At 43.7% G+C, this 115,343-nt stretch carries 95 protein-coding genes, 2 tRNA genes and 1 pseudogene; 46 read left to right on the top strand and 52 right to left on the bottom strand.

Annotated features, from left to right (window positions below):
* Window positions 1-278: 278 nt before the first annotated feature.
* The 5 genes from AABW11_RS12075 to amaB all read right to left on the bottom strand — a co-directional run bounded on the left by AABW11_RS12075 (window position 279) and on the right by amaB (window position 4,904).
* Entirely contained in the window at window positions 279-776 is a 498-nt protein-coding gene (locus AABW11_RS12075) for a cupin domain-containing protein (protein ID WP_340105362.1), read from the bottom strand.
* Window positions 777-877: 101 nt separating this feature from the next.
* On the bottom strand, window positions 878-1,015 hold the full coding sequence (locus AABW11_RS12080) for a helix-turn-helix transcriptional regulator (protein WP_340105492.1): 138 nt from the start codon (window positions 1,013-1,015) through the stop codon (window positions 878-880).
* 91 nt (window positions 1,016-1,106) lie between these two features.
* Complete coding sequence (locus tag AABW11_RS12085; protein WP_340105363.1) at window positions 1,107-1,553, bottom strand: PH domain-containing protein; 447 nt, start codon at window positions 1,551-1,553, stop codon at window positions 1,107-1,109.
* Between the two features lie 248 nt (window positions 1,554-1,801).
* Window positions 1,802-3,382 (bottom strand): glycoside hydrolase, encoded by a 1,581-nt coding sequence (locus tag AABW11_RS12090; protein WP_340105364.1) that lies wholly within the window; start codon window positions 3,380-3,382, stop codon window positions 1,802-1,804.
* Window positions 3,375-4,904, bottom strand: a complete 1,530-nt coding sequence (gene amaB, locus AABW11_RS12095) for an L-piperidine-6-carboxylate dehydrogenase (RefSeq protein WP_340105365.1) — start codon at window positions 4,902-4,904, stop codon at window positions 3,375-3,377. Before amaB ends, AABW11_RS12090 begins: the two co-directional genes overlap by 8 nt.
* 71 nt (window positions 4,905-4,975) lie before the next feature.
* Between amaB and AABW11_RS12100 the strand changes: the two genes are divergently transcribed.
* A complete protein-coding gene (locus AABW11_RS12100) occupies window positions 4,976-5,746 on the top strand; it encodes a TrmH family RNA methyltransferase (RefSeq protein ID WP_340105366.1) in 771 nt (256 codons plus the stop codon).
* 31 nt (window positions 5,747-5,777) lie between these two features.
* Here AABW11_RS12100 and AABW11_RS12105 read toward each other — a convergent pair whose 3' ends face one another.
* On the bottom strand, window positions 5,778-6,236 hold the full coding sequence (locus tag AABW11_RS12105; protein WP_340105367.1) for a methyltransferase family protein: 459 nt from the start codon (window positions 6,234-6,236) through the stop codon (window positions 5,778-5,780).
* A gap of 271 nt (window positions 6,237-6,507) precedes the next feature.
* On the opposite strand from AABW11_RS12105, the gene AABW11_RS12110 reads away from it, so the two are divergent.
* Entirely contained in the window at window positions 6,508-7,842 is a 1,335-nt protein-coding gene (locus AABW11_RS12110) for a PhoH family protein (protein ID WP_340105368.1), read from the top strand.
* Window positions 7,843-7,949: 107 nt separating this feature from the next.
* Here AABW11_RS12110 and AABW11_RS12115 read toward each other — a convergent pair whose 3' ends face one another.
* From AABW11_RS12115 to AABW11_RS12130, 4 genes are all read right to left on the bottom strand, one after another.
* Entirely contained in the window at window positions 7,950-8,393 is a 444-nt protein-coding gene (locus tag AABW11_RS12115) for a DoxX family protein (protein WP_340105369.1), read from the bottom strand.
* 110 nt (window positions 8,394-8,503) lie between these two features.
* Entirely contained in the window at window positions 8,504-9,748 is a 1,245-nt protein-coding gene (locus tag AABW11_RS12120; RefSeq protein ID WP_340105370.1) for an NAD(P)/FAD-dependent oxidoreductase, read from the bottom strand.
* Window positions 9,749-10,018: 270 nt separating this feature from the next.
* Window positions 10,019-11,005 carry an NAD(P)H-quinone oxidoreductase gene (locus AABW11_RS12125; protein WP_340105371.1) on the bottom strand — a complete coding sequence of 329 codons (987 nt, stop codon included), beginning with the start codon at window positions 11,003-11,005 and terminating at the stop codon, window positions 10,019-10,021.
* 9 nt (window positions 11,006-11,014) lie between these two features.
* Window positions 11,015-12,508: a lipopolysaccharide biosynthesis protein gene (locus AABW11_RS12130; protein WP_340105372.1), complete on the bottom strand. Its 1,494-nt coding sequence runs from the start codon at window positions 12,506-12,508 to the stop codon at window positions 11,015-11,017.
* A gap of 84 nt (window positions 12,509-12,592) precedes the next feature.
* Here AABW11_RS12130 and AABW11_RS12135 point away from each other — a divergent pair, with 84 nt between their 5' ends.
* The gene (locus AABW11_RS12135) at window positions 12,593-13,747 is read left to right on the top strand and encodes a glycosyltransferase (RefSeq protein WP_340105373.1); all 1,155 of its coding nucleotides are present in this window, start codon (window positions 12,593-12,595) and stop codon (window positions 13,745-13,747) included.
* Between the two features lie 4 nt (window positions 13,748-13,751).
* Here the strand turns inward: AABW11_RS12135 and AABW11_RS12140 are convergent, their stop codons facing one another.
* The 4 genes from AABW11_RS12140 to AABW11_RS12155 form a co-directional block, all read right to left on the bottom strand.
* Window positions 13,752-14,699, bottom strand: a complete 948-nt coding sequence (locus AABW11_RS12140; RefSeq protein WP_340105374.1) for a sulfotransferase family protein — start codon at window positions 14,697-14,699, stop codon at window positions 13,752-13,754.
* A 55-nt stretch (window positions 14,700-14,754) separates the two neighbouring features.
* Window positions 14,755-15,687, bottom strand: a complete 933-nt coding sequence (locus tag AABW11_RS12145; protein ID WP_340105375.1) for a glycosyltransferase — start codon at window positions 15,685-15,687, stop codon at window positions 14,755-14,757.
* Window positions 15,688-15,804: 117 nt separating this feature from the next.
* On the bottom strand, window positions 15,805-16,491 hold the full coding sequence (locus AABW11_RS12150; protein WP_340105376.1) for a class I SAM-dependent methyltransferase: 687 nt from the start codon (window positions 16,489-16,491) through the stop codon (window positions 15,805-15,807).
* Between the two features lie 628 nt (window positions 16,492-17,119).
* A complete protein-coding gene (locus AABW11_RS12155; protein ID WP_340105377.1) occupies window positions 17,120-18,892 on the bottom strand; it encodes a S8 family serine peptidase in 1,773 nt (590 codons plus the stop codon).
* An 801-nt stretch (window positions 18,893-19,693) separates the two neighbouring features.
* Here AABW11_RS12155 and AABW11_RS12160 point away from each other — a divergent pair.
* A complete protein-coding gene (locus AABW11_RS12160; RefSeq protein WP_340105378.1) occupies window positions 19,694-20,515 on the top strand; it encodes a glycosyltransferase in 822 nt (273 codons plus the stop codon).
* Window positions 20,516-20,602: 87 nt separating this feature from the next.
* Window positions 20,603-21,265 (top strand): hypothetical protein, encoded by a 663-nt coding sequence (locus AABW11_RS12165; protein WP_340105379.1) that lies wholly within the window; start codon window positions 20,603-20,605, stop codon window positions 21,263-21,265.
* A 32-nt stretch (window positions 21,266-21,297) separates the two neighbouring features.
* Here AABW11_RS12165 and AABW11_RS12170 read toward each other — a convergent pair whose 3' ends face one another.
* From AABW11_RS12170 to AABW11_RS12180, 3 genes are all read right to left on the bottom strand, one after another.
* Window positions 21,298-23,784 carry a hypothetical protein gene (locus AABW11_RS12170; protein WP_340105380.1) on the bottom strand — a complete coding sequence of 829 codons (2,487 nt, stop codon included), beginning with the start codon at window positions 23,782-23,784 and terminating at the stop codon, window positions 21,298-21,300.
* Between the two features lie 108 nt (window positions 23,785-23,892).
* The gene (gene gatC, locus AABW11_RS12175; RefSeq protein ID WP_340105381.1) at window positions 23,893-24,183 is read right to left on the bottom strand and encodes an Asp-tRNA(Asn)/Glu-tRNA(Gln) amidotransferase subunit GatC; all 291 of its coding nucleotides are present in this window, start codon (window positions 24,181-24,183) and stop codon (window positions 23,893-23,895) included.
* A gap of 252 nt (window positions 24,184-24,435) precedes the next feature.
* Window positions 24,436-24,828, bottom strand: coding sequence for an endonuclease domain-containing protein (locus AABW11_RS12180; protein WP_340105382.1), 393 nt, complete (start codon window positions 24,826-24,828; stop codon window positions 24,436-24,438).
* 403 nt (window positions 24,829-25,231) lie between these two features.
* Here AABW11_RS12180 and AABW11_RS12185 point away from each other — a divergent pair, with 403 nt between their 5' ends.
* Window positions 25,232-25,843, top strand: coding sequence for a hypothetical protein (locus AABW11_RS12185; protein ID WP_340105383.1), 612 nt, complete (start codon window positions 25,232-25,234; stop codon window positions 25,841-25,843).
* Between the two features lie 113 nt (window positions 25,844-25,956).
* Here the strand turns inward: AABW11_RS12185 and AABW11_RS12190 are convergent, their stop codons facing one another.
* The 5 genes from AABW11_RS12190 to AABW11_RS12205 form a co-directional block, all read right to left on the bottom strand.
* The gene (locus AABW11_RS12190) at window positions 25,957-27,294 is read right to left on the bottom strand and encodes an amidohydrolase family protein (RefSeq protein ID WP_340105384.1); all 1,338 of its coding nucleotides are present in this window, start codon (window positions 27,292-27,294) and stop codon (window positions 25,957-25,959) included.
* Between the two features lie 56 nt (window positions 27,295-27,350).
* The gene (locus AABW11_RS12195) at window positions 27,351-30,305 is read right to left on the bottom strand and encodes an amidohydrolase family protein (protein WP_340105385.1); all 2,955 of its coding nucleotides are present in this window, start codon (window positions 30,303-30,305) and stop codon (window positions 27,351-27,353) included.
* Between the two features lie 434 nt (window positions 30,306-30,739).
* Window positions 30,740-30,895, bottom strand: a complete 156-nt coding sequence (locus tag AABW11_RS20135) for a zinc ribbon domain-containing protein (protein WP_445263769.1) — start codon at window positions 30,893-30,895, stop codon at window positions 30,740-30,742.
* A 432-nt stretch (window positions 30,896-31,327) separates the two neighbouring features.
* Entirely contained in the window at window positions 31,328-32,020 is a 693-nt protein-coding gene (locus AABW11_RS12200) for a TorF family putative porin (RefSeq protein WP_340105386.1), read from the bottom strand.
* A 118-nt stretch (window positions 32,021-32,138) separates the two neighbouring features.
* Window positions 32,139-33,581, bottom strand: coding sequence for an ammonium transporter (locus AABW11_RS12205; RefSeq protein WP_340105387.1), 1,443 nt, complete (start codon window positions 33,579-33,581; stop codon window positions 32,139-32,141).
* Window positions 33,582-34,088: 507 nt separating this feature from the next.
* On the opposite strand from AABW11_RS12205, the gene AABW11_RS12210 reads away from it, so the two are divergent.
* The 4 genes from AABW11_RS12210 (at window position 34,089) to AABW11_RS12225 (ending at window position 39,552) form a co-directional block, all read left to right on the top strand.
* The gene (locus tag AABW11_RS12210) at window positions 34,089-35,183 is read left to right on the top strand and encodes a site-2 protease family protein (RefSeq protein WP_340105388.1); all 1,095 of its coding nucleotides are present in this window, start codon (window positions 34,089-34,091) and stop codon (window positions 35,181-35,183) included.
* A gap of 57 nt (window positions 35,184-35,240) precedes the next feature.
* Window positions 35,241-35,975, top strand: coding sequence for an ATP-binding cassette domain-containing protein (locus tag AABW11_RS12215; RefSeq protein ID WP_340105389.1), 735 nt, complete (start codon window positions 35,241-35,243; stop codon window positions 35,973-35,975).
* Between the two features lie 4 nt (window positions 35,976-35,979).
* Window positions 35,980-37,452: an ABC transporter permease/substrate-binding protein gene (locus AABW11_RS12220; RefSeq protein ID WP_445263773.1), complete on the top strand. Its 1,473-nt coding sequence runs from the start codon at window positions 35,980-35,982 to the stop codon at window positions 37,450-37,452.
* 1,164 nt (window positions 37,453-38,616) lie between these two features.
* Complete coding sequence (locus tag AABW11_RS12225) at window positions 38,617-39,552, top strand: D-2-hydroxyacid dehydrogenase (protein WP_340105391.1); 936 nt, start codon at window positions 38,617-38,619, stop codon at window positions 39,550-39,552.
* A gap of 161 nt (window positions 39,553-39,713) precedes the next feature.
* Here AABW11_RS12225 and mscL read toward each other — a convergent pair whose 3' ends face one another.
* The 3 genes from mscL to AABW11_RS12240 all read right to left on the bottom strand — a co-directional run bounded on the left by mscL (window position 39,714) and on the right by AABW11_RS12240 (window position 42,118).
* Entirely contained in the window at window positions 39,714-40,118 is a 405-nt protein-coding gene (mscL, locus tag AABW11_RS12230; protein ID WP_340105392.1) for a large-conductance mechanosensitive channel protein MscL, read from the bottom strand.
* Between the two features lie 121 nt (window positions 40,119-40,239).
* On the bottom strand, window positions 40,240-40,665 hold the full coding sequence (gene arsN2 / locus AABW11_RS12235; protein WP_340105393.1) for an arsenic resistance N-acetyltransferase ArsN2: 426 nt from the start codon (window positions 40,663-40,665) through the stop codon (window positions 40,240-40,242).
* Window positions 40,666-40,936: 271 nt separating this feature from the next.
* Entirely contained in the window at window positions 40,937-42,118 is a 1,182-nt protein-coding gene (locus tag AABW11_RS12240; protein WP_340105394.1) for a Gfo/Idh/MocA family protein, read from the bottom strand.
* 407 nt (window positions 42,119-42,525) lie between these two features.
* Between AABW11_RS12240 and AABW11_RS12245 the strand changes: the two genes are divergently transcribed.
* The gene (locus AABW11_RS12245; protein WP_340105395.1) at window positions 42,526-42,996 is read left to right on the top strand and encodes a rolling circle replication-associated protein; all 471 of its coding nucleotides are present in this window, start codon (window positions 42,526-42,528) and stop codon (window positions 42,994-42,996) included.
* A 280-nt stretch (window positions 42,997-43,276) separates the two neighbouring features.
* On the opposite strand, the gene AABW11_RS12250 is transcribed toward AABW11_RS12245, so the two are convergent.
* The 4 genes from AABW11_RS12250 to AABW11_RS12265 form a co-directional block, all read right to left on the bottom strand.
* Window positions 43,277-44,380: an MBL fold metallo-hydrolase gene (locus AABW11_RS12250; protein ID WP_340105396.1), complete on the bottom strand. Its 1,104-nt coding sequence runs from the start codon at window positions 44,378-44,380 to the stop codon at window positions 43,277-43,279.
* Window positions 44,380-44,937 (bottom strand): hypothetical protein, encoded by a 558-nt coding sequence (locus tag AABW11_RS12255; protein ID WP_340105397.1) that lies wholly within the window; start codon window positions 44,935-44,937, stop codon window positions 44,380-44,382. Before AABW11_RS12255 ends, AABW11_RS12250 begins: the two co-directional genes overlap by 1 nt.
* A gap of 3 nt (window positions 44,938-44,940) precedes the next feature.
* The gene (locus tag AABW11_RS12260) at window positions 44,941-45,600 is read right to left on the bottom strand and encodes a hypothetical protein (protein ID WP_340105398.1); all 660 of its coding nucleotides are present in this window, start codon (window positions 45,598-45,600) and stop codon (window positions 44,941-44,943) included.
* 256 nt (window positions 45,601-45,856) lie between these two features.
* A tRNA-Leu gene (locus AABW11_RS12265) sits at window positions 45,857-45,941 on the bottom strand.
* A gap of 372 nt (window positions 45,942-46,313) precedes the next feature.
* Between AABW11_RS12265 and polX the strand changes: the two genes are divergently transcribed.
* Entirely contained in the window at window positions 46,314-48,059 is a 1,746-nt protein-coding gene (polX, locus tag AABW11_RS12270) for a DNA polymerase/3'-5' exonuclease PolX (RefSeq protein WP_340105399.1), read from the top strand.
* Window positions 48,060-48,120: 61 nt separating this feature from the next.
* Here the strand turns inward: polX and AABW11_RS12275 are convergent, their stop codons facing one another.
* Window positions 48,121-49,074, bottom strand: coding sequence for a methylenetetrahydrofolate reductase (locus tag AABW11_RS12275; protein ID WP_340105400.1), 954 nt, complete (start codon window positions 49,072-49,074; stop codon window positions 48,121-48,123).
* A gap of 78 nt (window positions 49,075-49,152) precedes the next feature.
* On the opposite strand from AABW11_RS12275, the gene metH reads away from it, so the two are divergent.
* The 4 genes from metH to AABW11_RS12295 all read left to right on the top strand — a co-directional run bounded on the left by metH (window position 49,153) and on the right by AABW11_RS12295 (window position 55,658).
* Window positions 49,153-52,863 carry a methionine synthase gene (gene metH, locus AABW11_RS12280; RefSeq protein WP_340105401.1) on the top strand — a complete coding sequence of 1,237 codons (3,711 nt, stop codon included), beginning with the start codon at window positions 49,153-49,155 and terminating at the stop codon, window positions 52,861-52,863.
* Window positions 52,864-53,629: 766 nt separating this feature from the next.
* Entirely contained in the window at window positions 53,630-54,673 is a 1,044-nt protein-coding gene (locus AABW11_RS12285; RefSeq protein WP_340105402.1) for an IS110 family transposase, read from the top strand.
* A gap of 341 nt (window positions 54,674-55,014) precedes the next feature.
* A complete protein-coding gene (locus AABW11_RS12290) occupies window positions 55,015-55,242 on the top strand; it encodes a hypothetical protein (protein ID WP_340105403.1) in 228 nt (75 codons plus the stop codon).
* Window positions 55,242-55,658, top strand: coding sequence for a type II toxin-antitoxin system VapC family toxin (locus AABW11_RS12295; protein ID WP_340105404.1), 417 nt, complete (start codon window positions 55,242-55,244; stop codon window positions 55,656-55,658). The genes AABW11_RS12290 and AABW11_RS12295 overlap by 1 nt, the downstream gene beginning before the upstream one ends.
* Before the next feature lie 441 nt (window positions 55,659-56,099).
* Here AABW11_RS12295 and AABW11_RS12300 read toward each other — a convergent pair whose 3' ends face one another.
* Window positions 56,100-56,657, bottom strand: a complete 558-nt coding sequence (locus AABW11_RS12300; RefSeq protein WP_340105405.1) for a DNA-3-methyladenine glycosylase I — start codon at window positions 56,655-56,657, stop codon at window positions 56,100-56,102.
* Between the two features lie 108 nt (window positions 56,658-56,765).
* Here AABW11_RS12300 and AABW11_RS12305 point away from each other — a divergent pair, with 108 nt between their 5' ends.
* On the top strand, window positions 56,766-57,776 hold the full coding sequence (locus tag AABW11_RS12305) for an isocitrate/isopropylmalate dehydrogenase family protein (protein ID WP_340105406.1): 1,011 nt from the start codon (window positions 56,766-56,768) through the stop codon (window positions 57,774-57,776).
* A 217-nt stretch (window positions 57,777-57,993) separates the two neighbouring features.
* On the opposite strand, the gene AABW11_RS12310 is transcribed toward AABW11_RS12305, so the two are convergent.
* From AABW11_RS12310 to AABW11_RS12320, 3 genes are all read right to left on the bottom strand, one after another.
* The gene (locus AABW11_RS12310) at window positions 57,994-58,488 is read right to left on the bottom strand and encodes a metallophosphoesterase (RefSeq protein WP_340105407.1); all 495 of its coding nucleotides are present in this window, start codon (window positions 58,486-58,488) and stop codon (window positions 57,994-57,996) included.
* A gap of 864 nt (window positions 58,489-59,352) precedes the next feature.
* Entirely contained in the window at window positions 59,353-60,309 is a 957-nt protein-coding gene (locus AABW11_RS12315) for an alpha/beta hydrolase (RefSeq protein WP_340105408.1), read from the bottom strand.
* Window positions 60,306-62,909: a family 20 glycosylhydrolase gene (locus AABW11_RS12320; protein WP_340105409.1), complete on the bottom strand. Its 2,604-nt coding sequence runs from the start codon at window positions 62,907-62,909 to the stop codon at window positions 60,306-60,308. The genes AABW11_RS12315 and AABW11_RS12320 overlap by 4 nt, the downstream gene beginning before the upstream one ends.
* Before the next feature lie 215 nt (window positions 62,910-63,124).
* Between AABW11_RS12320 and AABW11_RS12325 the strand changes: the two genes are divergently transcribed.
* From AABW11_RS12325 to AABW11_RS12360, 8 genes are all read left to right on the top strand, one after another.
* Window positions 63,125-63,198 (top strand) — tRNA-Arg (locus tag AABW11_RS12325).
* Window positions 63,199-63,464: 266 nt separating this feature from the next.
* Window positions 63,465-64,055 (top strand): restriction endonuclease subunit S, encoded by a 591-nt coding sequence (locus AABW11_RS12330; RefSeq protein WP_340105410.1) that lies wholly within the window; start codon window positions 63,465-63,467, stop codon window positions 64,053-64,055.
* Between the two features lie 41 nt (window positions 64,056-64,096).
* Window positions 64,097-65,596, top strand: a complete 1,500-nt coding sequence (locus tag AABW11_RS12335; protein WP_340105411.1) for a type I restriction-modification system subunit M — start codon at window positions 64,097-64,099, stop codon at window positions 65,594-65,596.
* On the top strand, window positions 65,593-66,867 hold the full coding sequence (locus tag AABW11_RS12340) for a restriction endonuclease subunit S (protein ID WP_340105412.1): 1,275 nt from the start codon (window positions 65,593-65,595) through the stop codon (window positions 66,865-66,867). Before AABW11_RS12335 ends, AABW11_RS12340 begins: the two co-directional genes overlap by 4 nt.
* Before the next feature lie 10 nt (window positions 66,868-66,877).
* On the top strand, window positions 66,878-67,963 hold the full coding sequence (locus AABW11_RS12345; RefSeq protein WP_340105413.1) for a DUF4917 family protein: 1,086 nt from the start codon (window positions 66,878-66,880) through the stop codon (window positions 67,961-67,963).
* Between the two features lie 5 nt (window positions 67,964-67,968).
* Window positions 67,969-68,385, top strand: coding sequence for a hypothetical protein (locus tag AABW11_RS12350; RefSeq protein ID WP_340105414.1), 417 nt, complete (start codon window positions 67,969-67,971; stop codon window positions 68,383-68,385).
* Between the two features lie 126 nt (window positions 68,386-68,511).
* A complete protein-coding gene (locus AABW11_RS12355) occupies window positions 68,512-71,703 on the top strand; it encodes a type I restriction endonuclease subunit R (protein ID WP_340105415.1) in 3,192 nt (1,063 codons plus the stop codon).
* Window position 71,704: 1 nt separating this feature from the next.
* Complete coding sequence (locus AABW11_RS12360) at window positions 71,705-72,412, top strand: M48 family metallopeptidase (RefSeq protein WP_340105416.1); 708 nt, start codon at window positions 71,705-71,707, stop codon at window positions 72,410-72,412.
* A 556-nt stretch (window positions 72,413-72,968) separates the two neighbouring features.
* Here AABW11_RS12360 and AABW11_RS12365 read toward each other — a convergent pair.
* From AABW11_RS12365 to AABW11_RS12380, 5 genes are all read right to left on the bottom strand, one after another.
* A complete protein-coding gene (locus AABW11_RS12365) occupies window positions 72,969-75,128 on the bottom strand; it encodes a phage/plasmid primase, P4 family (protein ID WP_340105417.1) in 2,160 nt (719 codons plus the stop codon).
* Between the two features lie 9 nt (window positions 75,129-75,137).
* A complete protein-coding gene (locus AABW11_RS20140; protein WP_445263770.1) occupies window positions 75,138-75,425 on the bottom strand; it encodes a helix-turn-helix domain-containing protein in 288 nt (95 codons plus the stop codon).
* A gap of 89 nt (window positions 75,426-75,514) precedes the next feature.
* Entirely contained in the window at window positions 75,515-76,387 is an 873-nt protein-coding gene (locus AABW11_RS12370) for a hypothetical protein (RefSeq protein WP_340105418.1), read from the bottom strand.
* Window positions 76,388-76,404: 17 nt separating this feature from the next.
* A complete protein-coding gene (locus AABW11_RS12375; protein ID WP_340105419.1) occupies window positions 76,405-77,637 on the bottom strand; it encodes a site-specific integrase in 1,233 nt (410 codons plus the stop codon).
* Between the two features lie 436 nt (window positions 77,638-78,073).
* The gene (locus AABW11_RS12380) at window positions 78,074-78,655 is read right to left on the bottom strand and encodes a hypothetical protein (protein WP_340105420.1); all 582 of its coding nucleotides are present in this window, start codon (window positions 78,653-78,655) and stop codon (window positions 78,074-78,076) included.
* Window positions 78,656-79,049: 394 nt separating this feature from the next.
* Here AABW11_RS12380 and AABW11_RS12385 point away from each other — a divergent pair, with 394 nt between their 5' ends.
* From AABW11_RS12385 to AABW11_RS12420, 8 genes are all read left to right on the top strand, one after another.
* On the top strand, window positions 79,050-79,949 hold the full coding sequence (locus AABW11_RS12385; protein WP_340105421.1) for a hypothetical protein: 900 nt from the start codon (window positions 79,050-79,052) through the stop codon (window positions 79,947-79,949).
* A 437-nt stretch (window positions 79,950-80,386) separates the two neighbouring features.
* The gene (locus tag AABW11_RS12390) at window positions 80,387-80,995 is read left to right on the top strand and encodes a TetR/AcrR family transcriptional regulator (protein WP_340105422.1); all 609 of its coding nucleotides are present in this window, start codon (window positions 80,387-80,389) and stop codon (window positions 80,993-80,995) included.
* Complete coding sequence (locus AABW11_RS12395) at window positions 80,992-82,245, top strand: TolC family protein (protein WP_340105423.1); 1,254 nt, start codon at window positions 80,992-80,994, stop codon at window positions 82,243-82,245. The genes AABW11_RS12390 and AABW11_RS12395 overlap by 4 nt, the downstream gene beginning before the upstream one ends.
* The gene (locus AABW11_RS12400; protein WP_340105424.1) at window positions 82,221-83,120 is read left to right on the top strand and encodes an HlyD family secretion protein; all 900 of its coding nucleotides are present in this window, start codon (window positions 82,221-82,223) and stop codon (window positions 83,118-83,120) included. The genes AABW11_RS12395 and AABW11_RS12400 overlap by 25 nt, the downstream gene beginning before the upstream one ends.
* A gap of 12 nt (window positions 83,121-83,132) precedes the next feature.
* Window positions 83,133-84,047 carry an ABC transporter ATP-binding protein gene (locus AABW11_RS12405; protein WP_340105425.1) on the top strand — a complete coding sequence of 305 codons (915 nt, stop codon included), beginning with the start codon at window positions 83,133-83,135 and terminating at the stop codon, window positions 84,045-84,047.
* Window positions 84,044-84,766: an ABC transporter ATP-binding protein gene (locus AABW11_RS12410; protein WP_340105426.1), complete on the top strand. Its 723-nt coding sequence runs from the start codon at window positions 84,044-84,046 to the stop codon at window positions 84,764-84,766. Before AABW11_RS12405 ends, AABW11_RS12410 begins: the two co-directional genes overlap by 4 nt.
* The gene (locus AABW11_RS12415; RefSeq protein WP_340105427.1) at window positions 84,763-85,872 is read left to right on the top strand and encodes an ABC transporter permease; all 1,110 of its coding nucleotides are present in this window, start codon (window positions 84,763-84,765) and stop codon (window positions 85,870-85,872) included. The genes AABW11_RS12410 and AABW11_RS12415 overlap by 4 nt, the downstream gene beginning before the upstream one ends.
* A complete protein-coding gene (locus AABW11_RS12420) occupies window positions 85,869-86,969 on the top strand; it encodes an ABC transporter permease (RefSeq protein ID WP_340105428.1) in 1,101 nt (366 codons plus the stop codon). The genes AABW11_RS12415 and AABW11_RS12420 overlap by 4 nt, the downstream gene beginning before the upstream one ends.
* A gap of 28 nt (window positions 86,970-86,997) precedes the next feature.
* Here AABW11_RS12420 and AABW11_RS20145 read toward each other — a convergent pair whose 3' ends face one another.
* The 3 genes from AABW11_RS20145 to AABW11_RS12435 form a co-directional block, all read right to left on the bottom strand.
* Window positions 86,998-87,117, bottom strand: coding sequence for a hypothetical protein (locus AABW11_RS20145; RefSeq protein WP_445263771.1), 120 nt, complete (start codon window positions 87,115-87,117; stop codon window positions 86,998-87,000).
* Between the two features lie 180 nt (window positions 87,118-87,297).
* Window positions 87,298-87,678, bottom strand: coding sequence for a hypothetical protein (locus tag AABW11_RS12430; RefSeq protein WP_340105430.1), 381 nt, complete (start codon window positions 87,676-87,678; stop codon window positions 87,298-87,300).
* A 459-nt stretch (window positions 87,679-88,137) separates the two neighbouring features.
* The gene (locus tag AABW11_RS12435) at window positions 88,138-88,560 is read right to left on the bottom strand and encodes a cupin domain-containing protein (protein ID WP_340105431.1); all 423 of its coding nucleotides are present in this window, start codon (window positions 88,558-88,560) and stop codon (window positions 88,138-88,140) included.
* 686 nt (window positions 88,561-89,246) lie between these two features.
* On the opposite strand from AABW11_RS12435, the gene AABW11_RS12440 reads away from it, so the two are divergent.
* Window positions 89,247-90,995 carry a thiamine pyrophosphate-binding protein gene (locus AABW11_RS12440; RefSeq protein ID WP_340105432.1) on the top strand — a complete coding sequence of 583 codons (1,749 nt, stop codon included), beginning with the start codon at window positions 89,247-89,249 and terminating at the stop codon, window positions 90,993-90,995.
* A gap of 319 nt (window positions 90,996-91,314) precedes the next feature.
* On the opposite strand, the gene AABW11_RS12445 is transcribed toward AABW11_RS12440, so the two are convergent.
* From AABW11_RS12445 to AABW11_RS12480, 9 genes and pseudogenes are all read right to left on the bottom strand, one after another.
* On the bottom strand, window positions 91,315-92,100 hold the full coding sequence (locus tag AABW11_RS12445) for a nucleoside phosphorylase (RefSeq protein ID WP_340105433.1): 786 nt from the start codon (window positions 92,098-92,100) through the stop codon (window positions 91,315-91,317).
* A 196-nt stretch (window positions 92,101-92,296) separates the two neighbouring features.
* Window positions 92,297-92,914 carry a class I SAM-dependent methyltransferase gene (locus tag AABW11_RS12450; protein ID WP_340105434.1) on the bottom strand — a complete coding sequence of 206 codons (618 nt, stop codon included), beginning with the start codon at window positions 92,912-92,914 and terminating at the stop codon, window positions 92,297-92,299.
* Window positions 92,915-92,946: 32 nt separating this feature from the next.
* Window positions 92,947-93,777, bottom strand: coding sequence for a sterol desaturase family protein (locus tag AABW11_RS12455; RefSeq protein WP_340105435.1), 831 nt, complete (start codon window positions 93,775-93,777; stop codon window positions 92,947-92,949).
* Window positions 93,778-93,794: 17 nt separating this feature from the next.
* Window positions 93,795-94,151, bottom strand: coding sequence for a DsrE/DsrF/TusD sulfur relay family protein (locus tag AABW11_RS12460; protein ID WP_340105436.1), 357 nt, complete (start codon window positions 94,149-94,151; stop codon window positions 93,795-93,797).
* Window positions 94,152-94,162: 11 nt separating this feature from the next.
* Window positions 94,163-95,407 (bottom strand): MFS transporter, encoded by a 1,245-nt coding sequence (locus AABW11_RS12465; protein WP_340105437.1) that lies wholly within the window; start codon window positions 95,405-95,407, stop codon window positions 94,163-94,165.
* Between the two features lie 39 nt (window positions 95,408-95,446).
* Entirely contained in the window at window positions 95,447-96,094 is a 648-nt protein-coding gene (locus tag AABW11_RS12470; protein WP_340105438.1) for an ArsR/SmtB family transcription factor, read from the bottom strand.
* A 130-nt stretch (window positions 96,095-96,224) separates the two neighbouring features.
* A pseudogene (locus AABW11_RS20150) lies at window positions 96,225-96,601 on the bottom strand (multicopper oxidase domain-containing protein).
* 214 nt (window positions 96,602-96,815) lie between these two features.
* Window positions 96,816-97,538, bottom strand: coding sequence for a nucleotidyl transferase AbiEii/AbiGii toxin family protein (locus AABW11_RS12475; protein ID WP_340105439.1), 723 nt, complete (start codon window positions 97,536-97,538; stop codon window positions 96,816-96,818).
* 70 nt (window positions 97,539-97,608) lie between these two features.
* Window positions 97,609-98,424, bottom strand: a complete 816-nt coding sequence (locus tag AABW11_RS12480; RefSeq protein WP_340105440.1) for a type IV toxin-antitoxin system AbiEi family antitoxin domain-containing protein — start codon at window positions 98,422-98,424, stop codon at window positions 97,609-97,611.
* Window positions 98,425-98,643: 219 nt separating this feature from the next.
* Between AABW11_RS12480 and AABW11_RS12485 the strand changes: the two genes are divergently transcribed.
* From AABW11_RS12485 to AABW11_RS12525, 9 genes are all read left to right on the top strand, one after another.
* A complete protein-coding gene (locus tag AABW11_RS12485) occupies window positions 98,644-99,201 on the top strand; it encodes a hypothetical protein (RefSeq protein ID WP_340105441.1) in 558 nt (185 codons plus the stop codon).
* A 52-nt stretch (window positions 99,202-99,253) separates the two neighbouring features.
* Complete coding sequence (locus AABW11_RS12490) at window positions 99,254-100,684, top strand: amidohydrolase family protein (protein ID WP_340105442.1); 1,431 nt, start codon at window positions 99,254-99,256, stop codon at window positions 100,682-100,684.
* Between the two features lie 24 nt (window positions 100,685-100,708).
* Window positions 100,709-101,692: an NAD-dependent epimerase/dehydratase family protein gene (locus tag AABW11_RS12495; RefSeq protein ID WP_340105443.1), complete on the top strand. Its 984-nt coding sequence runs from the start codon at window positions 100,709-100,711 to the stop codon at window positions 101,690-101,692.
* 402 nt (window positions 101,693-102,094) lie between these two features.
* The gene (locus tag AABW11_RS12500) at window positions 102,095-102,388 is read left to right on the top strand and encodes a hypothetical protein (protein ID WP_340105444.1); all 294 of its coding nucleotides are present in this window, start codon (window positions 102,095-102,097) and stop codon (window positions 102,386-102,388) included.
* Window positions 102,389-103,147: 759 nt separating this feature from the next.
* Window positions 103,148-104,188 (top strand): FISUMP domain-containing protein, encoded by a 1,041-nt coding sequence (locus tag AABW11_RS12505; protein ID WP_340105445.1) that lies wholly within the window; start codon window positions 103,148-103,150, stop codon window positions 104,186-104,188.
* Window positions 104,189-104,249: 61 nt separating this feature from the next.
* Window positions 104,250-105,686 carry an InlB B-repeat-containing protein gene (locus AABW11_RS12510; protein WP_340105446.1) on the top strand — a complete coding sequence of 479 codons (1,437 nt, stop codon included), beginning with the start codon at window positions 104,250-104,252 and terminating at the stop codon, window positions 105,684-105,686.
* 63 nt (window positions 105,687-105,749) lie between these two features.
* Entirely contained in the window at window positions 105,750-106,223 is a 474-nt protein-coding gene (locus AABW11_RS12515) for an InlB B-repeat-containing protein (protein WP_340105447.1), read from the top strand.
* Window positions 106,142-106,636, top strand: coding sequence for a hypothetical protein (locus AABW11_RS12520; protein WP_340105448.1), 495 nt, complete (start codon window positions 106,142-106,144; stop codon window positions 106,634-106,636). The genes AABW11_RS12515 and AABW11_RS12520 overlap by 82 nt, the downstream gene beginning before the upstream one ends.
* Before the next feature lie 135 nt (window positions 106,637-106,771).
* Window positions 106,772-107,218: a peroxiredoxin family protein gene (locus AABW11_RS12525; protein WP_340105449.1), complete on the top strand. Its 447-nt coding sequence runs from the start codon at window positions 106,772-106,774 to the stop codon at window positions 107,216-107,218.
* A gap of 807 nt (window positions 107,219-108,025) precedes the next feature.
* On the opposite strand, the gene AABW11_RS12530 is transcribed toward AABW11_RS12525, so the two are convergent.
* Entirely contained in the window at window positions 108,026-110,245 is a 2,220-nt protein-coding gene (locus tag AABW11_RS12530; protein WP_340105450.1) for a hypothetical protein, read from the bottom strand.
* A 398-nt stretch (window positions 110,246-110,643) separates the two neighbouring features.
* On the opposite strand from AABW11_RS12530, the gene AABW11_RS12535 reads away from it, so the two are divergent.
* The 3 genes from AABW11_RS12535 (at window position 110,644) to AABW11_RS12545 (ending at window position 113,625) form a co-directional block, all read left to right on the top strand.
* On the top strand, window positions 110,644-110,850 hold the full coding sequence (locus AABW11_RS12535; protein ID WP_340105451.1) for a hypothetical protein: 207 nt from the start codon (window positions 110,644-110,646) through the stop codon (window positions 110,848-110,850).
* Between the two features lie 535 nt (window positions 110,851-111,385).
* Window positions 111,386-112,036, top strand: a complete 651-nt coding sequence (locus AABW11_RS12540; RefSeq protein ID WP_340105452.1) for a lasso peptide biosynthesis protein — start codon at window positions 111,386-111,388, stop codon at window positions 112,034-112,036.
* Between the two features lie 515 nt (window positions 112,037-112,551).
* On the top strand, window positions 112,552-113,625 hold the full coding sequence (locus tag AABW11_RS12545) for an asparagine synthase-related protein (protein ID WP_340105453.1): 1,074 nt from the start codon (window positions 112,552-112,554) through the stop codon (window positions 113,623-113,625).
* The last annotated feature ends 1,718 nt before the right edge of the window (window positions 113,626-115,343 follow it).

Here is a 115,343-nt window from a genome sequence, read left to right on the forward strand (position 1 = left end):
GAGCAACGAATGTTGGCTGATTTATTCAACTTTTAGCAGGGTGTCCCAATGCGGAAGTCAGGAATGATACTAAAAGCCGGAACCCATGTATCCATGGAATTCTTCGTCTGCACGCTGTATTCGCGGGCTGACGAATGAATGAGAATAGTAACCCTGTTCAGTGAATCCCTCAATCAACCTGCAAACCTTAATAGATGTGGCTTAAACATTTAATCTAATCGGCAGACGAAAAAGACCACAAAGTGATCCCTCGGGACAATCGTCAGCCGGAGAATCATCTATCCCCAAATTTCCGAAACTCCACCATCTTTACCCAAAAGCGGATCACGGGAGGGGAGAGGAACTGAGTTTATATTTTCAATTGCTTCCGGGCGGTCATCTGGTTCACCCCTGAGTAAATCATGATGTCTGCCATTTGGATAAGCGCCAACAACACCCAGGTTTTCACTCCCGAGATTTTTATGTCCCACGCCGGCCGGAATCACAATAACATCACCCGCCTTTACATCCAGCTTTTCGCCTTGCTCGCCGCCAAGATGCAGTTTGGCTTCTCCTGAATAAATCCCCAGAACCTCGTGCGACGTGCTGTGGTAGTGGTGAAACGGGTAGACGCCATTTCTCCAGGAATTCATCCAGTTGTTATTCTTAAACATGCGTTCCAGCCATTTGGCGCCGGCGTTACCTCGTTCCGAAAATGCATTCCGGTATAACAGCAGCGGTAAGTCGTTATTGGGAATGGAGCCGTCATCTTCAAAGTAGAATGTTTCAGGTTTCATGAATAGAGCCTCTTGGTTTGACTTATTAAACTTAATCCATCTTAGAAACGATCTTTAGGAAAGGTCAATTCACTGTCGTTCAAGTTGATTAGTATAAATGATTAGATCTTATACTGAAAAAACACCTCCAGTTCCCCTCCGAATTCATTCGCGATTTTAAACGCGAGTTCAAGAGATGGAGAATACATAGCTGCCTCAATGGCGTTGATGGTCTGGTGGTAAATAGCTTCGGAGTGGATGTGGCTCGCGCTTTATTATTAAGATCTTCCATATCAAACTGTGGTCCTTAACCTAACCGATAGACGGCCAAATGCAGCCGTCAGCCGGGAGTTACTTCTCAAAATAATGTTCAGGCTCCGTCGAAAGCTGGCTGTAAATGGCGTGTTTGAAATCCATTGCGTTGGCAATACGGCAGAATTTTATCTGGCGAATGCCGGTGCCGAAAAGAGTGATCAGGCCCGTGCCGAACAGCTTATCTTTTGGATTTTGCCAGCAGATGATGTTATCAATCTTATCGATGGGAATCTCTCGGTAGCGGATGTAAAAGAAGCCGTATTTAGAAATGATCCGCTTGTCGGTGAGCAGATACTCAAAATAGAGCGATTTTAATGCCCCGGCCAGGGCAAGAACCACGCAGAACCAAAACGCCACGCCGTAAATACCTGCTGTAAACATGATCACCAAAAGTGCAAATGGAACCAGTACAGAGGCTTTATGAGGCTGTGATCGGATAATCAGCTGCTCGTTATCTTCCAGTATGTTATCTCTCCATGTCATGCACAATATACCTGAGATCGATTAGTAGGTTTTAAAAGCTCAGAGCAAAAAGTCTTCCGCCGGCTGGCGGAGAGATTTCTCCGAAGGAGTGCCTTCGGCAAGAGGGGTGTCCATCGGTTATTACCAAAACCTGATAAACATCCCCCTAATTCCCCCTTTTCTAAGGGGGACTCATATTAATTATTTCAGAATCGAATGCAGATGATAGATAAAGAAACTTTATCTAATGTGCCATAAGTTGGGAATTTCTAAAGTTCAATGTCTGCCGTCAGCGTAATAACTGATCGTGCCGGTACCGATAGTGCATCGCCATACGAAACGGACGGCAGCTTGCTTAAATCCGAGTTGCCTGATGTGAGGTATGGAGTGATGGCTGATAGGTTCTGTTCGTCAACATCTTCAAAATTGAGGAACAGATCGCTCGGCTGATTGCCGTTGTTGATGATGACCGATACAAACTGTCCGGATTCGGGGTGCACATAGGCGGAAGCCATAACTTGATCGGCTGACTCTTCAGGCGACAGCTGATCGGACCGGCTCATTCCCACGCGAACGGCACCCGGCCTGATAAACCGGCTGAAGTTACCCATCGCCCAAAGAATTTTTGAGTCGTACACCTGGCCGTCATTCATATTGTGGTCTATGTAGACCAGCCCGTCTTTATAATCGTATGGACTCACGCCCAGCCACCACTGCCAGGCGGAGGCGTTAGCGATGGTCAGGTCATAATGCATGACACGGGCTACGTAAAGTGCCGGATCAATCCCGAGATCACGTCCGCTGCCCTGAAGTCCGTCACCCACATCACCCAGCACACAAAACTCCGTCATCCAGTATTCCAGGTCGGAATCTGTTTGCTGAATATCATCCCAAACACTGCGCCGTTTTTCAATCATCTCATTCACCGGGTAGGTGGTGAAATAACTGTGAGCCGCCATTTTTGGTTTGATGGATGTCAGGGCCTTGACTCTACTCTCATCACCAAAAAAGAATTCGGTCTGATCGCTTCGTCCTTCAAGGTTCCCATCATACAGATAATCGATTTGGGCGGTTTCGGGGATCTCAATCTGCGTGTTCAGGCCGTATTCCCGGATCTTTTCATCGAGGGCGGACACCACACTGGCGATCTCTTCATTTTGATAGGGTGATCCTTCCTGTCCGTTCCCTTCCGACCAGTCCCACTGAGGTTCGTTTACCGGACTGATGTAGGAGAGAGGCGTCCCGTTTTCATCAAAATACTGACCAATCCTGGCAAGATAGTCAGCGAAATCATCGTAATGCTCCGGGGAGATATTTGCGTTCCCGCTCCCATCACCAAACGCTTTTCCGTTTTTAGTGAGCAGCACGGGCGAACTGTTGACGAACCCGATGAGTGTTTCGACTCCCCGCTGATCTGCTGCTTCCAGGAACCACTGCTGGCCTTGCTGCCGGTTCCAGTCATAGGTACTGTCGGCCGTGAGAAAACTTTCCGACCGCCGCCATGGATCGCTGATACCGCTCTCGTCACCCTGCCGTGCACTTCCCGCCCCGATGTTAAATCGCCAGGCCGAAAGCCCTATTCCCATAGGGTTGCCGTCAGAATCCAGTTCACTGCTGAACAGCAGATCGGCGATCTGCTCACGTTTCTCCAGCGGCCAGTTTTTGCCCACAAACTGTGTGCTCCATGCATCCGAAGCGCCAAAATTGTGCACGGTTTGATGCCGGTTCTCAAGATCAACGGTTAGAACCAGTGTATCTTCATTTACAGATTCCTGAACATCACTGCTTCCGCAGCCAATCATGATCAACAACAGCAGGGCGGCGACCAGGCACTGATTTATTTTAAACATCAAACTCGATTCCCTGTGCCAATGGAAGTTCATCACCCCAGTTGATTGTGTTGGTCTGTCGGCGCATATACGCTTTCCAGGCATCGGAGCCGGATTCGCGTCCCCCGCCGGTCTCTTTCTCGCCGCCAAACGCACCGCCGATTTCCGCGCCGCTGGTTCCGATATTCACGTTGGCAATACCGCAATCGGATCCGCGATGACTCAGGAAGGTTTCGGCTTCACGCATGTTCAGTGTAAAGATAGAGGAGCTGAGGCCCTGCCGCACGCCATTGTGATAGGAGATTGCCTCCTCAAATTCACTGTATTTGATGAGGTAGAGGATTGGTGCGAACGTCTCGTTTTGCACAATGTCATAGTGATTTTCAACTTCGGCAATAGCCGGTTTCACGTAGTGGCCTTCAAGATTCTCCAGAACATCTCCGCCGCATACAATGGAGCCGCCTTCATCTTTTATTTTCTGAAGCGCGTTTTGCATTGCATTCACTGCATCCTTATCAATCAGTGGTCCGACAAGCGTATCAGGATCAAGCGGGTCACCGATCTGAATGCTTTTATAGATGGATGTCAGGCGCTCTTTAATTTCATCATAGACAGACTCATGAATAATGAGCCGGCGTGTACTTGTACAGCGCTGACCGGCTGTTCCAGCGGCGCCAAATACCACGGCGCGTATCGTCATCTCCAGGTCAGCATCTTTACTAATTATAATGGCGTTGTTGCCACCAAGCTCGAGGATTGTTTTTCCAAGACGCGCCCCCACGGTTTGTGCTACCTGTTTTCCCATAGGAATGGAACCGGTCGCGGAGATCAGCGGAATTCGGTCATCTTTGGTCATCCATTCACCAACCTCGCGTCCTCCGGTTATGAGTGAAAAAATCCCTTCCGGCAGGTCATTTTCCTTCAGAACTTCCGCAACGATATTTTGAACAGCAATGGAGCAGAGCGGCGTCTTCTCTGATGCTTTCCAGATCACGGTATCACCACAGACGGCGGCGATCATGGCGTTCCAGCTGTAAACGGCAACGGGAAAATTAAAGGCTGAAATCACCCCAACTGGTCCGAGTGGATGCCACTGTTCGTACATACGGTGCTGAGGCCGTTCGGAGTGCATCGTGTTTCCGTATAGCATGCGCGACTGACCGAGCGCAAAGTCACAAATGTCTATCATCTCCTGAACTTCACCCAAGCCTTCCTGGTAGATTTTGCCCATCTCATAGGAAACCAGTTTACCGAGCGGCTCTTTATATTTTCTGAGTTTTTCACCAATCTGGCGAACAATTTCGCCGCGCTGGGGTGCCGGTGTCATGCGCCAGTTCTTAAACGCTTCTTGTGATGTTTGAACCACCCGTTCGAAATCTTTTTGAGTGGTTTCGGTGACGGTTGCAATTTCAGATCCGTCAGAAGGTGTGTGGCTGGTTATTTCTGATGGTGATTTGCCGGAGAAAAACTCCTGCCCCGTTGATGTCCCATGATTATTCTCTTTGATGCCGAGCGTACTCAAAAAATCTTTCATACTTTCCATGTGTGTGTTGCGGTTTCCTGAAATATAGAAGCTGCTGTGATCAAACCCAATCCCAGTAAAGGTAAATAATTATGCAGATCAGACCGGCGTCGAACAATCAGCTTAAACTCTGGAGAAAGCTTCAGCAGACGAAATACCGAAAAAAAGAGGGACTGTTCCTTGCGGAAGGGGAGCGGTGTGTTGAGCAAATTGTTGAGAATGGTTTTTTGAAGGTTGAATCCATCATCCTCGAGAAAGGGTATAGAGCCGGTTTTGATTTTGAGGCAGCTGCTTATGAGGTGGAACGTACAGAATTTGAGTCCTTATCTGATACCGATACACCGCAGGGAATCCTGGCGATTTGTAAAGTGCCGGAAGAGGCAAGGGGGCTACATCAAAAAGAGTCAGGTTTGATGGTTGCATTTGATGCGGTACAGGATCCGGGTAATGTTGGCACGATTATTCGAACAGCAGCCTGGTTTGGCGCAGCGGGGCTTTTGATTGGGAACGGGACAGCCGATCCGTTTCACCCCAAGGTTGTCAGAAGTACAGCCGGAGCAACAGGCGCTTTGGATTATGCAAAAGGTGACCTTGCAGAGCTGTTAGGTGAATTTGAAAACGTAGATTGGCAGGTGTATCTGATGGATGGAGGGGATGATTCGATCAACCTTCAATCTATAAAACCTGAAAAAAAATCTATTCTTGTGATTGGGAATGAAGGTAATGGGATATCTGACCATCTGTTTCTATCTCAAAGAACCAAAGTTGGCATTCCGGGACATAGTTCCGCTGTTGAAAGTTTGAACGCGGCTATTGCAACGGGAATCGGGCTGTATCATATGACGGGGGGAGCTGGTGGCTGATTTCGTGATAAGGGCGTTTCGAAATTAACTTTCAAATCCATCGCCTGACCTGCCGCTTGTAGCTTCGATGTGCGTCACCAAATTTCTTTTCCATCACTTTTTCCTCCGGTATGATCTGGAAGCGATTCATATACCAGACATAAAAAGGAAGTATGATGAATCCAAGAGGATGACCAATTTTCAGTACGGCGGCCAGGAGTATGATCAGCATACTGAGATACATGGGGTTTCGGCTCAGTCTGTAAACGCCTGTTTTGACAATTGAGCTGGCATGGTATGGTTTGTGAGGATTGACCGACGTAGACTGAATCGCAAATTGTATCACACCGGAAACCCCCATAAGTACTCCTAAACCCAATAGTGTTCGTACGATCCAGTTGCTGACAGAGATATAAAACGGAGAAGGAAGCAGGTAGTTGATAGCCCAGATGAGACCAACACAGACAATAAATACAACAGCCGGCGGGATTTTGAGTTCGAGGTTTTTCAATTTAATTCGGAATAAAGTTAGACTAACAAGCAGCTGACTTCTATTGATGATTAAGGTAAAATAGTAACCATCAGCCGGAAGGCAGGCAAGAGCAAAAAGGGAATTTGCAATCACTCATCATTAATCACTCAGAACTCAACCATTCCATATTAAGCTATAATGAAGAAATGGCCAATCAATTGATTCTATCAACAGGTTTGAGTATAGTGAGGAAGATTGAAATCAATCACACATTTTTCCGTGATTGTGAGCTTTAACTTTGGATGGTTTTATGCCCAAACCTAAGAAAGTGAACAAGATTTTTGTTCTCGACACATCTGTTCTCCTCTACGACTCCGACGCTGTTAAAAATTTCGAAAAGCATGATGTAGCGATCCCAATCACCGTTCTTGAAGAACTGGATTCGTTCAAGAAAGGGAATTCGGTGACCAATCTGCATGCGCGCGAATTCATCCGGTATCTTGACAGCATTTCTGATGCCAATATGATGCAGAAGTGGATTCCGCTAAACGGAAAAACCCACGGTAATATTCGTGTTATCAATGATGAAAATAGCACAACGGATGCGAACGAGGTGTTTGGGTCAAAAAAGAACGATCACCGGATTCTGAATTCGGCCATGAAGCTGAAGGAGTCAGAGAAAAAGAAGAAAGTTGTGCTGGTTTCGAAAGATATCAACCTGCGGCTGAAAGCCCGCGCACTCAGTCTTGATGCCGAAGATTATGAAACAATTCGTATAAAGGATATTGATCACCTGTATCGCGGTAAAACTGATCTTGAATTTGATGAGAACACTCACATAAGCAAGTTGTACAAAGATGGGCACGTTAATCCTAAAGATCTTGAGCCTTCACCGCCGGTAAGCAATCACTTTTATATTCTGAAAAATCACTCCAGCTCCGCACTGGGGTACTACAATCCTGAGTCGGAGCAGGTTGAGCTGGTAAAACGGATGAATGCCTACGGCATCACTCCGCGAAATGCAGAGCAGACGTTTGCACTGCACGCAATAATGAATCCTGCGATTCAGCTGGTTTCCATCACGGGGGCAGCCGGAACCGGTAAGACTCTCCTTGCCCTGGCAGGTGCACTTGAACAGCGTCGTGAGTATCGCCAGATTTTCATGGCGCGTCCCATTGTGCCGCTTAGTAACCGCGACATTGGTTTTCTCCCGGGTGATGCCCAGTCTAAAATCGATCCCTACATGCAGCCGCTCTGGGATAATCTGAATATCATCAAGAACCAATACAAAGAGTCGAGTAAAGCGTATCAGAAGCTGGATGAGATGGTTCAGGCAGAGAAGCTGTCTATCGTGCCGCTGGCCTACATTCGAGGTCGAAGTTTAAGCAACGTAATTTTCATTGTTGATGAAGCCCAGAACCTGACGCCTCATGAGATTAAAACGATCATAACACGTGCAGGGGAAAACACGAAGATTATCTTCACAGGCGATATTTTCCAGATCGACACGCCATACCTGGATGCCCAAAGCAATGGGCTATCCTATCTCGTAGACCGGCTGAACAATAACAATATTTACGCCCACATTAATATGGAGAAGGGAGAGCGGTCTGAGCTGGCTAATTTAGCGAGTAAGTTTTTGTGATATTATACTCCTGACAAACCTTAAATTCATTAAAGCAAGTGTAAGTAGTTCTTTAAAATGCTCTTTGCAATTAGCCAGCCATGCTCTTTTTTGAAGCATCAATCCGGCTATTTCTTTTTTTTCTTCCGGATAATCCGGTGATCGGCTGACCATTTACCGCCACCGTACACAGTAAAGACGAGAAGCAGTACCATTACCAGAATAGAGTATTCAAACTGTGATCCGGTTGCCAGCATTGTATCCTGAGTATCAATAAAAAATACAGCCCCGATCAGCACCGGAAGCTGAATGATTGAGGCAAGCCGTGTATATAAACCAAAAAGTAACATGAGTCCACCTACAAGATGAGCAATGGCTACATAATGGGCAATCACGAACGACGAGTACTCCATGTTCTCTTCTATGAGGCCATAAATTTCATTGATATTCTCGATGAAGATATAACCCTTTGTAAACAGAAGTCCGCCAAGAAAGATGCGGAGAAATTCAATTGCGAAGTGCCGGTTAGAAACGAACCATGATTGTTGTGAGCTACTCTCTGCTGCATTCATATAAAATCTCCATTATGTTTATGATGATTTAAAGAAACGCTCAACCATATGTAGCATAACAATTTAAAAGAAAAAATCAGTCGCGCAAGTGAAATCTGTGACGCTGTAACTTATTCACTGCTGACTGCCTGAGCAGCCAGCCAGCCATTTGTCCAGGCAGCCTGGAAATTGAATCCGCCCGTGATGCCGTCGATATCGAGAACTTCACCTACAAAATGAATGCCCGGAACCTGTTTGCTTTCCAGTGTGTCGGGATCCACCTCGCTGAGCGGAATACCCCCGCAAGTTACAAACTCCTCTTTGTAAGTTGTTTTACCCTGAATGGCATACGTCGGATGAACAAGCTGTTTCGTCAACTCGTGAATCTCCTTATTCGACACGTCTGACCACCGCTTTTCGGGAGTGATATCTGCAAGCTGTAAAAATCGCTGCCAAAGTCTCGAGGAGAAGGGGAACTCAGTCTGATTCTTGATCTGCTTACGTGGCTGATCTTCCCGTAACTGTTTGAGCGTATTCCTTACATCCTCGTTGGTCTGTGGATGAAGCCAATTAATCTGAACATCATATCGATACTCTTTTTCATACAGCTCGCGTGCTGCCCAGGCTGAAAGTTTCAAAACTGCCGGTCCGCTTAATCCCCAGTGAGTTATTAAAACAGGACCAACCTCACTATAGCGAGTTTCTTTTATGGAAACCTTTGCATGTTCGACTGAAATTCCGGCGAGGTCGGTAAACATCTTCTCCCGAAAGTTGAAGGTAAAAAGGGATGGTACCGGAGTATTGATCGAGTGCCCCAATTCCCTCAGCCAGCTGTAGGCGCTCTCGCGATTGTATCCCCCGGTTGCCACTACGAGGTGGTCACAGTTCAAGGAATTGGATTTATGAATAGTCAGTTTGAAACCGCCATTGTCCAGTAGCTCTATCGAGTTGACTTTGGTTTTGGTTCTTATCTGAACATTGTACTTTTTGGCTTCGGCCATCAGGCAGTTGATGATCGTTTCAGAATTGTCGGTAACCGGAAACATGCGCCCGTCATCCTCCGTCTTGAGTTCTATGCCACGCAGTTTGAACCACTCAACAGTATCACTGGCCTGGAACTGTTCAAAACTCCAGCGCAAAACCTTCTCTCCGCGCGGATATGCTTTTGAGAGCAGATCCGGATCAAAACAGTGATGGGTTACATTGCAGCGCCCGCCGCCGGAAACCCGAACTTTAGAGAGGACTTCACGTGACTTTTCAAGGATGTTTACGTTTAGTGAAGGGTTCATTCGAGCTGCATTCACAGCGGTAAAAAATCCGGCGGCACCCCCGCCGATGACGATTAGTGACTTTGAATTGGATGTTTGGTTGTTCATTGATTGGTTTTGAAATTGCATTTTCGGGCATGAACGGACCCACCTCTGAATGTTCGCTGGGCGCTCAATATTCTGTCTCCTTCTCAGAGGAGAGGTTTATTCTATCAGCGAGACCTTGAGGCTGTCTAAAAAGGGCGTTCTAGTGCTATTATGTTATCCATTCCGTCATACCGGACCCCGATCCGGTATCTCCTGCCAATATCAACGGATGGAGATCCCGCATCGAGTGCGGGATGACGCCCTTTTTGGACAGCCTCAGGTCTAAAAGTGTCACATCCCGTTAAGTACGATCTTACCTGCATTCTCATTGTGTTTCATTCGTTGATGGGCTTCCTCAGCTTCTTCCCATTCATAGATTGAATCAATGACCGGCCGCAGGGTTCCGTCATCGAATAAACCGGCAAACCGGTCGGTAAACTCTTCAGTGAGGAGGGCTTTATACTCGTCACTTCGGTTGCGCAGCGTGGAGCCTCGAACAGTGAGCCGTTTACGTAAAATTGTGCCCAGGTTGACGCTATCAACTGATGCGCCTCCGAGAAGTCCGAGATGCACAAGGCGTCCGTCCATGGCAAGGACCTCCATGTTTTGATGCCAGTATGAAGCCCCTACAAAATCGAGGATAACATCAACGGCCGAGTCTCCAAATTGACGTTCAATGGCTTCGTCAAAATTTTCTTCTTTATAGTTTAAAGCTAATCCGGCGCCAAGATGTCTGCATAAATCCAGCTTGGCTTCGGTGCCTGCCGTTGTGATAATAGTGGTTCCAGAAACCTGTTTCGCAAGCTGAATGGCAGCTGTTCCCACGCCACTTGCACCGGCGTGAATCAGCACTGTTTCATCATCATAGAGCTCACCGATCCAGAAAAGTCCCTGGAAGGCGGTCAGGAATACTTCCGGGATAGCTGCTGCTTCCTCAAAAGAGAGCGCCTCAGGTTTTGCCATGGCATGATCGTCCCTGATGACACAGTATTCGGCATATCCGCCGCCGGGCAGAAGCCCCATTATGTAATCTCCGGGTTTGAAGCGGCGAGTCTCTGTGCCTGCCTTTTCAACCGTTCCCGACATCTCGAGTCCAAGAATGGGGGACGCATTTTCGGGAATGGGGTAGTTACCGGCTTTTTGGAGCAGATCGGCCCGGTTGAGCGCGGTTGCTTCAATTTTTACTAGCAGTTCGTTCGGTCCGGGTTCGGGTTTGTCGTGCGTGCCGGGTACCATCACAGGAGTACCGGATGCGTTGTCGACGATCAGTGCTTTCATAGAATAAGTTTATTTTCGGGTTAACAAAATTTTGAGTCGTCTTAGGGATTCGGCTGCCAGATTTTCAAAATCTTCAGAAAGTCTGAACATAATTACTGCTGAAGTAAATAGGGTTAGAATTACGAGCGACCTTATGATTACGTCAACAAAAAAATTGAGCATATAGGGAATCTGCTCAGCGATAATAAGGCAGGCTCCAGCAATAAGTATGACCCAAACCGCATTAAGCTGAAACGGCTGCATGTCGAACTTTATCCAGACAAAAATAAACTTGACGAAATTATAGATAAAGATGGATAGAGCCGTGGCAACAGCGGCGCCTTCAAGCCCGTAAAGTGGAATCAACATGTAATTGGTAATGACGGTTAGTACAGCCAGCAAAATGTTCGTGTACAGATCGAAGCGGAAGTGTTTTGAATTAATGATAATATGGCCGTTTATCCCGGTGGCCATATCGAATAGCTTTGCAAGCCCCAGGATCACCACTACATAATAGATTTCAACATATTCAGCCGGCAGCAGGTCAATGACATTGTGAAGGTTTGCCCAAATTCCAACATATAACAAACTTCCGGCAATCAGTTGGTTAAGAGCTGTACGCCTGTAGAGAACTTCTATGTTACCGTATTTTTTGCTTTTGAAGAAATCGGCGATCAAGGGTGCTGCTATTTTATTTATGGAACGCTGTGGAACTGCAATCACAGTACCTATGTAAAATGCTATAGCGTAAATGGCTGCACTGCTGTAGTCTACCATTGAGCCCAGCATTATAATATCAATATTTCCAACCATCAGAGTTGCAAGGCCCCCCAGGACAGAATAGAACCCGTATACGGTCATCCCCTTGTAAAGCCTTTTCGTTTCACTTTGAAACGGTAGAGCAAAACCCAGTTGTTTTTTCCGGGCGAGATAGATTAGCATATAAACCGGTTGTATAGAGTAAATTCCGACAAAAATGATCATGAATTCCCGAAACGTCAGCAAATCAAAAAAATATACTCCAAGCAGTGATATGATTAAGACTCGTACTGCGATTTCATTTACAACTGAACCTGTGACAGAATCTTTCATGGCACGCACATAGCTGTTCAGAACCTCAAAAAACAGAATTGCGAAGACCAACGGAATGAGGTAGAGTACATATTCAGCAAACAGATCCGACTCATTAGAGTAATAGGAAGTAAGGGTATCCTGAAAAAGAAACAGCAACAAGGTAAATAAGACGAAACCTATAAACGGGACTCCAAGCGTTAGTGTAAGCAGCCGGTGCCTGGAGTCATCCGAGCGCTGATAGTATGGAAAGTAGCGTATGATAACGTTCTTCATTCCCAACTGAGAAATCTGAACACAAATCAAGCCAACTGACAATAGCAGACGGGTTAAGCCGAATTGATTGGTAGTGAGTATATTTGGGAAAAGAAGAATCGTCGAGACAAAACCGAGACCAATACCAACATAGGATATAAGCGTATTTTGAATACTTTGTCGAATGATAATGCCCAAGGTGCCGGCTGCCTGACTTTGAATTGGTTAAAACGCGAAGTTAACGATAATTTTAGTTAATCTGGCTCAACAAAAAAATGGTATATGCATACAGTTCACTTTAGTCATTCTTTTTCCAAACTATCAGAGACCTTTATATACGACTATTTGACGAGCCTCCAAAAACAGGATGTTCGGGTTGAGGTTATTACGTTTAATCACCTGAATAAACAGGAACGGCCTTTTAACGGGGTGAGGGAGCTGAGCCTTCCGCTTTGGAATGTACCGCGCATATGGAATCTTTCCAGAGATAAAATGTTGGGGAGAAAAACCGAAGTATCTGCCTGGCCCGTATACAGAAAACGCCTTAAAAAAATGCTTCAAAAGAAGAAGCCGGATGTTCTTCATGCTCACTTCGGACCCATGGGGGCATTTCTTGCACCTGTGGCAGAAGAGTTGAACATCCCTCTGGTAGTCACTTTTTACGGGTATGATATATCTGAACTTTTGAAGGACGAGTATTGGAGACAATCGTACCGGAATCTGTCAAGAGTTGCAGCACGGATCACGGTATTGTCGGAAGAGATGAAGACAAGGGCTATAGGCGCGGGGTTTTCTGAGGAGCAAACTAAGGTTGTGCATCTTGGAACCAAAATTGATGACATAGTCTACAGGAAACCCTCCTATCCCGTACGGCGCTTTTTAAGTGTGGGAAGACTATCGGAGAAAAAGGGACACCTCGATTCCATTACAGCATTTAAATCGGTACTGAATAAATCAAAGGCTTCCCTCCGTTTCAGTATCATTGGAGAGGGTGGTGACAGGCAGGAAATCAAGTCGTTTATTGATTCACAGAATTTGACAGATTGTGTAGAATTGCTTGGAAGTTTGCCGCACTCACAGGTGATCAGCCATCTATATATAGCAGATGCCTTTGTTCTGAACAGCAAAACCTCAAGAAGCGGGGACAAAGAAGGAACTCCCACAGTTTTGGCAGAAGCCCAGGCGGCAGGGTTGCCGTGTTTAAGTACATTTCATTCAGGAATTCCCGAAATGATTCCGGATAAAAACCATCGGTTCCTGACCGAGGAAGGAGATGTGGCAGGTATTGCAACAAATATGGAGCGGTTGCTGGATGCATCTGAGGAAGAGATTCAGGCGATTAGCAGAGCGGGGCGAAAGCATGTGGAAAAAGAGTTTGACGTTAATCGGGAAGCAGCAAAATTTAAGTCAATCTATCAGCAATTGGTAATCCGTTAAACACTCAGAGCTTTTTAGCAATATTTCTGCCCAATTTCTGGCCGGCTGATACCATTGTGTCGTAGATTCCTCTGTACAGTTTTCGTTGCAACGGAATTTTTGTTCCCGTCAGCTGATAATTAAACTCTTTTATAAGGTCGCGGTTCACGTCTTCTATTTCGGCAATGTCTGCCCTGCTCATTGATTTCTTCCATGCATAAGCTCTGGATGGGTCGATAGGTTCCCCGATCAAATCAAACAAATGGTCGTGCTTCACTATTGATGACCGGTTATCATCATCCCTATAACTATGCAAAATATCATCCTGAAAGCCAATCCCCAACCATTTACAAATACGCTCAGTCTCTTCCTCCGGATGTTGCAGCAGAGTTTCATATTTAAATTCATAATACAGGCCGTCCTTCAGGTTGCGGCCCTCTAAACCGGCCGACACGTGCTCATTCCAATAAATTGCCGCTTCTTTAATAGTAGACGTCCAGCCGGCCTTCACTATACTTGCTGACACATCGCGCGGATCCCTGACAATGTGAATTATTTTGGCCGTCGGAAATAACTGATGTAGCAGCGGTATATGAAGAACATATTTGGGGGTTTTATTCCCCCAGCAGTTTTTGTCTTGTATTTCGGCGGTTCTGTTAAACAAAGCGTCAATGGCACCTGCATAGTCGGTGGGGGCGGCTTTTTTGAGGGCATCCTCTGCCTGCTCGTCATTCAATCCAAAAATATCAAAAGCGATTGTTTTGGATGTTGCCCAGGTTGTTTGAAGGTCTCTTATAAAATACCACCGGTTTTTCGCAGTGCTAAAATCGCCATAGTCACTTCTCTTTTTGTATAAATCCGGGATGAAGCCTGATTCAAGCGTGACGTGTAAATCTGGTGATTGGCTTAAAATTAAGCTCAGCAGCGTTGTGCCTGAACGGTCACATCCTACAATGAAAACGGGTGTATCCATTTCTTAGATTTCTATCAGAATCAATGGTTTTGGTTGATTTCTTTAAGGTACATGTTCATGTCCTGTTTAGAGAAGATATTCCCTGCAGAATCCAATATCTAAATTTAAGAAGCATAACACCTTTAGAACCCTGAAGTTTAAAACTGTAGAAGATAAACAAAGCAATTGTAGCCGCCCATTTTCCGACTTCTTTGAAAATGGTAGTAATTTTACGGCTGCCGGGCTTTCGCTTCATCTGAAGGGCAATACTCTGGCCCAGTCCTACAGCCTGCCGGCGGATGTAATCTTTTGTCAGCCTTGATTTATTGACCCTGTGATAAAGTAAGGCTTTAGGTACAAAATATATTTTTACGCCATCCTGTTGAAGCCTTCGGAAAAACTCTTTCTCTTCACTTGCTTTCAGATCACTGCCGATGCGCCCCAGTTCTGTGTTAAATGTGCCGTACTCATCAAAAATACCGGCTTTAAACGCCATGTTTCCTCCAAAAGGGTAATTTCTGTTGGAGTATGGTTTGATGGAGTCTCCGTGGTCATGATGTCCTAACAGCGGCAACAGGAAATCTGACATCCATTTAGGACGCGGATCATCAAACTGAACGTGAATTTTCCCACCTGCTGCCCGGGCCTCCGGATGATCAGCAAAAAATGAAAGCCAGGAATCTGTAAAAGAGCTTGGAACGGTGATATCATCATCCAGAAAAATAATGACAGGAGCATTTGCCTCCTCAATGCCTCGGTTTCGGGCAAATGAAAGTCCCTGGTTTGTTTCCAACACATAATGAAGTGCAAGATCATCACCGGTTTTCTCAGTTTTGGCGGAATATTCCTGACAAACCTTGCGCGTATTATCTGATGAGTTGTTATCAATAACCAGGATTTCAACAGACCGGCCCCTCGCCGACTGAATCAGGGTGTTGAGGGAGTCACTCAGGTATTCTGCCCGATTGTAGGTGCAAATAATAAGTGAAATGCTGGGTTCTTGTGACATGAAAAAATTAAAGTGAATCTCAGATGGATGATATTACACGCAGGAATTTTTTACCTTTTGGCTACGCGAGAATTGACATCCCGGAGTGATTTGAAGGCACTAATACAGGTTCCGGTTTTATCGTTTTGTGAATTTGGCAGATAACCAGCCCGGCCCTTCATGCTGAAATGGGTCTGCAACAGGTTCTGAGGCCTGAATTGAATTATAAAGCCCGCCTTCAACACTGGGATACACTCTTAACAGATCACATTCAAAATCCGGCTTGAAATTTTCAATAATACCGGGTGTCAATTCGTGTGGTTCGCAATTGGTAGGTTCATGATTAATTTCAACCAGCAGTAAAAAATATCCGCCCGGTTTGGTAATCCGCTTAATTTCAGCGATTGATTTTTCAACATTTTCGACATGATCCAGAGAATTGAAAGAACAGGTGATATCGAAATGTGAGTCTTGAAACGGGATGTTTTCTGAGGCTGAAGAAACATATTGCATCTGGTGTTTGTCAGCTCCCAAAGAAAGATATTTGTCGGCTAGCGGGTCGAGTCCTATTCGTTCCGATGCATTTTGAGCCCACTCGAGGCTGCCGCGCGGCCCACACCCGATGTCAATTATTCGTTTGCCGGCATAATCATTCAATGAAAAATCAAAATGAGTCGTGTAGAAAAAAGAGTAGTGATCATTTGAAAACTCTCCCTCTTCTTTTTTTCTTTTTTTCCAGTACGCAAGCTCAGAGTACGATTTCCAGAGAGTTGGAATGACAGCAGATACAGCCTTATTAGTAAAGTTTTTAATATGTCTGATCATATAAGTATTAAATCGTTTAAATGAACAATAAGGTGAATCCGGTCATCTCAATAACAGGTTAATGAAGGACTCCTGATTGTTCGGATCAAAAAATCAGGCTTCTTACGTATTGTAAAACTCTATTTAAGTTGATACATCCCACTTTTCGACGTTCAGTTCTCTGTTGAAAATTTAGTCATGCTGCCTGTAAAAGTATCTCTTATCCGGTGAAACTCCAATCCCCTGCCTGAAGGAGCAAAAAAGGTTTTCTTGATAGTTTATATTCGTCTGCTGTATAGAGTTATCGGTGCTATCTTTTCTTTCCCAACTTTTGGTATAACCACAGTAGCACCCGGGAACCTCTGTTGCCAATTTATATCTTTCCAAAACTGCCGCTGGCTGGATTTATAAAAAGATGCTAATTATAGGCGTGAATCAAAACAACCGACCTGTCATTCAAGCGTTGATCACGGCCGCAGTTTAAAATTGCTCCATAAATAGCTCTTTTGCATAAGGCATGAGCGTCGTTTCTCTCCAGGCGATCAAAAAAGTGCACGGTCATAATGTTCTAACGACAGTATTCAGCGGCATAAAAAAAGGCCGCCATTCATGAATGGCAGCCCCGTTTTTGATCTGGAATCTATTTTAATCAAATAGCCCGTGTTTCGGAGACTGAATTACCGTTTACATCAGTCACCGTAACTTTTACTGAATCGGCACTTCCGCGTGTGCGTACTTCCGTTTCGCCAGACGCGCTGCTGCCACTTATCGAAGTTGTTACTGAATCAACCGTGGAGGTTCCATTCAGAAGTTCTACGACTACTGAATCAAGATCGCTATCCGGGTCTGATACGGACCAGTTTACGGCGGTTCTGGACCACGGACCTGAGGTACGGGTGCTGGTCGTTATTGAATCAATTACCGGTGAATTATTTCCGGTATCTCCGGAAGACGTGCTGACCGTGACATCCTGACTGTCACTGCCGCTTGATCCCTCATTGTCAGTTACCATGAGAGTAACAGTATACGTTCCATCGGCTCCATAACTGTGGCTTACCGTTGAACCTGATGCTGTATTTCCATCTCCAAAGTCCCAGCTGTAACTGGAGATGGATCCGTCACTATCGGTAGAACCACTGCCATCAAAATTACAGCTCAAATCGGTACAATCGAATGTGAAAGTAGCTGTCGGGGCGGCATTTGTGGTTCCGTCATCCGTGCCGGATAGCAGGCTGTAAACCATATGATTATTCGTGGTCCTGGAATTTGTGACGATATTTTTTGTACTGAATTCCGTTATGGCATCATAAACCTGCTGGGCAGTAGCTGTTGTGTTGCCTTGAAGATAAAGTGCGGCTACACCTGCTACGTGAGGAGATGCCATGCTGGTTCCACTAATCGTATTGATAGCCGTATTACTCGTATACCATGCTGAAGTAATGCTGGCACCGGGTGCAAACATATTAACGCAATCGCCATAATTGGACCAGCTGGTTTTGCTGTCATTGTCACTCGTTGCTCCGATTGTATAAGCACTGGGTGCACCTGCAGGAGAACTACCGCATGCATCTAGCTCACGCCCGAGCCTGTCGCCATTACCGGCGGCTACTATTATAGGCACACCTGCTTCATACATTCTTTGAACCGCATCATCTACAGACTGGCTGCTACCTCCGCCAAGTGACATATTTGCTACGGATGGTCCGGATGCGTTTTGGGCTACCCAGTCCATGCCTGCAATAACGCCGCTAAATGTACCTGATCCATTACAATCGAGTACCCGAACGGCAACAAGATTTGTGTTTTTAGCTACGCCGTATTGTGCTCCTCCAACTGTTCCGGCAACGTGGGTTCCGTGTCCGTTACAGTCATCTCCATTCTGTCCGTCGTCAAAAGCATCAAAATAGTAATCAGTAGCTACGCGGCCCTGGAAATCCTCGTGGGTATAGCGGATACCCGTATCAATAATGTAGGATTCCACACCTGATCCGTCACTGTTAAATGTGTAGCTCGCATCAAGCGGCAGTTCTCTTTGATCCACCCTGTCAAGGCCCCATGTTGCATTATCCTGAACAGCGGATGTGGTTGCAATACCATCTTTTTCGATCCGCACAACACGGTTGTCTCTCATTAACCCGTTTCGTGCAGCATCAGAAATCTCGCCGGCAAAACCGTTTAGAACAGTCCTGTAAACGTAATCTGGGGAGATATCAAATTCCCTTGCTACGTCAGAAGGGTTGCTCTTTGGTTCAAGGGTGACAATAAAACGTCCAGGTATTTTTCCATGGCTTTCATTGCCGGTGACGTCCGTTATTTCAGGAGTATTATCTTGATCCTGGATAGGATCTGTTACCTGCGAACTATTGTCACAGGAAGCCAGGATTAACATTAGTGCGGGTAGGTATAGTAAATACTTTTTCATGCAGAATGTATTTTGGTTAATAGACATTGTGTAAGAGTGATGGTTTGATATAAATCATCACATAATCGTACTCTTCATAAAAGATATTATTTGGGATTAAAAATCAAATATTATTAATGATTCGGATATAAGATGAACTAATATAAGGCCTCAAATATTTGCAAATCATTGAGGCGTAATGTGTAAGAGGTGATAAAAATATTTTAAAAATTTTGTTTTTATCTTAGTTTTAATGCAGATTTATTAGAAAATCGTGGGTTAATTATATGTGGAAGAAAATCAATTTGAGAGAGTGAGATGCTTTAGGGCGTTCGCATAATTAGTGAAAGATTTTCTCAAATCTGCTATAGGGAATACAAATTGATTGGCTGAAATCCATAGGTGAAAGACATGAGGTGATCAATAGAAATCATTAGATTTGAATAGAGATATTGCAGAATTTCGAGTCTCAAAAAGTGATATTTCCAAAAGCTTACTCTGTTCATTGTACCCGCGATGAAATAATATATATAATGAGACAAAGTCTGCGGATGTCCAATAAAATATAATTAGCTATATCAAGCTTACCTTCGGTGGGAAATGAATTATATTCAAAGACGAACTACAGGCTTGTTCCTGAGTGAAGCATCAAGCTAGTACCGTTACCAGTAAATAGGGTACGTATGCAATGTAATAGTTTTGGGTAAATAGATTGGATTTCGAAGCAAATCAAACCCAATAAATTAAGTGGTAACGGCACTATATGATATCTAAACTCCGGAAGTAACTCCAATGAGTGCCTAAGAAAAATGAAAATCTCCTATGACTGAGACACCTCTTATCAGCGTCATTATTCCCACTCATAACAGGGCTTCGCTGCTTTCAAGAGCCATAGATTCGGTCCTGGAACAAACATGGGACAACATTGAGATAGTTGTGGTAGATGATGCTTCCGATGATAAAACGCCGGATCTGCTGGGGGAGCTTATGGAGAAATATTCTCATATCAGGATTATCAAAAACGACGCTTCAAAAGGAGCCGCGGTTTGCCGGAATATTGCGATTAAACATTCGAAAGGTGAATATATTACCGGGCTGGATGACGATGATTATTGGCGGCCGACGCGTATGGAACGGCTGATGAAAGAGTTTGAGGAGGGATTTTCAGCGATATGTTCCTACGACCGTATGGTGATGGACGATCGGGAGGCAGTGTGGAAAAAACCAACGATGATCACACTTGATGATCTGCTTTACTATAACCGTGTTGGCAACCAGGTACTCACTAAAAAAGAATATCTCGAAAAAGTTGGCGGGTATGATGAAGAGCTCCCATCAGCCCAGGATTATGATCTTTGGATCCGGCTTGTCCTGGAGTTTGGGCCGATACGGACGGTAACGCAAGCTCTACAGGTCGTTAACATGGAGGAGGACAGAGAGCGGATTACTACCTCAGATAAAAAGATGGAGGGGTACTTGCAATGTTTTCAGAAACATGAAAAGTGGATGAGCCGCAAACATAAAAAATATCAAAAATACCGGCTGAAGATGGCGGCCGGTGAACATGTTAGCTGGATCGATCTGCTTCGATCCGTACCGCCCGGTTTATATGTAAAAGAAATTACACGTAAACTGTTTTTGTAAACGGGGGGCAAGGAACAGGGTACAGGGTGTCAGTTTCCAGATAACAAATTTCCAATCACTATAAACCAATTGAACCAATCACCAAAAATGAGTAGCTGGTTTGAAAAATCTTACGTTTATCGAAAGAAAATTCACCCGATCCTGACCAGGCTGCCATTTTACGACTATTGGATGCTACGGCGTCATAGCATGCTGGCTGAAAAAGGATGGTTTAAAAGCTTCAGGTCTGGTAAGAGCATGGACAATAGCGGGAAGCCAATACCCTGGTTTGTTTACAGCGCCGTTGAGCTTTTAGATGAGCGGCTGCCGGAAGATGCGATCGTATTTGAATATGGCTCGGGAAGCGGAACCCTTTGGTGGGCCGGGAGAGCAGCGAACGTTCACTCTGTTGAACATAACCCGTCTTGGAAAGAGAAAATGAAATCGAATATTCCAGAAAATGTACAGCTTCTTTATCGCAAGCTGGGAGAGGGATATGAATCATCTGTTTTAATATCGGGCCTGGTGTATGATGTAGTTATCCTGGATGGCCGAAACCGGGATAAATGCCTTGGGCACTCGTTACGGGCATTATCAGAGCGCGGCGTCATTATATTTGATGATTCAAACTGGAAGAAATATCATAAGACAATTGGCTATCTGCACTCACTCGGGTTCCGGCAGATGCCATTCCGCGGTATGTGCCCGATTGAATTTCGTGAAAGCGAAACATCTGTTTTTTACCGTGATGGTAATTTACTTGGCTTGTAATGGTTAGGGATTGGAAGAAAATCGAATACAAGCTATTTTTTCTCTTTTCTAAAATAGATAAACAGACCGAATATTCCGGTACCAAACAGTGCAATCGTGCCAACACGACCCAGCCAGTATCCAATCGCGTACCATTCCGGTTCAAGAGTAAGAATAAGCTCGTGATCCCCGGCAGGAATCTCAAAGCCGCGAAGCACGTAGTTTGTCCGGATGATGTCTGTTTCTTCGCCGTTAAGCATTGCGGTCCACCCGGGCGGATACCAAATCTCACCAAGAACCAGAAAGCCTGGCTGCTCACGAGTGATATCCATTGAAATTCGATTGGGACCGTAATCAGTTACGGTTACGGTAGCTGATGTGTCTGCGGTCGGGGCAGTATCAAGCGATGTTGTAATATATGCGTCGGACCCAGCATCAAAATCGCCGGAAATACGCTGCAGAACTTCAGGCTCCGAATTTAGTGTTTCTACAGAATCAACAAACCAGGCTTTTGGAAGTACATCGAGATTTTCGATGACATTACCTTGCTGATCACTAAACACCGTATCAAACCCCCTGAGCTGAATGGGAGCGGTTGAAGAGATGTACTTAACGTTGAGCATTTGCAGCACGCCGGTGTTTATACCATTGGGGCCGCTGAAAATGGCACCATCAATAAGATCCTGATAGTACCCGAGTTTTGCACCAGAATACCCTCCTATAGACGGGTAGAAATAAGCAGGAATGGCGTTGTTGAATGGATTGTCGAGCAGTGGTAAAGTGCGGTAATTCCAGCCTTCTTCATGTAAACTGTTGGCTTCAATAAACCTGTCGAGCTCGCGCTCCTGGCGTTCAATAATTCCTTCACTTGAAAGGTTTCCGTCAACGAGTGAATTTTCGTTCATGTACCGTTTGTCAACGAGGATCATATCGGCGGCCAGCAAAACGCAGAGTAACCCGATGGCTGTAGCAGGCGCAATAACGTGTCCGCCGGCAAACCAGATTAATGCAATACCGACAGCAAAAATCAGTGCGAACCGCAGCGAGTCTGCGCGGGCCATTTGTTTACGCTGGGGAATCAGTTCATTATTGATATAGCGTTCTGTGGTTTCTGAAACCCTGGGATCGTCGACAGGAACCTGGAATTGTTGGGCAATTTGTTGGGCAATTTGTTGTCGTTCGCCTGTTTTCTCGTAAGAAAGTCCTGCAAAACCGATACCTGCGAAAACAAGTCCGGCAACGCCGGCAATCATCAGCGCCTGCTTCCAGTTGCCGGGTTGTTTTCCACGTTTTCTTTGGGCAGGTTTGATTTGCTTTGCAGCCCATTCAAGTCCCATGGCAGCCACAATTCCGAAACAAAAGACAGTTGTCATCAACCACATTTCAGGAGCCCGAAATTTATCAAAGAGAGGAAAGTAATTAAACATAGGGCTGTTCAACAAAAGGAAGTTTTCACCCAGCGAAAAAAGCAATGTGGCGATGCCGGGTCCTAAAAACACCCATTTTAGATTATGTTTCGAACGAATCACACCTATAATAAAAAACAGGACGATCAGCGCTCCCATATAGTGAGGCCCGCTGGTAAACGATTTAGGCCCCCAGTAGGCGTCGCCAGAAGCTCCGCCATATGAACCAGGGATTGCCAGTGTGAGCAACTCGCCAACTCCCTGAGACCAGGCAAAGGCATAGTTTTGTGACAGCCCCTCTGTATTTTCAATTTCTGATCCGCCACGCATGCTGTATTCTGAATATTCGGCCGTACTCCAGTACATTTGCAGGGTAATGATCGTCGCAAGGCCTGCGGCCATCAGCAGCACACCGGTATGTTTCGAAAAGGTTGCGAATGCGTCTTCTTTATAGGCACGAACGGCATCAACAATAAAAAGTGTGCCAAGCGGGAACAGGAAGAAATAAGTGACCTGGGGATGGTAGGCACGGAGATGAAGCGTGAGAGCCAGGGCAAAAGCAAAAAATGCAAGCCATCGATTTATCCTGGATCGTGTAATAAGAAAATAGCCCACGTAGATCCACGGGATGTAAATATAGGCTATGAATTTTGCATTATGGCCTGCCCCGATGATGATCGGAATGTAAGTGCTTAATCCGATGACAACAGATCCGAAAACGGCGATAAGGGGTCGCATTCCGAGCAGCAGAAGCATCACATATGCACCGCCAAACAGAACCCAATACTCGAGAGCCGGATAAATAAAGCGGAATCCCTTTTTAAGTATTGTATCCAAATTCCAGGCCTGGGGCGGATGTGAAATAGTGGTAGCCGGCATGCCGGAAAACATGTTTGTAGCCCAGTGAGCTATATCATCGTGGGTGTTATTGTACTCAATAATTGACTCGGCACCTGCCCGCCATTGAATGGCATCATGCCCCATGTACTGCTGTCCGCCAAGGGTAGATGAATAGAAGAGAATGAATGGCAGAATAAAAAGAAACCCCAGGCAAATCAGATGTTGATTTCTTGCCGAAAGTGACGTCCAAAAATGAGAATTATCTGAAGATGCCGATTTCTTTTTTGAAGACATGAACGGGTGATTAGTGGTTGATATCCCTGGGATTACATTTTGGATAGATAACGTAGCTATAGAAATAGCCGAATAGTGAGAAGCTACTCAGGTTTGATGGGGATCGAACTATTCGATGACGCGCGGTACCCGGAAGTAATCTGAATCGGCATCAGGTGCATTTTTCAGAGCGTCTTCATGGCTGATGGGCTCTTTGGCCTTGTCTTCTCTGAATGTTGATGAGGTCACATCAGAGACATGCTTAAGTGGTTCTACATCTGAGGTGTCCAGCTCACTTAGTTTTTCCATATAGCCGAGGATTTTATTCATATCCTCTTTTAAATTTTCTGCTTCTTCATCTTTCAGCTGTAGCCGGGCTAAATTCGCTACGTAATTTACTTCGTCTTTTGTTACAGACATAACATTTTCAAATTTGGTGAATTTCAAACTTTTAGCAGCCTGAAAGGTACTAAAATGTTTTGAAAAGGATAAGGTGGTTTGGGCGATTATTGTTTTAAAATGCGTGGCTTCACATAACCCTGTCCCACTCATGAGAGGAGAGGGAACCCTTCGGAATTTATTAGTATGCGGTAACTGATAAATTAATCAGAAACTTTTCATAGAGTTCCCCTCTCACGTGGGAGATGGAACAGGGGGGAGGGCGACATGAGTTCATGAAATAACCATGATGTATTTTCGCAATCTTTTCCTGACAGATCTTAAATCGAATAAAACATCTTTATTGAGGAATCGAATTACATTGTATGAGTACTCTTTAAAATACTGATCTCTTTCCTGATCGTACGCGATTTGTTCAGGTAGGTCATGGTAACCGCCATCGATTTCTACTATTAGTTTTAAACTGTGGCAGTAGAAGTCAGCGACGAAGTTAAATATTGGATGCTGTCGTCTGAATTTTAGATTTTGGAATCTGCGATCTCTCAGTATTTCCCAGACTATTTTTTCTGCGTCTGTCTGTCTCTTTCGTAAATCTCTTGCAAATTTAAATAGTTGCGGGTTTGCGCCTGCATGTAATGGGAAATAAGTTGGCTTGTTTTTCGGCATTGAAACTCTCTTTATTCTTGATCTTATTTTGAGTAATTAAGTGAGAATTGATGAGTAATTCCAGTGCAGTTGACCAGATTTTACCTCACCCTGTCCCCCTCCTTGGAGGAGAGTGGACTTTGGGAATAGTTTATATACACAATATAAATTTCTGTGTAGGAATTACTGGAGAAATACACTTTCAGACCGTCGGGGTGGAGAAGGAACTTTGTAATGGGTTAGTGTTCAAGACCTGATAATTTGTTCAGAAACTATCTATAGAGTTCCCCTCTCACGCGGGAGAGGGGACAGGGGTGAGGGCAAAATATAGATATTGCCGATTTAAGACGAATAAAGTAGATTGATCAGACGTCGGTGTTTTAAATTAAGAGTTTGATCCAAACAAAAGAGGAGGGATCACAATATGGAAGCGAGAGATAAGAAGATCTTGGTACAATCGGTCTGCGCCGTATTAATCATCGTTGTGCTGTTTAATGTGTACAGTGGTATTACGGTTTCAAAGATCGGGATTCCAGGCCTGATCGATATTGAGTTTAATTCCGGAGATAAACCGGGAAGCGAAGAGAAACCTGGCCAGCAGGACAGCCCTACATCAGATGAGCAGGAAAGTGTTGTTGATGATCCTCCAATCATAAAACCGGGTAATACCAGGGATATATCAAATGATGACTATGAATCTTTAGATGAAGATGATGTATACGGAGCCATTCCTCCTGAAATAACAGGTGACACAGTCATCGATTTAAACGGCATGTGGTACGGGGATGACGGGTCAGAATATGAGATATCTCATGATGGGGGCAGCGTCTATTTCACCGAGTACGGCTTGTACGGCGCAACGGCACAGGGATCGGGAGAGTTTCAGGGCAAACGGCTTAACCTTGAGTATGAAACGGTGTTTGGGACATTCGGCACGGCAATTCTTGATGTTTCCGAAAATGGACGGGTGCTCAGCGGCCGTGCAAATGATATAACCTCCGGCTCCGTCACTCAGCTTTACCTGACACGATATTGATTTTTGCTTTTAGATTGTCTGGTTTGCGATCAGATAAATCCTCTCAATAAAAAAAAGCCCGATTCCGTCATTCGGAACCGGGCTTTTATCAATTCAAACAGGAATAATTCAGCTTACTGGCCAATCTGTCGCTCTACTTTTTGACGATATTTTTCATAAAGAGCGCGATGAGCATCGGTCATATCAATTGCCCGCCCCTGGATATAGGCCTGCTCAATTTGAGTGCTGTACTCTACGGGGTTGCCGGTTGTGATCAGCAGTGTGGCGTCCTTGCCTGTTTCAAGTGACCCGACTCGATTATCAATACCGAGGATTTGGGCCGGTGTAAGTGACACAGCTCGGAAGGCTTCATCAAATGTTAGGCCGAATGCTACAGATGCACCCGCATCATTTGCCAACCGGAAAGTGTAAGGAGCACTCGATCCGCCGGCAATGGCATATGTAACGCCTGCAGCCTCAAGCTTGGCCGGGAGCCTGTATTGATCATCATATGCCTCCCAGTCACGGTCTGGTGCATCGAGCACTTCAGTAATAATCACGGGTACATTTTTTTCGACCAGGAACTCCGAAATATAATGGGCATCACGTCCGCCCATAATGATAATCCGGAAGTTTTGATCCTCCGCCCAGGTTATCGCATCCTGGATTTCGCGCATTTCATCTGCTTCAACTACCACAGGTTGTTCACCACTGATCAATGCACCCATCGCTTCCAGGCGGGAGTCATTTTCGAGGCGCGGAGCATTCCCGTTGATGAATGCCTGTTTCGCTTTATGGTACGCTTTGGCTTCGGCTACGAAATCGTGCAGGGCAAGCAGCTCATCGCCGTAATCGTCATCATCGGCAGAGGGCCAGTTGATCATCATACCGGTTCTGGAATCCAGTACCATATCGGCCCACGACCATCCGTCGAGCATCATAGTTGATGACTGTCCGGAGATGATGCCGCCGCCGGGCGTGGTAATCGCAGTGAGAACTCCGTTGGTTCTTGCCGTACCGATATGCCGGCTCTCGGGGTTGAATGCAATTTCAGGCGTAACATTAGGGTTGAAATCACCCGTTTCGTTGATGTCGACCGTCATACCCACGGCGCCAATTTCAAAAATACCCATTCGCGTGTAGGCATCAATCATGCCGGGATAAATCTCTTTGCCGGAAACATCTACCCGTTCAGCTCCCATAGGAATCTGGACGTTTTGGCCAATTGCTGTGATTACGCCGTCTTCAAATACAATGGTGCCATTTTCGATAACGCCGTTGGAAACAGTATAAATGGTTCCGCCGGTAAGTGCGATTGGCTGACTTTGCGGCGGTGCAGGTGTCTGAGCGTTGGCAGATACAGTCATTATAAGGACGGTGATAAACGTCAACAGGGTGCCGGCAATTAGCATTGGCACCAGCCTGACGGACTGATCCGTATGAACGGCTGAGATTGAGTTTGCGTGGTTCATAGGGTTTGGGTTTTTGGTTATAAATTCGTTTGAACCTGCTTGATTTAGATGAGTCATTAGTCTGCCTCCAGCATAAATTGAATGAGCTTTGCGCGCTCTTCGTGAATTCGTTGCCGGAGCTGCGCGTCTGTTTCCAGATCGAAGTATTTGCGGCCATCAATCCAGGTCTGCTCAGCTTTTGTTTGGGTTGAAAGCGGGTCGTCGCTCCAGATTACAAAATCTGCGTGTTTGCCTGGTTCCAACGATCCTACGTATTCATCAAGCCCCAGAACTTTAGCTGTGTTGATGGTAACCAGCGCAAGCGCGTCTTCGGGTTCCATACCGGCATGTACCATCTTGGCAGCTTCCCAGTTCATGCGGGAAGCAATCTGACTGTTGTCTGAGTGGAGTGAGGTCAGGACGCCCGCCTCAGTTAGCAGCCTTGCATTAAAAATAGTGCCGTCGTAGGCTTCAATTTTAAACGATGACCAGTCTGACCAAACGGCAGCTCCCGCTCCGTGCTCAGCCAGTTCGGGCGCAACTTTATACGCTTCAACTGCATGATGGAAAGCCTTAATTTTAAAATCAAATGATTCTGCAAGCCGCATCAGTGCAAGGATTTCATCTTGCCTGTAGCTGTGAGACTGTACCAGGATATCGCCATTTAGAATATCAACGATAGCTTCCATTCGTAGGTCTCGTCTTGGGGGGATTCCTTTACCTGATTCATTCCATTCATTCCATCGGGCTTCATAATCGCGGGCCTGTGAGAATCGGTCTGCTATAATGTGCTGTGTTCCCATCCGGGTTTCAGGGTAGCGATCGCTTCCTACTCGCTTGGGATTTTCACCCAGTGCAAACTTGACAGTACGCGGTGCATTTTCAAAATTCAGATCATGAGAGAGCGCTCCCCATCGTAATTTGATAGGTGCATTCTGCCCACCAATCGGGTTGGCCGAACCATGCATCACGTGGGTAGTAGTGAGCCCGCCGGCGAGCTGCCGATACATCCAGATGTTGTTAATATTCAGTACATCGGTGATCCTCACTTCAGGGACAATGGCGTTACCAACTTCGTTGACGGCATCTGTTCCGGAGTGAATGTGCGGATCAATAAGGCCGGGCGTAACGTGTTTGCCCTCGGCATCAATGATGGTGGCTCGTCGCGGGGCGTTTAAATTCTGCCCAACTTCTGCAACTTCACCGTCGCGCATCAGGATATCTGCGTTTTCAAGAATTCCCTGTTCTCCCATTGTCCAGATCGTTGCATTTCTAACTAATAATGAAGACGGCTGCTCAGGAATAGATTCCAGTCCGTACTCCATCGCTGGCCGGATGTCGGCAAGTTCCAATGTTCGGTCGGGAAATGAGACTGCTTCGGGAGCTTCTGTGTCAGCTGTTGATGATCTGGTTGCGGTCCATACAACGCGCTGGCCTTCAGGCAGCACGGCCCAGCCGCTAAGCTCATCACCGGATAGCGATGCTGTGACCCTCGTGGCCCCATCCATATCGTCGCCGGAAAGCGAAAATCCGAACCGGCCTGACAGGTCGTGAAAAGAGAGGGACGAAAATTCAACCTCTTCGTTATTAATCATCATGGAGCCTTCTGGGCTGCCAGGCGTACCGGAAATGGTGAAATCACCGTTCAGCATTGAATTTGGTGAAGTCGCTGTCCATTCGCCCCGAACATCGGTGGCGGCTGCCGGGTTTACACGGTAAAGCTGACCATCAACCCAAACATCAGTGATTGAGCTTTCATGCTCAAACAGATCGCCGTTGCTAATAATAAAGCTGGCGGCTTTTCCTTCCTCAAGTGTTCCATGAGTACTGCCGATTCCCAGCAGATTGGCAGGATTTACTGTCAGGGCGGCAAGAGCGGTTTCAGAATCAAGGCCCGCATGAACGGCTTTACGGATATTTGGGAGTACGTTTTTGAAATCCTCCATGCCGCTGGTGGTCAGGGAGAATTCAATTCCGGCTTCAGCAACCCGGGCTGGGTTTTCTGGTGCGAGATACCAGTGGCGAAGGTCTGCGAGATCCTCGTCCATTGCGTCTTCGGGCGTATCGACATCCGGTTTTTCGGGAAATTCGAGCGGTAAAATCATTGGTATATCGTATTCGGAGATATAGTCAAGAATACGGTATTCATGACCGCTGCCCCGAATCCATGGTGTAATACTAAATTCTTCTGAAAACCGTATACTTCTGATGACTTCTTCGTCACTTTCTGCGGCAAAAAGAAGCGGTTGGTTTCCGCGTGCTGCATCCACGAGGGCTTCCAGGGCGGCGTTAGATTCAGGCCGCTGCAGCCCCCGGGGGCTGGATTCGTAGGCGCTGTGTGCGCGACCATACCAATCAGCATCAAGGAGTGTCTGCCGGATAAAAGAAATTGCGCCCATGTCGGATGTGGGATAGCCATAGCCAAGGGCCCAGCTACGGGTCAGGTCAACTGCCTGGGCAACGTTGGGGCGAACGACACGCTCTGAAACCTGACCCTCACCAAGACTCATTATAGCTGTTTCCCCCTTGAAGATGCCCAGGGGCGGCACTGACAATGCTGCCGTGAATCCCTGGTTCCGGAGGGCTTCGCTGCCATCATTTTCGAGTTCGTACTCGCCGGTAGCAGATAAATGAGCTCTGAGCTGTACGTTCCAGGAAAGATTTCCCCGGTCGAGCTCTTCGCGTGGATCTTGCTGACCGATTTCAGTATAGGGATCGATGAAACCCGGTGTAAAGGTATGGCCGGTCATGTCCCAGATGCGGGCGTCAGCAGGCGGATTAACACGGCGGCCAACAGATTCGATAACTCCGTCTCGAATAACAAGTGTTGCATTTTCCAGGACTTCTCCTGGAGCAACAATAATTGTAGCGTTCGTAAAAGCGTGAACGGTTGGGGGATTCTCATCCATGCCCAGTGTGGGTGCCGTTGTTTGTGCTATTGCGCCAAGTGGCAGAAGCATGATGGCGCTGAGCAAAATGAGCAGTTTTTGAAAGAGCAGATCTAAAGAGAATCGGCTGTGTCTGTTTTTCATGTTCAATTGATTTAAATCAGGGATTTACAAGTGGAGTTGAGATGAAAATATAACTTCTGAAGAGATTTAAACATTCGGTATGATGATTATTTTTGCCTTGTGGCGCGTCTATTTTTATAAATAAACTGAGTTCAATTTAAAAAAATGGCAAAAAAAACAGTCCAAAATGGGCGTCATCTCGCACGTGATGCGTGATCTACTGTCCTTAACAAAGGCAGGAGATACCACGCCGAGGCGTGGCATGACATAAATGACGACGAATTAACTTAACTAACGCCTATTTTGGACTGTTTTTGTTGATATCCAATAAATTATTGAATCGAACTCAGGTAATTTGATCTATTTAATGAAAATAGGATAAGATAATCACGGGTAAAGCTAAAATTTGTAAATAGGTGAGGTCTTTTGTGATGGCACGATTTTCAAGTATAGAGTCAGAGTAAGACCCAGGAGAGTGTCAGCAGTATTAAAATCCAAACGCTGACTTTAAACCAGACAGACTGTTTTGGGAATTCATATCCGCAAATGGGGCACTGTTCAGAATCTGCATCAACGTCCACGGCACATCCGGGGCACTTAATTTTTTTCATGTTATATTAAAATGTATAATTTGCTTTTAAAAACGCTGATAACAAAATAATAGGTTATACGTAGGAAAGTGAAACTAAAAAAAATTAGGTATTATGGCAGGACAATGATCAGGTGGTAATGTAATCGCGGCGCTGTGCAGTTTTTTTATTCCCGGCCTGGGGTAGCTGCTCCAGGGAAGGCTTCTTATGGCAATCATAATGTTTGTTGCCGCTGGCGCTCTTTGGATCGTTTTACTGGGATGGGTTATTCACCTATGGTCGATACTTGATGCTGCAAAATTTAAGGCTTAGGCTGCATCTAAAAGAATAAAAGCTGTAGTCATTAAAGAGGGCAGGGCACCGGTTTACCAAAATAGTCAACCTGCTGATTTGGGGTCACCGGTGCCTGCCCAGTTTTTTCTAAGTGGATAGATTATAAACGCGCAGGTCCGTTTATAATGTGATTCCCGCAACTATGTAAAATTGCTCAGAGTCTGGGTTGTATATTACGGCACCGTTTAAGGGCAAACTGAACGAGTCAGTAATGACAATATCTTTGCTGGTTCCGATACCCAGGTTAACCAGCGCAAAGTCGCCGTCAGTTGAATGCCATCCGTCACCGGCACCTATAAACAAGTCGGCTGCGCCAGCAGAGTAACCCGCTTCAAAATACATATCCTCACCGAGTGAACCGGCAGACGTTGCTTCGTTAAAGATGTAATTACCGGCAAGTGACAGGTCGCCGATTGAATATCCGAGATTAAGCTCTAAAGCGTGACTGTCTTCTTCACCATATGGTGAGCCAGGGTAGTAATAATCTGTCAACCCAAGACTCAGGCCAAAATCGAAGCTATAGGAGGTGTAGAGGTCCATTTCCTGGAATCCGGGTGAGCCGGCATTGCCGTCAATTCCCTGTGAGCCCCAGGCGCCGATGGCAAATCCGCCCGCTGTAAATTCAACGGATGGCTGGATGGACGGGCCCGAATAAGCAATGCCTCTGAAAACATACGTGCTATAGAGGTCTACGCCGGTCGAGAGTTCCTGGGCTTTGGCATCATCCGGTTTTAAAAAGGCCATTAGTATGATGGCGAAAGCAGCGATTCCGGTAATCTTAACTATTTGTGGTATTGATATATTTGTTTTCATAGTGGTATTTAAAAATGGTTAATGATAGTTGGGTGAGTGATTCGAGTAACCAAAGGAGCACCATATCTTCAGTCTTAGGTGCTCTTTTTTGGGTTGATAGTTTGTTGTTCAATCTGGATTAAGCGGTAAACTGACCCAGTTCTGATGTTTTAACTGGTGAAAAGTCAGGATACGCCTGGTTACCGTGCTCGGAAATATCTAGACCATCGGACTCTACTTCAGGTGTTACCCGTACGCCGGCAATCGCCTTAATGGCGCCAAATACAGCAAGTGAGAAAACAAATGTGACACTCAGAATGGCGGTTGTACCAAGCAGCTGAACGAGAAAGCTGGCTGGCGTAAAGATACCAACCGCGAGTGTTCCCCAGACTCCGCAAACGCCATGTACTGATATAGCGCCTACCGGGTCATCAATTTTAAGTTTGTCGAACATCAGGATAGCAAAAACGACGATCACACCGGCAGTAGCACCGACCATAACAGCTCCGGTAAGAGAAATGACGTCGGCTCCGGCAGTAATACCCACAAGCCCGGCCAGGATTCCGTTAAGTGCCATAGGTGCGTCGAGGCTTTTCATCACAACTTGCGTGGTGACCATGGATGCAAGGGCACCGGCACATGCAGCAAGCGCTGTTGTTACAAACACATAGGATACACCTGTAGGATCAGCGCTCAAAACAGAACCGCCGTTAAAACCAAACCATCCAATAAAAAGCAGAAAAACACCTACGGTGGCCAGCGGAATGTTATGTGCGGGGATGGCATATGTTTTCCCATCTTTGTATTTACCGGTCCGTGCACCAAGCAAGAGCACACACGCAAGGCCCGCTGCCCCGCCAACGCCATGAACAAGCGTTGAGCCTGCAAAATCATAGAAACCAAGCGAATCTAACCATCCTCCGCCCCACACCCAGCTTCCTGTCATGGGATAGCAGAGCCCGACAAGCAGAACGCCAAAAATCATAAATGAGGAGAGTTTAATTCGTCCTGTAACGCAACCTGAAACAATCGTAGCAGCAGTTGCGGCAAACATCGCCTGGAAAATAAAATCAGACCAAATTGTCATATCCATTCCGTAGGCAGTTGTGAGCATTCCCACTGGATTAGATTCATCAAAACCAACGCCAAACCCTCCAAAGCCAAGGATTCCGTTAAAATCTCCCGGATACATAATTTGAAAGCCTACCAATGCATAGAGCAGAATACCCGAGCAGAGGATGAAGACATTTTTATAGATCACATTCACCGAGTTCTTCGACTGTGTGAGCCCGCTCTCGAGCGATGCAAAGCCAAGATGCATCAACAATACAAGGAAAGCTGCTACCAGTATCCAAAGGTTGTCTATCATAAATTTAACGTAGCCGGGTGAAGCCTGGAACTCTTCCATGGTCGTGAATTCCTGAATATCAGCAGCAGCAGTTGTTGTTGCAGCTTCTGTGTCTGCAACGGTTACTGTTTCAACAGCTTCAGAGACAGGTTCAGGGTGATCGCCGATCGCAACATATCCCACGCCCACGAAGAGAGTTAAAAGTAATAAGGTTGATTTAATGTATTTATTCATTGTAGAAAAGATTAATTGTGGTTGACTCGCTTAAAGTTCAATGGTGGATGGCGTATTGTCAAAATATTTTAAGTCAAAATTTGAAATATGGGTAATATATTAATCTAAATTAGAAAAGCGCTTTTATCTTGTATTGTGTTTCACGTCAAGCGCTTAAATAGAATTTCAGGAATAAAAATTTTTTTTCTTGTATCGAATTTTGAGAGTGAAACCGCTGAATAGCTATACACTTGTTCATAAATTGAGGGTAATGTGTGACAGGTCTTGTATTGTTTAGGTTAGTTATTAAAACGAATGAATTTAATTAGAAAGAATCCTGTGTAATGTAGCTCATTGTTTTCGGGTTATGCTCGATGACGACGAGTATGGCACATAACATTTAAAACCGGGTTGATCAGGCAAGTATTGGTTCCCGGATTTTTCAGAAGGGGTTTAATTCCGTAAATTATAAAAGGCTGTTAAGGCAACTGAACCAAATATCATTTTTAAATCAAAAGATAGAGATAGATGAGTGCATCACTGGGGATAGGACGATTTGCGGGTATTAAAGTTCAAATACACTGGACCTTTTGGCTTCTCTTTGTATTTGTAGGAGTTATGGTTATTTCCAACAACGGAAGCCTCAATGATGTGCTATGGCATTTTCTGTTTGTATTTGCGCTTTTCTTTTGCGTGATACTCCATGAGTTCGGGCACGCACTTACGGCTAAACGATTTGGTGTTGGAACCCGAAGTATCACACTTTTACCAATAGGCGGGCTGGCCAGCCTCAAAGAGATGCCGGACAATCCCAAACAGGAGTTTTTGATAGCAATTGCAGGGCCGCTTGTAAATATTATAATAGCACTGCTTCTTTATCCGTTTGCCTCGCTTGAAACGTATATGGGGCAAGACCCCGAAGTCTTACAGGAGCAGCTGTCAACTATAAATGCTAATAACTTCCTGTTTTACCTGTTTTTTGTGAATATAGCTCTTGTTCTGTTTAATATGCTGCCGGCTTTCCCGATGGATGGCGGACGGGTATTCAGGGCCATATTGTCGATGAAACTGGGACGTATCCGGGCAACGGGTGTTGCTGCTTCGGTTGGTAAATTTTTGGCATTTCTGTTTTTTATTTTCGGTCTGTTCTACAGTGTTATTTTGGCTGTAATTGCCGTGTTTATCTATTTTGGTGCACATTCAGAAAACATAACGGTTCAGCAACTGGGCCTGCTGGAAGGGAATAAGGTCAGAGATGCAATGATTACAAAGTTTTCAATTCTTGAACCGGACTCTACATTATCAGATGCGGTTGATAAAATACTTGATACAACAGAGCAAAATTTCATAGTCGCCTCAAATGGTGATATTAAAGGTATTTTGTATATGGATAATCTTGCCCGCGCATTAAAACAGGGGGGTAAAGATATTCCCGTTAAAGAAGTAATGGACACCTCTTTTGAAACACTTGAGGCCGATAAGCCTCTAAAAGACGGATATCGAAATATTCAGCGGGGCGGTAAAAATTTCTTCCCGGTCTTAGAAAATGGAGATATCGTTGGCGTGGTGGATATGAATAATATCAACGAATTTCTGACACTCCGGGCCGAATATGATTATTGACCGCACATCTGAACCACATCTACAGCAATCCTGGCCCCATTCACTCCGGAATGACAGATGATCTCTGTTCAGAACATTTCGAAAACGTACGACGAGCAGGTATTAAAGAGTGTTAGTCTTGATATCCCGCAGGGAAAAACGGTATCGCTAATTGGTCCGAGTGGCTGCGGTAAATCCACACTGCTTCGCATTATCATGGGGTTGATCAATGCCGATTCGGGCGATATTCAGATTAATGGCCAAAAACTCACGCCGCAAAACATGCTCAATCTTCGCCGGCAGATGGGGTATGTCATTCAATCAGGCGGACTCTTTCCGCACCTGACCGCACGCGAAAACCTTACGCTTGTAACCGGGTACCTTGGCTGGGATAAAAACAAAGAGGTTCAACGCATTGAAGAACTTTGTGAATTAACAAGTATGTCGGTTTCAGATCTGAACCGGAAGCCTGATGGCTTATCAGGAGGCCAGGCTCAGCGAATCAGCCTGATGAGGGCGCTGATGCTCGATCCAGAGATTATTCTGCTTGACGAACCGCTGGGTTCCATCGATCCGCTGGTACGATACGAGCTGCAGCGCGATCTGAAATCCATCTTCAAAAAGCTGAAGAAAACCGTGTTGCTGGTCACCCATGATTTAGGAGAGGCAGCTTACCTGGGTGACCAAATCGCGTTGATGAAATCCGGTGACATTATTCAGACGGGATCCATTAATGGCATCATTAATAATCCTGCAGATGCTTTTGTCAAAAAATTCGTGAATGCTCAGCGAAGCCCGCTGGAGGATGTTTAAAATGATGAGATTCACGGAATGGCTGACAGTCCTGATTTTTGCAGTTACTTTTTCAATCGGATCTGCTATGGCGCAAGAGAAGGAGTCGGTTCATATCGGCACAAAAGCATTTACGGAATCGGTTTTGCTGGGAGAGTTGGTTACACAGTCTATCCATGCGGACGGCCGGGATACGGAACTCATCAAACAGCTGGGTGGTACACAAATTTTGTGGAATGCGCTGGTTGATGGCGAAATTGATGTCTACCCGGAGTACACGGGGACTATTACCGAAGAAATACTGGCCGGCCGGGGGATTGAATCAATCGCTGAACTCGACAGCGCGCTGGCCGGCTACAACATACAAATGACGCGACCGCTCGGGTTTAACAACACGTACGCCATTGGTATGAAGGAGCAGGTAGCCGATGAGCTGGACATTGAAACAATTTCTGATCTGCGCGATCATCCGGATCTCAGGTACGGATTTAGCAATGAATTTATGGATAGGTCTGACGGCTGGCCCGGTCTACGGCAGGCGGCCCGGTTATCGCCGGAAAGCGTACGTGGTCTTGATCACGATCTGGCATATCGAGGTCTTGATTCAGGAAACATCCAGGTGATTGACCTCTACTCAACCGATCCTGAAATTGAGTATTACGATTTGAGAGTGCTCGAGGATGACATCAACTACTTTCCGGAATACGAAGCATTGTTTATATACCGCAGCGATCTGAATGAATCGGTCATTCGATCGATAAAGCGGTTTGAAGGGGCTATTTCACGAGACAAGATGGTGCGCATGAATGCGGCCGTCAAAATTGACCGGGAATCGGACGCGGCTGTCGCCTCCCGGTTTCTCTCGGAAACATTTGGTATTGAGTCTGATGTCTACGAGGAAGGACTTTGGGACAGGCTGTTGCGTCACACGATCGATCATCTTTATCTGGTAGGCATCTCTCTTGGCCTTGCCATTCTCTTTGCAATTCCACTGGGCGTACTTGCTGTTAAGATAAAAGTAATCGAAACGTCGCTGCTTGGAGCTGTCGGAATCCTTCAAACCATTCCTTCGCTAGCACTTCTTGTATTTATGATTCCTCTGTTTGGGATTGGGGCTTTTCCGGCCATCGCCGCGCTGTTTCTATACAGCCTACTGCCAATAGTTCGAAATACCCATTCCGGGATCAAATCTATATCAGGACCGCTGACGGAATCCGCCCGTGCGCTCGGACTTCCTAATAGATTTATTTTACGCCGGATTGAGCTTCCTCTTGCTGTGCCGTCAATTTTGGCTGGCGTCAAAACGTCGGCGGTCATCAACGTGGGAACCGCAACGCTTGGAGCACTCATTGGGGCCGGAGGTTATGGTCAGCCGATCCTGACCGGCATCCGACTCGACAGTGTCCCGCTGATTCTCGAAGGAGCCGTTCCTGCCGCGGTTCTTGCGCTTCTTGTTCAGGGATTTTTTGATTTGATTGAGAAGTGGATAAGCAAGTGAGGAGTTGAAAATGATTAATTCATCCCGAGCCACTAATCTTGCCCAAAAAAGGGGCAACACTATTTTAGAGGTGACAGACAGTTTCTTTGCTGATCATAACTGATAAAAAATGTCTAAGCATCTAGTCCATTCGGCCTTGATTGGTGGATGAGTGGCATGATTTGCATCAAAGCGCGGGAGAAATCGCAACATCGGCTCCCACCGGGAGTCATTGATGTTGTGTAATCACGCGGGCAAAGCATGCCCGGAAGCAATCATAGCCTAGAGTTTTTTGATACTTTTGACGGTTCAAAAGTATGGGGAGTAAACGTCATGTTTAAAATCTGTCACTGGTAACAACTAATTTTCCCCAAAAAAAAGCAACACCATTTAGAAAATGTCAGGATTAGGTTTCCATTGGCCGTATATCGTGTATTTCGTGTATGGAAAAGTGTTCGGCGTACCGGGTAATTACTAATTTCAAAAGTACGTTCCCAGACCCTGAGTAATACATGGATTAGATCTTTCATAACCCCGTCGACTGAATTCATTTCTTCTGTAGAATCAACCGCCTCGGGGTGCTTGGGACGTATGCCTTCTCTTATCCCGCACTGCGCGCCGAAGACCCACGGCGTTTGTACGAGGCTACGAAGCTGTCGCCCCTATCGGGACTTATTTGTTACGCTCAAGCGCGTAACCGTTTATAAATTTTCAAATGTTTAGATTTGTGCTCAAAGAAATAACATCGTTGTCTAAAGCCTAAAGCAACACTTTTTAAAATCTTTCACTGGTAGACATTGAGAAATAGCTGATTAAGGTAGAAGTCAAAAAAAATATGTTGCCCTATCGAATGACACAAATGATTGGTTATTCGTACTTATTGATCCAACTGTCTTGAGGAGACTGTATGAGAAGCTGTACATCGGATATTTTTATGTGCCCACAAACTTTCCGGTAGAACCAATTTTTAGGAATGTGATGGTTTACTTTTGCAGATAGTTCTATTTACCGAAAGACGGCGTTTTATTCAGAAAAACTGTTTTTTTATTAAAACAGTGTAGTGTGGAAAAAAAAATTCAATAAATTCATATTCTATTACAGGCCTTATTTTTAGCCGAGAATCATTTATCATAATGAAATCGTCCATCTAATTCTCAAATCAACAAATTCCCAAATAATCCAGCTATGAATATTGTATTTCTTGATGCCAGCACTGTTGGAGACGTTCCAAATCTTAATTCATTAAAAGAGCTTGGTGATGTCACGTTTTATGATGTTACCTCTGCTGAAGAAACTGCAGAGCGCATATCTAAAGCTGAAGTCGTTATTACAAATAAAGTGGTAATGACACGGGAACTGATGCAAAACGCTGAAAATCTAAAGCTCATCTGTATCGCAGCCACCGGAATGAACAATGTGGACCGTGAAGCGGCGGCTGACCTGGGTATCGAAGTTAAAAATGTAGCGGGATATGCATCGGTCAGCGTGGCTCAAACCACGTTTGCCATGATTTTACATCTGCTGCAGGACATTCAATCTTACGACGCGTATGTGAAAAGCAAAGAGTACTCCAAGAGCCCGATTTTCACAAATATGGATCAGAACTATCACGAAATAAGCGGGATGAGACTCGGTATCATCGGGTTGGGAAATATTGGTAAGAAAGTGGCTGACATTGCAGAAGCGTTTGGGGCCGAGGTTGTCTATTACTCCACATCAGGCAAAAATACCGATCAGCCCTACACCTTGCTTGAGCTGGATGATCTGCTGACTACGTCAGATATTGTATCGATTCACGCGCCGCTGAATGAAAATACCGAGAACCTGATCGGCGCCGAACAGCTTCGCCTGATGAAATCGTCGGCGTTGCTCATAAATACGGGACGCGGCGGAATCGTGAACGAGGCAGATCTTGCCCGTGAACTGGATAAAGAAAGCATTGCCGGCGCCGCGCTCGACGTCTTTGAAAATGAACCTATCAAGGCGGATAACCCACTTCTGGGCATAGACAAAAAAGATAGGCTCGTGCTGACGCCCCACATCGCATGGGCCAGCGTGGAAGCCCGAACAGAGCTAATTGAAGGGGTGAAGAAAAATATCGAGGAATTTGTTAATAATTGAGTCTTCCTGATAACCGATAGACTGATGACTGAAGACCGGGGACCGGAGACAGAGGACCAAACCTTGATAAATGATTATCAGTTTGATCTCAATCTCCCCTATTCTTTAAGATTAATTTTGAGGTGTTATTTCTGTAAATAAACACTAAAAACTCAAAATTTTCAACTCTTCTCCTTCAGCAGATCACGGATTTCTGTGAGTAGCTTCTCCTGGGGAGGAATGGCTGCAACAGGCGCAGGTTTTACCTCTTCTTTCACTTTTGTTTTTTCGTAAGCTCTGATGACCAGGAAAATGGAGAATGCTATAATCAGGAAGTTAATAACGGTTTGGATAAACATTCCGTAGTTGATTGTTACGGCGGCTGTTTCTCCAACAGCTTCCTGCAGGACAATTCTTAACTCAGAAAAATCGACACCACCAATTAAAATCCCGATGGGCGGCATGATGATGTCGTTTACGAAGGATGTGACTATCCGCCCGAATGCGGCTCCAATCACTACCGCAACGGCAAGATCAACCACGTTGCCCTTCATGGCAAACTTTTTAAAATCTTCTTTTATGCTCATAGAGAACTCAATTGTTTTAAAATGATTCGTGAGGAATATATACCAAAAGGGAAGTATTGCAAAGCATTCCGGGAAGAAGTAAGAGAAAAAATGTTATTCAAAATGTAGAGCAGGCGGGATTCTAAGGCAAGATATCCTTTGTCATGAGCACGGCAGAATCAGGGCAGAGATCTCTGAACTGGGTTGATTGCCAGATTGCTTCCGGTGCGATTGAACGGTTGGCTGTTTCGTATTCCAGTGTTTCGAAAAAATCTGCAGCGGTGTCAGTCAGCAGCCAGAGTGAGTGAATTTCCATTTCAGCAGCCATCTTTTCCGTATGTCGCACAAGTTTCCGGCCCAATCCTTTGCCCCGGTGTGTGGGCGTCACTGCAAGCGACCTGAGCAGGCCGATGGTGCTATATTTTTCAATCCCTACAACACCGGTGAGTTGATCGTTAGATCGCTCTGTAAAAAACAGAACAGATTCATTATTGGTGAGATCCTTAACTGGGAGATCACATGACGTTAAAAGAGAATCGATTTCAGGAGTGAATGTGGTTTGTTTCATAAGATTTAGGGCAAATACAGCGGGCGATTAATACCAGCCCGGCGATGGACGTGAGGGGTGTGTAGGTAAGCTAAAATTCAAAGGTCACCGCAGGAAAGTTGATCGTTTGAATCCACCTAATGGGTAAAGATTATAATCACGATAACTTTAATAGATTAGATGGCTTACAGGCTATAAATTATATAACGGATAAAAGATTTAAAAAAGCAGGCCATCAGTTTGAAGACCGAAATTACTTTGGAAATCTTGAGTTTATTAAGATGATTTTAAATCACGACCAGTCAAACTCAATTTTTTGGCCTTTCTCGGCAGACTCATAAATAGCCATCAATATTTTAGTATCCCGCAGGCCCATTTCTCCGGGTACTTGGCTTTCCTTACCATTTATGACACAATCAGCGAAGGCGTCCATCTGTAACTTTTGTTGACCTACATTGGGGACATTTATTACACCATTATGGGTCTTCGCCTCGATTCCCCCATACCCATAAGAGGGTTCTATATGGCAAAATCCTTGGGTGGTATTAGCATGGTGATAATTATATGATTGGGCATAGCTGCTCTCACCTGTTGCTTTTTGGCCTCCCGGAAATTCAAGGGTCCATCTGATCGTCTCCTCAACCTCATCAAATAACTCGGGTTTGGTTTTCTCAGGGGTTTCTGCAATTACCGAAAGAGGAAGTTTGCCCATGGTATACATTGCAGCCTGAACTGCATAAACACCGACATCCATTAAAGGGCCACCTCCGGCTAATTCTTTATCTATGCGCCAGCGGTTGGGATCTGTAAGCCTAAAGGCGAACCCACTATTCATATCTGTTACGGGACCATAAATCTCATCCTGCCCAATATGCATGATTTCTTGATGATGCGGTTCAAAATGGAGCCTGTACCCAATGGATAGCTTTACCCCGGCTTTATTGCAGGCGTCCACCATAGCCCGGGCATCTGCCACCGAAGTGGCCATAGGTTTTTCACAAATAACATGCTTTCCCGCTTCTGCTGCACGAATGGTATATTCTGCGTGCATGGAATTGGGAAGAACGACATAAATAATGTCGATATCGTCATTATCTGCGATCTGGTCGTAAGAGTTGTAATTATAGATATTAGCGTCTGGAATATTATATTCACGACCGTATTGTTCTTCTTTAGAAGGTGTGCCGGTAACCAATCCTGACAGTTTGCAGAATTTAGTATTCTGTAACGCCGGAGCCAGCTGTCCCATCGCGTAACTACCAAGCCCTACCAGGGCAATGCCCAGTTTTTCACTATCGGGGAGATCTTCTCTTTTCTCCCACTGCTGATAGTAATACGGATGATTGTTGCTGTCTACCCTATATGCTCCTGCAAGACCTGGTAAGACAAACGCCCCTCCAATTCCGATTGAGAGATGTTTTAAGAATTCTTTTCTGGAATACCCCTTGCTGTTCATCTCATCATCTTTACTCATCCGATAACTCCTTTATTTAATTAAGATAATTCGTAAATGTAGTAAATACTTATGATTAGAATCCGCAAAATCAATTTACATGATTTTTCGAATCCTTAATTTGCCGTTTGTCTGTAAAACTGCAAAGGAAATGACGCTCCACTTTCGTAAGCTTCGTATTCAAAAATTACAACATATTTCGTTAGACCTTGCAACCTGAGTTCAATTTAAAAAATGGCAAAAACAGTCCAAAATGGGCGACATCTAACAATTTCCCGCGGGGGATGCGTGATCTACTGTTCTTAACAAAGGCAGGAGATGCCTCACCGAGGCGTGGCATGACATAAGTGATGACGAATTAACTTAACTAACGCCCATTTTGGACTGTTTTTGTTGATATCCAATAAATTTAAGAATCGAACTCAGGTTTGGAGTTTCAAAAAAGGGGTGCTCCACATTATCATATGATTCTTTACTTACCAAAGCTATATAAAATTGACTATCTAAGAAAATGGTTTTCTAAAAATTGGTATGAAGTAGCACAACGATTTTGGGATCTTAAAATCGAGAATCACCTAAAAGCAGGTGTTAGTTGTGATCAAGTAAATAATCTTCGCTTAGCAGGTGCATATCTTTCGAAGTACCTGGCAAAGGATGAAGGTGATACACCCGAAAACCAGGGTAGATATTGGGGATGTTCTCGAAATTGGGGAGAAGTGGTATTAAATTGTGCCGAATTAACCGGCAATCAGCTTATTCATTTCAGAAGGTTAGTAAAACGGTTTTTAAAAGGTAATCGTAGAATGCAAAAAATGTCTATACGGCCTTCTAATTTGGTCGTTTTTGGTCATTGGAGCTTTTTTACGCAAGCTATTGATTGGGTTAAACAAGTGCATTAAATAACATTGCGTAAAATAGGACTGTATATATAAAAAGGGAGTGCAGTTAGCTGCACTCCCTTTTTGCATTTAAAGACAAAAAATAAAAGTCGTTATTAACATCTTATATAGTTAGATGAAAGGAGTTAATTAAAGCCTGGGTAAGTGGTTGTGGCAAGGCGTGGGCTTGTTTGTAGTCCCATATCTCACTGTTCGCAGAAAGTAATTTGTTTTGTAAGTTAACAGTCAATTTTTATTCAAATTAGTACCTTCTAAAAGTTGTAATAACAATTTTAAAAAACTAACTAGCTAGAGATATCTCGAAAGCTTCTCCAATATGTTGAGATTTCCATTCAGCATTTTTTGCGGTAATGTCAATTGTATGTGATACTATTCCAAGGCTCTTTCTTAATTCTTTCACAGTAGGGTTGAATCTCAAAATCGCTTTAGTAATCTGTGAATCCCGCTTCTTAGGTCTATTGAATTTCTTTGGTGAGGATGTAAGGTGTAGGCTCTTTGTAAGATTATGATACTTATGAAGCATGTCCTGCTTAGGCAGAGAAGACTTAGAATATGGGGTAATACTAGCTATAGGATCTTTCTCTAATAGTTTATCCCAAATTTCTTGATGAAATCCATTTTCAGAGCCATGGTGTGGAATTTTGAAGTAGGTAGATTTATTTGCTCCATTAACTATATTTGAGTACCTCGTTATGTTTAACCATCCATATAGATCATTATCTTTTACTTCTAAGTCAGCTCCGAGCAAAACATTGTGGTACCCAATTTCTATGAGCAATACTACAGATTTATCATTGGGAGAAAGTAATGGAGTTCTTATATCAGATTTAGATGCTTGATCTATTAATCCTGAAAGTTCGATTTCGTAATCCTCATTAACTTTTTCAGATGGGGATAAAGCACTGATAGCTATTCTTTGAGATTTGTAGACATCCGAATATAAAATTTGATCATAAGATGCTCTCCATCTTCTTGCTTTATTACTTAAAGAATCAAGGCATTTTACGAAGTCACTTGTAGTGGAATTCTCAAACCTCTCCTTGTTTTCGCTATCGAGAGTAACAAAATCGTAGAACTTCTTTTTATTATTTGCTCTAGCAAATACAAAATCTGCATCCTGGCATTTCTCAACGATTTGTGGCATCCCATTTATATGGTCTTTATGCCAATGCGTGCAAATTATTCTCTTAACTCTAGAGAAATCGATATTGTTTTCTTCCAAAAATAAAAGGGGAAGTGCTTTTCCTGTTTTCTTATCTACGCAACTATCAATAACAATAAAGTCTCTATTGCCTAGGTGAATAACGATACTTTCTCCATATCCACCACCTTGAGATATAATATTTACTGAGCAAATGTCTAAATCAAATGAGTTGATTTTCATCAGTTTGCTTCGGGCGCTTTTAAATATTCAGCGACTTTAGAATTTACTTTATTTACTAAACTTAAATCCCACTTGATAACCTTTTGAAATCGAATCCTGGAAGATTTTTCTATCTGTCCTAAATATTCTTTTCTTCCAATACTCCAATAAAAGATTTTGCCAATTTCGAGTGATTCACGTTCATTTTCAGATATATCAAAGATTGAAAATTCTGCAAATTCGTCAGCGCCACCATTTGTTAAATCTATTAGTCTAGCTTCAAAACTTTCATCTTTTACTTTTGTTACATGTCCTTTCCATTTTTGGATAGATTCGAATACTGATAAATTTTTGTAGGATTGTCCACTTTTAGTGAATAAGTCTTTCTCAGAAGTAGACTCATTTTCAGAATGAGTTTGAGTGTCATCGATCGTAGTGTCTTTTTCTTCGTAGTCAGTAATTTTTTCACTATAAATATTGTGAGTGGCTTCTTCTGAAGTATAATCCTCTCCTGTTTGTATTGATTCATTTAGAGTATCTTCTTCTACACTTAAAATCTCGAGAGTCTTTGAATCCATAGTTTAAGTAATATCTAAGTTGGTTAGAAAAAAATTAAATTTTTTATTCGCTTCATCTTGTGCTTCAAACCAAAAATTATTGAGCAAATTAATAAATTCTTTGGATGATTGGTCAGCTACACCAACTCTTTCGAAATGGTTATTTATTCTGAACTCCACACCGAGTTTCTCAATTAGTCTCGAAGGTTGAACTCTGATCCTGACTTTACCTTTATGACCATCACTTCTTTCTTCTTGAACCATTTCTATCCGTTCCATTTTAGGATTACTAATTATATTAGCCCAATTTTCAAAAGGCGCAAGTTTTCTTCCAATGTCTAGATAATCATTTTCACTTACAGTGAAATGGTATGTAAAATTAACTCCAAGAAAATTTAATTCATTTCCCTCAACTGCAGTAATTAATGATAAAACTATATCTTTTATTATCTCATGATGAGAATCACTTACAGTTCCAAATACTAAGCGGTCTGGTCTAATTTCTAATTTGCCCCATTCTGCAATATCAAAACTAGTTATTTTTGGTGATATGACGTGGATTTTAGCATTATCTGCTTCAGTTTTACTCAATAAGCCGTGATTCAATAACCACTGTGGTGTGAATAGTGTGGTTGGCATATTACCGACTACCACTAAAGAAAATTCCGTTGCTTTTTTTTGCAAGGGCTTTGTAATTAAGATTAGCCTTAGATTATTCGATTTATAAATTTATTATAACCAAATCCACTCAAAGTTCAATTTTATTTATAGTAAAAACCTTATTGAGTCTCATAGGAGATTTACTTCATTTTAGTTTTTGGGTGTATTCGAGCTTTTACTTGGAGAGAAAAAATCGGTGCAAACATGAGGTTTGTTTGTACCAATGTTTGTACCATAAATAAAAAAAACCTTGCAAGTCAATGACTTACAAGGCTTATTGTGCCCTGGACTAGAGTCGAACTAGCACTCCCTAAACGGGAACTGACCCCTCAAGCCAGCGCGTCTACCAATTCCGCCACCAGGGCAAAAACAATATTCAATATGTTTGTCAATTTTGTCGTCTTGTAGAGGACGACGGAAACTGCCCCCTCAACCCCGAAAGTATTTGGGGTAATGATTCCGCTTACAGGGTAGTTTCAACAAGACTTAAAAGATAGGGGTTTTTCTGTATAAATGGAAAGAGGAGTTCACAAGGTTTTTGTATTTTTTTTGCGATGGTTTTAACGGTATCTGAATTGATAATCTGAAGTTGTTGTTTGAAGCCTACTATATTGGGGCGGTACTCAGTTCAGTAGTTCCAGCTTAATAAATAAAACGGGCAAAGAAACCACACTTCGGTCATTCGTCAACTGTCCACCGTCACCTTTCATCTTAAATCTTTTATCTAAAATCTATCTATGACCAACCAGGATATTGCAGCCAAACTCCGTGAAGTTCATGATCTGATGCAGCTTAAGGGCGAAAATCGTTTTAAAGTAATTGCGTTCGACCGCGCTGCTCAAACTATTGAAGGCCTCAAAACAGAGGTGCTGACGCATGTTGAAGAAGGAACACTTACGGACATCAAAGGGATTGGGAAGTCGATTGCTGAAGATATTACCGCACTGGTTGAAACCGGTACCATGCCGGTTCTTGAATCTCTCAGGGAGTCGGTTCCAAAGGGATTGGTGGAGTGGCTTAATATTTCCGGCCTGGGTCCCAAAAATATCGTAAAAATTCACACAACTTTGGGTATCACCGAAATGCACGAGCTTAAAGAGGCGTGTCAAAGCGGGGCAGTGGCGGATCTGCCCGGACTGGGGGAAAAATCGGCTGAGAAAATCCTGAAGTCAATTGAGTACCTGGAGAAGTTTGGCGAACGCTGCCGGATAGACCAGGCGTATGATGTGGCCGAGCCAATGCTGGCGTTTGTGAGCGGAATAGACGGCGTGACGAGATGTGAAATTGCAGGATCACTGCGCCGATCAGTGGAAACCATAGGGGACGTGGATATTCTTGCTGCGGCTGATAAAGACAATGCAAGCGACATTTTTGAAAGGTTCGTGAATCACGAGCTTGTCACTGAAGTCCTGGGGCGTGGTGATACTAAAAGCTCAGTAAGGACCGAAAGTGGCCGGCAGGTAGATTTAAGAATTGTTTCAGAAAAGGAATACCCGGCTGCACTGATGTACTTCACCGGCAGTAAGGAACACAACATTGTGATGCGTCATCGGGCCCGGGATCGAGGTATGTCGCTTAATGAGTACGGTCTGTTTAAACTGACGGACGAAAAAGAGACCGATTTTGATCAGCCGGTAGACACAAGTTCAGAGGCTGATATCTACAAAAAACTAGACCTGAATTTTGTGCCGCCGGAACATCGTGAGGACCGGGGTGAGTTTGAGTTTTACGCTGATCATGAGTCGATGGATTTGCTTGAGGAAGATCAGATCAAAGGCGTGGTTCACGCCCACAGCACATGGAGTGATGGCAAATTTTCCATCAGGCAAATGGCGGACGCATGTATAGAGTGCGGGTATGAATATTTGACCGTCACCGATCACTCCAAAACGGCAGCCTACGCCGGCGGATTGTCTGTTGATGAGGTGAAGATGCAATGGGAAGAGATCGACGAGTTGAACGACGAGTATTCGAAAAAGAACTTCCGAATCTTTAAGGGGATTGAATCGGATATTCTGACCGACGGCTCGCTCGATTATCCTGATAAGATACTTGAAGGATTTGATATCGTAATTGCCAGCGTGCATTCGGGACTCGAGATGGAGTTCGATAAGATGATGGAGAGATTTGAAAACGCAATCAATAATCCGTACACCCACATGATTGGGCATCCAACCGGACGGCTTCTCTTGAAACGAAGTGAAAGTAAAATGGACCTGAATAAGCTGGTAGAACTGGCTGCAGCGAAAGGTGTGGCAATAGAGATCAATGCTAATCCTCGCCGGCTCGACCTCGACTGGCGGTACGGAAATAAAGCGAAAGACGTGGGTTTACTGACATCCATCAACCCGGATGCTCATACAATTGAAGGAATAGACGATATTCGCTATGGCGTGATGATTGCACGGAAGGCGAAATTTAGTCCTGATCGAGTACTTAATACGAAATCTGCTGAGGAGTTTGAGAAATGGCTTGAGAAGTGATGAGTGTTTAGTTGTGAGTGTTGAGTTAATTTTTCACTAATAACTCAACACTCAAAACTCATCACTTTTTCTTTAGAAAGTCGATGACTTTCAACGCGGGGTCCGGGCTGCCCATAATATAGTAATGCAAGCCGGGGACGCCCGCTTCCATTAACTCAAGACTCTGTTGTTTGGCCCACTCAATTCCGATGTTCTTCGAATTTTTTTCATCAGATGACACTTCGTTGGCTAGAGCATCAGGTATGTTCAGGTGAAAATTTCGAGGCAGCCGAACCAGGTGTCCGGGCGTCGTCAGTATTTTCATACCCGGAACAATAGGGACATCTATGCCTGCAGCCCGGCATTTATCAACAAATGCAAAAAAAGCATTGTTGTCGAAGAACATTTGTGTGACGATATAATCACCGCCGGCATCTACTTTTTGCTTGAGGCGTTTGATATCCCAGTCGATATTCGGGGCTTCGAAATGCTTCTCCGGATACCCGGCCACGCCCACGCAAAAGTTTGATGATTCAGCATTGTTAATATCTTCCAGGTATTCGCCTTTATTCATATTCTGGATCTGGTTGACCAGGTCAATGGCATATTTGTTTACGGTACCGTTAAGATTGAGTGATATCTGAGATCCTGTATTATCACCCCGGATAGCAAGCACGTTATGAATACCCAGGTAGTTCAGCTCGATGAGTGCATCCTCGCTCTCTTCTTTAGAAAATCCTTCGCAGATCAGGTGAGGGACAGGGTCGATGCCATACCGGTGCAGGATAGCCGCACAAAGCCCGATAGTTCCGGGACGTTTTCGGCGAATCACACGTCTTAATGTGCCATCTTTCTTCTCTTCAACATGTGCTTCAGCAGCGTGGTAAGTAACATCGATAAAGGGAGGTTTTACTTTGTCTACCACCTTATCAAGCGATTCAAATACATCACTCACTGATCCGCCTCGCTTTGGGGGAATAATTTCGAATGAAATGAGAGGTTCGGTCGCTCTATCGTAATGCTCAACAACTTTCATAAACGTAATGATTTTGGCCTGTAAATTGTGGATTTTATAGGCTTCTGCCAACCAGGTAAACAAAGATTATTTTAAACTATGCGTTCCAGCCACCCTATATTTGCCCGCCTGAAAGAAAGTATTCTTGTTCTTGACGGTGCGATGGGTACCATGATTCAGAACTACAATTTAACTGAAGATGATTTTCGCGGATCAGAACTCGTTAATTTCGAACATGATCTGAAAGGAAATAATGACCTTCTGTCGTTAACTCAGCCCGATATAATACGGGAAATTCATTCCAATTTCCTCTCTGCCGGGGCTGATATTCTTGAAACAAATACGTTCAGCGCAAATCCCATCTCCCAGGCCGATTATAACCTTCAGGACAGAAGCTATGATCTGAATGTGGCGTCGGCTAAAGTCGCTCGTGAGGCTGCAGATGCGTTCACGAAAAAGAATCCGGGTAAACCGAGGTTCGTAGCCGGCGCGATCGGCCCCACAAATAAAACACTCTCGCTTTCTCCTGATGTGGAAGATCCGGGGTTCCGGGCGTTAACGTTCGATGAACTGGTAGATTGCTACACTGTTCAGATAAAAGGCCTGCTCGATGGCGGGGTTGATGTTCTTCTTGTTGAAACGGTGTTTGACACGCTCAATTGCAAAGCGGCCATTTATGCAATTCATCAATACACGCGAAAAATAGGGAAACAGGTTCCGATTATGATCTCCGGGACGATTGTGGATCAGAGCGGCCGAACGCTTTCCGGGCAGACCACGGAAGCGTTCTGGTTGTCGGTGAAGCATGCGAATCCGCTGCTGAGTGTGGGTCTGAATTGTGCGCTGGGCTCAAAACAGATGCGGCCGTTTATCAAAGATCTGGCTGAAAATGCCACCTGTTTTACCAGTCTTTATCCCAATGCCGGGCTTCCGGATGAGATGGGAGAATATGGCGAATCCCCTGAGTTCATGGCTGAACAGTTTGCTGATTATGCCGGCGATGGATTCGTAAATATTGTGGGCGGCTGCTGCGGAACCACCCCGGATCATATCCAGGCGATTGCCGAAGAAGCCGCGAGACACAAACCGCGCGTCATCAAAAAGAAAAAGCCGTACATGAGGCTGAGCGGGCTGGAACCACTGGTGATCCGTCCTGAAACCAATTTTGTAAATGTGGGCGAGCGTACAAATGTCACCGGATCGGCAAAGTTCAAGCGGCTCATCAAAAATGAGGAGTACGAGGAAGCTCTGTCTGTTGCCAGGGAACAGGTGGAAGGCGGCGCACAGATTGTGGATGTGAATATGGATGAGGGGTTGCTGGAGTCGGAGCAGGTGATGAAAGACTTTTTGAACTTGATGGCGGCTGAACCCGATATCTCCCGCGTGCCGATGATGATCGACTCATCAAAGTGGAGCGTCATTGAGGCCGGGCTGAAGTGTGTGCAGGGTAAAGGGGTGGTGAATTCCATCAGCTTGAAAGAAGGAGAGGAGCAGTTTAAAAAGCAGGCGCAGACGATCATGGATTACGGGGCAGCTGTAATTGTGATGGCGTTTGATGAAAAAGGTCAGGCTGATTCGCTTGAACGCCGCCAGGAGATTTGCCGCCGGGCGTACGATATTCTTGTTGATGAGGTTGGGTTTCCGCCGGAAGATATTATCATGGACCCGAACATCCTCACAGTGGCCACCGGGATTGAGGAGCACAATAATTATGCGGTCGATTTCATCGAGGCGACGAAATGGATCAAAGAGAATCTGCCGCACGCGAAAGTGAGTGGTGGTGTGAGCAACATCTCATTCTCGTTCCGCGGGAACAATACCGTTCGCGAAGCGATGCACTCTGCATTTCTATATCATGCGATTAAAGCGGGAATGGATATGGGAATTGTGAATGCAGGTCAGCTTGAAGTGTATGAGGAGATCGAGCCGGAACTTCGCGATAGGGTAGAAGACGTGCTGCTCAATCGTCGCGATGATGCCACGGAACGCTTGCTGGAGTATGCAGAAACCATCAAGGATAAATCGGGCGGAGCGGCGAAAGAAAAAGATGATGCCTGGCGGAAAGAGTCGGTTGAAGAACGCATCAAACATGCACTTGTGAAAGGCATTGTGGACCATATTGAAGATGATGTGGAAGAAGCACGGCAGGCATACGACCGGCCGATTGAAGTGATTGAAGGGCCGATGATGGACGGCATGAACGTGGTTGGCGACCTGTTTGGAGCAGGAAAGATGTTTCTGCCGCAGGTAGTGAAAAGTGCCCGCGTGATGAAAAAAGGCGTGGCCATTTTGATTCCATTTATCGAGGCAGAAAAAGAGAAGAATAAACGCAAAGAACCCAAAGCGAAAGTGCTCCTGGCAACAGTAAAAGGCGATGTTCATGACATCGGGAAAAATATTGTGGCTGTGGTACTGCGCTGCAATAACTACGACGTGGTGGACATCGGCGTGATGAATCCTGCCGAAAAAATTCTGGCGGCAGCAAAAGAGCATAATGTAGATATCATCGGCCTGAGCGGGCTGATTACGCCATCGCTCGATGAAATGGTAAATGTGGCGAATGAGATGAAGCGCGAAAAATTCAGTGTTCCGCTGATGATCGGCGGCGCGACGACATCTCGAATGCACACTGCGGTAAAAATTGCGCCAAGTTACAACCATCCTGTGATTCATGTGCTGGATGCCTCTCGCAGCGTCACGGTGGTCAACCGGCTGGTATCCGACACGCTGAAAACCGGTTTCGTGGATGAAATCTCAACGGAATATGAAGATCTCCGGGAGCAGTACAAAAGCCGGGGTAAAAAGAAAAAGTATCTCCCGCTTGAGAAAGCGCGTGCTAATAAAACAGACATTGATTGGGAGAGCACACCCATTGTTACGCCAAAGAAACTGGGCGTGACCCGTGTAGAGAATATGGATCTGTCGGTACTTCGAAACTACATCGACTGGACCCCGTTTTTTATCGCCTGGGAGATGAAGGGCCGCTATCCCGATATTCTTGATGATGATAAAGCCGGTGTTGAGGCCCGGAAACTATTCAAGGATGCAAACGAGCTTCTTGATAAGATTATAGATGAAAATCTGTTGACCGCCCATGGCGTAGCAGGACTTTACCCGGCAAACTCAGTTGGCGATGATATTGAGATTTATGCTGATGACACCCGATCAGAGGTGATTGCAAGATTTCATGCGCTACGCCAGCAGTCGAAAAAGCGGGCGGGGCAGCCGAATAAAGCACTGTCCGATTTTGTGGCTCCCAAAGAGACCGGTATCGCTGATTATATGGGAGCCTTTGCTGTGACGACCGGTCATGGAACACTTGATCTTGTGTCGCATTTCGAAGAGGATCATGACGACTATAACGCTATCCTGGTGAAAGCAATCTCCGATCGGCTCGCCGAGGCATTTGCTGAGTATCTTCATGAAAAAGTGAGAACTGAGCTATGGGGATATTCAACTGAGGAAAACCTCGAAAACAAGGAGTTGATTAAGGAGATGTACAACGGTATTCGTCCGGCACCTGGTTACCCGGCGCAGCCTGACCATACCGAAAAAGTGACGCTGTTTGATTTGATGGACGTTCCGGAAGCAACAGGAATATCATTGACAGAACATCTTGCGATGGATCCTGCATCGTCTGTGAGCGGCCTCTTTTTTGCCCATCCGGAAGCCAAATACTTCAATCTCGGCGACATCAAGCGAGACCAGGTGGAAGACTACGCCCGCCGAAAAGGAATGACAGTGAAAAAAGTAGAAGAGTGGCTCGGCCCCAACCTCGCTTACGAACCGGAAGAGGTCGTTAAGGTTTGATTCATGGACCTGCAAGAGCATCCGGTGTGTTTCCGGATTCCTGGCAGAGTCCCCGGGTAGAAAAGTGAGAAGGCAGAAGCGATGAGTAAAAAGATCTGTCAGCATTCTGGCGCTTCACCGGTTTCTGACAGCGTTTGGAGTGAATTTTTGCAAAGACATGGCATGTCTCTTCAACAACAGCAGTCAAATTTTCCCACTGGCTTGTTTCGATTCTGATCGCTGAATTGCGAGAAACAGACATGCAATGTCTCTCCCTGTACTACAATTTCCCTTAATTCAACGCTGACAGATCCGGTGGGTGCTCATATGTTATACAAACAAGATGTATTTGACAATTAGTACAGTAAGTATGACCATTGAACACCTTTTTTTCACCCTGCTGGATATGGAAACGGCCTGGTAATTCCATCTTGGTGCTAAACACCAGATCTTCTGGATGTACACTGACAGGCACACCCAGGTCGTCTCATATGTTATACAAACAAGATGTATTTGACAATTAGTACAGTAAGTATGACCATTGAACACCTTTTTTTCACCCTGCTGGATATGGAAACGGCCTGGTAATTCCATCTTGGTGCTAAACACCAGATCTTCTGGATGTACACTGACAGGCACACCCAGGTCGTCTTCCTGCCGTTAACTTACAACAGTACCTATTGAGTCGTCACCATTTTTTATGACGATATCATCCATTCATGAGCTATATGTGAGCGTCAGGTTCCTTCCCAGCATTTCATACCAAATAAAAACTACCAGTCTACCCATGATTTATAGCCTTGGCATTGATATTTCTAAAGATGACTTCGCCGCGTGCCTTCAGCGTTACAACCTTCGCGAACAAACCTATCAGGTCATTGCCCGAAAGACATTTAAAAACAAACTTTCCGGATTTAAAGCCTGCATGAGCTGGTCAAGCCGCCACATGAAGAAGAAGCCCGCACCCTTGCGTGTAACGATGGAAGCTACTGGCGTATACTATGAGCCAATGGCGTTGTATATCCATGAACACCATGAAGAGGTCCACCAGGCCGTTGTTCTGCCAAGCCAATCTAAAAAGTTTATCGAGTCCCAGGGACACCGCAGCAAAACCGATAAAATAGATGCCCATGGACTATCGCAAATGGGAGCCGAGCGGAATCTGGTGCCCTGGAAGGGAATCGACCCGTTTTGGCGCGAATTGCGATCGATGACGCGCACACGCTGCGAACTGCTGGAACAGCGCACGCAATTGCGCAACCAGCTGCACGCCCTGTCTCATAGCGGACAGCCGGCCCACACCGTTGAAGATGCCATAAAAGAGTGTATTCAGGCGCTGAGCGAGCAAATCAACAAACTAACGGGGCTTATCAGCAAGCACCTCAAATCCCGTGAGGATTTAAAACGGCCAATCGCTTGTTTGCGAAGTATTCACGGGATTGGTGATCTGACGATCGCCTCGATCCTAGCCGAAACCAATGGATTTTCCGTATTCCACAGCATTTCCCAACTAATTTCCTTTAGTGGCTATGACGTCGTTATTCAGCAATCAGGCAAATGGTGCGGTCAGGAAAAGATTTCTAAAAAAGGCTCCAAATACATCCGGAAAGCCATGTATATGCCGGCGTCAACGGTTATACGCTGCGAGAAAGGCCCAGTTTATCATATGTATAAACGGCTGTTGGCCGTTCACAATATTGAGATGAAAGCACATGTTGCCGTTCAAAAAAAACTGTTGAGGTACATGTATGTATTATGGAACAAGCATGAGACCTTTGACCCGGCTGTCATTGTAGAGGAACGTAAACGTCATGAAAAAAGAAGAAAATAACCAGATTAAACTTGAATTATAACACAGTACCTGTCAGGTTGAACCAGGCCCAGACATGGTATGTTTGTTCACTCCCATATTTTGGATCAATCCCTCGACTAAGATTATATCCGATAAATCCTATTGTTGCACGAGAGACGTACCATGTTTATACACAATATACAAGCCATGTTTCCCTCACAAGTCATTTTGGTATAAAAAGAAAATTTCAATTGCGCGACTATTCACGCTCAAATATTATTCGCAGTATAGTTTGCAAAAAGTTATAATAGTATATCATGTCTTAAAACGTTGTCATTAGACATCGCGGTTTATACCAGGAAAAATTTCAAACTAATAAGATGAAAGCTTACAAATTCAAAACGAAGGTCTCTGAAAAAGGAACTATTCGTATCCCGGACGATTCTGATCTACGTAACCAGGAGGTGGAGGTGATTGTCATTTCTTCTGAAAAAGAGAAAGATTCGAAAATGAAAGCTTCCGAATTTGTGAATAAATGGGCAGGTTTTCTTTCTGATGAAGATACAGATAAAGCAAAGCAAGATTATTTGACAGAAAAGTACAGATAATGGAGAGGGTATTATTTGATACTAATATTATACTTGATGTCGCTTTAAAAAGGATGCCTCATTTTGAACTTGCTTCAGAATTGTTTGAAATGATAGACAGGAATAAAGTTACTGGTCACGTGACGGCATCAACTATCACAGATATTTATTATATATCAAAAAAGCAGAAAGGGCATAAATCAGCCATTGCTTTTATTTCCAGTTTGATTGAGATTTTGGATGTAATTGGCGTTGATAAAGAGACCATAATAAATGCTTTAAGAATGGATCTTAAAGACTTCGAAGATTCAATCCAGGTTTCAGCTGCGCAGTATTACAAACTTGATTGTATCATTACCCGAAACAAAGCAGATTTTGAGCAATCATATTTGAAAGTATTTACTCCTAAAGAATATCTGTTCCATATTCGTGGATGAGAAAAAGACCTGTCAGCATGCCGGCGACGTTCCGGTTTCTGAGGGCGCCGTGGGTGATTCTGTTGAATCGTTAAATTGTTGAACTGTAAAATGGTGAACCGGAATTGAACCATGGACCTGCAAGAGCATCCGGTGTGTTTCCGGATTCCTGGCAGAGTCCCCGGGTAGAAAAGTGAGAAGGCAGAAGCGATGAGTAAAAAGATCTGTCAGCATTCCGGCGCTTCACCGGTTTCTGACAGCGTTTGGAGTGAAATTTTGTAAAGACATGGCATGTCTCTTCAACAACAGCAGTCAAATTTTCCCCTGTTTTGTTTGAATTCTGATCGCAGAATAGTGAGTAACAGACATGCAATGTCTCACCCTGATTTTTCCCGTAATTCAACGCTGACAGATCCGGTGGGTGTATCGCTGAGTGCGGTACCTGCGGCTGTCAGGTTGATTTTAAACCTCATCATATCGGAAACAGCTCACCTCGTGATCATTGACCATCCCAACAGCCTGCATAAATGCGTAGCAAATGGTGGGGCCTACAAACTTGAACCCGTCTTTTTTAAGCTGTTTGCTCATCGCTTTTGATCGCTCCGTTTCTGCCGGAACATCATCTAAAGATTCAAATGCATTCACGATGGGTTCGCCATCAACAAAACTCCAGATATAGTCGCTGAACGATCCGTGCGTTTTCGTGACTTTCAGACAAGCTTTTGCATTTTGTATAGCCGCATCAACCTTCAAACGATTGCGAATAATGCCGGGATTTGATAGCAATTCCTGCCGTTTTGTATCATCGTACCGGACGATTTTTTCCGGGTCAAACTGATCAAACGCCTCGCGATAAGAGTCTCTTTTTTTGAGGACGGTGAGCCAGCTCAGGCCTGCTTGCGCGCCCTCCAGGATTAGCATTTCAAAAAGATGACGGTCGTCATAATTCGGAACGCCCCATTCTGTATCGTGATAGTCTTTCTCTAATTCTGAATGAGTAGCCCAGCTGCATCGGTTCATAAAAGTCGTATTATATTAAGGAGAAGTTTGTAAAAATTGGACCGTCAAATCCATATCTTCAGCATAGAAGAAGAAAGAAAAAATATATCTAAACAAATAGCATCATTTATGTACGACATTGTAAGAATATCCGGAGATGGCATTGGGCCAGAGATTACAGATTCAGTTTGCAGAATTTTAGAGGCTGCAAAGCTTCAAATCAACTGGATTGACGCAAGAGCGGGAGAAGCGGTGTTTAATGAGACCGGAAACCCGCTGCCGGAGGAGACGATTGATGCAATAAAAGAGCACCGGATTGTTCTCAAAGGCCCGCTGACCACTCCCGTTGGCGCAGGTTTTCGATCGATCAATGTTGCGCTTCGACAAAAGTTCGACCTCTACAGTAATATTCGTCCGGCTAAATCGGTCCCGAATGTAGACAGTAATTTCCGCGGGGTTGACCTGGTGATGTTCCGGGAAAACACGCAGGGACTCTACATCGGTAAGGAGCATTGGGTAGATGAAGAAGAAAAACATGCAGAGAGCATAGCTGTTGTGACTGAAGCTGCGAGCGAGAAAATTATTACAGCTGCATTTGAGTATGCAAAGAAAAATAACAGGAAAAAAGTGACGCTTGTTCACAAAGCAAACATTCTGAAGCTTACGACCGGCCTGTTTCTGAAAGTGGGAGAGCGCGTGGCCAAAGACTATCCCGACATTGAATTCCAGGATCTTATCGTGGACAACATGGCAATGCAGATGGTGATCAACCCGAGCCAGTTTGATGTAATTGTAACCACAAACCTGTTTGGAGATATTTTATCTGATCTCGCGTCTGGCCTGGTTGGCGGACTTGGCGTGACCGGTGCGGCAAATATTGGAGATGATGCCGCGATGTTTGAAGCGGTTCATGGATCGGCTCCTGACATTGCGGGACAAGGTAAAGCCAATCCAATTGCACTCTTATTTTCCGCTCTGATGATGCTGGAGCATCTGGATGAGCATCGTGTGGCAGAACGAATACGGTCGGCAGTGTATGCAGTACTGCAGGATCACAAAGAAGACTGTACGCAGGATATTGGCGGACAAGGGACAACTAAGAGTTTCACTGATGCTGTCTGTAATATTCTTGAAGATTGATTTATCGGATTGGTGTATTAGAATTGGTTAAGAGGACGTCATCCCGGTCTCCGAGCCGGGATCTCCCAATCCCGCCCGACCTCTAAACCCCGCCATTTACAAGTTCTTTCACTTGCAGTAATGGAAGATCGCGGGTCAAAGCCCGCGATGACTCCTTTTTAAAGCTGAATGCCGGGGATATTTTTTCTAGATTTAAAATCGAAATGAATTTTAAACACTACAGCTGGTCAATCTCTTTAAATTTTACCTCTTTGCTGCCGGTATCAAACAAGGCCATCATCGCATCGCCGTCAAATCCATTTACGCTTCCCGGGTTGATGGAAATCGTATCTCCGATGGTTTCAACACCGGCTTCATGGGTATGTCCGCTGATCACCACGTCATAAGTACCTGACTTCTCAAGGCTCCGGGTTATCTCTTCGTGCGTCCCGTGGTAAACAGCGAACTTTAAACCATCTTCAGAAAAGCTGAAAAAGTCGCCGTGAAGAGTGGCATCAATTGCGTCGAATTTTTTCATTAATGTGAACTTATCCCCGTCATTGTTGCCAAAAACGCCGTGGAGCGGTAAACCCTCAAAAAGCGGAATTATAAACGGGCTGCAGTAATCTCCGGCATGAATGAGCTGGCCGATGTTTCTCGATTTGAAGTAATTGGCGGCTATCTTTGTGTTTTCTATGTGATCATGTGAGTCAGAACAGATTCCTATCAGCATAGCAAATTGATTTTTTGTTGGATGTTAAGTGGAATAACAAAATTACAAAAGTTGTAGTTTGACTGAGGTATATTTACATCCATGTTATCCATTTGAGCCAAAGCTACCTCCCTCCGCAAGGAGATCTCTCGATGCACTCGCTCCGCTCGTTTACTCGAGATGACAGGGCCGTGGGTTTAGGAAGGCGCGGCGCATAAGTGGCATAGGCTGCTCAAAATTCATGTCCGCGCCGCGGAATTCATTTATATTGGCGGCGTGAAAATGAACGTCGCAAACGTATAAATCGGATACGCCGCCCTCAAAAACAACATCGACTTGTCATTTCGAGCGTAGGCTTCTTTTGGCCGGAGCCGAGCTCATCTTTTCTGTACGCGCTAGCGAAATCTCCACGCTCTTGGATCCATATTGATCAGCGTCCTGTCACCGGTAACGTAGAGCCGAATTTTTGTGTGCCAAAGCTGGGCTAATTTTTTCCCACGTTAACAATACATTCCCGGGCTGAGAACAATTAAGAGCAACGCCTTTAAGAACTCGTCCCATCATAAGGAGATCTCTCGATGCACTCACTCCGCTCGTTTACTCGAGATGACAGGGCCGTGGGTTTAGGAAGGCGAGGCGCATAAGTTGCAGAGGCTGCACCAAATGCATGTCCGCGCCGCGGAATTCATTTATATTGGAAGCGTGAAAATGAACGTCGCAAACGTATAAATCGGATACGCCGCCCTCAAAAACAACATCGACTTGTCATTTCGAGCGTAGGCCTCTTTTTGCCGGAGCCGAGAAATCTTCCCGCGCTCGGATCCATTATGACCAACGCCCTGTCACGTGTAGACCGGGGCGCAATGTTATGCGCCGAAGCCAAGCTCATCTTTTCTCTGATTCAGCGATATCTTCCCGTGCTGCCAGCGTTTTTTCTATCCAATTGCCAATATCATCCATCACCTCGTCACGGTTCAATTCGCTGAGCATTTCGTGACGACCACCATCATACACAAAGCTATCGATATGCGATATGCCGGAGCTGCTAAGTTTATCTTCCAGCTTTGCTATGCCGTCCACAGAGTTTGATAGCGGATCCTCTGAACCTGCAATAATCAGTACAGGGTAGGTGTGCGGGCCTGAAAAGGGCTGGTGATTTTGAGTCTTTCGTAATCCTTTAAAGAAATGGTTCAGAAAAGAGACCGATGGGGTGAAGCCGCAGTTGGGATCTGCAACATAACGGTCAACAGCGTCAGTATCTCGCGAAATCCAGTCGTGCCGGGTGCGGTTGGGTTTGAATGCGTTGTTGTAGGGTTTAAATGCCATGTTTCGCAGAAATTCACTTTTGTATGCGTCACCGGCAATGGTACTTAAGACTCCGGAAAAAAGGATGCCAAACGGAAGCAGCGGTGAGACGGCCCCGGAGCTGCCTGAATAAATAACGGCTGACGGTGCCCGCCGTTCCGTTGATAGCTGGAGATGCCGCAAAGTAAGGAAGGAACCCATGCTGTGGCCAAATAAAAAGAGCGGGAGCTCAGGGTACTCTTTTCGAATTCGATCGCGCATCAATCCGAGATCATTGACCAGCAGATGGTAGGCGTCATCACTCGGTACAAATCCTTTATCAATCGGGTCAGTGTACCCATGTCCGCGGTGGTCATATCCAAAAACAACAAAGTTTTTATCTGTCATGAAACGGGCAAATTCAGAATATCTGCCGGAATGTTCGCCAATGCCGTGAACGATGAGAAGTGTGGCATCAGGATCACCATCCGGCAACCAAATACGTGTCTTTAGTTTCTTTCCGTCCGATGCTGCCGTAACCGTCTCTTTTATTTTCATAGATTCGTACGTCGCACAGGCTGAACTGATCGTCCTGATCGCCCACTTGTGTTAAAAGCAGCTATCCTCGGTTGATGATCAAATGCAATCGTAACGGGGCCTGTATATTCAGGTGATTCTGCTGTAGGTTCGCTGCCATCAAGTTCGTAGCGAAGAACAAATCCAGGCAAAGATATATTGGCATGCAACATGTTGTCCCGAATAATGGCTCCCGGGACGGGGATCCTGTAGTTAAGTTCGGGGTAAATCTGATCAAGTTTTGGGATTTCAATCGCAGCCATACGGTTAGCAAACTCGTTCCAGGCCATAACACGTATGTCTTCTCTGGCTGATGGATCCGTTTCACTGCTCCACGCAGGTTCGCCACTCCATGCGCGTTCAGCAAGCCCAAGCAGCCTGGGGAAAATCATATACTCCATGCGTCCCGGCTCATTTACAGTTTCCGTCCACAGCTGACCCTGCAGTCCAAGAATATTTTCTTTTGCTGCCGGGTTCAGACGAACTTTATCATCAAAATAATCATCAGGCAGACGAGTTCCGTAATTTGTGGTGGCAGCCATGCCAAAGATGTTGAATGGCATGAACGAAAAAGGTTCCTCAGTGGTCATCATTGCAGCCCAATAAAACCCCGGCTCCTGCCAGTGTTTATTGTAGGCCAGATCAAAGTAGAAATTTGATGCGTGCGACATCACAACTTTGTAACCGGAATTTGCCAGGCGATAGGCACGATCTTCGGTACCGCCGCCCCAAATATTCGACCACACATACGGTACAACGGAATCCTGAAAAGACGGTTTGATTGTTTGTGCGTCTTCAGTTTCTCTAAAAGCAACTTCTTCCCAGCCGCCCATCGTGATATTATATTTACTCAGCGTTTCGGAGATGCGGCTGAAGAAATATCCCTGCAGGTGCCGGGCACTTTTGAGGTCCAGTTCCTCCATTGTCTGCTTACAAGCGGGTGATTTTTCCCACGCTCCATGCGGCACCTCATCACCCCCAATGTGCATCATCTGCATTGGAACATTCGCATCCTCATGCATGGCGTTGAGCTCGTCGATTACAAGATTCATAAAACGGTAAGTTGACTCCTGGCAGACGTTGATCACATTGTCCGTATAATTTTGAACAGACCGGTAAGATGACTTATCCTCCGGCTCCTCAAGTCTGAACTCCTCAGCGGCGATTGAGTCTCCCTCGGCCAAAAATCTTCGGGCTCGTGCTTCCATTGCGAGAATTGCCGCACGGGCATGGCCGGGCACATCAATTTCGGGAATAACCTCGATATGTCGCTCAGCTGCGTATTTTAGAATGTCGATGTAATCTTTCCGGGAGAACCAGCCGCTGCCCATTGATGCCCCGGGGGAAGGATCGGGACCAGAGCCGTACATCGGTATCATGAAGTTCTCTTCCGTTTCGGTATGGCCCCGGCGTCCTCCTACTTCAGTCAGTTCCGGCAGCGCATCGATCGCAAGCCGCCATCCCTCATCATCGGTCAGATGAAAGTGAAACTTATTAAGTTTATAAAACGCCATGATATCCAGCAGCCGCAGCACGCTCTCCTTTGATTGAAAATTCCGGGCAACATCAAGGTGCATCCCACGATATGGAAAAGCAGGCTCATCTGTAATTGATGCGGCGTCAAGTACGAGTGCCTCTGAAACACGATTCAGTAACAGTGATCTTAGCGTTTGAATGCCGTAAAAGATACCTGAAGATGTTTCGGCTGACACAGTAATGCCATCGGAAGTGATGTCAAGCTCGTATGCTTCCGGTGACTTTGATTCAAGAGCAGCTTTACGAATATAAATATCAGACCCTTCTTCATCCGATCCGGTCATTTCGATGTCGAGACCAAACTCTTTCATGAGTGATCCCCCCAGATTTAAAGCCTCCTTGCCAAAGGCTGGGTCGGCATACATTCGAACAACATCAGAAAACCTAAACTCTCCGTCATTTTTGAGATAGGTGACCGGAGTTGGGGTGATGGGAGATAGCGCATTGTTTTCAAGATGCGAAAGCCGCTCATTTTTTGCGAACGTCTGCTCCGGCGTGGGGACAGGGGTTTGATCGCCCGGTGTTCTATTGACTTGCTCGTCTTCCTCAAATGGCCGGACGGATACAGCGGGGACTTTTTCAATAGATCCGTTATCATAAACAAAGTAAAAACCTTCAGGGGCATCGCTTGCTTTAATAGCAAAATATTGTGCCCGATATGGAATATCCAGCTGCTCACCGGGTTCAAGACCAACAAATTGATCGGTGGGTTCCATTTTGAAAAAATATCCGTTTATGTGAGACACGCTAACGTCACCCGGGAAGCTATCCAGATCAGGAATGCGAATAGAGTTGAAATAGAGCGTCCAGCCATTGGCAGGCAGTCTGTCTGAGCCGTTATTTATAAGTGATAGAGTAGCGCTGAGCTGGTTGCCGGGTTCAAAATTTGAGATCAGTTTCCATTCTATACCTATGGGTGATTCGCTCACGGACAGGTTTTGATTCTGATCATCAGAGCAGGAAAGTATAGTGCCAAGGATAAACAGAAGGGCAACATGTAGTATTGAAAGTTGAGGAAACAGGTAGGATGATATTGAAGTTAGCACTGGCTCTGAGAGGTTTAGAGTTTAGATTTTCAACGATTGATAACCGAAAGGCGTCTTCTGGCTGATGGTGACGTTACGGAGTATATTCAATTAAGCGGAGAAAATTCAGCTTTGTTTACATTGCAGTTTGTTAATTCTGAGTTATGATCAAAAATTGTAAAGATGGTTGAGTTGAAACTTGAAAAGCCGTAACTTTAAATTCTGTAAATGAAAATGCGCCCGTAGCTCAACTGGATAGAGCGTCTGACTTCGGATCAGAAGGTTGAGGGTTCAAATCCTTCCGGGCGTACAATATGAAAGCCGTAAAGTTATAATTTATATAGCTTTACGGCTTTTTTGGTTTAGGTTTGTCCAACATTTGTCCAACATCTTCTTATAAACAGCTTTTCAAAGAGTAAAACAGGTCCGTATTAGGATTGTATATCAAGTGTAGCTTCGCCAATTATTTTATTGCAGTATAAGATTACTGCGTTAAAAAAATTTGGTTACCCAGTGGGTAACTTCTATATTCAAGAAAGTTGGTAAATAGAATATTAAAGGCAGGGATTCAGGGCGATGAAACTCCGGGGTATAGCAACCATTTCTACAGGCTATTCTTTTCGAAGTCGTATTAAGAATGATCCACAGGGTAACACCTTTGTTATCCAAATGGGTGATGTGGACCCCTTGCATGGCGTGTTGTATGATCAGCTCACTAAGATTGATTTTAAATCTAAGAACGATCGCTATAGCCTGCTTGATGGTGATATCATCATGGTGAGTAAAGGCAATAACCTGAATGCTTATTTAGTAGAGGAGATGCGTGGCAATACGATTGCTGTGAATAGCTTTATGACGATTAAAATTGAGCATACATCTTTTCAACCTGCCTATATAACCTGGTACCTGAATTCTTCCAAGGTTCAGCACTACATTCATCAGGTGGCAGCAGGAACGGGAACGCCCAACCTCTCGAAGCGGCTGCTGGGAGAGATTGACATTCCATTTATTGATACCAAATATCAAAACCTGATAGGAAATGTGGACGAGTTAAGTAAAAAGGAGGCTGTTATTCTTACTGAGCTGCAAAAAAAACGAAAGTATGTGACAGAGAATACCCTGCAAGATGCGTTTGAACAGATGAAAAAGTATGACGAACCTTTCTAAATCCTGAATCACAGAATTTACACTATAAATTTATTTGAACTATGACCGATTACAAGCCCTCACAACAAGAAATTAACCAAGCATTATGGTCGGCGTGCGATACGTTTCGTGGCGTGGTTGACCCTTCGGAGTATAAAAACTACATCCTTGTGTTTCTCTTCCTCAAATATCTGAGTGATGTGTGGAAAGACCGGTATGAGGCCTATAAAAAAGAATACGGAGATGATGAGGAGCTTATTCGCCGCAGGATGAAACGAGAGCGTTTTGTGCTCCCCGAAAACTGCTCCTTTGATTACCTGGTTGAAAACCAGAACGCCGAAGACCTTGGCGACCGTATTAATAAGGTATTGGAGAAAATTGAAGAGGCTAATTATGAGAAGCTTGAAGGTGTTTTCCGGAATGTGGATTTCAATTCTGAGGGGAACCTTGGTAAGACCAAAGACCGAAACAGGCGACTTAAAAACTTAATTAACGATTTCCATAAACCGGAGCTGAACTTCCGGCCATCTGTGATCGGTACTGAGGATATTATTGGCAATGGGTACATGTATCTGATTGAGCGGTTTGCTTCGGATGCCGGTAAGAAAGGTGGTGAGTTCTACACACCTCACGAAGTATCTCAGCTTCTGGCCAAACTGTTAAAGCCACAGCCAGGAGATCGTATCTGTGATCCGGCGATGGGTTCCGGCTCGTTGGCGATTACCGTAGCTGAAGAAGTAGATGGGAAAGACTTTCGCATTTACGGACAGGAAAGTAACGGTAGTACCTGGGCCCTTGCTAAGATGAACATGTTTCTGCATGGAATGGATGCTGCCGACATTCGCTGGTGTGATACGCTGAATAGCCCGGATTTAGTGGAGAATGACCAGCTTATGAAATTCGAGATTGTAGTGGCCAATCCTCCCTTTAGTTTGGATAAGTGGGGGAAAGAGGAAGCCAAAGATGATCTTTACAACCGATACAAAAGAGGTATTCCTCCAAAGAGTCGGGCTGATTACGCTTTCATTCAGCACATGATTGAAACAGCCAAAGAGAATACGGGAAAGGTTGGTGTGATTGTACCGCATGGGGTACTATTCCGCAGTGGAGCCGAAGGGCGTATTAGAGAAGCGTTGATAAAAGAAAACCTCTTGGAGGCCGTGATTGGGTTACCAGAGAATCTCTTTTTTGGTACCGGAATACCGGCGGCTATTCTAATTTTCAACAAAGCCAAAGAGCGTGAAGAAGTACTCTTCATTGATGCCAGCAAAGGCTTTGAAAAGGGCACCCGACAAAATAAACTTCGAAAAGAAGACATTGATAAAATTGTAGAAACCTATGATGCTGTTGAGGAAAAAGATAAATACTCCTATGTGGTTTCTCCGGAAGAGCTCAAAGAGAATGATTACAACCTGAACATTCCCAGATATGTGGATACGTTTGAGCCAGAAGCTGAAGTCAACATTGATGAAGTTCAAAAAGAGATTACTGATTTAGAAAGTGAGCTGGAAAATGTTAGGTCAAAAATGAAAGGCTTGCTAAGTCAAATCGAACAACAATGAGAGATTTAAGAACAGAAATACCTGACGGTTGGAATGAGAAGAAGCTGCACTCAGTAATAAAAGACTTATCAGCAGGGGTAAGTGTGAATTCAGGTGATAGACCGGCAGATAAAAATGAGATCGGCGTTTTAAAAACGAGTTCTTTGAAGAAAGGGTGTTTTATTGCTACTGAGAATAAAGTCATTATTAAAGAAGAGGAAAAAGAAAGGTCAAAAAGAACACCTAAGGCAGGCACTATATTAGTGAGTAGAATGAACACTCCAGACTTAGTTGGCGAGATTGCCTACGTGGATAAAGACTATCCAAATCTATATTTACCCGATAGAATTTGGATTACAGAGGGAATAAATGCAGATGAGGTTAATGCTAAATGGCTTAGTTATAAGCTTATTTCACCAGAGGTTAAGCACAATTTAAAGAGTATTGCTACTGGGACAAGTGGTTCAATGAAAAACATAACACAAAATGATTTTCTAAAGCTACCTGTAGCCTTTCCCCCAAAGCACGAACAAGATCAAATAGTCAATATTATTGAGAAGTGGGACGAAGCAATATCCAATGTAGACAACCTCATCAAGGCCAAAAAGCAGTATAAGAAAGGCCTCATGCAGCGGTTGCTCTCCGGTAAGATGAGGTTTCCTGAGTTTGAAGGTGAAGATTGGGTTGAGGTGAAGTTGGGAGATATAGCTGAAGTGATTTCAAGTAACCTGGATAAAAAGATTAAAGAAGGGCAAGAGGATGTTCGTCTTTGTAATTACATGGATGTCTATGATAATGCAGTTATAGATTCTTCTATATCTTTTATGGAATCTACAGCCTCAGAGCGAGAAATTGAAAAGTACACCTTAAAAGAGGATGATGTAATTATAACAAAAGACTCTGAGACTGCTGATGACATTGCAAATGCGGCTGTAGTAAAAAATTTAGAATCTCGTGTATTGTGTGGTTACCATTTGGCAATTATTAGACCAAATAGAGAAAAAGTTCTTGGAGATTTTTTAGCTAAACAGATAATGACTTTTGCATATCGGAAACAGTTATTTCAGATGGCTAATGGAGCTACAAGGTATGGGTTGCGAATTTCTGACATTGAGAATGCTAAGTTTCATATCCCATCACTAAAAGAACAGAAAAAGATTTCATCCTTTATTAACTGTAATAATAAGGAGATTAGTCTTTTAATTGAAGAAAAACAGGCGTTTGAAACTCAAAAAAAGGGATTGATGCAGAAGTTGTTGACGGGGAAAGTGAGGGTTAAAAACATGAACTAACGGGGAACTTATGCCAAAACTAATATCATTTCAGCAAGCAATAAAGAAAACTAAGGGGCAAAAGCGTCACCTGATCTTAGGTAATGGTTTTAGCATCGCATGTAGGCCGGATATTTTTCGATATGATACACTATATAACCAGGCTGATTTTTCAAAATGTATGCATGCTGAAGAAGTTTTTAAAAGATTAAAGACACATGATTTTGAAATTGTTATTGATGCCTTGGAAAAGGGTGCTAAAGTAGCCCCAATTTATGGGGGAGAGAAAGAACTAATTGAACTTCTTGAAACAGATGCTATGAGTCTTAAGCATTTGTTAGTTGATACCGTTGCTAATAACCATCCGGCAAGACCAAATGATATTTCAGATGCGGAATATAGAAACTGTAGAAATTTTCTCAACAAATTCTTGAATGAGGATGAGTGTGACCGGTGCAGTGTTTATACATTGAACTACGATCTGCTCTTATATTGGGCATTAATGCATGAAGAGGAGAATGATAAGTTATCGTTGCGATTCAATGACGGATTTAACCATGAATTTTTAGGATATGAAGAAGATGGAGAAGGAGCAATTTTTTCTCCTGATTTAACATGGCAGGGAGAAACTCAGTCTCATAGTCAAAATATTCATTATTTACATGGAGCTTTGCATTTATATGATGAAGGAAGTCAGTTAACAAAGTATACCTGGATTAATACCGGTGTTGCTCTTACTGATCAAGCAAGGTATTCTATTGAAAATGGATTTTTCCCCCTATTTGTGTCTGAAGGTAATAGTGATAAGAAACTTGACAAAGTCCTTCATTCAGCTTATCTGCACAAAGCGTATCGCTCTTACGTCTCAAATACAAATGTCAAAAGTGCAAATTTCTTCACTTATGGCTACTCTTTTTCGGATAATGATGAGCATATCAGTAAAAAGATAGGGGAAGGCAAATGTAAACGTATTTTTGTTGGAGTTTTTGGTGACATTGATTCAAAAGAGAACCAGTTAATTATAGAAAAGTTAGAAGCACTAAAAGGGTATAGGTCCAATAGGTATCCATTAGAAGTTGAATTTTACGAAGTGGAATCAGCAAAAGTATGGGGTTAGACTAAATGGATAAATACCTGCGTGAATACCGCCAAGAATTGATCGATGCCAAAAATGCATCCCAGGATCAGCTCGATAAGGCATTATTGACTTTGTCTGCAGGTGCGTTTGGTATTACCATCGCATTTCTTGAGTCGATCACATCCACCCCACCAATCTGGCCGGGATTTCTTTATGCGTCGTGGTTCTTTTGGGGCTTAACGATTGGCTTTAGTTTGATTGCCTTCTATTTGAGTGTAAAGTCCCATGAGGAAGATTTGGCCTTACTGCATTCAGATCCTGATAGGCTTTATGACGAAAACAGAAATGATCCAACAAACACGGCTGTAAAATGGCTGAACAAAATAAGTCTGGGGGCATTTTTACTTGGGCTATTTACTATCAGTTTATTTGCAGCTACTAACCTTACAAACTATGGCTAAAAAACAGAACGACAATTCTTCATCAAAAGGTAAGACTCGAACTGGAGGCAAAGGACAACAGAACAAAGCACGGACCAAGAATCCGCCTCCTCCAAAAGATAGTGGTAAGAGTGACGAGTAAGGCTTATGAATAAAGCATCCAGCTACTTTGAAGATAAAGACTCCCAATTACCGGCACTACGACTGCTTCAACAGATGGGTTATACCTACATCTCGCCGGAGAAAGCACTGGAGATGCGAGACGGATTGCTTACCCGTTTTGTGCTAACCGATATACTGGAAGATCAACTTTCCAGGATAAATAAAATCGAATATAAAGGGGAAACTCTGCCATTTCCCCAACCGGCCATAAGCAGGGCGGCCTACGATCTTCAGCAGCAACCGGACGAAGGTTTAGTGAAGACCAACGAGAAGATTTATGACTTACTTACGCTGGGGAAAAGTTATGAGCAGGTCATAAAGGGTGATAAAAAAAGCTTTCCATTTAATTACGTGGACTGGGAGCATCCTGAGAATAACGTGTTTCACGTCACGGATGAGTTTGAAATCAAGGGAAAACACAAGATTCGCCGGGTGGATATTGTGCTGTTTGTGAACGGGATTCCCTTTGTAGCCATCGAGAATAAGCGAAGAGATAAGAAGAATGCTCTTGATGAGGCAATTTCCCAACATCTGCGCAATCAGAATAAAGAGGAAGTCCCTGGATTTTTCCATTTCACTCAACTGCTGATTGCCTCCAGTGTGAATGAACTATCGTATGCGGCTACTGATACTAGTAAGAAGTTTTGGTCGGTCTGGCGGGAGGAAGAGAGCATTGAAGAGAAAGTGAAAGAGCTGATCGCTAAGCCGGACCAACCAACCGAATGGATTGAACGACTCAAAGGGCACTATTATGAAAGACCTCAGACTGAAGAAACAAAGCGAGAGACTACCACGCAGGAATTAAACCTGTATAGCCTTTGTCGGCCCGATCGGTTGCTTGAGCTCACCCGGAATTTCACCGTGTTTGATAACAATACCCGAAAGATTGCCCGGTACCAGCAGTATTTTGGCGTAAAACGGATGATGAACCGGGTTCGTCATACGGATGATGAAGGAATTCGTAAAGGGGGCGTAATTTGGCACACGCAGGGGAGTGGGAAGTCCATTACCATGGTGTTTATGTCCAAAAACCTGGCGGTGGCCGATGATATTTTCTCCCAGCGCATCTTACTGGTAACCGATAGAACGGATTTGGACGATCAGCTCAAAAAAACATTCAGAAGCTGCGGAAAAGATATCACACAGGCGAAAACCGGAAAGCACCTTGCCGAACTCATTAAAGATCCTGGCGTTGAAAACATCTCCACGATCATCAATAAGTTTAACGCTGCGCTTAATCAGAAGAACCAGATCAATGAGTCCCGCAATATATTTGTACTGATTGATGAGTCGCACCGCACCCAGTACGGAATGATGCATGCGGAGATGAGAAAGATACTGCCTAATGCCTGCTACATCGGTTTTACGGGTACACCGCTCATGAAGAATGAGAAGAACACCGCGGCCAAGTTTGGCGGCATCATTGATTCGTATACGATGGATCAGGCCGTGAAGGATAAAGCCGTTGTACCGATCATTTATGAAGGCCGTGCAGCCAAGCTGGATACCTGGAAAGAGAAGCTGGATCGTGAGTTTGAGCGGGATATGGAAGGAATGTCGGAAGATCAGGTCTCCGACTACAAGCGGCGATACTCCACGTTAAACAAAGTGCTTACGGCTCAGCTGGTGATTGAGGAGATCAGCAACGATATTACCGATCACTTCCTTAAAAACCTGAAAACTACCAAGTACAAAGCACAACTGGCCGTGCCCGATCGTAAAACAGCCGTTCGCTACTATCGATATTTCAAAGAACGGGGGCAGATCAATGCCGAGCTGGTGATTTCTCCACCCGATACAAGGGAAGGGCATGACGATACCTATGATGATCCCAATGATGAAGTGCAGATATTCTGGAAACAGATGATGGATCGCTTTGGCAGCAAAGAAGAGTATGAACAAAGCATACTAAATCTCTTTAAATCAGATAGCCGGGAGGTAGAACTCGTAATCGTTGTTTATAAACTGCTTACGGGTTTCGATGCTCCCAATAATACGGTGCTGTATTTGGCCCGATATCTCGATGAACACAATTTATTACAGGCTATTGCCCGCGTAAACCGGCTTTTTGAGGGGAAAGATGCCGGATTTGTGATTGACTATGTGGGAATTCTTGGTACGTTAACGGATGCTATTAATACCTACTCAGCACTGAGTGGTTTTGAACAGGATGATTTGGAAGGTACGATTACACCGATTAAAGAAGTGGTCGAATCCCTACCCAAGTTACATCAGGCTTTGTGGGATGTTTTCAAGAATTGTAAAGACACCAATGACAACGAGGCGATGGAGCGGTACTTACGGCACGAAGATATTCGCGATGATTTTTATGAGAAACTCTCCAATTTTGCCCGAACCCTACAAGCGGCTTTCTCAGCAGATAAACTGTTTGATTATATCGACGAATCAGACATCAAACGGTATAAAAAAGACCTGAAATTCTTCGAAAACCTGCGTCGCTCTGTCCGGATTCGCTACGGAGAAGCCATAGATCACAGAGAGTATGAAGACCGGGTTCAAAAAATGTTAGACTCCTATGTAGGCACGGAGGGAATCGATCGAATTGTTGAGCCAGTAGATATATTTAGTGATGATTTCTTTGAGATGCAGGATGGTCAATCGAAGCGTTCTGATGCCTCCAAGGCCGATGAGATAGCCAGCAGAACGAAGAAGGTGGTTGAAGAGCGTATGGATGAAGACCCGGCCATGTTTCGCAAGTTCTCGGATATGATTGACGAAACCATTCAAAAGTTCTTGCATGATCGTATCTCTGAGAAAGAGTACCTCGAAAAGGTTAAACAAATCAAGCAAGGAGTCCAGCAGGGAATTTGGGATGGAACCCCGAATGAATTGAAAGAACGTCCGGTGGCCCGCTCCTTCTTCAATACTATCAAAACAGAGATGGATGAGTTTTTTGTAAACGCCTACATGCCCATTGATGAAGAAAAGCGTGACGAACTCTATACATCGGCTGGTATAAAGCTGGATGAGACCATTGAAGATCTAACGATCGTGGACTGGGAGACCAATCCGGACGTGAAGAACAAAATGTTTATCGTCATTGAAGACTATATGATAGAGTTATTTAGAAAATTAGACCTTAAACGAGATTTTGATGTCATCGAACGCATTGCAGAAACCATCATCAAGTCAAAGCAAACCTATAGCTCTCGATAATTTGCAGACAGTTGATTATGGCACCACTACACTTCAGTTTAACCTGTCCTACTCAAACAGGAAAACGTTAGAGATAGCGGTATATCCCGATCAGACCATATGGGTCACGGCCCCGGAAGAGGCTGAAATGGAGAAAATTCATAACAAAGTCCGCAAAAGAGGCCGGTGGATCGTTAAACAATTAAAGTATTTCAACCGGTTTGACCCGCTGGGTGAACACAATGAGTATGTGAGTGGGGAGACACACTGCTATTTGGGCAAGCAGTACCGATTGAAAGTAAGACAAACTGAAGGTGATCAGTCTGAATCCGTTAAACTTAAAAGCGGCTACTTCCATATTTGGTCTGACAATAAGGGAGTCAAAGAATATGTTAAACAGCAGCTGGACGCCTGGTATCGGGAGAAAGCAGAGAAAAAGTTTAACGCTCGATTAGAGGAATGCCTGCAAACCGTTAAAAAGTATGACATTCAAAAGCCCCAACTCCAGGTGTATAGCATGGAGAAACGGTGGGGAAGTTATACATCCTCACAAAAAGTGCTACTGAATCCAGAATTGGTTAAACATCCGGTCTATTGCATCGATTATGTGATCATTCATGAGCTCTGTCATACGAAACATCCGAATCACGACAAGGAATTCTACCGGCTGTTAAACAAAGTGCTGCCCGACTGGCAGAAGAGAAAGCATAAACTGGAGAAGTTTCGTTAAACAATTGGGGGTTTTCATCGATTTGAATGACGTTTACGGTCAGTAAGCAGGGTTTTTGGTGATTGGTTTAACGTTTGGGTAAGATGCTATTTGTTTAACCATGTCACTTTTTTAGAAGCGGATTCAGAAGGTTATACATGTTAATTTCTCTTTTTTTCAGCTCGATAAATGCTTCAATTTGCTGAAAGTTTAACGAATAGAGCCTTTTTAAGGTGTAGATTTCCGTTTGTTTGTTCATTGCATTCCAAATTCGAATGGAAGTCTCGCCATCATTGGATTTAAATGCATGGTTCGGAATCTTTGTGCAAGCATTATACAGAATAGTGATCAAACGTAGCTTTTTTTGTTTTCTTCCATACCGCATGCGACACCTATCACTGCAGTATTTGGCATCAATTCGCTTATTTGCTATGTCTTTCTCACACTCGATACAGCTTGATTGGGTATTGTTCGACATTGTTCGGAATTTAGATGAAATGGTTAAGAGTAGATGGAGTAGAGGATGTAGAACGGTTTAACATTCGATATCTGTAAGGGGCTACATCCTCTACTTGGTCTACTTCGGTTCAAGCCCTCTCCATTGTACGCAGCCATTGGATTTATACTTTTCGAATCCTCGCTGCTCCAATTTCGGAGTTAATTTTTGAGGGCTCATAGGATACATCCCATGATTACTACACCAATCTTCATAGGCGTTTCTCAGATCTTTATTACTGCAAGCGAATGTTAAGTCCTGCTCACAGCACTCATCCAGAAATGCACTTATGATATCCATTTCGCCTCGGTATGCCAGGGTGTCTTGCTTCACATCTTCAGGGATTTGCAGTTTCTGGCCATTTGCAATCCATTTGCGGCATCCTTCAAGCGCCCAGTTAAAGATACCCGGCAGTTCGTTTAACAGTTTGTCTTTAAGATTGGGGTCGACATCTTCTTTTGAGATCGTTACACCAAATTTAATGAGATATAATCTGCGCCAAATCCCTTCATCGGTCCCATTAATTAATAGCTTATGATTACCAAACACCCAGAGCTTGTGTGTGGGAGTAAAGTCGAAATACTCTTTTCGCAGAAATCGAGCTGATATAGTATCCCCACCGGTAAGGTTCTTTACCTTAGCCTCATCAAGCTTTCGCCCTTCCTGGATTTCGGAGAGAACAACCAATCGGTGCCCACAAAGACGTGCGATATCATTCGGAATACCCCCGCCATTTTTGCGGTCCATAATCATTTCTGAATCAGCTTTTACAGAGTATTCACCGAAAAGCTTAAGCAAGATTTCAATAAAAGTGCTTTTGCCATTTCGGCCGCTTCCATAAAGAAAGAAGAGGCACTGACCTGTAGTTAATCCCGTAAGCGTATAACCAACGGCTTGCTGCAGAAACTCAATCATATCTGAATTGCCGTCCATGATTTGAGTTATAAAGTTCTCCCAAAGTGGGGCTTTTGCTTCGGAGTTATATACGAAAGGGAGCTGTTTGGTAATTAAATGGTGGGGATTGGGTTTAAGTTTTGAATCTGCCTTAAAATCATAAGTCAAATTATCTAAAGTGACCTTTAAGGGGTGTTGATCAAGTTCAGATTTCGAAGTCTTCACTGAATAATAGGTTTTGGCCAGATTCAGTATTGCATTCAGGCTCGTGCCGTTTGCGGATCTCTTAGCATGCTTCTGCTTTTCTTTTGATGTATCATCATCTTCGATTTCCAGAGCTTCATCAAATAACTTTTCGATAAGTTTTTTTGCTAAACTAATGACACGCAGTTCCTCAGAATCTGATTTCCACCTTATACCATCCCAATAGAGCCACTGCTTTTCATCAATATCATACCGGATATCATCAGAATAGCGTTCGATAAACTCCTTAGCATTACCAAACTCAGTATCCCACAAACCATACTCATTATCCTGGTATTGCTCAGCAGGGACTTGTGGTTTACCTGCGTTTAAAGCAATTTGTTGAATCTCTGCGCGGTCTAAAGGTGGTGAGCATCTTTTTAGGTTAATATCAATCAATTTATCCAAAATTTGGGGATGAGTACTTCCTTTCTTTCGCATGAAGGTACCCATGCGGAAAAGCGTATCATTTCTCTTTCCTTCAGGAATAGGTTCAACAGAATGGAGAGAGTAATCCAATGATTTTTGACTCGTATTCTTGTGAGAACTACTTAATTCCTTTATGATTTTATCAGGAAAGGGGACCATGTTTTCAAGGTTGAATAACCAATCATAGGTTTTACCCGACTTGTGCAGGCTGCCGGGAGCTACGATAAATCCGCCATCCGTTTTGATATCCAGCCCATTTCCGAGCTTTCCGCTACTGTTTTTTATCAGGTCTTCTCCGGGATACCGGTAATAGTAATGCATGCCATCTCCACCGGTTCTGACGCAGGCTGTGTGGGCAAAACCACCAATTCGATCTTCCAGCTCATCCAGGGAGTCTTCACCGCCATTCCTGGGGTCTACATCAAGTACTACAAGGTCGGATATCTTTCCGCACACAATACCTATATTTGCATCAGGCCAGCGTTTCCACCACTCTTTTATCTGTGTTGAATCACAACTGGCCTGTTCCGGCCAGTCGTGAATTCGTGGATGTTTTCCTTCACTTCCACATGCTCTTCCACAGCTGCATTCACCATTCATTGTAGGTGTATGCAACGGGATGATGTGAAATTCTTCTTTTATCAAATCGAGGGCTGTAGTTGTATTATTGTTCATCTTAACCCCCTATTGATAAGCTTTTATCATGTTATCACGTAAGAACTTCTCAATACTCTCTCGGGGGTATAGAATTTTTCGCCCGTCCTGAGTATAAGATATCTTACCATCATCACGATAGTTTTGAACTGTCCGCCTGGAGACATTCATCATCTCCATGACCTCTTCAGTTGAAAGCCAGTTTTTCTGAAAACTGTCCCACAATTTGGGGAGCTGCGCTTTAACCGTATCCTTTATGACTTGTTCAAAGTTTTGGAGTAGATCTGAGTCGAAGTGTATAGTTATAGAGTGCTTCAAAATGAACCTCTTATTTGAGATTTTAATTATTGTTCATTTCAAAGTTACAATGTGAAAACGTTGGGCCACTCTCTCTCAGCGCCAGGTTTTTAGTCATTAAACGAGCGCAATTCTTTATATCGTTTCTCTTGTAGTCTTCGTGCTCTATCTGCTAAGTTTTTTGATTCTTTTGGAAAGTTATCTGTGTGTAATCCACTTAATTGCATCTCTTGTTCTACCTGGCAATATGCGTCATACTGTGGAATGTTTTGCATTTTATTAAGGCTCAAAAATCGTATAGAAATAGCCGTGTTGACGTCATGCCCCATTTTAAATAGCTCACCAAGGGAACAATTCGTTAAGTGATTAAAGGAGAATATATTCAATCCATCGACATCGAGCTCAACATCACCGTAGCGATGGAGTTCGCCATAATGATCAAGATGATTTAAAGCTTTCCGAATCCCCAGGTACTTTGCAAAGGTAAGGGCAAGCTCACGTATTATACTCTCTATACCGGTTATGTATTGGTTGATTTCTAAGGCTACATCACTGTGGTTAGAATCGTATACCCCTTTTAAATTTTCACTGGCATTGAAAATGTATTGGCCTAAAAAGTGGGAACCCAGGCACATCTCATATTGAGCTTTAGAGTTTTCAAGAGTCGATACGAAGTTGACTTTATTATCTTTGATTAACCGGTCAAGAAATCGAACGATGTGTTCTATTCTCCCGATGAGACTTTCATAAAAGTCCTTCGAAGATGAAAAGTGGGATATTTTCTTTCGCTCGGCATTCATTGTTTCAACCGGAAGAAGTTCATCGTTATTCAGACTGGCCATTTGAATCCGGTTGGCCAACTGATTCCATGAATGGGTAAAAGTATTTAGAAAATCGTTAGATGGATCATCTGGATATAGATCGTAATATCCAGATATCGCATCGAAAATTCTCTGTTCAGTCTCTTTTTGATCTTTGTTCATGGTTTTGTTGGAAATGGTTAATCGAATATTCCGGCTGCTACACTATCTAAATGCTCTTCGCCGAGTGATTCTATATAGTTCATGGTAGTTTTGTAGTCAGAATGCCCAAGAAGGTCTTTAATATCATCTACTGTGATACCTTTTACACGGGCTCGTTGAGCAAATGAATGACGTGAGATATGGAAAGAAATATGCTTTTTGATCCCGGCTAATGCCTGTAAGTCATTAAGCCTTTGATTTATGATGGCATTTTTTGCACTGACTTGTTTTTCCATGTAGGTTGGGTCTGAGTAATCATATCTGTTATCAAATAGTGGGAATATGAAATCAATGGGTTGAGAATCTTCCACTCTATATAGATCTAAAATCTCTTTAGCAGGTGTTGGAAGTTTTAATGAAAATTGTTTGGTGCTTTTTGATGTGATATATGAGAGGCGGCCTTCCTCAATATTATTCCATCTGAGTTGCAGCACATCCCTGAAACGCATTCCCCAACAGTAATATGCAAAGAGAAACATCTGCTGTGCATCAAAAAGCCTTGTTCCTATTTTAGAGTCTACCGAAGCAAATAGCTTAATCTCATCTTCAGAAAGCTTCGTTTTGTAGACTTTCTTACTTGGCATTGTATACCTGTCAAAAGGGTAAAGGTCTTTTGTTGTGATACTCTCCCGGATGGCATCGTTGAAGAGCTTTCGGATCTTCTTCATGTTATTCTTGATCGTGTTCGGATTGTTGTCATACTCCTCTTGCAGGAAGAGTTCAAACCTTCGGAGGAATGTGACATCAATTTCATAGAAATGTAGTTTTTTTCTCTTCCAGAAATGCTTCATTTTATTGATGACAGTACTGTAATTTTTCTTTCGTTGGTACTTGCCAGCTTTTTTAAAACCCGATATGATGTCCTTAGAAAACTCAAAAAAGTCAATTTCAGGTATTGAGTCACTTCCGCCTGTCTTATTGTATTTCAGAATTCTCTGTTTGAGATCGGATGACCGTAGCTGCGGATTTTTCTTAACCCAATAAAAGATCTCAGTCTCTATTTCAAGCTTATACCGTTTGAGGAATTCATTGAGCTGTTTTTGTTTGGTGTGACTCTTTCGAACTTTCTGTTCTCTTTTATTCCACTGATTCTCCTCCACTTTGATATTCACCGGCACAAGATTGGACTCCCGCCTGTGAATAATCCGCAGATAAACGGGGTGCTTTTCTTTATTCTTTCGTCTTTTGAGGTAGTAATCGATTGAAGCCATGTAATCTGTTATTTAATTGCAGTAAAAGATTACAGTAATATTTTTTATAATCAACAGAAATACTCAAAAATTAATGAAACCTTTTTTTAGCCTTCTACATGGCTTAAAAGCATTAACCAAAACGAAATAGAAATGCTGAAATGGAATTATATAAAAGACTTGGACTCCCAGATCCCAAATTTAAGCGTCACGATTACATCACCGACAACAAAGGACAATCCTTTGAAATCCATGTTTTCGAATAGGACCTTGAAAGAGAAGAGTGCTACTATTTTCCCATTCCGGTTATCTTTCGGCAAAATCTACGAAGCGGATGCCGAGTTAACAGAGACGCCGAAGGGCTCAATTATGGAGGTATATGACTGGTTGTTTGGTGGGAGGAAATATTAGCTGCTTAACAAGGAAAAATATGTCCTTTCCATAATGCCGGACCCTCTTAACGTTCCAACCATTTAGGGCTGTCTCGCAAAGGAGTACGGTACTTCATGTGGCAGCTGGCACATCGCTGGATCAGTTCCATGGTTCCATTTACAATTGGTTCCATCTTTTCTTCGTTTGCTATTTGGGCAAGTTCCTTAGCTTTACTATGCCAGATTGAGTCGGCAGTTACAAATCCTTTCAATCCCTGTTCACCTAGAATATCCCGTATTTTCTGAACTTCCCGAGAAGAAATTTTTGAGTGATCAACCATGGCATTTGCAGCCTTGCTTATGGTTTGGTAGTCGCCTCTCCAGATACCTGCCTGTACGACGGCCATATTCTGTTCCAGATTAGCCATTATGGTCAACAAGGGCAGGGTGTCTTGGGAGGCTTCTATAATCTGGAACGGAATCCCCGTACGTTGTTTCAGGTTAAGGGAATCGGTGCTCGCATTCGCATTCTGAGAAACTTCGGTTTCAGCATTTTGATTGCCCGATTGAACATTGTTAATATCTTGATTAGTCTTGTCATTCGTTTCACAGCCGGGCAGTATAGCAAAGAATAAGATAAACAGGTATAAAGAGTGACGTTGTTTCATTATGAATACTCCTGATTTTATAGGTTTTTATTCGATGTATTTATCAAAATAAATGGCTTTTAGAATAGACACAATATTGATTGTAGTGGTTTTAATTACAGATGTATCTGATCTACGTATAGATTTAAATTAACTTCTACAATTTTATGCTTCTTGAGTTATGGTATTGTCCTAAATAATAGGTTAATAGGACTCTCTAACTAGTTAGTTAGTCAATTTTGAATCATAAGAACCCGGTGGAAATTAGTTTGAGATTTAAAACATAAAACACACCGTAAATACTCTTAAGAGAAATAAATATGTATTTTCAGTAATGGCATACACGATCTGTTGGGAATGGCTATGTATCCCTTCATCGCCCTGCCGATTTAGTCCTATTGAAAACCATGTTCTAATGCTTAAACATCTGCTTATTCCATTAGTTCTAGTATCTATGCCCTTATCTGGCTTTGGTCAAAGGAGTTCCACATTGTTAGAGATGGACTTATCGGTCATTTCGCAGGTAAATCAGGGAAATAGCTATATTACCTCTCCTACTGATATCGGAAATATTGAGCAGCTTTGGTTCGAAGCTAACCTGATACCGAATTTCTATCTGAGAGAAAGTAAGAACTCTCGTTTAATGGGAGTTCTTACTCCTCAAATCATTATCAGAATGTACCAAGAAGAATCTTTCCCCGTACGCACCCCAAGCTATCTGCCACAGCTTACTCTTTACTATTTTTTCAAAAAAAAAGAGAATTTACAGACTTCCAGTTTCTATGGGCGCATTGGCCATCACTCAAACGGACAAGAAGGAGCCTTTTATTCGGATGAGGAGGTAATCAATTTGAAGTCTGGAAATTTTTTAACCAATTTTCTGGAGTTGGGATATATTAAAACCAATATCAATAATCGTTTTAACGCTTACCAGTTTTTTAAAACCTCGCTAGAGTATCACCCTAAACGCCTGGTTGATAAAAATTTGCACGACATTTACAGCAGGTACAGATGGCACAGCGCTTTTTCGATATTTAGGCTTCCTAAGAATAATGAAAAACAGCCTTTCTCAAAACGACCAACGAGGTCGCTTAAAGGGGAAGCCACTTGGATGTTTGGCAACTACAATGATTTAAACACCTTGTCGCCAGAAAGATTCAACCTAAAATTAACGTTCTATTATCATCCCCAATTCCTCGAAGACATTGGATTTTTTACTCAATATTACCACGGATCAGATTATTATAATATCTATTTCAATCATCGGTTAAGTATACTTCGATTCGGAATAATGACCGAGAAATTAATATTTTAAATTCTGAAGAAAATCACTTTCCCATGATAAAACTGTACCAAAGGTAATGAGCAAATTACCCAAATTAATGGTTTGATAGGTCAAAGAGTACGAAGCACGAGATTTTTTAGCATAGTGAGCCGTTGTTGGTTTTTGGCAGATTGAGGCGGCGACTCCTCGCTAAAAAAATTAGCTGGTAAAGACAATCCGTCAGTGAAATTGGTCACGCTTTCCATCGGTCATAGTTCATACTTTTGCGAACAGATGTACTAATGAAATATCGAACGGTAATGTTGGCCTGCTGTTGCTTTTACGAAAACTTTCGGTTTGACCGGACATCCTCATCCCATTTTTTAATTCTATCTACTAAGTTAACCAACGGTTAAACTTGTAGTTAATATATCTGCGTAATACATTTAACTAAATGGTTAATCTCAAAAGATAAATCAAGGATTAACATGGGAAAAGATCACCAAACAACTGAGAAAATTATTTTCAATACTGCTCAGGATGTATTTGAGCAGACCGGCTACGATGGTTCTACAATGCAGGAAATCGCTGATAAAGCCGGAATCAACAAGGCGTTGCTCCACTATTATTACAGAAGTAAATCCCGACTATTTGGTGTGGTTTTTCAGCAAGCTTTTACAAGATTAGTGCAGCCTATGTTGGGAATCTGGAAAACAGATGGCGACATTTTTAACAAGACAGAACGCTTTATTGATCAAATGCTTGATAAGCTTCAGGCTCACCCCTACATGGCTTCGTTTGTGCTGCACGAAATCACTCGAAATCCAGAGCACCTTCAACAAATTATTTCGCAGCCCGGGGGTGAAACCGCGAAAATTATTCAGCGTGATTTAGACGCTGTTTCTGCTGAATACGGACTTCCTCCCAAAAATGCCGTCCATTTTATGTGCGATCTGTTGGGAATGGCTATATATCCCTTCATCGCCCGGCCGATTATTTCCACCGTATTTCAGCTCGATAACAAAGCTTTTGATCAGATTATCGAGGAGCGCAAAAAACACATCCCCAAAATGATAAAAGTGATGTTACTGTCATGACGATTCTACTTTCTTTTTTGATGATATGGCAAATTCAAGCTGAGCCGGTAACGCTTCAAAAAGTGATTAACGCGGCCAGAGACGTGGCGGAATTTCAACAGGATATAACTACATCTGACGAAATCTACCGGCAAAGTGGCGAAGTGGCCGATGTAAACTGGTATCCGCAGGTAAATCTTAATGGAGAAATTGGCTATCAAACCGATGTTCCGTCTGTGCCGATATCTGTTCCTGGGACTTCTGTCCCCGAGGCACCCAAAGATCGCTATCAAATCAATATGAATGTGCGACAGACGATTTGGGATGGAGGAAGAACAGCTTCAGAAAAAGACAATCTTCGAATTGAACGGCGTTTGCGGGATTTGGATCTGCTTAAAGCACAAGATGAACGGGATCGCCGTGTCAGAAATCTCTATTTCTCTATTCTAAAAGATCGCGTTCAGCTCGACCAGCTTGAGACCTCTACGAAGACACTTCAAGAACGCCTGCAGGAAGTCAGAATTGCGGTGGAACAGGGCGCAGCTCTTTCACTCAGAAAAAATCAACTGAAAGCAGAGCAAATCTCACTAACTCAGCAGAAGCAACAGGTTCAACGGCGTTTGCAGGGGCATCTTGAAAATCTGTCTAACCTGACTAACCTTGAATTTTCTCTGGACCAGGAATTTGAGCTTCCCCATCAACCACAGAAAGAATTTCTCTCTGCAGAATCGAATACTAAAATCAAATATCTAACTGAACAAGAGCAGTCGATTCTTCATCAAAAAAAGTTGATTTCTTCCGATTTAAAACCCAAAGTTCAGGCTTTTGGAACGGTTGGATACGCAAATCCCGGTCTTAATATGTTTGAGGATGAATTTTCAGAATATGCCGTGGGTGGAATCTCGATATCGTGGAAACTTTGGGATTGGGGAAAGACGAATAGACAAAAGGAAGTCATTACACGTCAGGCAAAACTAATTCAGCAGCAAAAAAATCGGGCATCTCAACAGATAGAAACACTTATTCATGAAATCAAAGTCGCTGTTTCAGCTTTGGATGAGATCATTGTTGAAGATGAAGAGATTATCCAGCTCAGAAAACAGATTCTCGACCAAATTGAGTCGCAGTGGAAAGCCGGAGCAAAAACGTCAGCTGAATATGTGGAAGCACTTAGCACCTTACAGCAGGCAAAAATCATGAGAGAATTACATTACATCCAACAATCAGAACTCACGCAGGAAATGTTATGGATTACAGGAAAAGCTTATTGATAACGGTCGTGATTTCGGCTTTTTTCCTGGCCGGATTGTCAGGCTGTGAAAACGATGAACAGCCGGCCGATGCCTACGGACAATTTTCAGCCGATACCTATTTGGTCTCACCGGAAATGGGCGGACTGATCACCTCATTAAATGTCCGGCTGGGAGATACCGTTGAAAAAGGAGATACGCTAGCGCTAGTTGATACCACAACCCTGCATCTGAAATGGCAGGAATTGCGCACGCAGATGGAAAAAATTCCGATTCAAAAGAGTCAGGTTTTGAGTGAAAAACAAGTATTGGAATCTCAGCTGAATACGCTGCGAAAGGAGTATAAACGCACTCAGAATATGTTTCAAAGTGGAGCCGCCACGCAGCAACAAATGGATCAGATTGAGGGAAAATTGGAAGAAGCCAACCGCAGGCTCGATACCTTTAAACCACGAACTGAATTGCTGAATCAGGAAATGGACGTTCTGGAAGAGAAGATCAGACAGATTGAAGATCAATTGCACAATGCAATTGTGCTGGCTCCAGTTAATGGAGAAATTTCGGCTGTGGTTACTCGTCAGGGCGAAATGGCATCGCCGGGCAAACCGGTGGTTGAGATTGTGGCGATTCAGGATATTTATCTGAAAGTATTTGTTTCAGAAAATCAGCTTTCGCAGATCAAGATAGGGGAATCTGTGTCGGTTCAGTTTGATGAAGGAAATTCAATTGTGAAAAAAGAAGGCCGCATCCGCCACATTGCGTCAAAGGCGGAATTCACACCACAAAATATTCAAACCAGAGAAAATCGAGTGGATTTGGTCTATGCGGTAGAAATTGATGTTTCCAATAAGGATAGAAAGCTGAAGTCCGGAATGCCGGGAGATGTAACATTTTGATCTGCTTATTTTATGAACATTTCCATTAACAATATTTCTCATAATTACGGAGCGGTGTCGGCGCTGAAAAGCGTCAATCTGACCATTCCCGACGGAAGCCTTTTCGGCGTTATCGGCCCCGACGGCAGTGGGAAAACCACACTGTTCAGAATTCTGGCCACGCTGATTGTTCCGTCTGAGGGAGAAATCTCTATCGGTGATTACGATGTGGTTGAAGATATGCGGGCGCTCAGAAATCAAATCGGCTATATGCCGGGACGGTTTTCATTATATCTTGATCTCACCGTAGAGGAAAACCTGCAGTTTTTTGCGTCTATTTTTGGGACATCACTCGAAGAAAATCGTTCTTTAATTGACGCCGTTTACAAACAAATTGAGCCGTTTAAAAAAAGAAAAGCCGGTGCGCTATCTGGCGGAATGAAACAAAAATTGGCTCTGAGCTGCGCATTAATCCATCGCCCTGAGTTACTGATTTTGGATGAACCCACCACCGGAGTTGATGCCGTTTCGCGCAGGGAGTTTTGGGATCTGCTCGATCTGATCCAAAAAGAGGGAATCACAACCGTGGTTTCCACGCCGTACATGGATGAAGCGATGCGCTGCAGTGAAGTCGCTCTGCTCTTTGATGGAGAACTACTCGCGAATGATGATCCAAAACGTCTCACACAAACAGCTGAGATAAATCTTTGGGCAGTTGAGTCAGACGAAATATTTAAGATCCTGCAGGACTTTAGAAAGCATGACAACGTCAACTGGGCATTTAGTTTCGGGGAGCAGATTCACGTTGCCGTAGATAAATCATTGGAAGAAAGAGAAGCGAGCAAAATATTCGATCAATACAATGACCAAATAATTTCGGCAAAGCGTATTGAGCCGGGAATTGAGGACCTGTTCATTGATCTCACCGAGCAGGAGGTGGAGGTATGAGCATTGTTTCAGTAAAAAATCTGACGAAGAAATTCGGTTCCTTCACGGCAGTTGACAGCATCAGTTTTGAAGTTGATAAAGGGAAGATCTTTGGATTTCTGGGCGCAAACGGAGCAGGAAAAACAACCGCAATGAAGATGCTGATTGGACTTTTAGCACCAACGTCAGGACAAGCAACCGTAGCAGGGTTTGATGTGGCCAGCGAGCCGGAGTCAATTCGAAAGCGCATCGGATATATGTCGCAGAAGTTTTCATTGTATGAAGATCTTACGGTGAGGGAAAATATCCGGTTTTACGGCGGGATTTATGGGCTTACGGATGAAGAGATCGATCAGGCGTCAGATAAAATTGTGGAAGAACTGGATCTGCAGGAATCCAGGAAAACGCTGGTAGCATCACTGCCGCTGGGTTGGAAGCAAAAGCTGGCTTTTTCGGTGGCTTCGGTACACAATCCCGACATTATATTTTTGGATGAACCGACCGGCGGTGTAGATCCCGTAACACGGCGAAGATTCTGGGATCGTATTTATCAATCGGCCGATCAGGGAGTCACCGTCTTTGTCACCACTCACTACATGGACGAAGCAGAATATTGTGATCGGGTAAGCATTATGGTGGAAGGCAGAATTGAGGCTCTGGGCTCGCCCAATGAACTGAAAACAGAGTACACTGCCGATACGATGGATGATTTGTTTGTGCAATTGGTGAGGTCGCAATGAAAGCACTGATTGGAACTATAAAAAAAGAGATTCAGCATATTATACGCGATCCCCGCACGCTAATGCTTCTGTTTGCCATGCCGGTTATTCAGCTGCTGATGTTTGGATATGCGGTTAGAAATGAAGTTACAGAAGTGGATCTCGGAGTGGTAGATTATCAAAACCAAACCTACGTAGATGAATTGGTGCAGCGATTGGAAGCAACCGGATATTTCAAGATTACAAGACTTCCGAATGATCAGAACGAGATTTATGATGCTTTTGAAAAGGGAAAAATCTCCGCTGTTTTGGTTGCTAAAGACGACGTGGAAACAGAATTGAAACGAATGGGGATTTCAGAACTTCAATTGCTGCTGGACGCCTCAAATCCCAATCTTGCGTCCATTATTGAACAGTATGTACGGGTGAATCTGAATCTGCATCAGCTGGATATGAATCGGTTTCAGATTTCTCGAAGTCCACCGGTATCGGTTTCTGCCCGCTATTTGTTTAATCCTGAGCTGAAAAGTTCGTGGCTGTTTGTGCCGGGACTTATTTCGGTGATATTAATGCTGGTTTCCACGCTTATGACGTCCATCACTATTGCACGTGAAAAAGAGATGGGCTCGATTGAACTGCTGCTGGTTTCGCCGCTTCAACCCTACCAAATCATCATCGGGAAAGTATTTCCCTACTTGGTGCTTTCGTTTGTGAATGTGGCAAGCATTGTTTTTCTGGCGATCACGGTTTTTGATGTCCCGTTTGTGGGAAACTGGGTAGCATTTTGGGGAGTTTCCACACTCTTTATTCTGCTTGCGCTGAGTTTGGGGATTTTAATTTCAGGCGTAAGTAGTTCCCAGCTCACAGCTATGCTGCTGTCGATGGTGGGGTTACTGCTTCCCACTATTATTCTATCCGGATTTATTTTTCCTGTGAAAAACCTGCACATCATTTTACAATACATCAGCGCCGTTATACCCGCTCGATGGTATCTGGTTGTGATTCGGGGAATTATGTTGCGAGGGACGGACATTCTGATCCTTTGGAAGGAAGTTTTGATTTTATTCGTGATGACGTCCGGATTGCTGTTCATGAGCATTAAAACATTTAAAGAGAGGCTCCAATGAATCGTCAATTACTCATTTTGATGGAGAAAGAGTTTAAACAGGTGTTTCGCAATAAAGCGATGCGTCCTATGCTGTTCGTGATTCCATTTTTGCAGCTTATTATTCTTGGAAATGCCGCGACATTTGAGGTGAATACGATTGATGTTGCTGTGGTTGATTACGCGGTGACCAAAAATAGCCGCGAATTAATCCAAAAAGTGGAGGCACTGGATGAGATTCAGCTCACCCATTGGAAAACCGCCGATGGTGAACCTGCTCAAATGCTTGTGGATAATGTGGCGGATATTGTCATGATTATTCCGCAAGATTTTTCTGAGGATTTAACTACGGGTGGAGCAAACGTTCAGCTTCTGGTGGATGCAGTGGATGGAAATGCTGCCCAGATCGGGGCGAGTTTCTTGCGGGAGATTATTACTGACTTTGGTTATCAACAAGTTTCTATTCAGCAATCGGGCGGAGTTCAGTTGACATCGCGCTATCTTTTCAATCCCGAGCTCAAATACACGCATTTTATGGTTCCCGGAATTTTAGTGTTGCTGATTACGCTCATTGGTGTATTTCTGACATCCATGAACATTGTGCGCGAGCGGGAAGTGGGGACGATTGATCAATTGAACGTGACGCCAATCTCAAAATCTGTTTTTATTCTGGGAAAACTGATTCCCTTTGGGATCATCGGACTTGGAGAGTTGACGATCGGATTAGCTATTGCCTATGTGTTATTCAGCATTCCTATTTTTGGCGGATTGCTGATCATTTACGGCGTCTCCGTTATTTATTTGATTGGCGTACTGGCACTGGGTTTGTTGATTTCAACCGTATCAGGAACGATGCAGCAGGCATTATTCAGCAGTTGGTTTATTCTGGTGATTTTTATTTTGATGAGCGGATTGTTCACACCGATAGAAAGTATGCCATCGTGGGCGCAATGGATTACGGAATTCAACCCCGTTACGCACTTTATAGAAATAATCAGACGAGTAATTCTGAAAGACGCGGGTTGGGATAGTGTGTTAGATGCTTTGGTAAAATTATCCGGATTGAGTGTGATGAGTGCTGTGGCCGCGGTTTTGTCGTTTAAAAAAGGTGGGGATTGATGCGGATGGGGTTTAGTTAAACATTACATCAGCTTGAAGCATGACGTTTTCTGAATGTTTCGAAAAGCCGTGGATCACCAAGCCAATTATTGCAATCATAAAAACAGCATACGGATTCCTGGGAATCAAAGATGAACCAATAATTCATATCGGTAATGATGAGATGCTTCAGGGCGTCGGTCTCCTGTTCGAGATAGTAAAAAACCGCTTACTGAAGGACTTTACGGATCAGCCGTACTTTGGAGGTCATTTCAGATATGAGCAGGGTATTAAATAGTGTCATCTGTTTTTTATAACGGTTATAAATAAAAGCATTGGATAGCTAATTTTATTTCTTCATCATCTTTAGACTCAAGAAAATTAATAGCCATACAGCAGTTCTGAATGACATTGCCATAAGGCTATCAGTAGCAACACCTGTATTTACCAGATAAATGATGCCTATTACCAGTAGTGCCAGAAGATTGATCAGGAATACGGTTAAGGCAGCAATTTTACCATTTTGTCTATATTTCCAGATTTGATAACCGGCTACTATATAAGCAATTCCCATAATGTGATTGAAGATCAACAACGGAAGAAAAACATAATATCCCGGGTCAGAACCAAGGTATAGAATGCGAGAACTTGTTATCAGTGTGATAATTCCAAAGACCACTGCAACCACTGATGCTATTTTTTGTATTGTACTATGTTCTATAAGTACCATTTAAAGGGATTTAAGGGTTATGTTTTGTATAACTGTAGTCCAATAAAAGCATCAGAGATTGTTCGCAAAACCGATTGGGAATTCAGCTATCCCACCTTTTTAACAACAAATAGTTATGCGGCTTTTATTCAGTTATTCATGTTCAAATCAGGTATAAAAACAGACTGATTAGTGTTAAAAGTAAACATTTTCAACTAATCACTGTACAGCGATGCAGTCAAAAAATATTGCCGTTTGGGATATTGTAATGGCCATATCGATCCATGTACTTGCCCGGCTTACTTTTTAGCGTGTGTTAGCTTTGAAAAGGTGAATCAAAAAGATTTTTCTACAGAGTGGCGAATTACTTAATATTAGGACAGGTTGATTTTCAATAATCCTGACCCGTACTCAAAATAAATCTTATGATCAAAAAATCCCCGACAGCTGCCGGGGAATTTATGATTTTCTGATCGGACTTTAATGGTCATGATCCGCTTCTGCAGCCATACCATCGGCTCTTGTTTCGTGAACCGTGCCATGAGGGTGTTCAGGCGGTGCGTAGATAGAGTACACCTTAAGTGGCTGGTCACCTGTGTTTGTGATGTTATGCCACTTGCCGGCGGGTACAAGTACAACATCGTCATCCTCTACTTGCTTCTCAAAATCCAGCTGATCTTCACTATCCCCCATCTGTACAAGACCTTTTCCGTCTTCTATACGAAGGAACTGGTCGATATCATGATGAACTTCTAAACCAATATCCTCACCAACCTCGATACTCATCAAGGTCAGTTGAAGATGACTGCCTGTCCATAAGGCAGTTCTATAATTGGTATTCTCTTTAGTTGCCTTTTCAATGTCAATTACGAATGGGTTTGCCCCATTATCTTTTAGTTCCATGGCGAATTCTCCTTTTTGCAATTGTTATTATTAAAATTGCTGCTTATTTAATTTTAGACTTTTACTTTCTCGCCTATTATAAAATTACATAAAATTGAGTCAAATTTCTTTGACTTATGGCAAGAAAAACCGTTGTCATCTTGCACCGCTTAACTACAGGTAGCCGGCAACATTTGGGCTGAATACCACTGTTTCCACAAGATCGGAACTATCTGAAACGTCTCTTCGTCATGGCCCACAATATATGAATCGCCCCGCTTTTCTTCAGGGCGCACGAATAACAAACTGCTAAGTAACAGTTTTATAAACTTAACGGATTTATTTTTGGCGTGGCTAAGATATGGCAATCATTTTCATTTAAATACTCTCTATTATCTACTACAGGTTTTTGTCACGAACTTAATTTTTAAACAGAATTGAACTAATGAGTAAAGCTCATTTCTAACCAAACTGATATTTTTTATCGTGAAAGAAAACGGACCGACATCAAATTAATAATTGGTTAATACAAAATATTTCAGCGAAGTTGAATTAAAATATTCTTTTCTTTAAGGTAAGTGAGGCTAGCCATGTCGTCGTGTTAATTTTTTTATAACGAATGATTCAAATTTATGTAACCGTCAAGGATAAAACGGATATAATACTTATTTTTTGAAGTATGATCTAGAAAACCGAATGCAAACTAAATGAATGTATCCCAGCAATTATTGCAAATATTAACCGATGAAGGTATAAAGCATATTTTTGGTGTGGCTGGAGATGCTCTGAATCCTCTTATTTCGGCTATGGCCGATCAAAATGAGGTAAAATGGATAAAAATGAAGCATGAAGGGAATGCTTCATTTGCGGCATTTGCGCAAGGAGAATTGAATGAAAATATTGGTGTATGTGCCAGTACAGTCGGACCCGGTCCTTTGCATTTGGTAAATGGGTTATATAACGCTCGAAAAGAACGCTCTCCTGTTTTAGCTATTACCGGGCAGGTGCCCGTTGAGCATATTGGAACCAATTACCATCAAGAGGTGGATTTAACCAAGGTATTTGATGATATCTGCGAGTACCAGGCTATAATACGCTCCCCGGAAGAAGCACCCAGAGTGATATTACGAGCACTGCGTATTGCAATTAATCACAAATGTGTGTGCAGAATAGAATTGCCTGCTGACATTGCTGAGATGCCCGCCGAAAATAGAGATTTTGTTCATCAAATGTTTCGCTCGCGATCTACGGTAGTACCAGATCAGAAGGGACTTGAAAAAGCGGTGGAAATGATTGATCAGGCGGAAAAAGTAGGAATTTTGGCAGGTGCCGGATGCCGCTCATCGAGGGAAGAAGTTCTGGAGTTTGCTCGAAAAGTAAATGCCCCGATAACGCACACCGTTCGTGCATCCGATATTTTTGATCACAGCAGTGAAAATGTAGTGGGGCTTACAGGACTTATTGGTAACCCATCAGGGTATGAAGCAGTGATGGAATGTGATTTATTAATCATGTTGGGTACGGACTTTCCTTATACCGGTTTTCTACCTGATAATACCAAAACCATACAGGTAGACATCCGGCCGGAAAATATTGGCAACCGCACGTCGGTTACGCTCGGCTTGCATGCTGATATCAAACATTTTGTGAATTATGTCAATCCAAAATGCGCCATAAAGAAAGATGCTTCCTGGGTAGATAAATTAAACGTTGATTTTAAGAAATGGCTGGAAAATAATTGCAAAACCTCTGATGGTGGAAAGGATTTTAAAGTCATGCATCCACAGGTGGTAGCCAGAGAAATAAGCGATACTGCTGCTGATGACGCCATATTTGTCATTGATACAGGAACGTCTGCCATCTGGTCGAGCAACTTTATGAATTTTCATTCTCAAAGAAGAATTATCGGATCCTTCAACCACGGATCTATGGCTGTAGGTCTCCCGGCTGCCATCGGCGCCCAGCTGCAGTTTCCCGACCGGGAAGTGTGGGCTTTAGTGGGAGATGGGGCATTCAATATGTCGTTACATGATTTTTCAACGGCCGTAGAATACGGATTACCCATTAAAATCATAGTTTTGAACAACTCCGAACTTGGTTTTGTGAAAATAGAGATGGAGGAAGCCGGATTTGCACCAAATTATGATGCCATTGAGGTTAAGAATTTTGATTTTGCAGCATATGCAAAATTAGTGGGCGGTGACGGGGTGAACGTTACTGAAAATAAGGGTATTATCCCGGCCATTAAACAGACTCAAAAATCTAAGAGTCCATTCATTCTTAATGCACATGTTTCTGGAGGAGAGTTATCATTACCTCCTCATATAGACTTTCACCAGGCTAAGAATTTTGGGATGTCAAAAATTAAAGAGGTTTTAAAAGCCGCTAAAGGAGACAAATCTCAATGGGAAAATATCAAAAATGAAGTCAAGGCTTATCTTGATAAAGAGTCCTGAGTATTTTTGCTTCAATCCCAACCGCACGGATGGAAACGTCCGTTCTGGTTATCACAAGGTATAAACTGCTACGTTGTAAAAAAGAAAATACTGACAAGCAGAACTTTGATTTCCTTTTACTTTATGCATATTAATGGAAAAGTAAATCCGCCCTTATTGGTTGATAAGCCGCATTTATGTGCATTGGAAGTGAGATTATTCTTTCTTTTGTTTCCGGGCGTACTTGATGACTAACTCAAAGCCACAAGACATAATTTAACAGTGTTTTGTGGCTTTTGTGTTTTTAGGTTTGGCCAACATATGGTAAACTTTTTACACTCTACAGATCCATTAATTGTATCACTTCGGAAATCAAATCTATCGTGTCCAGGCTTCCGAACTCTTCCCCTTTCTCAAAATCTCCTTCGTTCTGAGCCATGGTGTTGGTAAGATGGGCAAAACAGATAACCTTTTTCTCAAGTGCACGGGCAAACGCATAGAGTGCTGACGCCTCCATCTCAACGCAAACAACATCTTCCGATTGCATCGAATCTATGGCAGATTGGGTCTCACGGTAAGGGGCATCTGTGGTCCAGCTTTTGGCTTCAAAAAAGGATGTTTCACTATTTTCAGCTTTAACACGCAGCTGTTTTAGTAAATTTTCAGGTATTATGGATGGTTCTTCCGGAGGTAAATAATGATAGCTGGTACCTTCATCGCGAAGAGCTTCGGTAATGAGGGCAAATTTCTTTTCTACCAATTTTTCGGAAATAACCCCCGCTGAAGTAATGCTGATCAATAGTTCACAGCCGGAGACGAAGAGTTGTTCTGCTACCAAAACCGCATAAGAAGCACCTACAGCACAGGGTATGACGCCGATTTTTGTACCGGACAGTTCAAAAGTATATAGTTCGGAATGATAGCACGCCCAGCATCTATCTCTTGAGGCCCTTTCCTCTTTTTTAAGCCAATCCACAAGATCTCCGTCCGGATCTAATACACAGATCTCCGGGACTTCACATTTGGGTATGTTATTTTGTCGCCTGGATTCTCTTAGCAGGTTTTCAGGATTAAAGACAGAAACTTCGGAGTAATATTTGTTACTGAGAATTGAGGGGTTCTTCACGGGATAATTGTTTGTGAAAATTGATTAGACAGGATGCCAAGGTATTGTTTTTGTAAAAACCGTTCCATAATGAAAGGATTTCGAGGAATAAAGGTTTTTCAGGGAGAAAACTGATCTTTTTTCAGAACGATGATATTTTTATAGTTAGAGTCTGTATCTGGTCCATAAAAAAGCATGTTATCCATGGTCACGATTTTTAATGTAGCAGTGCCTTAATTACCACAAAGCACCCCTCTCCATATCCGGGTTGAGGCTCTTCGGGTTCTTCTTCGGAGGCTGTGATCAGGGTTTGCCAATATTCAAAATCTCCAAAGCCTGTATTCTCAAGTAATTCAGTGATTTCGGTTACTGAGTGAAAGTGAGCATCTCTGTAAAACGGATTATCCTCTTTGTTTTGCTGGTACTTCTGTCCCAGCGGACTATCTTTATCAATCATTCCAATGATAAAATGCCCATTTGGTTTAAGAACACGTGCCGTTTCCCGGAATGCCTGGAGAATATCATCCAGGAAGCAAACGGTTGTTATCATAACTGCGAAATCAAACGTATCGCTTAAGAAAGGCATATTTTCAGCTTTAGCGAGAAACGATTTTACACCTCTCTGCTCGGCGATCCTGGCCATATTTCCCGAAGGATCTATCCCGCGATCTATGCCGCACTTTTCAGCAAAGCGTCCCGTACCAATTCCAATTTCAAGACCAAACCCATTAGGGGGAACCACTTTACCAAGGGCATTCAGCTCCGATTGAAACCAAACGGGATGGTCATCAAACCATTGGTCATATTCCTTACAATTTTGGTCGAATACATCCATAGTTATAGTATTTATTCGTTTTCGTTCAGTTTTTAGCTGTTAGCCTTCGGATCTTTAATCGGCGTTTTCATCATTCCTTTAATCGTTTGATCTTCATCGCTATCGAACTCTTCCAGTCCAAGCCTGATGGTTTCAGGTTCAGGATTGAGCCGGAAGGTTTTTGCAATGCGGTCCCAGAAAGAGAAAAGGGAGCTGTAGTTAGAGTCTGTTTCCGGCTGCCAGCGAGAATGGTGCACCCGGTGCATGTTAGGGGTTACAATCAATATGCGGAGCCAGCGATCATATTTTTCTGATAGTCCCACATTGGCGTGGTGAAACTGAACCACAGCAAACATGATCATTTCATAGAGAACGAGCTCCCAAAGATAGACACCAAACAGAGCTATCAGCGGTATCCGAAATACAGAGGAGAAGAAAATCTCACCCAGGTGAAATCGGTTCGCGGTTGTGACATCCATCTTGTTGTCGGAGTGATGAACGCTGTGGAACCGCCAGAAGAAGGGGACTTCATGATTTATGCGGTGCCAGGAATACGTCCAAAGATCGAGCAAAAGAATTGCACCTACAGCGTGAGCCCAAACCGGAAGTCCGGTGGCATCCTGCAGCCAATGCATGATTCCGAACCGAAGTTCATCTGCCCATACAGATGCTGCCAGCCATAAACCCACAAACACGACACTTACCAAAAGGCCGTTGAGTGCCCCGATAGTAAGATTCCTCAACGCATGTTTACCTCTGTTTTTAAATGAACCGGTAAAATGGGCGTAAAACGGATGAACTGATTCCCATAAAAACAAGAGGATCAATACTCCCGCTAAGACTATGACCTGCGTTTCCTGTAAAGCTGCAATTAAAGGGTCCATGCCTGTTTCTTTATAAACTAAAACGTCATTACTTTATCGCTGTCGGCGATCCATTCAGCCAGTTCTGCCATCGTACTCAGCTCAGCCCCCTTTACGAATTCTGCATTCTTAATTCCCCGGGCGGCGGCGCAAGTCCCGCAAATCTTAATCTGAGCACCTTTGTTAACTGACATTTTCATCATCCGTTCGATGTTATAGTATCCGTCGGGTGTTTCCTGACCAGCCAGCGCGCAGGTTGCCGCATCCGCCATTAGAAAAATTCGCACTTCCATTTCGTTTTTATAGTCACGACCAAGCTGGTTGGCAATGCGCATTGCATTGTATGCTTTTTCAGTACCGTATGGAGCGTCGTTTATGATAATTAGTGTTTTCATAACAATGTAATTCAGATGTTTTTAGAAGTTTGTTTAGTCTTATTGACCGGTGAATTAAGTTTCTTTAAACCAATGTAAAGCCATAAAGTAGATAGCAAGGTTAGATATCCGGTGAGTGTGATCGCCAAACTAATATCAAACAGATCGGCAATAATTCCTGAGAAGATGGCCCCGAATGCATAGCCTGCATCGCGCCACAAACGATAAATCCCTATACTTTCCGCACGATCTTCCGGGTGGGTAAGATCAGCGACAGCTGCCAGAAATGTCGGATATACCATAGCGGTACCGGTTCCCAGAAGGGCAGAGATGACTGCAAATGCAAAGAAATTATCGACCATTGGAAATGCAATGAGACTCAGAGCCTGAACCAGCATACCCGACCAAAGCATTTTTTTGCGCCCGGTATAGTCAGATAGTTTACCGGTAGCTATTTGCAGTACTCCCCAGAAAGCCGGATAAATGGCTACAACTATACCTATCTCCGTAAGCTTTAATCCTGCTGAAGCGAGAAAAATTGGGAATGCTCCCCAGGCAAGTCCATCGGTAAAGTTGGTAATCATCCCGCCTTGAGAAAGTGCTCTTAAATTTGTGTCACGAAAACTAACTTCCCAAAATAAGTTCTTTTTTACCCGGCTGTCTTTACTGCTCTTCGATTCGTGTTCTACAAAAGGTGCCGTATCCCTTACAAGAAAAATTGACATGAATAAACCTAAGCCCGCCATGACTACGCCAACATAAAATGGGTAAGGTCGTAAGCCATATTCAGTGGCAATCCAACCGGTAAGAAACGCAATGATGGCAACTGCGAGATACCCGGAAAACTCATTGAGCCCCATGGCCAGCCCCCGATCTTTTTCTCCGGCAAGATCAATTTTCATGATCACGTTGGCAGACCAGGAGAGCCCCTGATTGATACCGAGAAGAATATTGGCAAATACGATCCAGTTCCAGTCGGGGGCGTACATTAAAACGAACGGCACCGGAATTCCAAATAGCCAACCAACAATCAGCATCTTTTTGCGTCCAAATTTCTGGGCGAATCTACCGGCAAAATAGTTAGCCAGGGCTTTGGTAATACCAAATACAACAATGAATGAAAAAATGGCCGATTTGGCAGCAATACCGAAGTCTGTTTCAGCTATTTCAGGTAGAATGGTTCGTTCAAGGCCTACCATCCCGCCGACGAAGGCATTGATTAATACTAGCAGGGAAAACTGTTTCCAATTTTGTCTCAGGCCGGGTACAGCGTTCATTTTTACTACGTTTCTTTTCTGCTTTAGTGATTTATCAATTTACGTTGTTGCCAAATGCCACTCTGGATATCCAACATCCAATTTAGTAGCCTTGTACCCTTTCTGCTTCAGTTCTGCGACTGCTTCATCCGCCAGCGTACACAGCGGTCCCCTGCAATAAGCAATGATCTCTTTATTCTTAGGCAAGTCTTTGAGACGTCGCTGTAATTCATCTTTTGGTACCGATAAGGAAGAAGTTATATGGCCGGCTTCATATTCCTGACCGGGCCGGACATCAATTAAGAGCGCATTTCCTTTCTTATGTCTTTTTTTAAGTTCCTCAATCGTGATGGGCTCAAGATTATTTTGAGACTCTCGGTAATCTCCTATGAGTTTATTGATCTCGGCATTTTGGGAGAAGGCTAATTCCCTCATCGACCTCCATACCTCAAACACATGTTGGTTTGAAAGCGAGTAATACCGGTACTTGCCCTTTTTCTTCATAGAAACAAGTCTCGCTTTTTTTAGCGATTGCAGGTGATGAGAAGCTGATGCCACCGACAGGTTTACTTGTTCTGCCACATATTCTACCGATGAGGGGCCTTGCGCAAGCAGCTCTACAATCTCCAGCCTGTGTGGATTTGCCAAAGCTTTTGATACGGATGCTATTTCACTGTAAATGTTGTCTTTAAATTCCCGGGCGTTCATATGAAAATTGATTTGTTAAGTTGAACTTTTAAAAGTTAAGACTTAAATAATTACATTCAAAATAATGTTTGAATGTTATCATTCCTGAACTCCCTTTAAGGTTGTTTTGTAGAAAAATTTTAGGGTTAGATTAAGCGATCTCCAGATTATCCATCATGCCATTGTCTTCATGTTCAAGATTATGGCAGTGAAATACGTCATGCCTTTGGAGGCTTCAAATTTCATAATCACTCTGACGGTTTCTTTGGGCATAACAAGCATAGTATGCTTGTATCCGGATTCAGTTGGCGTTAGCCCTCTTGTTCCGCTTCTATCAAGAACTTTAAACTGAACCGCATGTATATGCATGGGGTGAGGGACATTCGAATCATTGATAAATTTCCAAATCTCGGTAAAAATCTGGCCAACAAACATTGCATTTACTTGCCTATTACAGTATTTTTGAGATCTTGAGATTATTGCGCTCGATGCATTAGAAGGCATTTTAGCTAAGTAGAGTGAAAACATTTACTTACTTCCGGGCGTACATAGACGTACTAACACCAAGCCATAAGGCAATTACTTATAATGCCTTATGGCTTTTCTGTTTTATAGGGTGGCAAACATTTTCACTCGAATGCGTTCTATTGCCTGAAAAAAAAAATTTCTGAACGGGTACCAATCTAAACAGAAGTTGAGTGCAAATTTCCCAATTGCACTTAGAATACAATGCAACAGTACCTTATACCTCACTGATAATTTCGTTCATAACTTTTGTGTAAGCTTGTTCTTTATCATACTCAATTCCAGGTCGTAGTAAAGCCATAATATCCCCAATAAACTCATCGTCTTGCATCTTTTCTTCCAGATTGAGCTCGAATTCACGGGCTGTAGGTGCTTTGTTGTCTTCCTGATGCATATATGCATGAAAGCACTCAATAATTTTGTCAATGTCCAGCTCAAGGTTTTCCAAGGCATAGTGGAGGTCGAATAAATCTCGTCCCTTTTTTCGTTGGTATAACGCTCTTAGTTTGGTGCCTAAAAGCTCTTCTGGCTGGTATGTCGTTACTTCTGTACTTCCTTGATACCATGGATTGTCAACTGAAAACGTTTCTTCCTGTAATCCTAATACATTGAAGTGCTCCCGTGTATTGATTTCAATTTTCACCCTCATGCTTGGCGGAGGACTTACTTCAGTCTCAAAATCATATAAAGCTTTCCAATTGTGTTCTTTTGGAACTATTGTTCTATCATCAATTGATGACAAAAACTGAAGTTGGGTTCCAATAGCTTGTAATATCGGTTTTATATTTCCAGACTTTATTTGTACCAAGTCAATGTCTTCAGAATACCTCGCCTGAGGATGCAGGTAGAGTTTATACAAAGCTGTACCACCTCGGAATGCGAGGTTTTCCTTCAAAAATTTATTGGAAAATATCTCTACAACGGCTCTGGAAATAACCAAATCCTGTTCAACCTGTGATGACTCAGTCCAGGGGCTACGGACCTCCAGGCATCTATATACGCTTTGGGGATCATAGTTCGTCAACCTCTACATTCATATTTGGTATTATTTTCCAACGGTTTGGTGCTTTTTGATTCTTGCTTTCTTTCTTGGGGTTTAGCTGAGTTGGGTAGTAATTCCGGCTGTCTAATACACTATGTATGGCATCAGCCAGTGTGGTTTCCTGAAGAACCTCATCAAACAAATAACCCACGCGTTGAAGGGTTGTCGTTTGAGAGAAATCCTCTGCGGTTTTTGCCAGTGTGTCTAATTTCAACTCCATTACTAATTCAGCCAGAACCGTGGTGGCCCGGTTTATGCCCCCGATACGGTCTGAGTAAAAGACCAAATCAAGAGCCGTTAATGCCGGGCTTGAAATATTAATATATCCCGCATCTGTTTTCTGCTGAGTTACAAAATCAGCATTCCAACCTTTTTTCAGGCAAAAGACAATAGATTGCTGCCTGTTTTTGATCGGTCTTAAATAAGGAGGCTCAGAGATCACGAATTGTGTTTGTGGCTGTTGATGAGCAGCTCCATGATACATAGCTGCGGTTAGGAGTCCCACATAATAATCGCGTTCCAGGAATTTCATCAGATCATCAATGAAATAGCCTAATGGAAGAGTTTGGCGGGATGCGTATTCCGGAGGGATGATTAGGTAGAAATTTTGCCGGAGCCTTGAGATTCGTTCTTTATCGGATAAGCGCTGAATCACTTTTTGATAGGCCTCATCAGATAAATTAAATTCTGCAATTACTTCGTCTCCCGTAAACGTATATCGTCCTCTGCTTCGGAGTTGGTCCAAGTAGCGGCTAAGGTATTCGTATGTGTTCCCGGTGCTCATTTTAGTTTTCAACTGCATTACTGGACGGAATTCATCCAGTTATGCAGTTAAGAACTAAAAAAGCTTGATTAAATACAAGTATTAAGTGACTGGATAAGATAGCGTTATTTACTAACTGTATAGCTTGTTCCTTTTAGTATCTGTATTCTTACATTATGGACAGCATATAAAACCAAAAATTAATTCACGCCCAATCAAATCTTATTAGATAACTGGACTTTGCAAGAAGTCTCATTTTTGGGGCAATCAGGCCTTTCAAGTGATCAAACAGATAAGTTAGTTGTGGATCAGAAAAATGATTCCCATTCTTATGAGAAAATTTCTTCTGGCCTTATACAGCTTCAGGCACTTTTTAGCTTTCTACAAAATTTAGTGCTACGTGAAATCATTATTACAGATAGTAAATTTATTAATGTTTGGGATGAAAGCAGCTCATTAAAAAGAATCCAATCGGATGGGTTAATTAAGGTTCACGACTTTCAAGAAGAAAAGCTTAAAGAGGTAAGAAAAGCGATTGTTGACCAACTATGTGTCACGTCTAGTATTCGAAAGATACAACAGCGAAATGAACAGGAATGGATAGAGAACAAAAGAAATGTTGATCAGTTCATGTCGCAGCTTATTTGGGGCGGTGCCGGTATGCTAGCCAGAGGTCATGTGTATGAAACGTTCTATTTACCCCAGCCGGGAAATTATCTGATAGATTGTCATGCAAGATCCGAAAATGGCGAAAAACACCGTGATCAAGGCGAGATAGCAGAGTTTGTGGTGGAATAAATACATCAGTTTCGGGATCGACCAAAATATTCACCCAATAAAAAATCAACCTATGAAAACAATTAATCTACTTTTCTTAATTCTGTTGCTGATGGTCTTTATCGGATGCAGAAATTCTGAAAGTAACAATCCTGATTACACCGTCTATCAGGGTGCCACTTTATTTGACGGAACGGGTAAAAAAATAGAGAACAGTATCATCATTATTAAAGAGGGAAGAATAGAAACAGTCGGAGATGAAAACACAGCTATACCTGACAATGCTGAAATTATTGACGTTGCTGGGAAATACATCACTCCGGGATTAATTGATGCCCATGTGCATTTAAGTGCTACCGGGTTATTTGATACCAGGCCTGGAATGATCAAAGAGAAACTAGTAGACTCCTTAAATTATCTGGCCGCGAAAGCCTGGACAAAAAACAATATTGAAAAATATTATGAAGCTTACCTAAGAACCGGGGTTACGGCAGTTTATGATAATGGAGGCTCCCCCTGGACTATAACTTTACAGGAAAGTGCCGAAACGAATCTTAACGCTCCTCACGTAGCTGCTGCAGGCCCGTTAATAACTCCGGCCCCGGAAAGATTTGTTAAAAGTATTAATCCACCTGTAGAAAAAGAAATGGTCCGGCTGACATCAGACTCTTTGGGCCAAAAAGTAGTGCAATACAATACTTATCTGGGATCAACCGGTATAAAAATATGGCGAATGTCGCTGGATGACTCGGAATTTATGGCTAACCTAAAAGCTGTGGCAGAAGAGGTTCAGAATGTTGGTAATAAAATGATCGTGCATGTGAGCACTCTGGAGGAGGCTAAAGCTGCATTGGAGCTAGGTGCGAAGCTGCTGGTACATGGAGTAAATGATAAGATTGTGGATTCAGAATTTGTAGAGTTAATTAAAAATAAAAATGCTTTATATACACCCACTACGGGTAGTTCTGATCTATGGAGGCTTGCTATGATGGCCTTACTTGGTGAAAAGGTGGAAATCAATGATTTAAATAAAGTGGTAGATGAAAGAACGCTAAGATTCTTAAACAACCCAGAGGAATATATTAGCGACTTTGACACTTTAACCGTTCAGGAATACATTGATTTTAGCCTTAGTAAAGAGTACCGGAAGTCTGATAGTCTCGAATTAGCAAACCTGAAAAAACTTTGGGAGGCGGGAGTAACAATAACGGTAGGTACTGACGCGGGTATTCCTGGTTCACTGCACGGTATATCCTATTATAATGAGCTGGAAGAAATGCAAAAAGCCGGAATCCCACCGGCTAAGCTGATCATCATGGCCACCCGCAATGGCGCTATGGCCATGGAAAGGCTGGATGATATTGGCACCCTGGAAAAAGGAAAGATGGCAGATCTCATCATCCTTGAAAAAGACCCCTCTGAAGATATTTCCCATATGCGATCCATTACTCACGTCATGCGAGGCGGGCTTTTACGTCCTGTGAATGAAAAATTTGATAAATAATTACATCCCCTAACTCAACATACTATGAAATCACTTTCAAATAAATCTATCCTAGTGACCGGAGCAACCGGCTTTGTCGGTTCCCGCCTGTCTGAATTACTGGCTACAAAAGAAAAAGCAGAGGTCACGGGTATAGGTAGGGACCTTGATCGTGTATCTCATCTGAAAAAGAAGGGAGTAACCCTTGAGGCTATGGACATTCTCGATACGGAGGCACTTAAAAGCGTGGTGGAGGGCAAGGATTACATCTTTCATACTGCTGCTGTTATGCAAGCTGATCCTGATACTGCACAATCGGTGAATGTAGATGCAACTGAAGATTTAGTAAGGCTTGCCGGAGAGGCAGGCGTTTCTCGCTTTATTCACGTGAGTACCGTTGGCGCTTATGATATGGCAGAAGTAGAAGAGGTAGATGAGTCCACACCACTGGCTTTGGATCATCCTTCTACCTACCCACGAACGAAAGCGCAAGCTGAAAAACGGGCTACTGATATGGCTGAAGAGTTTGAACTAGAACTTACAATAGTGCGGCCCTCAATGATCTACGGACCCGGTCATGGATTTTGGTCCGAAAGTATGTTTAAAAATGTTCTGGAAGGCAAACCGGTATTCCTGGGAGATGGGTCAACGCATTTTAACCCCGTTTACATCGACGATGTTGTAGAGGCCTTAATACTTTGCGCAAAGCAACCTAAAGCGGCCGGGGAATCTTTTAATGTATCGGCAGATATAACAACATGGCGTGAGTTCATGAGTCATTACGGGCGATTGTGCGATAAAGAATCTAAAGGCTTGCCATTGATCATTGCCCGCCTGATGGTTTTCGCCAACAAGATACCCGGTATTAATACCCCCATTGATCAGGGATTCATAGAAATGGCGAATTCCTATAAACGCTTCCCTACCCAAAAAGCAACGAAACTTCTTGGTTGGGAACCGGAAGTAACTCTTGAGGAAGGGCTAAAAAGAACTACTCAATGGCTCAAGGAAGAAGGTTATAAAGACTAGATAAAGATTCGGCAAATAAATCTTTCATTTCCCTTCCTTTCGCTCGTTCAAACTGAAATTAGAATCTACCTTTAATCATCATTAAAGTGCATTTCAATGCATATGAGTGAAGGCTTTTGCTTTCTTCCGGGCGTACTTACTAAGAGCCGTTAAGTGAATGAATTCATTTATTTAACGGCTCTTCTTGTTACAGATGGTAACACTTTCCTTTTCTTGCCCATATTTCCTGATCCAATATTTTCTTACCAACCCTCCCTCTACATATGATATAATCAAACTCTCAGTTCGATTTTGGTAGTACAAAAAAGGGTACACTTTCTATTTACATTCCTTGATAATGTCATGTAAAAGGCAGTAATGATTTACAGTATTTTAGCTTTCTCTATGGCAAAAAAGTAATAGGTGAAACGAAATAGAAAAGCTGACATGGGATTATATAAGAGACTTGGATTCCAAACTCCCAAATTCAAGCGTCACGAGTGCATAACTGATAAGAAGGGGCAGTCATTTGAAATTCGTTTTTTCGAATGGGACTTTGAAAGAGAAGAGCACTACTACTATCCCATGCCGGATACTTTTGCCGGCAAAGTCTACGAAGAGGATGCGGAGCTAACCGGACTACCAAAGAGCACCAGCATGTTGGCTTATGAGTTGTTGTTTGGGGGGAGGAGGGAAATATCGAGGTGGATACTATAGTCGGGTTTATTAAATACATCACAATCAGAAGCAATATTTCCAGGAATTCATTGTCCTTTTTGTACTGATTAGATATACTTCCTTTTAAACTTAGTGTTTCTTCTTGGCAATACTGTTCTCTTCTCCCATTAATAATTACTGGTACCAAGTAGAACTTATTTGTGTTAGATAACTCGCGGATATAAAGTAATTGCGGGAGGTATCAAAGAAACTAATTTAATAGGATTAGTCTTATGCGGGTTGTGTTAATCTTATTTAGGATAGTTTCGGCATTAGAATTAAAAATATTTAATATGTTGCTAATATTATTCAATTTTAACTAATTCAAATAAATGCCTTATAAGATAGAAATTATAGTTGGCATTTAATTGCAGCTCTTCGATGCACGTCTTGCGATTTCGTTTAAATGAAGGAGAAGAATTTCGCAAACTTAAGAAAAGACACGGGTATATGCATTTTGGAGCGACGGACAATGGAGAGTGGCATACAGTGGTTATAACTGAAGATATGGTATAGTGGTATCTGAAAAACCACGCATGTAAGAGGGGTCATGGCGACTGTGTTTTATCTTTGTTACGTCTTTAAAACTTTAACGCACTCTCTATTAGGCGAAAATTTTAAATATGACTATTGCATAAAAAGCCAAGAGTAAGAGTTCAAAATGATTCACGCTCTTTGAATGCTTTTTTCTATCAGTAAAATCATCCATTTGGAATGAAATAAATATGTAAGGAACATGAAACTACAAAATGTGGGGTTATGAGTAATGCATTATCTTTCGCAAGAGTACTTATATTTACATGTGTAACTCTTTTATTAGTAATATCCTGTAGCGATAAAAGCCCGACCAGTGTTGTTGAACCTCCGGATGACGCTTCTGTTCCTACCGCACCGACTGTTAGCACAAGTTCGGTTGAATCGATCAATGAAAATTCAGCCCAAAGCGGAGGAAATGTCACCGACGATGGTGGAGCATCGGTAACTGAAAGAGGCGTCTGTTGGAGTTTGTCTCAAAATCCAACTACCAATGATAGCTGCACGTCAGATGGCAGCGGTACCGGGAGTTTTACCAGCAGCCTGACCAATCTTTCTTCTGATACCCAGTACTTTGTACGTGCCTACGCCACCAATGGAGCAGGAACGGGTTATGGCGAAGAAATAAGTTTTACAACCCGATCCGAGGCCGACTCCGGCGATTGGCCCCGAGATACAGAAACGGAGGTGGTAGACGTAACCAACCCTGTAACAGGACGAACCTGGATGGACCGCAACCTGGGTGCCAGCCGGGCGGCAACCTCCATGGATGATGAAGAGGCCTACGGCGATCTCTACCAGTGGGGCCGCCCCGCCGATGGGCATCAAAAACGAAATTCAAGCACTACAACTACATTAAGCAACAGTGACCAGCCCAGTCATGGTGATTTTATTCATAGTAGTTCTGGATCAAACTATGACTGGCGCAGTCCTCAAAATGGCGATTTGTGGCAGGGGGTAAACGGTGTAAACAACCCCTGCCCTGATGGTTACAGGTTACCGACTGAGGCCGAGTGGGAGGCCGAGCGGCAAAGCTGGAGTACTAATAATAGAGATGGTGCATTTGAATCACCGCTGAAACTGCCTGTGACTGGAACTCGTGGCCACGCCGGTGGTGGGATCAGATATATTTACTCTTACGGCTACTATTGGTCAAGTTCGATTTCCGGTACCCAGTCGCTGTACCTGTATTTCAATATCAATGGTGCTCTCTTTTTCAGCGACACTCGCGCGACCGGCAACTCCGTCCGTTGCATCAAGGATTGATATTGCTTAGAATTTGCAAACGAATATTATTACTAAGATTTAAAAAATACTATAAGCAGCTATGATTAGAACCAAACCATTACTTATCACATTGATGTGTTTTGTTGGAATCATGTCTTGTTCAACTGAAAGCACCCCCGTTTATACGCTCACAACTACAGCCAGCCCCACACAAGCGGGAGCCATCACGCCGGAATCGGGCAGTTACGATGAGGGAGAGGTTGTGAGCCTTCAGGCTTTCCCTAATGATGGATGGGTATTTGTGAGATGGGAGCAGGATATGAATGCAACAGCCAATCCGACGAATGTAACCATGAACAGGGATTATACTGTGGTGGGGGTATTTGAACGGCGCATGTATTCATTAACAGTAGGCGTTGAAGGGGAGGGTACGGTTACAGAGACCGTACTTCAGCAAAAAACTACAGATTATGCTGAGGGTACCGTGGTAGAGCTGCAAGCAATCCCGGCACAGGATTGGATGTTCAATCGATGGGAAGGAGATTTAGAAGGGTCAGGTAACCCGGTTGAAATTACGATTGATCAGCCAATTAATATTATAGCATATTTTAGTACAATTCCGACTGTTAGCACAAGTTCGGTTGAATCGATCAATGAAAATTCAGCCCAAAGCGGAGGAAATGTCACCGACGATGGTGGAGCATCGGTAACTGAAAGAGGCGTCTGTTGGAGTTTGTCTCAAAATCCAACTACCAATGATAGCTGCACGTCAGATGGCAGCGGTACCGGGAGTTTTACCAGCAGCCTGACCAATCTTTCTTCTGATACCCAGTACTTTGTACGTGCCTACGCCACCAATGGAGCAGGAACGGGTTATGGCGAAGAAATAAGTTTTACAACCCGATCCGAGGCCGACTCCGGCGATTGGCCCCGAGATACAGAAACGGAGGTGGTAGACGTAACCAACCCTGTAACAGGACGAACCTGGATGGACCGCAACCTGGGTGCCAGCCGGGCGGCAACCTCCATGGATGATGAAGAGGCCTACGGCAATCTCTACCAGTGGGGCCGCCCCGCCGACGGGCATGAAAAACGAAATTCAAGCACTACAACTACATTAAGCAACAGTGACCAGCCCGGCCATGGTGATTATATTATTCCCAGCAGCGGTCCTTATGACTGGCGCAGTCCTCAAAATGGCGATTTGTGGCAGGGAGTAAACGGGGTGAACAATCCATGTCCGGACAATTACAGGTTGCCAACTTGGGTCGAGTGGGAGGCCGAGCGACAAAGCTGGAGTATTAATAATAGAGATGGTGCATTTGAATCACCGTTGAAACTGCCTGTGGCGGGCTACCGCAACTATGCCGACGGCAAAGGTTCCTTCGTCTCTGTTGGCGGTGGCGGTCACTACTGGTCAAGTTCGGTTTCCGTTACCCGCTCAAGGTTTTTGTTCTTCGGTGATGGCACGAATGCTATCGTCCACAGCGGCGTCAATCGTGCACGCGCCATATCCGTCCGCTGCATCAAGGACTAAACATTACTTAGAATTTGCAATCGAATATGATTACGAAGATTATAATAAATTCAATAAACACCTATGATTAGAACCAAACCATTACTTATCACATTTATCTGTTTTGTTGGAATCATGTCTTGCTCAACTGAAAGGACCTCCGTTTATACGCTCACAACTACAGCCAGCCCCACAGAAGCGGGAACCATCACGCCGGAATCGGGCAGTTACGATGAGGGAGAGGTTGTGAACCTTCAGGCTTTCCCTAATGATGGATGGGTATTTTTGAGATGGGGGGAGGATCTGAATTCATTTGCCAATCCTACGAATGTAACCATGGACAGGGAGTATACTGTGGTGTATTTTCAACAAGCAGGGCCTCGTGATACCGAAAAGGAGGTCGTGGATGTAACCAACCCTGCAACGGGTCAAACCTGGATGTACCGCAACCTGGGCGCCAGCCGGGTGGCACCTCTATGGATGATGAACTGGCCTACGGTGATCTCTATCAGTGGGGACGGCCGGCTGATGGTCATCAGAAACGGAGCTTTGGTATAACGGGCATATTAAGCAACAGCGACCTACCCGGGCACAGAAAGTTTATAGTTATATCAAGCCAGCCCTATGACTGGCGCAGCCCGAAAAATGATCAATTGTGGCAAAGAGTAAAATATATAAACAATCCCTGCCCGGATAGCTACCGGTTGCCAACGGAGACCGAGTGGGAGGACGAGCGACAAAGCTGGAGTAGTAATGATAGAACGGGTGCATTTGAATCACCGTTGAAATTGCCTGTGGCAGGCTACCGCCAAGTAAACAATTCGCTCATCGGTGTTGGCTTTGGTGGCTTGTATTGGTCAAGTTCGTTTTTCCGTTCCTTCTCACGGAACCTGTTATTCGATAGCAGCGGTGCCTTCATAACTCGTGACCCTCGCACATGCGGACTCTCCGTCCGCTGCATAAAGGACTGACTTATCTGATTTATTCAACCTGCTTGAGCGCCGTAGTCTGTTTGAAGCAGCAGAACATTTGTCGTTGAGCCTTCTGAATGATGAAAGTTTAAATATAAATGCTGATCTGGCAAAGCAGCTGAAAACTTCCGTGCCATGATAATAGGTAACACCACTGATGATATTGTCGTCGGAGACAAAACCTTTGTTTTCGGGCTTGATCCTAATCATGCGCCTGAGAAACTATCTGATATCACCAGTGACTTTACGGTTGTCGTTTTCGGAGCAAGCTGGTGCCCGAAGTGCAGGGAAGAGATACCCGAAATAGCCGGGCACTATCCAAAATGGAAAAAACAAGGAGTAGAAGTAGTTTTTGTTTCCCTCGATGAAGATGAAGAGTCGTTTAGCCGGTTTGTCAAAGATTTCCCATTCATATCCACATCTGATTATAAAAAATGGGACAGCCCAATCGTCAACGATTACTATGTTTTTGCCACTCCCACGATGTATCTGCTCGACAGCAATAGAGAGATTCTGCTGCGCCCCAAATCCGTACGGCAAATGGACGCCTGGATAGATTGGTATTTGGTGGAAGGCAATTGATGCGATAGTAAAATATTGATTCCATTTTGTGAAAAAAGAGAACTTCCGTTTCAAGCTTAAAGTATAAAACTTTCTAAAGGATTATAAAACGCAGACCCTCGTCGATGAAGGGTATATCACTTACTATTCGATCTATCCAATCTACTTCAACATCGATTAAATATTCTTGGACTATGATTTGGATGAGGAAAATTTTAGTCTCATAATGGTCCAATTTCTCTTTGCCAAGATGCTTGCTTTAGCAAATGGGTGGTCTGATTGCGACCCCGGTACCTAAACTCAAACTTGCGAAATTCCCGTGGTGTAATCAGTAGTAAATCGGTTTAGAGGATTGGAATATGTATATCATGGGGGTTGAGGTCGAAAATGATTTCAAACTTGAGCCTAAAAAAGTAGAAGTATTTAGGCCGGTTTTTGTTGATGTAGATGGCCACCGTATTCCATGTGGCGACTATAGGCTGTAAAGGTAAAAAACTGGACTTAAGTTCTATAAAACGATCCGCTCTACAGGTAAGTGGCCGCTTGAAAACCCAATCAGTATCGCACCGCTTGATTAGGACTTGGTTGTTGGTTCGTTTAGGATCTGGGATCGTTCTTTGGTAGGAAGAACAGCTTTGCGCAAAATGATAAAATTAAGCCGGTAAAGATATTTGGACGCCGGTGACGTCAGTGGAGATCACCTCATATAATAACAAAGGGTAAACAGACTCCAACTTTTTGAATATGAAGAAAATGTATCATATACAGTGGGAAAATAAGTGCCATTGGCAATGTCATTCTTAAAGAGATTATCGGACTTTCCCGCTCTCAATAGGCACCGTTTGCATATGCATCCACAATCTTTCTGTTCGGCGTACGGCAAGCGACGGGATTGTCGAAGAAATACAGACACTCAGGCCATCCATCGTCAAAGGTTAAGGTTACCGAGCCACGGCTTTGGTTATTGAAGCCATTATACACGTACTGAGCCTCGATCTTTGTGGGTCGGCCAAGCGCATCCCGGGAAGCAACTGAAACGTTCGAGACACTGCCTCGTAGGTACTGGTTCATCACCCACGATTTCGACTGATCATAAACCAGGTCTTCAAGTAGCTCGGTGTAGTTCTGGTCTTCGAACAAGGTGCCGGGAGGCGGATTAACGACCGCAGAATCAAAGGTATTTCCTGTGAGCCGCTTTGGCTGCTTACTGAGTGCAAACAAACGCAAGTTATCCTGGAATCGCATGAGGCTGGGACTGTCGCAAGCATTTTGCCGGACTAGCGTGTTCATGTCCTTCTGAAGCGTTGTGACATCACCTACCAGATTCAACGTGCTAGCGAGAGGATCATCAGCTGACATCATCCCAATAGCATGGCGAAAGGTATCGCTTGTTTGCAGCACCTCGAGCTCAACTTTCGCCCGATACATGTCACGGTCGGCAAAAAGATCCGTACTTATTGTACGCCAGCCGGTGCAACTCCGGCTCGTCTCGACGCCCCACCCGTTTCGGGTCACCATCCACTGGTTACACACCTCACGGGTCATCTCGATCTTGTCATCAGGCAGATAACTCCCGCACTGCTGTGCGAAGGATTTGAGGTATGCGCTATACAAGACCGCGAACCGCATGTCATCCCGCTCAAGGTTGATATCGGAGAATTCACCCCGGTACATTTTGGTCATCAGAGTTTCGTTGAGAAGTCCATTTGTAGATAGGCTGTTCGGCGTGAGTTTGGCATTTTCCGCAGCCAGAGCTGCGTTTTCCGCAGCCAGTGCGGCCTGTGCTCTTCGCTGTGCAGCTGACTGTGCTGCAATCCGTTTTTGGCGTTCAGCAGCGATGATAGCCTCTTCGCGCTGGCTAAGTCGGCTTCGCAGGTCTGAGACTTCACCTCCATCGGAGCGTATGGCCATAAAATAGCGCGTTTCAAGCGTCTCAAGCTGGTCGATGCTGGTAGCGCCATCAATCTGTGAAACGATCTGTTGGGCATTGGCGATGAGAATCTCCTCTTTATTGTTGTGAAATTGCTCATACACTGCATCCACAAGGTTGTGGTCACGGAGCATGCCGTATCTCCGATTAAAGTCTTTGAGTAGTACGTTGAGTTCCTCGATGCCTTGCATTAATCTGCTTACGCGCTCGACCTTTTGCTCTTCCGCTGGCAAAATCTCAGTCAGCACGGTGCTAATTTTGTTTTGCACTTGTTTGTTGAAGCGTTGCTGTGATTCGGCATCTGCCCTGTGGTAAACCGTGCCAAGGTCACGGCTGAGTCGAAGCAAGGTCGTGATGGTACTGTAAGTAGGCTCCATTTCCTCAATGGTAGTCAATTGCACTTCGAGATCCGCACTAGCCACTTTGACCTCGTTCTCGGCAATCAATTCCTCGATATAGCGCACCTCCGAGGGGGGTAAGATGGAATATTCTTCTGATAGCTTGCGCTTCCAATCTTGCAAGGCACCATAGTTCGTGGAGGGTCGTGCTTGTGTTAAATCATCTTCTAGCTTTTTGTAATCCTGCCGAATCGCCATGACCCTGGCCCGAGGTACGAGGACCAGAGCGTTGTTTCTCGCTTCCTCTCTTATGAGGTAATCGCTGCCGGTGGCACGATTCCAGCTCTTGAGCCACTCTTCGTCTTGAGACATGTTGAACGCACGGTGGCTGCGCGACTGTCTGTTTGTGATCACATTATTCAGTACAACTCCGCCCAAGAGCCCCAGTCCGGCCCATATGGCAGCATTTTCAGAGCCTTCGAAGGTTTCACCTTCATAAGTAAACTCCGTTTGAGACCCGTACACAGCACCCGCAGCCGCGCCGATGGCTGGCAGGATGAATTTCTGCGCTGTCCTTTCTTGATATTTCCAAGAGGGCTGCACCATAACAGACTCATAGCGTAGTTCCTCCTGTCGCTCGACTGTCGCTTCATAGGACGAGCAGGCACCGAGCAGGAATGTCAGCGTCAAAAAAACAATAATGATCGTCCCTGTACTGTACCCTGACTCTGAGCTCGGTCTGTCGCCCTCCTTAATTAAGATTCTCCCAGTTTTGTTCACAACCAAACCTCCTATTATGGATTAGTTGAGAGTGATTTCGGTGTCGCATAACACGTAGTTACGCAAATTATAATACATTATAAATTATAACTATTTTTTATGCAACAGATTTTCATGTGAAGGGTATCTTTTTTTCCATTTGGGTTATATGAATAAGTATAAACTATAATGATAAACCATTTGTATGAAAAAATAATTATACGACAAGACTCAAATAATCCTGATCATGCTCTATGTAAACTATCTGATATCGACAGTGACTATAAGGTTATCGTTTTTGGAGCGAGCTGATGCCCGGAGTGCAGGGAAGAGATGCCCGAAATAGCCGGCAACTATTCAATGGAAAGAAATGGACGCCTGGATGGATTGGTATTTGATGGATAAAAATTGATACGGTAATGAAAATAATGATTCCATTTTATAAAAAAAGAGACTGTCCATTTCAAATAATTATTGAAGGAAGCGGTGCTATAGTAGAAGAGGTCACGAAAGCCAAAGATTACATTTCGGCCTATTTATTTAAGCTGCCAGCCCAGTCAACCAGTGCAGGGCATTTAGATCGCGGGGAGAGAGACTTGCCCAGAAAGAGGGTCAATAAACAATAATATAGAGTGCGTGATTGAAATAAATGGCCTTTGTTGAGGTATAGGTAATTAAATAGCAAATAGACTCCATATGTAGCTCATCTGCCGAGCCTGTCTGACATCGGTATGGAACTCGGCAAGCTTCATTCCATGCCTTAACTTATAATGCTAGTATTACGCTTTATATTTCATTTTCATAACGTCAGTTCGATATTCCTTTTTAGCTACTATCTCTTGTCTGAATGAAAAAATTTTTACTTGACTTTATCGAAATATTTATTTGCGATATATTTTAATTTATCCAAACTAAAAACAAATTATTATGCGTTTAATAAAGAAATTAACCCAAAAAAGAGGAAAAGGAAAAAATCGATTCGTGCGAGCGAAGCGGAGTAGAATTCAGCAGGGCGGTAATACGAGTAAGGAACAAACGTATTATTACTACTTCAGTTGATCCGCCTAGTGTGGCATTGGAGTTTTATAAGGGATGCATTTTTACTTTACTTGTCACGAGGACTCAAACTCGATAGAAAGGAGTGTATATGCTTTTATACACTTGTACTTAGCTAAAACGAATGTAGAAGTAAAAAATGATCGTTCAGCTATTTTTCCCGCGGATATAGATAACGGTGATAAATATTTTGTCTCACCAATCACAGGTGAGTTAATTGTGATTCCTAATGACGCGTGGGGTGATCGCGATGCGCAAGACACATTGTTATTCCGAGGAATTTCGGTCGACCACGCAAAAACACCTCCTCCGTTTGACCCTGTATCGGCTTCACCTCCACTATGGGGAGCTCATACAAGCGCTCCCCGTAGCCAAAGTATTTGGCTACACATGAGTCTTCCCGCTATTTCGCTTATGACGCGCTTTATGGCATTATCCAAGATTGCAATGCATGTTTCTGAATTACCAATTTTTCGTGAACCTCTACCATTTAGACAAGCCAGTTTACATCTAATCAAATTCACTGAGGATCATCCACGAAGCTGTCTAACGACGAGCTTCCATCAAGCTGCGTATCTAGTCCGCAGTGGTATACCTTGCGCCATTACAATCGGCGTATGGATTCCTACTATTTACATGCACGCATGGACTACAACCATAGACAATGAGCTCGTAAATACAAGTGAAAGGCTTGTATCTGACAATCGCGATAAAATAGCACATTACCAACCAGCCTTGCGCTTTGTTTTACCATGATTCAAAAACAAAAACGGAAAAGCTTAACTCTGAGGGATGGTTCATGTGTAGAGTTCGATTTTCCAGATTCCTATTGCTTCTCTGAATCTAGGGGGCTCCTAACAGTGCTGAACATAAAGAATCCGATGGGATGGCCGTGTACCGAGAGATGTATAGAGTCTTTATTTCAGATAGGCGGAGGAAAGTCTATTGAAACACATGCAAAACGGATTGGCTCACTCGAAGATACAGCTATACTGATCGATCTTCGAAACTCAAGAGTGGTAGTAATCCGAGGTGGAAGCTCTAAGGTCAAACTTTATCACCGACTTGAATCTGGACGTGTCACCTTGACTACAGATCCTAATTCAACTTGGAAAACTCTAATCCCTCGAGAAGATATAATAGGATTCTTCTCAGCGGGTTCTCTGTTAGGTCCCTTCGAGATGAGGTGGACTCTTGAAACCTGTTGGAAAGGTGTTCGCCGTACACCTCCAGCAACAGCGGTCGAAATTAGACCAGCTTCCCAAACTGAAATGAGTTGGGAGATACTTCACGATGATGTAGCATTTGTTACGAAAGAAGAAGCGTCAGCCGAGCTGCGCAAATTGATTGACCAAACTGTAGCACGAGCAGTAGATGACTCATTATCGTATGGACATCGGGTAGCTTTCGAGGTGTCGGGAGGAATCGACTCCACAATTGCAACATCACGAGGTTTACTTGCACTCTCCAAAAGGGGGATGGAGGATAAGGCCTTTGGGGTGTCCATTACATATCCATACTATGAGTTTCGCCGAGAAGATCGATTCATCTCCGATGTCTATGCAGATCATGGAATGCGGAGGATATCGCTAGATGGCCGGAAACTTCTTCCATTCGCAGGGGTGAAGAGAACGCCAGTGCACAACATCCCAAACCTCGCTGTTGTTGGTGCTGCTCAGCATACTGCCGTTGTTGATGCCGCAGCGAAACATGGTGCCTCACTTCTTTTCAATGGGTTAGGAGGAGACACGCTATTTGGGATGGGACCAACGGGACAATACCGTTTTCATGAAGCGCCCCGGCGCCCAGAATGGTTCACTCGACGGGGGTGGAAGATAGTAACACATCATTGGAAACAGCTTATTGATTATTTCGATAGTGGTGAAAGGTCAAGTAAGCGTCAGTTCTTCACAGGTGCTCATATAGACGACGGCTGGGCGGATACCATCATCGCACAGCCCCGCGGGGTAAGGCGACAGTGCCTGTTCACAAATCCGGATATCATCCCATTGGCCGCTAGGCTTTGGTCACAGCGTCCCAATGGCGCATCCTACAAATCTGTTCTGCGGGAGGTTTTTGCCAAGGATCTCCCTCAATCGATTCGGAGACGAAGACACAAAATTGCTTATGACGGTTTATATGTTCGTGGTTACCGCTCCGCCTTGCCAGACCTCGAGAAGCTGATTTCCCGTTCGGAAGACGCTCTTTCTGAGGCTGGAATAAAAACGCCTCACTTCCTGGAGGCGGTTCATGAAATCGCGCGTGGGGATCTTACAGATGACCGTTTGGTGTCCTCTGTGCTGGCTTGTCTTCTATGGATGGAAAAGAAAAATGATCTCTCTTGACAGGCCGAGGTTCACAACCCAGTAAAATTTTACAAGATTGCGTCACTGTTGATCTTATTATGCGCACATTAGCTCTCAATTTCGTGGCACTTTAAGTGAGTTAAAAACTCTTTATCGCGTTATAAGGTAATATTGACAATCAGTATGCCATTGGTTAGTTCCGATGTACTTTAATGATGGTCCCGTCCCAATGTTTTTTTTACTGTCTTCACAAACGCCATAAAGGGAGCAATCTCTGATTCTTGAATCGTAGAATTCCAAAAGGTTAAAATCCACGGCTTCTTAGGGTTTTCCTCGTCTAAGAATCATTAAATAGGTTTTTAGCCTGTAGGTCTCTCCGAAATACAGATTTAGATCAAAAGGGCATGTTGCTGTGGAGATTGGTCCGTCGGTCAACTGATTGGGAGATTTAAAAATATGTATTTATGTCCGCTTAAAATCCACATTAAGCCGTAATTCCCTCTCTCGAACCTCCTCCATTGTCTTGTTCAATATTGCTTTGGCATGGAAACGATCAATTGTAATCTGTGCGTCTTGAAATGGGACTTCACACCTCAGATATTCGACTGAGCAAGGTCGATACAGTCCTGGCTTTCTTCTTTGTCGGGGTCTGGTTCGTTTCCAGATAATACTCGATCGAATTAACTGTAGCAGCTACTCTGCCTTCTGAAGCATGAGCTATCCGCCACCCATCTATATCTCAGTGATGGTAATGTAGCTGTGGCCTTTGCAGGGGACTCGTTTCATCGAAATCCAGTTGGGTCAACTAGCTATGATCGGTCCTTTTGTACGTCTGGCAACCCCATGATCAAAGATCATCGAAATACGATTTTGGTACTTCTGTATGGCTTTCTCTATACGATTGTACGGCATTTCGTATTCAATATGCATTATACTATGGTCTCATATAGCATCGTAAATCCACTGTCTTTACGTGACTTGGGGACGTTTGCTTATTAGACTTTGCCGTCGGTACAATTCAAAAGAGGAACCTTGTAATGGATTTAGAAGGTGTGTTCATAGAAGTCTAAATGGCTCCAGCGGTACTCCATGGTGTCATGAGTGGGACACTGCTCCCTGGTAGCAGGACCAGAAAATTTGGCTCCTTTTTCAAAACCAAAATCAATGCGTAGAACCTTTAGGTCGTTCTCCTCGACAAAATTTACACTATTGTATTTTCAGGGTTGCTGCAGGCTTGAGGACATCGAAAAAAAATTGTTACTATTAATTTATTTTCGTTATTAGTGCTGATTGCTTTAGTAAATCAATAGTAGCACTTCTATATCTTATCACACAAATCAAGATAGAGTCAAATAAATAAGCTATATAAAGCAATCTACTGTTATTATTTGGCCAACAAACATTGCATATACTTGCCTATTGCAGTATTTATGTAATCTTTAAAAGATTACGCTCAATGCAATAGGCGGCATTTAAGCTAAGTAGAGTGAAAACATCTACTTTCTTCCGGGCGTACTTACTAAGAGCCGTTAAGTGAATGATACCATTTATTTAACGGCTCTTCTTATTATAGGGAAGCAACACTTTCCTTTTCTTGCCCATATTTCCTGATCCAATATTTTCTTACCAACCCTCCCTCTAAATCTGAAATAATCAAACTCTCAGTTCGATTCTGGGTGTACAAAGAGGGTACACTTTCTATTTACATTGCATGATTATGACATGTAAAAGGCAGTAATGATTTACAGTATTTTAGC

It is taken from the genome of Rhodohalobacter sp. 8-1 (assembly GCF_038150125.1).
Classification (GTDB): domain Bacteria; phylum Bacteroidota; class Rhodothermia; order Balneolales; family Balneolaceae; genus SW132.

Excerpts from the sequence above, each read along its gene's own strand:
- AABW11_RS12075 (WP_340105362.1), bottom strand. The coding sequence starts at position 776 with ATGAAACCTGAAACATTCTACTTTGAAGATGACGGCTCCATTCCCAAT.
- AABW11_RS12085 (WP_340105363.1), bottom strand. The coding sequence starts at position 1,553 with ATGACATGGAGAGATAACATACTGGAAGATAACGAGCAGCTGATTATC.
- AABW11_RS12090 (WP_340105364.1), bottom strand. The coding sequence starts at position 3,382 with ATGTTTAAAATAAATCAGTGCCTGGTCGCCGCCCTGCTGTTGTTGATC.
- amaB (WP_340105365.1), bottom strand. The coding sequence starts at position 4,904 with ATGGAAAGTATGAAAGATTTTTTGAGTACGCTCGGCATCAAAGAGAAT.
- AABW11_RS12100 (WP_340105366.1), top strand. The coding sequence starts at position 4,976 with ATGCAGATCAGACCGGCGTCGAACAATCAGCTTAAACTCTGGAGAAAG.
- AABW11_RS12110 (WP_340105368.1), top strand. The coding sequence starts at position 6,508 with ATGCCCAAACCTAAGAAAGTGAACAAGATTTTTGTTCTCGACACATCT.
- AABW11_RS12115 (WP_340105369.1), bottom strand. The coding sequence starts at position 8,393 with ATGAATGCAGCAGAGAGTAGCTCACAACAATCATGGTTCGTTTCTAAC.
- AABW11_RS12120 (WP_340105370.1), bottom strand. The coding sequence starts at position 9,748 with ATGAACAACCAAACATCCAATTCAAAGTCACTAATCGTCATCGGCGGG.
- AABW11_RS12125 (WP_340105371.1), bottom strand. The coding sequence starts at position 11,005 with ATGAAAGCACTGATCGTCGACAACGCATCCGGTACTCCTGTGATGGTA.
- AABW11_RS12135 (WP_340105373.1), top strand. The coding sequence starts at position 12,593 with ATGCATACAGTTCACTTTAGTCATTCTTTTTCCAAACTATCAGAGACC.
- AABW11_RS12140 (WP_340105374.1), bottom strand. The coding sequence starts at position 14,699 with ATGGATACACCCGTTTTCATTGTAGGATGTGACCGTTCAGGCACAACG.
- AABW11_RS12145 (WP_340105375.1), bottom strand. The coding sequence starts at position 15,687 with ATGTCACAAGAACCCAGCATTTCACTTATTATTTGCACCTACAATCGG.
- AABW11_RS12150 (WP_340105376.1), bottom strand. The coding sequence starts at position 16,491 with ATGATCAGACATATTAAAAACTTTACTAATAAGGCTGTATCTGCTGTC.
- AABW11_RS12155 (WP_340105377.1), bottom strand. The coding sequence starts at position 18,892 with ATGAAAAAGTATTTACTATACCTACCCGCACTAATGTTAATCCTGGCT.
- AABW11_RS12160 (WP_340105378.1), top strand. The coding sequence starts at position 19,694 with ATGACTGAGACACCTCTTATCAGCGTCATTATTCCCACTCATAACAGG.
- AABW11_RS12165 (WP_340105379.1), top strand. The coding sequence starts at position 20,603 with ATGAGTAGCTGGTTTGAAAAATCTTACGTTTATCGAAAGAAAATTCAC.
- AABW11_RS12170 (WP_340105380.1), bottom strand. The coding sequence starts at position 23,784 with ATGTCTTCAAAAAAGAAATCGGCATCTTCAGATAATTCTCATTTTTGG.
- gatC (WP_340105381.1), bottom strand. The coding sequence starts at position 24,183 with ATGTCTGTAACAAAAGACGAAGTAAATTACGTAGCGAATTTAGCCCGG.
- AABW11_RS12180 (WP_340105382.1), bottom strand. The coding sequence starts at position 24,828 with ATGCCGAAAAACAAGCCAACTTATTTCCCATTACATGCAGGCGCAAAC.
- AABW11_RS12185 (WP_340105383.1), top strand. The coding sequence starts at position 25,232 with ATGGAAGCGAGAGATAAGAAGATCTTGGTACAATCGGTCTGCGCCGTA.
- AABW11_RS12190 (WP_340105384.1), bottom strand. The coding sequence starts at position 27,294 with ATGAACCACGCAAACTCAATCTCAGCCGTTCATACGGATCAGTCCGTC.
- AABW11_RS12195 (WP_340105385.1), bottom strand. The coding sequence starts at position 30,305 with ATGAAAAACAGACACAGCCGATTCTCTTTAGATCTGCTCTTTCAAAAA.
- AABW11_RS20135 (WP_445263769.1), bottom strand. The coding sequence starts at position 30,895 with ATGAAAAAAATTAAGTGCCCCGGATGTGCCGTGGACGTTGATGCAGAT.
- AABW11_RS12200 (WP_340105386.1), bottom strand. The coding sequence starts at position 32,020 with ATGAAAACAAATATATCAATACCACAAATAGTTAAGATTACCGGAATC.
- AABW11_RS12205 (WP_340105387.1), bottom strand. The coding sequence starts at position 33,581 with ATGAATAAATACATTAAATCAACCTTATTACTTTTAACTCTCTTCGTG.
- AABW11_RS12210 (WP_340105388.1), top strand. The coding sequence starts at position 34,089 with ATGAGTGCATCACTGGGGATAGGACGATTTGCGGGTATTAAAGTTCAA.
- AABW11_RS12215 (WP_340105389.1), top strand. The coding sequence starts at position 35,241 with ATGATCTCTGTTCAGAACATTTCGAAAACGTACGACGAGCAGGTATTA.
- AABW11_RS12220 (WP_445263773.1), top strand. The coding sequence starts at position 35,980 with ATGAGATTCACGGAATGGCTGACAGTCCTGATTTTTGCAGTTACTTTT.
- AABW11_RS12225 (WP_340105391.1), top strand. The coding sequence starts at position 38,617 with ATGAATATTGTATTTCTTGATGCCAGCACTGTTGGAGACGTTCCAAAT.
- mscL (WP_340105392.1), bottom strand. The coding sequence starts at position 40,118 with ATGAGCATAAAAGAAGATTTTAAAAAGTTTGCCATGAAGGGCAACGTG.
- arsN2 (WP_340105393.1), bottom strand. The coding sequence starts at position 40,665 with ATGAAACAAACCACATTCACTCCTGAAATCGATTCTCTTTTAACGTCA.
- AABW11_RS12240 (WP_340105394.1), bottom strand. The coding sequence starts at position 42,118 with ATGAGTAAAGATGATGAGATGAACAGCAAGGGGTATTCCAGAAAAGAA.
- AABW11_RS12250 (WP_340105396.1), bottom strand. The coding sequence starts at position 44,380 with ATGAAAATCAACTCATTTGATTTAGACATTTGCTCAGTAAATATTATA.
- AABW11_RS12255 (WP_340105397.1), bottom strand. The coding sequence starts at position 44,937 with ATGGATTCAAAGACTCTCGAGATTTTAAGTGTAGAAGAAGATACTCTA.
- polX (WP_340105399.1), top strand. The coding sequence starts at position 46,314 with ATGACCAACCAGGATATTGCAGCCAAACTCCGTGAAGTTCATGATCTG.
- AABW11_RS12275 (WP_340105400.1), bottom strand. The coding sequence starts at position 49,074 with ATGAAAGTTGTTGAGCATTACGATAGAGCGACCGAACCTCTCATTTCA.
- metH (WP_340105401.1), top strand. The coding sequence starts at position 49,153 with ATGCGTTCCAGCCACCCTATATTTGCCCGCCTGAAAGAAAGTATTCTT.
- AABW11_RS12285 (WP_340105402.1), top strand. The coding sequence starts at position 53,630 with ATGATTTATAGCCTTGGCATTGATATTTCTAAAGATGACTTCGCCGCG.
- AABW11_RS12290 (WP_340105403.1), top strand. The coding sequence starts at position 55,015 with ATGAAAGCTTACAAATTCAAAACGAAGGTCTCTGAAAAAGGAACTATT.
- AABW11_RS12295 (WP_340105404.1), top strand. The coding sequence starts at position 55,242 with ATGGAGAGGGTATTATTTGATACTAATATTATACTTGATGTCGCTTTA.
- AABW11_RS12300 (WP_340105405.1), bottom strand. The coding sequence starts at position 56,657 with ATGAACCGATGCAGCTGGGCTACTCATTCAGAATTAGAGAAAGACTAT.
- AABW11_RS12305 (WP_340105406.1), top strand. The coding sequence starts at position 56,766 with ATGTACGACATTGTAAGAATATCCGGAGATGGCATTGGGCCAGAGATT.
- AABW11_RS12310 (WP_340105407.1), bottom strand. The coding sequence starts at position 58,488 with ATGCTGATAGGAATCTGTTCTGACTCACATGATCACATAGAAAACACA.
- AABW11_RS12315 (WP_340105408.1), bottom strand. The coding sequence starts at position 60,309 with ATGAAAATAAAAGAGACGGTTACGGCAGCATCGGACGGAAAGAAACTA.
- AABW11_RS12330 (WP_340105410.1), top strand. The coding sequence starts at position 63,465 with ATGAAACTCCGGGGTATAGCAACCATTTCTACAGGCTATTCTTTTCGA.
- AABW11_RS12335 (WP_340105411.1), top strand. The coding sequence starts at position 64,097 with ATGACCGATTACAAGCCCTCACAACAAGAAATTAACCAAGCATTATGG.
- AABW11_RS12340 (WP_340105412.1), top strand. The coding sequence starts at position 65,593 with ATGAGAGATTTAAGAACAGAAATACCTGACGGTTGGAATGAGAAGAAG.
- AABW11_RS12345 (WP_340105413.1), top strand. The coding sequence starts at position 66,878 with ATGCCAAAACTAATATCATTTCAGCAAGCAATAAAGAAAACTAAGGGG.
- AABW11_RS12350 (WP_340105414.1), top strand. The coding sequence starts at position 67,969 with ATGGATAAATACCTGCGTGAATACCGCCAAGAATTGATCGATGCCAAA.
- AABW11_RS12355 (WP_340105415.1), top strand. The coding sequence starts at position 68,512 with ATGAATAAAGCATCCAGCTACTTTGAAGATAAAGACTCCCAATTACCG.
- AABW11_RS12365 (WP_340105417.1), bottom strand. The coding sequence starts at position 75,128 with ATGAACAATAATACAACTACAGCCCTCGATTTGATAAAAGAAGAATTT.
- AABW11_RS12370 (WP_340105418.1), bottom strand. The coding sequence starts at position 76,387 with ATGAACAAAGATCAAAAAGAGACTGAACAGAGAATTTTCGATGCGATA.
- AABW11_RS12375 (WP_340105419.1), bottom strand. The coding sequence starts at position 77,637 with ATGGCTTCAATCGATTACTACCTCAAAAGACGAAAGAATAAAGAAAAG.
- AABW11_RS12380 (WP_340105420.1), bottom strand. The coding sequence starts at position 78,655 with ATGAAACAACGTCACTCTTTATACCTGTTTATCTTATTCTTTGCTATA.
- AABW11_RS12385 (WP_340105421.1), top strand. The coding sequence starts at position 79,050 with ATGCTTAAACATCTGCTTATTCCATTAGTTCTAGTATCTATGCCCTTA.
- AABW11_RS12390 (WP_340105422.1), top strand. The coding sequence starts at position 80,387 with ATGGGAAAAGATCACCAAACAACTGAGAAAATTATTTTCAATACTGCT.
- AABW11_RS12395 (WP_340105423.1), top strand. The coding sequence starts at position 80,992 with ATGACGATTCTACTTTCTTTTTTGATGATATGGCAAATTCAAGCTGAG.
- AABW11_RS12400 (WP_340105424.1), top strand. The coding sequence starts at position 82,221 with ATGGATTACAGGAAAAGCTTATTGATAACGGTCGTGATTTCGGCTTTT.
- AABW11_RS12405 (WP_340105425.1), top strand. The coding sequence starts at position 83,133 with ATGAACATTTCCATTAACAATATTTCTCATAATTACGGAGCGGTGTCG.
- AABW11_RS12410 (WP_340105426.1), top strand. The coding sequence starts at position 84,044 with ATGAGCATTGTTTCAGTAAAAAATCTGACGAAGAAATTCGGTTCCTTC.
- AABW11_RS12415 (WP_340105427.1), top strand. The coding sequence starts at position 84,763 with ATGAAAGCACTGATTGGAACTATAAAAAAAGAGATTCAGCATATTATA.
- AABW11_RS12420 (WP_340105428.1), top strand. The coding sequence starts at position 85,869 with ATGAATCGTCAATTACTCATTTTGATGGAGAAAGAGTTTAAACAGGTG.
- AABW11_RS20145 (WP_445263771.1), bottom strand. The coding sequence starts at position 87,117 with ATGAATTATTGGTTCATCTTTGATTCCCAGGAATCCGTATGCTGTTTT.
- AABW11_RS12430 (WP_340105430.1), bottom strand. The coding sequence starts at position 87,678 with ATGGTACTTATAGAACATAGTACAATACAAAAAATAGCATCAGTGGTT.
- AABW11_RS12435 (WP_340105431.1), bottom strand. The coding sequence starts at position 88,560 with ATGGAACTAAAAGATAATGGGGCAAACCCATTCGTAATTGACATTGAA.
- AABW11_RS12440 (WP_340105432.1), top strand. The coding sequence starts at position 89,247 with ATGAATGTATCCCAGCAATTATTGCAAATATTAACCGATGAAGGTATA.
- AABW11_RS12450 (WP_340105434.1), bottom strand. The coding sequence starts at position 92,914 with ATGGATGTATTCGACCAAAATTGTAAGGAATATGACCAATGGTTTGAT.
- AABW11_RS12455 (WP_340105435.1), bottom strand. The coding sequence starts at position 93,777 with ATGGACCCTTTAATTGCAGCTTTACAGGAAACGCAGGTCATAGTCTTA.
- AABW11_RS12460 (WP_340105436.1), bottom strand. The coding sequence starts at position 94,151 with ATGAAAACACTAATTATCATAAACGACGCTCCATACGGTACTGAAAAA.
- AABW11_RS12465 (WP_340105437.1), bottom strand. The coding sequence starts at position 95,407 with ATGAACGCTGTACCCGGCCTGAGACAAAATTGGAAACAGTTTTCCCTG.
- AABW11_RS12470 (WP_340105438.1), bottom strand. The coding sequence starts at position 96,094 with ATGAACGCCCGGGAATTTAAAGACAACATTTACAGTGAAATAGCATCC.
- AABW11_RS12480 (WP_340105440.1), bottom strand. The coding sequence starts at position 98,424 with ATGAGCACCGGGAACACATACGAATACCTTAGCCGCTACTTGGACCAA.
- AABW11_RS12490 (WP_340105442.1), top strand. The coding sequence starts at position 99,254 with ATGAAAACAATTAATCTACTTTTCTTAATTCTGTTGCTGATGGTCTTT.
- AABW11_RS12495 (WP_340105443.1), top strand. The coding sequence starts at position 100,709 with ATGAAATCACTTTCAAATAAATCTATCCTAGTGACCGGAGCAACCGGC.
- AABW11_RS12505 (WP_340105445.1), top strand. The coding sequence starts at position 103,148 with ATGAGTAATGCATTATCTTTCGCAAGAGTACTTATATTTACATGTGTA.
- AABW11_RS12510 (WP_340105446.1), top strand. The coding sequence starts at position 104,250 with ATGATTAGAACCAAACCATTACTTATCACATTGATGTGTTTTGTTGGA.
- AABW11_RS12515 (WP_340105447.1), top strand. The coding sequence starts at position 105,750 with ATGATTAGAACCAAACCATTACTTATCACATTTATCTGTTTTGTTGGA.
- AABW11_RS12520 (WP_340105448.1), top strand. The coding sequence starts at position 106,142 with ATGGATGATGAACTGGCCTACGGTGATCTCTATCAGTGGGGACGGCCG.
- AABW11_RS12525 (WP_340105449.1), top strand. The coding sequence starts at position 106,772 with ATGATAATAGGTAACACCACTGATGATATTGTCGTCGGAGACAAAACC.
- AABW11_RS12535 (WP_340105451.1), top strand. The coding sequence starts at position 110,644 with ATGAAAATAATGATTCCATTTTATAAAAAAAGAGACTGTCCATTTCAA.
- AABW11_RS12545 (WP_340105453.1), top strand. The coding sequence starts at position 112,552 with ATGAGTTGGGAGATACTTCACGATGATGTAGCATTTGTTACGAAAGAA.